This is a genomic window from Halioglobus sp. HI00S01, assembly GCF_001635445.1.
GTDB classification, from domain to species: Bacteria; Pseudomonadota; Gammaproteobacteria; order Pseudomonadales; family Halieaceae; genus Halioglobus; species Halioglobus japonicus.
This window is the reverse complement of record NZ_LWEE01000025.1, coordinates 1-115,343: the sequence shown is the minus strand read 5'-3', so window position 1 is coordinate 115,343 and position 115,343 is coordinate 1. Positions and strand designations below refer to the sequence as shown.

Genomic DNA, 115,343 nt, shown 5'->3' with positions numbered 1-115,343 from the left:
GCGGGGCCGATTTTATCGCGTCTGACTGCGTCTCCTGCGGCGCCTGTGTAGACGCCTGTCCCACCGCGACGCTGACTGAGAACAGTATTATCGAACAGGGCATACCTGAGCACAGCGTGGTGACGACCTGCGCCTATTGCGGTGTGGGTTGTTCACTGCGCGCAGAGGTTAAAGGCAATACGGTGGTGCGCATGACACCCTGGAAAGACGGGGCCGCCAACGAGGGCCACGCCTGTGTAAAGGGTCGCTTTGCCTGGGGCTATGCCACCCATGGTGATCGTATTACCTCGCCGATGATACGCGACAGCATTGACGATGCCTGGCGCGAAGTGTCCTGGGATGAGGCGGTCAATTTTGCGGCCAGTCGTTTCCGCGACATCCAACAACGCCACGGGCGCAATGCGATTGGCGCCATTACCTCCAGCCGCTGCACCAACGAAGAAGTGTATCTGGTACAGAAGCTGGTGCGAGCGGGCTTCGGCAACAACAATGTCGATACCTGCGCCAGGGTCTGCCACTCGCCCACCGGCTATGGACTGAAAACTACGCTGGGTGAATCAGCTGGCACCCAGACTTTTGCCTCCGTGGCCAAGGCCGATGTGATTATGGTCATGGGCTCCAATCCCACCGAGGCTCATCCGGTGTTCGGTTCTCGCTTGAAGAAACGCCTGCGCGATGGCGCTAAACTCATTGTTATTGATCCACGCAGTATTGAGTTGGTGGCTACGCCACATATTCGTGCCGATTATCATTTGCCGGTGAATCCCGGTTGCAATGTTGCGGTGCTCAACGCCATGGCGCATGTCATCGCCACCGAGGCGCTCTACGATGCTGACTATGTAGCGGCACGCTGTGACAGTGCTGCCTTTGCGCAGTGGTTCGAGTTTATCTGCAGCGATGAACATTCTCCTGAAGCGCTCGCCGAGACCACGGGCGTGGAAGCGCAAACATTGCGGGCTGCGGCCCGTCTGTATGCCAATGCTGGCAATGGTGCGATTTACTACGGGCTCGGCGTGACCGAACATAGCCAGGGATCGACGGCCGTGATGGGGATTGCCAATCTTGCGATGCTCACTGGCAATCTCGGTCGCGAGGGCGTGGGCGTCAATCCCATGCGTGGTCAGAACAACGTGCAAGGCTCCTGCGATATGGGCTCGTTTCCGCACGAATTGCCCGGATATCGGCACCTCTCAGATGCTGTAACCCGTAGCCTGTTCGAGGAGGCCTGGCAGGTTGAACTGGACCCCAACCCGGGTATGCGCATACCCAATATGTTTGACGCAGCGGTCGATGGCGAGTTTCGCGGCCTCTATTGCCAGGGCGAGGATGTCGCGCAGTCTGATCCCAATACACATCATATCGAGGCGGCCTTGCGCGGCCTGGAGTGCCTGGTGGTGCAGGACATTTTTCTCAACGAAACCGCCAAGTATGCCCATGTGTTCTTGCCCGGTGCCTCCTTCCTGGAAAAAGACGGTACGTTCATTAATGCCGAGCGGCGTATCTCACCGGTACGCAAAGTCATGCCGCCGCTGTCAGGCAAAGCAGACTGGGAGGCCACCATGGCGTTCGCCAATGCACTGGGTTACCCCATGGACTATGCACACCCCTCGGAGATAATGGATGAGATCGCCGCGCTCACCCCGACCTTCAACGGCGTGAGTTATGCCAAGCTCGACCAACTTGGCAGTATTCAGTGGCCCTGCAACGAGGAAGCACCTGAGGGCACGCCTACGATGCATGTCGACAGCTTTGTCCGCGGCGAGGGTTACTTTGCTATCACTGAATTTGTCCCAACCGATGAGCGCGCCAATCGTCGCTTTCCGTTGCTGCTTACCACGGGGCGCATTCTCAGCCAGTACAACGTGGGTGCGCAGACGCGCCGTACGGCCAATACCGTTTGGCACGATGAGGATATCCTGGAGATTCATCCCCACGATGCACAGGAGCGGGGGATTTGCGACGGCGACTGGCTGGGCATCCAAAGCCGGGCCGGCGACACAGTGCTGCGTGCGCGACTGTCAGAGAGTGTGAAGCCTGGCGTCGTGTATACGACGTTTCACCATCCGTTCTCTGGTGCCAATGTGGTGACCACCGACAATTCCGACTGGGCGACCAATTGCCCCGAGTACAAGGTGACAGCTGTACAGGTTACCAAGGTGACAGCGCCCTCAGCCTGGCAGGCACGGCAGCGCGCTTTTGGCGAGCGCCAGCAGGCCTTACTCGCAAAAGCGCGGGTCGATGCCTGAGCGCATCGAGAAAGTCGGTCGCTATCAGTGGCGCGATGGCAGCGGCGAGTATGACACCGATGAAGTCGTAGTAGAGCTGCCTGTGGCGTTAAGCTACAACGGTATTTCCCATGCGGTCATGATGACGACGCCGACGGACCTCGCAGACTTCGCTCTAGGGTTCAGTGTGTCCGAGGGTATTTTGTCGGGCCCGCAGCAATTATTGGGGCTGGATATTGTCGAGCGCGAGCAGGGGTTGGAAATAGCCATGGAGATTACTGCAGGTGCGTTTGCAGGTCTCAAGGATAAACGCCGAACACTGGCGGGTCGCAGCGGTTGTGGTCTGTGCGGAAAGGAGTCACTGGAGGCCCTGAGTTTTACACCGGCGCCTCTACCTTCCACGCTGACGATAGCGCACCAGGCCTTGCAATTAGCACAGCAGACGCTGCAGCGCGAACAACCCCTGAAAGCGGTCACCGGCGGTGTGCATGGCGCGGCGTGGTGTGATCCCGACGGCAGTATCGTCCTGGTACGCGAGGATGTTGGACGTCACAACGCATTGGACAAACTCCTCGGCGCTTTATGCCGATCCGATCGCGGGCAGGGCTTTGTGGTTGTAACCAGCCGCGCAAGCTACGAAATGGTCATCAAGGCAGCGGCCTGTGGCGTCGAGCTGTTAGCGGCGGTTTCCGCGCCCACCGCACTGGCCGTGGAGCAAGCCCGGGCTGCCGGCATGAGTCTGGTGGGCTATTTGCAGCAGGGCAGGCACGCGGTTTATACCGGGGACCATCGAGTGGAGGACAAAAAATGACCACGGCGGGACAAACCGCGCATCTGGTGAAAATGGCCAATCAGATTGCACTGAACTTTGGCGAGCGCAGGGACTCCAAGCTCGCAGCGCAACGCACGGTGCAACATCTGGAGAAATTCTGGACACCGGCCATGCGTGAACAATTGTCAGCATACGCCACGTCCGACGGTGAAGCATTGTCGCCGGATCTGGTGCAGGCGCTGGCAGAAACGCCCAACACACTCAGGTAGTCTTTATGTCACGACTGTTACAAATCCTCGCTGTCTGCGGCCTTGTGATGCTTTTTATCGCCTCCCAGGTGAAGGCCGAGGACACCGCTGCTATTCACGCCACAGGCCAGGCCGAAGCTAGGCTCGCGCCCGATATGGCTACACTGGAGCTTAGTGTCGCTCGCGAGGCAAAAACAGCGCGCGAGGCACTGGATGCCAACTCAGCGGCAATGGGGCGGGTGATTGCTGCCATGCGCGACCAGGGTGTGGTCGACGGTGATTTGCAAACCAGTAACTTCAGTATTCAACCCCGCTATGTATACCCGAGCAATCGCAGTGAAAAGCCGCCCCAGTTGGTCGGCTACCGAGTGCGGAATTCGCTGACCGTGGTTGTGCGCGATCTGGACCAGCTGGGCGCACTGCTGGATAAGTCGGTCAGCCTTGGTGTGAATGAGGGCGGCAATGTCAGCTTTGGCAACACGGATCCTTCTGCGGCCATCGACAAGGTCCGGGCTGCTGCGGTTAAAGACGCATTGCGAATAGCAAGCACTATGGCTGAAGCGGCAGGGGTGAAGCTGGGCGATATTCTCTCCCTGAGTGAGCAATCCGGTATGTCTCATCCACGCCCGATACCCATGGCGAGAATGGCTGCCGCGGAAGCGGATTCCGTACCCATGGCGGCCGGCGAAAACAGCTACCAGGTCACTGTGCAACTTTCGATCGCCATCGATCAGTAACGCTGGCGCCCGCGGCTCAGCGGGCGTTTCCCCGCGCATGTCCCAGTGCGGGGCTGATCCCAAACATCGTTTCCCGGGGTCGTACAATGCTCGTGTGGCTGCGCATTTTTGGCCGTCTGTGTTGTTAAATATTCACACTGGTGCTGTCCGCTCTGACCATGGCCGCATGTTATGGTGTTACTGCGCAGTAACCGGCTCTACGGTTCGTTTCATGCCGGGTATCGCCCAAAAAAAGCTACAAGAAAGTACAAGAACGAAACGTTAGGGAGACTTCACCATGCATTTCAAGAATGCGCCTTTGTACGCCGCTGTCGCTGCAGCGGTTGTCACGATGACACAATCAAACCTGGCTCTTTCCCAGGACAATTCACAGATGGAACTGGAAGAGGTCGTTGTTACAGGTTCTCGTAACCTCAAACCGCGGACTGTCTCCGATTCCCCAGTGCCGGTGGATGTGCTCAATAGCGAGGAATTCAACAGCCTCGGGAACACCGCTGATATCACTGATAACCTGAAGGCACTCGTGCCGTCGTACACCGCGACACCCGCAACCGGTGACGGCAGCGCGTTCATCCGTCCAACCTCGCTGCGTGGCATGGCTCCGGACCAGACTCTGGTGCTGGTTAATGGCAAGCGTCGTCACCGCGCCTCACTGCTGCAGTTCTTCGCCCCCGCCGCCGGTAACGGTGCACACGGTGTCGACATCGGCATGATTCCCAGCATTGGCCTGAAGAGCGTTGAAGTTCTGCGCGATGGTGCTGCGGCCCAGTACGGTTCAGACGCGATTGCCGGTGTGATGAACTTCCGCATGAAAGATGCCAGCGAAGGCGGTACTGTCATGGTTCAGTACGGCGAGTTCTTCGAGGGCGAGCAGAGCACCAAGGTAGGCGCCAACTTCGGTTTCGCCGTTGGCGATCGCGGTTTCGTTAACCTGACCGGTGAATTCTACGAGAACGACGGTCTGTCCCGCGGTGACCAGCGCCCGGATGCACAGGCGCTGATTGATGCTGGCGCACAGGGCGTGGGTTCCGATGCAGTGTTCGGTGATGCGCCGTTCACGCAGTCATGGGGCCGCCCGGAAAGCGACGGCTACCGTTTGTTCTTTAACTCCGGTTTTGGAGTGGGCGACGAGGGTGAAATCTACGCCTTTGGTAACTACGCCGAGACAGAAGGCCGCTACCGTTTCTTCTACCGCAGCCCGACCCACGGCACCATGGAGCAGTTCCGGGATGAATTCGGCTACGATGGTCCGCTGAACCAAACCGGTTACACGCCGTACCTCGATGGCGACCAGACTGACTACAGCCTGGTCGGTGGTTGGCGCGGTAATTTCGCCAACGACATGACTTACGATTTCAGCGTAGGCTATGGCAAGAACGAACTGGACTACTTCCTGAACAACTCTACCAACCCCGACCTTGGACTCGGTTCTGATGGCGAGCCCATTCAGCGCGGCTTTGATACCGGTGACCTGGAACAGGAAGAACTCAACTTTAACGCCGATTTCGGTAAAGCTCTCACAGACAGCCTGTTCCTGGGTTTTGGTGCGGAATGGCGCGAAGAGACCTACACCATTATCGCGGGTGAGCCCAACTCCTACTTTGGACAGGGCGTGAGTGGTATGCGCGGTACTGCGCCGCAGGATGCCGGTGAATTCGATCGCGACAACTGGGCCATTTACGGTGATATCGAGCACGATATTACTGACAACTGGCTGATGCAGTATGCGTTGCGCTACGAAGACTTCTCAGACTTCGGTGATACTACCAACGGTAAGATCGCCACCCGTTATCGTTTTGCCAATGACTTCACCATCCGCGGTGCCGTTTCAACCGGCTTCCACGCACCGACGCCCGCTCAGGCTAATGTGCGCAGCACCATTACTACCTTTGATGGCACCACCGGTTTGCAGGTAGAGGAAGGTCTGGTACCGCCCACATCGCCGCAGGCACTTGCCAGTGGCGGTGCGCCGCTGACCGAGGAAAAGTCCACCAACTACTCCCTGGGCTTCACCTGGGATATTGGTGAGAACACTACCCTGACAGTGGACGGCTACTTCATCGAGGTGGATGATCGCATCTACCGTACCGGTGATATTGCCCAGCCTGACGGCACGAGCATCTCGTTCTTTACCAATGCACTCGACGTTGAACACACCGGTTTGGACCTGGTGTTGACCAACGATCTGTATTGGGATGACAGCACCTCTACCACCTTCACCTTTGCTTACAACCACAACGAAATTGAAGTGGTTGATCAGTCACTGGTGAATGGTATTCAGCCTGTCAGCGATTCGCTGGTAGAAGATATCGAGAACAACTACCCCGAAGATCGCCTGGTGTTCACTGCCAATACCCGCTTCCTGGATAACTGGTGGTTTATGTTCCGCGCCAACTGGTGGGGTAGCCACTACGATGAGCGTGGCACCATCGATGGCGAGCCCGGCAGCCGCTCCAAGGAGATCGGCGACCTCTGGTATGTTGACCTCGAGCTCGGTTGGGACATCACCGAAAACTGGAACGTTACCCTCGGCGGCTCCAATGTATTCGACGAGTACCCAGATGAAATTGGTGATGACGGCCCTTATGCAAACCGCGTAAGTGTCGGCCTGCCGTATCCGCGTCGTACTGTCACCAACTACGAAGGCGGTTCCTGGTACCTGCGCGCATCGTACAACTTCTAAGTGCGACGCAATGCGAAAAAGGCGGCTTTGGCCGCCTTTTTTGTGCCTGCAGTATATAGCCAGCCTGCTTCGAGAATCACCTGATGGGCAATATTGCGTTCCAAATCGGAATGTCTGTGCTACATTTCCTGTATCTATAGGGAGGATAGTCCATGCGCTGGGATGAGATAGATAAACAGGTTTGCTCGGTCGCACGTGCACTGTCAGTAATCGGTGAGCGGTGGACCATGCTGATAATCCGCGATGCGTTTCTAGGCACTCGTCGGTTCGACCAGTTCCAGAGTAACCTGGGCATCACCCGACACCGCTTGTCTGAGCGCCTGGGCAAACTGGTCGAAGCCGGCGTGCTGGTCAAGGTGCCTTACAGTGAACGTCCCCTGCGCCATGAATATCGCCTGACCCGCAAGGGCCTGGGGCTTTACCCGGTATTAATGAGTCTCGCCGCCTGGGGTGACGAATGGATGGATAATGGCGAGGGTGCGCCGATGGAGTATGTGCACCAGCGCTGTGGTCGGCAAACCCATGCTGTGATGACGTGCAGCGAATGTGGCGAAGCTTTGCGTCCGGAAGAAGTCATGCCCAGTGTAGGGCCAGCGCTGCAAGTGATTGCCGACGAACTCGGCGAACAGGTTAATGCCGTAGAAGAGATTCCCGCGCTGCTGCGCAAATCCATGTAGCACTTTCACCACGACCACGCTGCGATTCGTCGCAGCGCAGTCGCCACTCGTCTCAGACAAGCTCACTTGAACACTTTTTCTATGAAATAGTGTGCCTTTCTCAATCTGGCGAATTTCAGACGTCTGTCTAGAATTCGCCTGAAATCTACAAGTACAAACACAACAATCAACACACGCTTTAGGGAGCGCACCGCAATGAAGACTTTCCAAAAAACAGTGATGGCCACGGCTGTCTTCTCCGTACTACCTTCGCTTTCTGTGCCAGTTCTTGCCCAGGGCGGTGCCAACCAACTCGAAGAAGTGGTGGTTACCGGTACGCGCAAAGAAGGGCTGTCGCCGACAGAGACGCTATCCCCCATTGATCTTATCGGCGGTGAAGCACTGTCCGAGCAGGGCGCGTTTGACCTCACGGATTCACTCACCAAGATAGCTCCCTCGCTGAATACCCAGCGATTCCCGATCGCCGACGGCACCGCTTTTATTCGCCCTGTGACGCTGCGTAACTTATCGCCAGATCACACTCTGGTGCTGGTCAACGGCACACGTCGCCATCGCTCGGCGCTGGTAAATCTGCAGCTGGCGCCACTCGGTACAGTTAATCAGGGCTCGCAGGGCGTCGATTTTGCCGCGTTCCCATCGGCTGCGATCAAGCGTGTTGAAGTGTTGCGAGACGGCGCTTCAGCACAATATGGTTCCGACGCTATTGCCGGCGTCGTCAACGTCATCCTCAAGGATGACGCCGAGGGCTTTAACGTGTCTGCCCAGCACGGCGAATATCAGGAAGGTGATGGCGAGCGCATGTCGTTGAGCGCCAATGGCGGCCTGTCACTGGGCGCCGATGGTTTTTTGAACCTGACCGCTGAGTACTCGGACACCGATACCACCAGTCGCGGTAATGCGCGCCCTGATGCGGCAGATGTAGCTGGTATTGTTGGATCGGGTAACGTGCCCTATGACGGCCTTGGGCAGCGCTGGGGTGACCCTGAAGTTGAAGCAATCAAACTGTTCGCCAATGGTGGCTACGCCATCAGTGACAGCGTTGAATTGGTCGGCCACGTCAGTTACATGGACAACGAAACCGTGGGCGGTTTCTTTTATCGCACACCGGTTTTACCGGGCGATGGCAATATCGCTATTCCCGCGCGTGAAACACTGCAAAGCGATGCAGATGGCGACGGGCAGCCCGATTTCGCCGAGACTTCGCTGGTCGATTCCATTCTCGCCCAGGGCCTGAATCCTTCTGACTATCTGGTGGCTGATCCTGCCAGCCCCAGCGGCTATGTCCTGCGCAACCCGATTTACACTGAATTCCCCGGCGGTTACAGCCCGCTGTTTGGCGCTGATATCACCGATTATGAACTGGTATTTGGCGGTCGTGGTGAGCTGGACAACATGGGCTTGAGCTGGGATGTGCGCGGACGCTACGGCGAGAACGAGGTTGAGTACACGCTGGAAGGCAGTATTAACCCCAGCCTTGGCGCACTGTCACCGCTGAAGTTCAACCCGGGTACACTGACCCAGGAAGAAAGCAGCATTAATGCCGACTTCGTTAAGACCTTCGATAGTTCGCCAGGCAACCTCGGTTTCGGTCTCGAGTGGCGCAATGAAACATACGTTATTGACCAGGGCGACCCCGCCTCGATAGCCGTTGGCCCCACCTTCGCCCAGTTTGGCGTTGGTTCCGACGGTTTCCAGGGTTTTTCCCCGGATTCGGCTGGCGAGTTTGAAAGTGATAGCTGGGCCGCTTATATCGATTACGAGACCGACATTACCGACCGTCTTTCCGGTGCGGTAGCGGTGCGTTACGAAGACTACGAAGAGTTTGATTCCACCACTGACTGGAAGCTGTCTGCCCGCTACGATTTCACCGACAGCTTTGCGGTTCGCGCTACCGCCAACACCGGCTTCCGCGCACCCAGCCCGGGTCAGGTGAATACCCTGAACGTGACCACCACCTCCGATAGCAGCGGTAACCTGATTCCCAGTGGTACCTACCCTGTCGATTCCCCAGTGGCCCAAGTGTTGGGATCCCAGCCTCTGGAATCCGAGGAGTCCACTAGCTATACCGTCGGCCTCGTCTGGACACCGGGTGATCGCTACAACATTACTCTGGACTACTACGATATATCGATCGAAGACCGCATAGCGCTGTCGTCTAATACCATCAGTCAGCAGAACGTCGACGATCTGCAGGCCATTGGCTATGAGAATGCTGAACTGCTGCTGGACAGTAACGCCAACTACTTTGTTAACGGCTTCGAGTCGCAGGTTAGCGGTATCGATTTGTCCCTGACGGCTTGGTATGACGTGGGTGCGGGCGTACTGACCGCAGACCTGCGCCACAACTACAACGAAATGGAAGTCAGCGATGTTCAGTCTGCGGCGATTGGTCCAGACCGGGTATTCGACCTTGAGAACCAGGTGCCGGAGAACAGCACGGTGCTCAGCTTTGACTATGATCTGGATGCCTTCCAGACCCTGGTGCGGGTGAACTACTACGACGAATGGTCAACCACAGCCGGTTTGTTCGGCCCGGGTGATGCGTCTGACGCGGTCACCTATGACGACACCTTCCTGGTGGATATTGAGGCCAGCTACACGTTTGCAGAACACTACACGGTAACCATCGGCGGAGAGAACATCTTCGACGAGTACCCTGACAGTGAGGCCAATGACGTGCTGCAGTTCCTCGGAACAGAGTATGCGATTACCTCGCCCTATGGCTTTAATGGCGCCTTCTGGTACGCGCGGATTTCGGCGACTTTTTAAGTACGCTATAGCGAAAAAGCCCGGCACTCGCCGGGCTTTTTTTTGCGCGTAGCGATCAGGCCGCAGCGGCAGCCAGGGCTTGTTCGATATCGGCAATGATGTCGTCGATATGTTCGATGCCAATCGATAAGCGCACCATTTCCTCGCTGACCCCTGCGGACGCCAGTTCTTCCGGGTTGAGCTGGCGGTGCGTGGTGCTGGCCGGGTGACAGGCGAGGGACTTTGCGTCGCCAATATTGACCAAGCGCAGGATTAATTGCAGTGCGTCGATGAACTTGCCGCCAGCTTCCGTACCACCTTCAATGCCAAAGCTCAGAATGCCTGCGGCTTTGCCGCCGCAAATTTTCTTGCAGTTGTCGCGGAAGGGGCTGTTCTTCAATCCGGCGTAGTTCACCCACTTCACCTGAGGGTGGAGAGACAGGTACTTGGCCACTTTCTTGGCGTTCTTGCAGTGTTGCTTCATGCGCAGGGCCAGTGTTTCCAGTCCCTGCATAATCAGGAAGGCATTGTGTGGCGAGAGGCTGGCGCCAGTATTGCGCAGTGGCACCACACGGCAGCGACCAATGTATGCGGCTTCGGCCATGGCTTCGGTATAGACGACACCATGATAAGAAGGGTCGGGCGTGGTCATGACAGGAAAACGGCCACTGGCAGCCCAGTCAAATTTTCCTGAGTCGATGATGGCGCCGCCTATAGTCGTACCGTGGCCGCCGATATATTTTGTCAGTGAGTGCACGACGATGTCCGCGCCGTGATCAAAGGCTTTGCACAGCAGGGGCGTCGCCACCGTATTGTCGACAATCAGGGGGACACCAGCATCGTGGGCAATATCCGCCCATTGCTGTATGTCGACGATATTGCCGGCGGGATTGCCAATGGATTCACAAAACAGCGCTTTGGTGTTGTCATCGATGAGTGCGCGGACCTTGTCGAAGTCGTCTGCAGCGGCAAAGCGGGCCTCGATTCCCTGGCGCGGAAAGGTGTGTGCGAACAGGTTGTAGGTGCCGCCGTACAGCTGTGAGGTGCTGACAATGTTAGAGCCTACCTCGGCAATGGCTTCAATGGCGTAGCGTATCGCCGCCATACCCGAGCCCACACACAGTGCGCCAACACCACCCTCCAGCTCCGCAAGTCGCTGCTCCAGCACTGCATTGGTCGGATTCATGATTCTGCTGTAGATGTTACCCGGCACGGCCAGGTTAAAAAGGTCGGCGCCGTGCTGCGTATTGTCGAAGGTGAAGGAGGTCGTCTGGTAAATGGGCGTGGTAGCAGCGTTGGTGGCGGGGTCGCCGTCGTAACCGGCATGCAGGGCGATAGTCTCTGGTTTCATTGTCTAGGGTTCCTAATGGTTCTGTTCGCTATTAGATGAACACTAGAGACTAGCAAAGCCGGGCATAGTCGCAAGCAATCCGGGCAGGCGGGGCGGGTTGATTCGCGCTATAGTGATCCAGAACAAAAGAATAGAGGGGGCGCCAATGCGCTTATTAGAGTTCGGGCTTATTCCACAAATCGTGATCGGCGTGGTGCTGGGCGCAGTGCTTGGCATGTTGCTGCCCTCGTTGGCGGAATCTTTGGGGCTACTCGGTCAGCTGTTTGTCGCCATGCTCAAGGCCGTTGCACCGCTGCTGGTTATGTTGCTGGTGATGTCGGCGATTGCCAATCGTCACGAGTCGGGCAGTGATGGCCGTAAAACGTTTATTGTTGTGGCGCTGTATATCGTCGGCATGGTGAGTGCGGCTGTCGTGGCGCTCACCCTCAGCCAGATCTTTCCCCAGACAATTGCCCTGGCTGCCAGCGCTGAAGGCGCGCCTCCCGTCGCTGTAAGTGCAGTACTGACCGATGTGCTGCTCAAGCTGGTCGACAATCCGGTCAACGCCTTGCTAACCGGTAATTTCCTGGGATGTCTTTCCTGGGCTATTTTGCTCGGTATGAGTTTCCGCAAGGCGCCACATACTTTTCGGGATCATCTGCAGGTGGCAGCAGACGGCGTAGCCACCATCGTGGGTTACGTGATCAAACTGGCCCCCATCGGCATTTTTGGTCTGGTGTGCTTTACCGTGGCCACGGTGGGTATGGAGGCGCTGGCGGGATACGCCAGCCTAGCGACGGTGCTTGTAGCGGCGATGCTCATCATGGCACTGCTCATCAATCCGCTGTTTGTCTTCCTGATTACGCGCAAAAATCCGTATCCCATCGTCATCCGGTGTCTGGAAGAGTCGGGCATTACCGCTTTCTTTACCCGTAGTTCGGCAGCCAATATTCCGGTCAACCTGAATCTGGCGAAGAAACTGGGCATCAGCGAAGAGCTTTATTCGGTGACGATTCCGGTTGGCGCTACGGTCAATATGACGGGCGCTGCGATTACCATCACGACCCTCACGCTCGCCGCAACTCACACTCTGGGTATCGAGGTCTCTATGCCGGCAGCGTTGCTGCTGTGTGTGATCTCTGCGCTCTCTGCCTGCGGCGCCAGTGGTGTCCCTTCAGGCAGTTTGTTATTGATTCCGCTGGCGTGTTCGTTGTTCGGTATTCCGCTGGATGTGTCCATGCAGGTTGTCGCGGTGGGATTTATTATCAGCGTGATCCAGGACTCTGCGGAAACGGCGCTTAACTCCAGTACTGATGTGGTCTATACCTACGCGGTCGACCAACTGGGCGAGGCGTCCTAGCGCACCTGCGTCAATTGCCGGCAAATCACTTCGGCGCCCTGAAGCAGTCGGGTCGTGGGGCGTTGCACCAGGTCGGGATGCACATGAAACAGCGCATCTTCCTGCACTGCCTGTAGGAAACTGTACTGACGCCAGTCGTCCAGCCATTCTGGTCGTGATGCATCCATGCCGCTGGCAAGAATAGCCTCCGGGTTGAGTTGCAGAACGGCTTCGCGACTGACGACCGGTGCCAATTGCGAGGCATTGGCAAAAATATTGCTGCCGCCGCACAAGGCAATCACTTTGCTAATCATGTGCTCGCCATTGATGGTTTGCAGCGGGCTGTTCCACACTTCGTAGAAGGCGCTTACCGGGCGCTGATGGCTGTGTGCTTGGGCGAGTGTATGAAAACCCGCATCAAGCGTGTCGGCTGTGCTGTTTGCGATCGAAGATGTCCCGGCCAGCACCCCGATATCGCGAATCATATTGCCGATATCTTCGATCTCTCGTGGTGCACTCACATAGACGGTAAAACCTAGCGCCTCCAGTTTGCGCAGCGACTCCATGCCGTTACCTGACGCCCACATGAGCACCAGGTCCGGGGCGAGGGCGGTGAGGCTTTCCTGGCTCCAGGCGTGATAGCTGCCGATGCGTGGCAGCGCCTTTGCTGCGGCCGGATAGTCGGAGTATTCCACCACGCCGACCAGCTTGCCGCCGGCGCCGGCGCTATGCACGTTTTCAACAATGTGCGGAGCGAGGGCGACAATACGTTGCGCAGCCTCGGGCAGCTGGACTTTACGGCCCAGGGCGTCGGTGACGGTGACTGCCGCTGCGGCGTTACCTATCTGCAGGCAGGCCAGCAGTGCGATCAGGCGGATCATTCAGGACTCCTCAGCGATACCGGCTTCGGCGAAACTCGCCATGTCATTATTCAGTGCCAATGCAGCTTTGATCAGCGGTACGGCGGTAAGGGCGCCGCTGCCTTCGCCGAGGCGCATGTCCAGTTGTAGCAGCGGGGAAAGTTGCATGGCATCAAGCAGAAGCTGATGGGCGTTCTCGGCAGAGCAGTGTCCGGCGATTAACCAGGGCTGCACGCCGGAATTCATCTGACTGGCGACCAGCGCGGCAGCTGTGCTGATAAAACCATCCACGAGGCTCGGTAGCTGGCGCTGCGCGGCGCGAATGTAGGCGCCTGCCATGGCGGCAATCTCAAAGCCGCCCAGGCACTGGAGCGCGGCCAGGGGCGTGTCGAGTTTTTGTTGATGCAGGTTCAGGGCCCGCTGGATGGTCGCTGCTTTTGCCGCGAGACGCTCGCTGTCAATACCCGTACCACGGCCGGTGGTTTCGGCAGCACCCAGATCCAGTAAGGCAGCCATCAGGGCCGACGCAGCGCTGGTATTGCCAATCCCCATATCGCCGGCAATCATTAGCTGGCAATCCAGGCCGTCCACTACCTCGGCACCCGTCGCCAAGGCCTTGTCGACCTGCTCGGCTGTCATCGCCGGCGCGCTGCTGAAATCGGCGGTGCCGGCGGCGACTACACGCTGGCGCAGGCCGGGCATGTCAGGGACGGGTATGAAGGTGCCGAGATTAATCACTTCCAGATCAATATTTTGTTGTTTGCACAGCACGCTGGCCGCTGCACCGCCGTCAATAAAGTTGGTAATCATCTGCGCGGTGACCTCTGCCGGATAGGCAGACACGCCCTGTGCCGTAATGCCGTGGTCCGCGGCGAAGATGCGGGCGCTCACTCGTTCGAGCGCCGGGGTGTCGGTGTGCTGCCAAGCGGCGAACTGCTCGGCCACCTGTTCCAGTCGTCCCAGCGAGCCCGCGGGTTTGGTCAGCGTGGCCTGGCGTTGCCGGGCCGCAATGCGGTGAATTTCTGAAGGGGCCGGGCAGGGCTGTTCGTACCAGTTCATGGCGGGCTACTCCTTGAGTATCTGGGGCAGGCCAGCTGTGACCAATGTGACTTTGTCGCACAGGGTCGCCAGATCCTGGTGCAGCCAGCCGATCTCGTCTACGAATCTACGGCTGAGTTCGCCCATTGGAATAATGCCCATGCCGACCTCGTTGCTGACTAGAATCACCTGCGCTTCGATCCCCGGCAGGCAATTCATCAGGGCTTCGCGTTCGCGCGCCCAGCAGTCCTGGTGCAAGCAGTTGCTAAGCCACAGGCTCAGGCAGTCGACCACCACGCAGCGGCTTGGCGCATCCAGTGTTTGCAGCTGCCGGGCCAGGCCAATAGGCTGTTCGCAAACCTCCCAGTGAGGCGGGCGGTCTTGTTGGTGACGCGCAATGCGCTGCGCCATCTCTTCGTCGCCGGCTTCGGCCGTCGCGATTAGATATGGCGCGGGAACCGCCTGTTCGGCCAGTTGTTGGGCGATACGACTCTTACCGCTGCGAGCGCCGCCGAGAATTAAGTGCTTCATGACTTGATGACCAAAGGACCACGATGGACAGGGTGCGCTTCCACCAAAACGTTTGCACTAAACACTTCGCGGAACATCTGCGTTGTGAGTACCTCTGCCGGTGTGCCGGTGCTGTGCAAGTTGCCATGGTTAAGTACCATGATGCGGTCGCACAGCCCTGCCAGCAGATTAAAGTCATGGCTTGCGATGACCAGCCCACATCCGCCCTCGCTGAGACGCTCTACGGTATCGCCGACCATATGGGTATGTGCCAGATCCAGCGCGGCACTCGGTTCGTCCATCAACAGAACCCGGTGGGCGCTGTCCTGGGCGCGCCACACCTGAGCGACGCAGCGCGCCAGTTGTACGCGCTGGCGTTCACCGCCAGACAGCTCCGTATAAAGCCTATCCCTGAGTGACTGAGTGTCGGTGAATGCCAGCACTTCGTCGAGAATGTCCAGGTCCGCTTCACTGCCACTGGCATGGGGAATACGGCCGAGCAGAATCACTTCTTCGACACTGAAGGGGAAATTGAGCGCGGGGTTTTGTGATAAAAAAGCCAGTGCGCGGGCACGCTGTTCGTTGTGCATGGCCGCCAGCGGCTGATTTCCCAGTTGCAGACTGCCCTCTTGAATAGGGTGGCCGCCGGCGAGTGTGTGGAGCAGAGTGCTTTTGCCTGCGCCATTGGGCCCGATCAACCCCAGCACTTCGCCGGCCTCGAGCGCCACAGTGATGTTCTCCAGCAGTGCGATCGCGCCATAGGGCGACACACGAGTGGCTTGCAGGTTGAGCAGACTCATCACAGCATGCCGTAGTCGCGCCGACGGCGCAGCAGTGAGATGAAGAACGGTACCCCGATGGCCGCAGTTACAACGCCGACAGGCAACTCAGTAGGGGCCACGATTGTCCGCGATAGGGTGTCGGCGAGCATGAGCAGTATCGCGCCTGCAAGCCCGGAGGCGGGCAACAGGTAGCGGTGATCAGGGCCAATCAGCATGCGCATGATGTGCGGCACGACCAGGCCGACGAAGCCGATCACACCGGCCAGTGCTACGGAAAAACCCACGCCAATAGCGGCGAGCGTGATGATACAGCGTTTGGCAAACTCGATATTAATCCCGAGATAACGGGCTTCTGATTCGCCCAGCAGCAGAGCGTTCAGGGCGTTGGCGAAACGTGGCAGGGTTGTAACCAACAGGGTGGTTGCGACGAGCGCCACAATGACGCGCGGGTAGTTTGCTCCGTCCAGACCGCCCATACGCCACATGCTGATGCGGCGCAGAATTTCATTGCTCGAGTAGAACTCCAGGATATTACTTGCGGCGGCCGACAGTGCTGAAATGGCAATGCCTGCCAGCAACATGGTTGCCACGGACGTCATGCCACCTGAGGTGGCAAGCTTGTAAACCAATATGACCGCCAGCATGCCGCCCGCGAAGGCGCCAATAGAGACCACGCCCAGCGCCCCCACGCCGGCGACAACCGGTGCCGCCATGGCGATGGCCATGCTCGCACCCAGTGCCGCGCCCGCCGTCACGCCAATCAGGGACGGGTCGGCCAGGGGGTTGCGAAACAAGCCCTGCATGGCTGCGCCGGTCATGCCCAGCATGGCACCGACAAGCATGGCGAGCAGGCTGCGGGGCAGCCGAATCTGGCCAATAATCACGGCCGCCTGATCGACGCTTTCACCCTGCAGATAGCGGCCGAGCGCGGCGGCCGCTTCAGGTAGTGAAATCGGCACAGTGCCCGAGGCAGTGGCGTGGAGCAGGCACAGTGGTAATGCGAGACCGAGCAACCAAAGTGTTGTGCGTGCGCGTTGTGCTCTCATGGCGTGAACCACTGTGGAAACATCGCGCCGAGGTCGAGGGATTGCTCGAGTGCGTCTGCCAGCCGGTCGATCTCCCGTTCGCGCAAAACCTCGCGATCCTCTGCAACCGCAGCTTCGAGTCCGGCCCAGCGCAGCAGCGCTGCACAGCTCTCTCCCTGGTCAAAGATGCCGTGAGTGTATGTGCCGGCGATCTGGTTATCTGCTGACAGGGCGCCGTCTTCACGGCCGTCATCGAAGTGCACAAAAGCGTGGGTGCCGGGTTCAACCTGAGTCTGGCCGCAGTGAATTTCATAGCCTTCGAAGCGTCCACCATCACTCAGATGACCTGTGACCTGGCGCAGGGTTTTGCCAGGTGCAAGCGTCGTGGACAGGGGCAGTAGATCGAGACCATTGCTAGTGCCTGCCTCACCTTCGACGCCCTGGGGGTCATTCACCTGCGCGCCCAACATCTGCATGCCGCCGCAAATGCCCAGCACTTTGCCGCCGTAGCGGACATGCCGCTGCAGATATTTTTCCCAGCCGTTGTGACGCAACCAGGCGAGATCGGCTCGAACACTCTTGGATCCGGGGATAATCACCAGATCAGCGGGCGATGGCACTTCCCCCTCACCGATGTACTGAATATCCACGCCGGGGTGGGTGCGCAGCGGGTCAAAATCGGTGTGATTGGATAAGCGCGGCAGCACCGGAACAATGACGCGCAGTGGCTCGTCGGTATCACAGGCCTGCTCGGTGGTAATGGCATCCTCAGCATCCAGCTGCAAATTGTGTAGATAGGGCACTACGCCTAGCACGGGCTTGCCGGTGCGCGCCTCAAGCCAGTCGAGCCCGGGCTGCAGCAACGCGATGTCGCCGCGAAAGCGATTGATTATAAAACCTTGCACGAGGTCTTGTTCACTGGGTGACAGTAATTCGAGGGTGCCAACCAGGTGTGCGAAAACGCCGCCCCGATCGATATCGGCAACAATCACCACCGGGCAGGTGACTGCCTCGGCAAAACCCATATTGGCGATGTCGCCTTCGCGCAGGTTGATTTCAGCAGGGCTGCCAGCGCCTTCGACGAGCAGCGCTTCATATTGGATTTGCAGTCGCCGCCATGAGTCCAGCACCGTGTCCATGGCGACTTTCTTGTAGTCGTGAAACTCAGTGGCTTCCATGTGCTCCAGGGCGCGACCTTGAAGTATGACCTGAGCGCGTTGATCGCTACTGGGTTTCAGTAGTACCGGATTCATGTCCACGTGTGGTGCGATACCAGCCGCCTGGGCCTGGAGGGCCTGGGCGCGACCAATTTCGCCTCGATCGGAAGTAACCGCGCTGTTCAGCGCCATGTTCTGTGGCTTAAAGGGGGCGACGCGGATGCCGCGGCGGTGCAGGCAGCGACAAAGGCCGGCTACCATCACGGATTTTCCGGCGTCTGAAGTGGTGCCCTGAATCATCAGGGCAGGGGGGGCTTCAGTAGTCGACACCACGCCGGGCCTTGATGCCGGCTTTGAAGGCATGTTTCACTTCCTTCACTTCCGAAACGGTATCCATGGCGGCCTGCAGCGCGGAACCGCCACCTCGTCCGGTCACAACCACGCTCTGTTCACGAGGACGCTGGGTAATCGCTTCAATAATCTCCGCTTCTGGGAGATAGTCATAGGCAATCATGTAAGTGAGTTCGTCCAGGACCACCAGGTCATAGCTGTCGTCCTGAAGCATGGGTAGGGCCTTTGCCCAGGTGTCTTGCGCCGCGGCGATATCGCCGGAGCGATCCTGGGTGTCCCAGGTAAAGCCGGTGCCCATTTGGTAGAAATCTACCTGCGGGCACTTGTCCCGCACGTAGATTTCTTCACCGGATAACTGCGCGCCCTTGATGAACTGAACTACGCCGACCTTCATGTCGTAGCCCAGGGCGCGCATGACCATACCAAAAGCAGAACTGGACTTGCCTTTGCCGTTGCCGGTAACCAGCACCGAGACTCCGCGTTCAAGATCTGCGGCCTCGATGTTGGCGTCGACCTTGGCTTTCTGCTTTTCCATAGCGGCCTTGTGTTTGGCCTCACGCTTTTGGTCCTGGTTGTTATCGCTCACAGTGACTCTCTCTAGAAGTTGTAACGCACGCCGGCGTAGGCCGCCGAACCTGAAGTGTTATAGGTTGGCACTTCCTGGTAGTCCTCGTCCAGCAGGTTTTCTACCCGCCCGTACAGCTCCAGGCCCTCGATAATCTCGAAGCTGGCATTGAGATTGACGAGTTCATAATCGTCCAGATCGCTACCATCGACATCAACGGCGTCATAGGAGCCGCGGAGGTACAGCGCTACCGACAGGCGATCTGCCAAGCCCAGCCAGGTCAGGCCCAGATTGGCCAGGTGTTCTGGTCGACGCGCGCGGCTGCCGCCGGCGGCGCGTTCGGTGTCGTTATAGGTGTAGTTGCCATCCAGGGTCAGCCCCAGGGGGAGGGGCAGGGTGCCGATCAATTCCACGCCACTAGAGTCGAAGTCACCGTCGCCCTGCAGATAACCCGAGAATCCGGTGGGATCGAAGAAGATTTCGTCACTGACCGTCTGGTCGAAGTAGTTCGCCTCAAGATACACACCGCTATTGGCGTACCAGGCGATACCGACATCGAAGCCTTCACTTTCCTCTTCCTTCAGTACTACCTCGGATGCGGGCGGGCTCGCAGCGACGCTGCTGTTGTAGGCAACCTCGTACAGGCTGGGTGCGCGGAAACCCGTGCCGTATGTGGCCTTCAACTTGAGTTCGCCATTGTTCATGGGAATAAGGTAAGCGCCGCTGGCGCGGTAGGTGGTGTGAGAACCGAAGTCGTCATTGTCGTCGTAGCGCGCGCCCGCCGTAACAAAGAAATCGTCAATCACTTCACCCTGGTACTCCAGGTAGTAGCCGTCCTGATTGCGCTCGCGATTATTAAAGCCGTCGTCAAAGCTCTCTTCCTTGCGCTCGGCGCCATAGACGAGACGGGTTGCATCACTAACAGTGAAGCTGCCCAGGTAGCCGTATTGGTCGAGGTCGCCATCGCCACCAAAGCCGAATACATCTTCGGTATAGAACTTGCGCTCGGTTTCGTTGCCGGTGTAGCTCAGGTCGTGGCTGAAGCGTCCGGTTTGTAACTCAGCAGAGAGGTGCCAGGCGGACTGGTCAAAGGTGTTGTAACAATCATTGCTGCTGGTGAACGTGGCACTGCTAAAGCAGCTGTCGTACTCGTTTTCGCCTTCGGTGTCTCGCAGTACCGCTTCAACACGTAAATCGTCGCTGATGTTCCAGCCCAGACGGCCGTGCAGGGTGGTGTTTTCGTAACCGTCATCGTCACTGAGGTCAGTGTCTGTGGCTAGGGTGTTGAAACCGTCGGTTTCAAAGTCAATGGCCGATATGCTGAAGTCGAGGGTGTCATTACCACCGGCTGCATCTGCGGCCAATTGTTGGGTGCCGTAGCGGCCGCCTTCGGCACTCACTCTGCCGCTGAAGCCTGGCTCGGCTGCCCGGGTGTAGGCGTTGATGACACCGCCGGCATCTGCGCCATACATCATGCCCTGAGTGCCACGCAGAATTTCAACGCGATTAATCCCTGCGGACATCAGGTTTTCAAACTTGGGGCCGATTTGCGTGCCGGAGCTATCGGAGACGTCAATGCCATCGATATAGAGCTTGGTCCGGTATCCTTCTTCACCGCGAACGCGAACGCTGGTTGCGGAGCCGGCACCGCCGGTGTTGCTCACGCCGATAGCGGGCTGGGTGCGCAGCACGTCAAACAGCGAGTTGTAACCGCGCGCCTCAATGTCGGCAGCCGTGATGACAGAGACGGACGTGCCGATCTGGCGCAGGGGCATAGCCACCCGCGAGGATACGACGACCACTTCCTCGAGTTGGCTGTTGGTGGTTTTCACCTGAGCCTGGGCCAGCAGTGGTGTAGCGCTGATAACGGCGAGCGCCAGCGGTGTAAGTTTGGACATTAGAATTCCTCAATTGCCATTTAGTCTGTTGGCGACTGAGGGAGGGGATCAGGAAATACAGCCGGTGGGCCAGAAAACCTTAATGAAGCCCTCCGCTCCATCGGTGAGTGCATCAGGCAGGTGTCGGACTGTCCGTCAGTGACGGCATACCGTTGCGGGGGCAGTGGTGTCGACATCGCTGTCGCACGCTTCCCATTTAACCCACCCAGCAATTCCTCGGAATGCGGCAGGCACCTGATACGGGCCGGGGAGAATAAAGGTTGGGCGAGGCTAAGTCAATTGAGGCTGACGGGTGCGGCGTTAGCGAATGAATAGTTGAACGCCCCGGTCAGAGGCTGTCCGGCCAGCTCGCACAGCAGAATACCCAGGGCCCCTCGATGACCGACCAGCAAGGTGCCTGGAGGGCTCTGGTCGACGACCGCGTGCATGCGCTCTGCCACCTGTACGGCGGATTCACCCCCCGGGGGACCTTCGTCTACCCAGTGCTGGCCCCAGTGGTCGACGGCGGCCTGGTGGGTGGCGTACAGCGTATCCCAGCTCTGGCCTTCCCAGTGGCCCATTGAGATCTCACGCAGGCGAACGTCGATATGCGGGGCAGGGGCGTTGAGCAGGTCCGCGAGAATCTCCGCCGTTTGTCGCGCCCGGCCGATGTCGCTGCTGACGATACGGCTCGGTAGCGGGCCAGTCCAGTGGCTGGCCAGTGCGGCGATCTGCCGCTGGCCATGGGTGGACAGGGGATGTTCCCATTGTCCCACGCAGCGCCCGGCGGGGCGTTCCGCATGGGCGTGGCGTAGCAGGGTCAGACGGCGGTTCAAATGGCGTAATGGGCGCAGAAAAACAGCAGCACTGCGCATTCCGTCAGTTGATTGACAGCGCCCAGCGTGTCGCCGGTAATGCCGCCGATACTGCGCCGCAGCCACCGTTGGCTTGACACGAGCAGGGCCGCCACCACGGCGATCAGCGCAAGCGCCTGGGGTAGCGGGAGCCACAGCAAAGGCAGCACAGCGATGGCTGTGCCCAGACCGATGCGGCGGGCGGAGACACTGCCTACCAATGGCTTGCCGCTGGCACCTTCACTGACATAGGCGCAGAAACGCACCAGTGGCAGTGTCGTCCAGCGCCCCAGTGTGTGGGCGGTGATCAGGGCGAGGGGAACCATGGCGGCCGCAGTGCTTGCCAGGCAGGCGAGCTTCAGTGCGAGCGCCAGGAACAGGGTAACCGCACCGTACGTGCCTATGCGGCTGTCTTTCATGATGCGCAGCTTGTCTTCGGTCGTCCAGCCACCGCCCAGGCCGTCTGCACTGTCCGCCAGACCGTCTTCGTGGAAGGCGCCGGTAAGAGCTACTGCTGTTACCAGGGTCAGCACTGCCGCAATCGACTGTGGCCATAGCATCGCGCTGATGGTGAACACTGCAGCGGACAATGCGCCGATGACCAGACCCACCAGAGGGAAGTAGGCGGTGGACTGGCGAAAACTGTGTTCGGACCAGGCAAAGGGTGGCACGGGAATGCGGGTCAGGAAACTGAAGGCCGTGGCCAATGCCCGTAATTCCTGTCTCTGCCTGCTGGAAGCGGGGGCATGATCGGGCGTGGAGTTCATGGCGATACCTGAGTACTATGCGCGGCAAAGTGAAGGATGATAACTGATTCATGGCAGACGAACATCGATTTAGCCCGGCGGAGTTAGCTGCCGTTTACCGCGCCATTTATGAGCGCCGCGACATGCGCCACTTTCGGTCTGATCCGGTTGATCCGGCCATGTTGCAGCGGCTACTGCAGGCGGCTCATCACGGGCCGAGTGTGGGTTTCATGCAGCCGTGGCGTTTCCTGCGTGTTACCCAGCCAGCATTGCGCCAGCAGATTCACGCATTGGTTGAAGCCGAACGCGTGGCTACGGCCGAAGCGCTGGGTGAGCGCAGTGACGAATTTATGCAACTGAAGGTCGAGGGCATACTCGAGTGCGGTGAGCTGTTGGTGGTGGGCCTGATGGACCAGCGCGAAGAGCATGTGTTTGGTCGGCGGACGCTGCCGGAAATGGATTTGGCCTCCACCGCCTGTGCCATTCAGAATCTGTGGTTGGCGGCCCGTGCTGAGGGCCTGGCAGTGGGCTGGGTATCGCTCTTTGATCCCGATGACCTGGCCCGGTTACTGGCAATGCCCGCCGGCAGTAAACCTATTGCGCTGCTCTGCATTGGCCATACGGACGAATTTTACGACGAGCCCTTGTTGGCGCGCGAAGGTTGGCGGCAGCGCGATGACTTGGCGTTGTCCGTCATGGAAAATCAGTGGGAGCCCTAGAATATGACTAAGATGATAGTGGGCACAGGCCGCTATGGAGAGGAGTAGCTTGGGTATTACAGAAGCAGATCGCCAGGCAGTGGCGACATTACTGGGGCGCGCGCCGCGCGGCCTCGAGGAGGTATCAGTTCGTAATGCCGCGGGTGAGCCCAGTGTGATCAGGGTGGCGCCGCTCGTTGACGACAAACCTTTCCCGACACTCTATTGGCTGGTGGATCGCGAGATATCCTACCGGATAGATCAGGAGGAAGCGTCGGGACTGATTGCGCAGCTGCAGGACCAGATTAATGCTGACTCGTCATTGCAGGCGCAAATGGCAGAGGATCATCGCCGCTACAAGGCGCGTCGTGAAGCCTACATGTCCGAGGAGGAGCGGCAGCGGGTCAAAGCGTTGGGCTTTGGCGATGTGTTCGAGATCAAGGGTATTGGTGGTATCGCCGACACCTCACGTATTCGCTGTCTTCACACCTGGTATGCAGCACACCTGGTTGAATCCAATACCGTCGGCAGAATGCTCGATGACTACTGGGCAGGGGCCGCAGAAAGCAATTGACCCCGCCGGTGGGTGCTCATAAAATAACCACAATAGAAAAATAGTTATCACTAACATAAGGCGCTCTGCGATGCATATGATCAAGTTACTCCTGGTGGCACTTACATTTACCGTCGTGGGCTGTGCGCCTGAGCAGGACAGTAAGACCGCGGCTGCTGAGGTCGCCAGTCGTGATCTGCAACCGGCCGATGGGCAGCTGGCCGAAATCTATAATCGCAGCTGTCGCAGTTGTCATACGGTCGCAGCCACGGGGTCGCCGTTAACCGGCGACGCCACAGCCTGGCAGCCGCGCATGGACAAGGGTATCGACGCACTGCTCGACAGCGTGATCAATGGTTTCGGCGGCATGCCTCCCTTTGGCTTGTGTATGGATTGCAGCGCAGAAGAGTTCGAGGCGTTGATTCTGTTTATGGCGGGGGAGCAGGGCTGATGATGCAGCGTCGCAGTGTATTACAGGCGCTGGTGGCCACGGCCGTAGCGTCGCAGATGAGCCCGCTGGCACTTGCTTCCGAACCGCGCCGGCTTCCCTGGCGGAACTGGTCAGGGAGCCAGCAGTGCCTGCCGATGGCGCGTAAAGCACCGGCCAGCATGGCCGAGCTGCAGGAGCTACTTACCACCACCACCGGAACGATTCGCGCGGTGGGTGCGGGGCACTCTTTTACACCTTTGGTGCCAACCGACGGCACACTGGTGTCACTGTCGCGTATGGGTGGGGTGAGTAACGTCGACAGCAATACCCTGCAGGCCAACATCGGCGGTGGTACCCGTTTGGGCGACATCGGCCAGCCGCTGCATGACGCTGGCCAGGCACTGGTCAATATGCCCGATATCGACGAGCAGACGTTGGCGGGCAGCCTTGCCACCGCCACTCATGGTACCGGAGCAGGCCTGGGGTGTATGTCAACGCAGGTGACGGGACTTGAATTGGTGACAGCCGCAGGTGACATCTTGTGGTGTGATGCGCAAACGAACCCAGAAATTTTTCAGGCGGCAAAGGTATCCCTCGGTAGTCTGGGAATGATTACCCAGGTGCGCATGCAAAACCAGGCGCCGTATCGACTGCGCCGGGAAATGATCTGGATGCCACTGGAAGAGATGTTGGAAATCGTGGATGGCATGGCCGACAAGCACCGCAACTTCGAGTTTTTCTACGTGCCGTTCTCAGGTTGGGGTTTTACCGACTCGCACGATATTACCGACGAGCCAATCGCTGCTGCTGAGGCGCCTGTGGATCCCAATGAGGGCACTATGGAGCTGAAGATGATTCGCGATTGGCTGGACTGGACGCCGGCGGTTCGCGAGCTGGTATTAAGCACCTACGCACGCACTATTCCCGACGAAGTCAAAATCGGCCACTCCTGGAGCAATTACGCGAATGAACGCAATGTGCGCTTCAATGAAATGGAGTACCACCTGCCGCGAGAAAATGGTCTGAAGGCATTGCGCGAGGTGGTCGATGCGCTGGAGCGCGATCATCACGAGGTCTTTTTCCCCTTGGAGATTCGCTATGTGAAGGGCGACGACATCTGGTTGAGCCCGTTCTACCAGCAGGAATCCATGTCCATTGCGGTACACCGCTATTTTGAAGAAGACTACAAGCCGTACTTTGCCACCATCGAGCCGATTCTACGCAAGTACGGGGGTCGTCCTCACTGGGGTAAGCTCAACAGCCTCGGTCAGAAGGAGTTCTGCGAGCTCTACCCGCGCTGGGACGATTTTGCCGAGGTGCGCCGCGAGCTGGATCCGCAGGGGCGTTTCCTTAACGAATATCTGTCCGGTCTCTTCGGGTAGTCGCATGAAACGTCGCAGCTTTGTTCTGGGTGGGCTGGCAGGTGCCGCAGGCGCGGGACTTTTATTGCGCCCCAGTGATCGCGGGGCGCCGCATACCGATTATTTCAGGGGCCTTAGCACTGCGCTGGATCACGCTGGTCTGGCTGCGCCGCGCCTGGTCATTGATCGGAAGTTACTGCACGACAATGTCGCGACGCTCAAGCGCCATATCGGTAACCGTTTCCACTATCGCATCGTCGCTAAGTCACTGCCCTCGATTGAGTTGCTGGAAGAGGTCATACAGTCCGCCGATAGCAACCGCCTGATGCTGTTCCACCAACCGTTTTTGAATCGCGTCGCCGAACGGCTGCCGCAGGCAGACGTATTGCTCGGTAAGCCTTTGCCGGTGGCGGCGGCAGCGAGGTTCTATGCCGAATATCGCGGCGAATCGTTCAATGCCAGTCGTCAGTTGCGCTGGCTTCTGGACAGCCCCGCGCGAGCGACACAGTACGCCGACCTGGCCGATACCTTGGGCGAGGACATGCTTGTATGCCTCGAACTGGATGTGGGATTGCACCGCGGAGGTGTGCAGTCAAACGAAGAGCTTGAGACAACGCTGGCGATTATTCAGGCATCGCGCCACCTGAAGTTTGCGGGTCTGATGGGCTACGAGCCGCATATCGTTAAAGTGCCTGGTGGGCCAGAGCGCTACAAGCAGGCTGCCATGGATGCCTATCGCGGTTACGTGGCTTCAGCAAAGGGTTACCTTGGCAGCGATTGGCCGCAGGATGTGGTGCTCAACTGCGGTGGTAGCCCGACCTACCAGTTGTACGATGAAGGCGACTATCCGTTCAATGAACTAGCTGCAGGATCCTGCCTGGTGAAGCCCGGCGACTTCGATCTACCCTCACTGGCGGACCATCAGCCAGCGAGTTACATAGCCACCCCGGTAATCAAGACCAGCGATGGAGTAAAGATTCCCGGGATAGACCTGGGGCAACTGCAATCTTTGTGGGATGTGAATCGGCGTCGCACTGTGTTCACTTACGGTGGTTTCTGGAAGGCGCTACCGGTATCGCCCCAGGGTTTAAGCACTAATACTATCTATGGTCGTTCCACCAATCAGGAAATGCTTAACGGCTCTGCCGCAACTGATCTGGCGGTGGACGATTGGGTGTTCCTGCGGCCCGACCAGAGTGAGTTTGTATTCCTCCAGTTTGGCGATATAGCGGTGCTGGAGCAGGGGCGCATTAGTGAGTACTGGCCGGTGCTCGGACAGCATTCCGCCTGAGCCGTGGCCTACCTCATACCGGCGGCCGTGATCGAGCACGAGTATGCGGTCAAGAAATCACGCTTTATTGCCCGCGTTCACCCGGTAAGCAATCGCGATGAGGTAAACGCAGCCGTTCGCTGCGCAAGAAGTGACTACCCCGATGCCCGTCACCACTGTTGGGCCTACTTGTTGGGTTCGCCGGCGGATGCGCGAAATGCCGGCATGAATGACGATGGCGAGCCCTCGGGTACGGCGGGCAAGCCGATGCTGAACGTCCTCCAGCACGGTGAGGTGGGCGACGTACTGGTGATTGTTATCCGTTACTTCGGCGGCATTAAGCTCGGCGTTGGCGGGCTGGTTCGCGCATACAGTGCTGCTACCCAACAGGCCATGGACAAACTACCTACCCGGGCGCTGCGCGATATGTGCCGGCTGGTACTCAGCGCCGATTTTGCTGACGAGCAAGCATTGCGCCACCGCCTGGGGCAACTCGATGCTGAGATTGAGCATGTCGACTATCGAGAGCAGGTATGGCTGCACATTTCGATCCCCGTTGAGAGTGAATCGGTACTGCGCGCGTTTTGTGCCGCCCACAGCGTGGCGGTGAACGTCATCGACACTGCATAGCACACCATCCCCAAAGTGGCCTGTGGGTGCTATATTAGGCGCCGATTTTTTGCAGCAACAGAAAGGTTTAGCGAGTATGACTGCCAACACAGACGACCTGAGAATTCAGAAAACCAATGAGCTGATTTCTCCGGAACATATTATTGAGGAAATCGGGGTCAGCGATGCGGCGGCGGCCACTGTTAACAACGCCCGCGAGGCAATTCACCGTATTCTTACGGGCGAGGACGATCGCCTGCTGGTAGTGGTAGGCCCTTGTTCTATTCACGACCCCGTTGCGGCCCGCGACTACGCTGCCCGGCTTAAGGCGGAAGCGGACAAAATTGCTGACGATGTCCTGGTGGTGATGCGCGTGTATTTCGAAAAGCCGCGCACCACTGTGGGCTGGAAAGGCCTGATCAATGACCCGGATCTGAATGACACTTTCCAGATCAACAAGGGCCTGCATCTGGCGCGCCAGCTGTTGGCGGACTTGGCGGAAATGGGGTTGCCGACCGGTACTGAGTATCTCGATTTGATCAGCCCCCAGTACTATGCGGACCTTATTTCGTGGGGCGCGATCGGCGCACGGACGACCGAGAGCCAGACTCACCGTGAACTGGCGTCGGGTTTGTCCTGTCCCGTGGGTTTCAAGAATGCAACGGACGGTGACATTCAGGTGGCTATCGATGCCATTGGTTCCGCCTCACAGCCGCACAATTTCCTGTCGGTGACCAAGCAGGGACATTCAGCGATTTTCCAGACTGCTGGCAACGAAGACTGCCATATCATTCTGCGCGGTGGTAAGCATCCTAACTACGATATGTTCTCCGTGGACGATGCTGCGGCAATGTTGTCCAAGTCAGGCCTGCCTGAGCGCATCATGATTGATGCCTCGCATGCCAATTCACGCAAGATCCCAGCCCGCCAGATCGACGTGGCATCTGATATCGCAACACAGGTTGCGCGCGGTACACGCAGTATCTTCGGTGTGATGATTGAGTCCAACCTGGTTGAGGGACGACAGAATGTAGTGCCTGGCCAGGAGCTGACTTACGGTCAGAGTATTACCGATCCCTGCATCAACTGGGATGACACGGTGACCTTGCTCGAGGAGTTGGCTACCGCAGCACGTCTGCGCCGCGGTTAATTCAGGGGTATCTGCCGCTTAGCGGGAGCGAGCACGCTCTCGCGCAGCGGTCATCTGATCCAGGTAGGTCAACATTTCCATGGTGTTGGTCTCCCGATCCATAATCCGGGTTTTGTACACGTCGTACACCAACTGTTGCACGTTGGGGTCATCGGGCCGGGCGTAGAACAGCCAGTCGGTCAGGTGCGACGCCAGGCGAATATCGTCGGCAATCAGGCCCTGTGCGTACTCAACAATCGCGGGGATATTGCCTCCGGCGAGTTCAATAATCATCTCACCCTGATCCTCCATGGTCGCCGGCGTCCAGTGCGAGGGGATGTCATCCCACCAGCCAGTGTACTGTTTGATCAACATTTTGGAGATGTCGTTGGGTGTCACATACTGCACGTTGAGTGTCGGGTGTGTCGCCAGGTGCTCAGGTAACTGCACACTAAGGAAGATTTCATCCTTGCGCTTGCCCGCATTAAGCCCATCGATAGTGTGCTCGGTAATGTGATCAAATGCCTCTGCCAGCACCAGGAAGTTTTCCTGAATCGTAGCAGTATCCGTCAGGGCTTCGCCGTGAGCCGGCAGCAGGAATGCCGGCTCCAGCGCCGCCATCTCCTTCATGGCCGCAGACCAGGCTTCCACGTGCCGTTGGGTGCGCTTGCCATTGCCGGCGTTGGGCAGGAAACCCTGATAGTAATCGGCGCTGGCCAGGGCGCCGCGGCCCGGTACCCAGACGTACAGCTGGTCATCGGTTTCGCCTTTGTGATGTTGAAGCACGAAGGTTTCGCCGCCCACTTCGATTTCCAGCCGATCGCTGAAATAGCGTGTGGGCCAGACCAGGTCATCGGTAGAGGCGGGGAGTTGCTCCTCGGGTTGGCTCATGTATTTGGCCAGTGAACCGCGCAGGCGGATATAGCGCTCAAATCGGGGTTTGAGCAAGTCGTGGGCAATGATTTCCGGCGTCTCACCGGCCTCCATAATCGCCCAGGTGCCATAGCTGTGGTCGACATGTCCGTGGGTATAGATGATGGTGTGTATGGGCAGGTCGGTGACGGAGCGGATTGCCGAGTAAATGGCCGGACCCGCGGGGCCCATGCCGGTATCAACGAGCACCACACCTTCGTCGGTAACGAAGAAAGCCGCGTTGACGATGGGCATGCGAATCAGATAGCTGCGCGGGCTAACCTCGACGACATGGGTTTTGTTCATGACATCGTCGATCGCGGCCTGGGTGCGGCCGAACATGTTTTGGGCTGCCTCCACCGAGTATTCGCCACCAAAGGAACCGCCCTCCATGAGCCGCGAGATAATCTCGGGGTTTTCCGCCAACACCATGGTTCGGGTTTCGATGCCGGCGCGATTGCCGACGACTTCGATCGCAGCGGAACGCGCCGAGCGCGCGGCGTCCAGCGCCGTGTCAGCGATTCTGGTATCTGCCAGGGTCATCCCGATGAGCAGAAAAATGACAGCCACAAGGGCGTGGGTAACCAGCTTTTTCACGGTGCATCTCCGATGGTTTGATCCAGAGGATAGTCATAGCAGGGCAGGGCGCCAATGACCCCGGGGGCCGGATACTATTGGACTGAAACGAAAAAGGGCGGCCTGAGCCGCCCTTTTCTGAAGTGCCAGTTCTTTAGAAGCTGTAGCGCACGGTAGCGCCGATAACGCGCTCGGTCTGGATGTTGGACTGCAGGTAGGACCCGCCTGAATACAGTATGTCGAACTGGTCGTGACCCTGTTCGAAGACGACCTCATCGGAATCCAGCAGGTTCTTGGCCCAGATGTTCACGTCCCAGGTGTAGTCACTGGAGCGCAGACCGGCATAAACATTGACGACGTGGTTAGCATCGAACGTTTCGCGAGAGGTGATACCTGCTGACGCTTCGGTATTCAGGCGCTCATCGGTGTACTTGTACAGGGCGCGTACATACCACTCGTTGCTGCCAATGGGCATGAAGTATTCAGTGTTGGCTGTCACACTCCACTCTGGCTCCCCACCGAGGGCATCACCGCCAATGTCACAGAAGCCCAGAACTTCACCCGGTTGGCGGTCATTACAGGGCTTTGTAGCGCCATCATCCCATTCACCCTTGGTGTAGGACACCGCACCGCCGGCATTCCAGTGTTCGCTTAGCAGAATCTGGCCTTCGAGTTCAGCGCCCCAAACGGTGGCGTCGCCGTTGAAGAGAACTCCGCCGGAAATATCCTGCGGGTTACCGTCGTCGTCGAGTACCTGTACGCCACGGGTGAAGCCCAGATAGCCGTCGTACTTCTGATAGAACAACGCGCCATTCAGCGTGGAGCGTCCATCCAGGTAACGACCCTTGAAACCCACTTCGAAGGAATCACTTTTCTCTTCGTCGTGAATCAGGTCGTCTTCACCGTTAGGCAGAAACTGTATGTTCGGTGTCGGATTAATCGAGATGCCGCTCGGGCGGTAGCCACGGTTGTAGGCGGCATATAGTGTGGTGTTGTCGGTCCAGTCGTGGTTGATCGAAACGGAGCCGGTGATGGTATCTTCTTTGGTGTTCTGGTTCTCTTCGCTAACCCCCTCGATGGGGAACGCTGCTGCGAAACCTGCTTCAATAATGTCTATGATAGGCTCGAACACTGGCGGCAGGTAAGTCAGACCGCCATAATTTACGGTCGCTCTACGGAAAGAGTCATACTCGGCGTAGCGCAGACCAACTTCCAGCTTCGTGGCCTCGCCCAGATAGAAAGTATTGAAGGTAAAGATACCCAGCTCTTTCCGGTCGACGGGAATGTCGCCTGCGGTGATAAAGCCAATGCCGGTATCCACGCTATTGGCAAAGAAGTCAGTTGCGGTTTTCTGATTCTGGTAGTAAATGCCAACCATCCAGTCCCAGAAGTCATTGTCTGAGGTGGACAGGCGTAATTCCTGGGAGATAGATTCCTGGTCGGTATTGGAGTTCTGCCAGGTGGGAATCTCTTCGTCGACATAGTTGGCTCGATCGTTCTCGGTGAAGCTCACCTTGGAGCTCTCCGAGTAGCCGGTCACAGAGGCCAGATTGATGTCGCCGATATCCCAGTCAATCTGCAGGTTGGCCAGGTCGTACTCCATCTCGGCGTTGTCGATCAGGTCGCCGAGGGATGTGAGGTCCTCAGGGGTCAGTGTAGGGCGCTCGCCGAGGTTGTCTGTCCCGTTCATGGCCTTTGGATCATCGGTCTCGCGATCCTGGTACTGGTAGACGAACTTGATGTTCAGGTTATCGCCGGCCTGCCAGACGGTGCTCAGGCGTGCAGACAAAGCCTCTGCTTCTGGATCGTCGAACCCCTGGAACTGTTCAACGTTGGTAGAGTTGTTAACGTCGTATACGGCGGCAATACGCGCTGCGAAAACCTCATTGATGATGGGTCCGCCAAAAGACACTTTGCCATTGAAACCCTCGTTGTCAGAGGCACTCAGTTCGATAGAACCTTCGTTTTCCGCCAGGTCCGCGTGACGGGTCACCAGGTTGATGGCGCCCCCGGGAGAGGTTCTGCCCTGGAGTGTGCCCTGGGGGCCGCGCAGGATTTCTACACGTTCCATGTCATACAGCTGGGAGAACGCCACGTCTTCGCGCACGGGCTGGTCGTTCCAGTAAACGCTCACAACAGCGCTTGCGCCCGCTTCAGGGTCAATGCTGACGCCGCGCATGGCGATACTGTTGTTGCGCGAGTTGGGGCTGTTCAGGGTTAGGCCTGCAGTCATCTGTTCCAAGTCATTAAACTTGAACGCAGAATAGCGATCCATGCTTTCACCTGTAACCACGTTAACAGTGCCAGAGATTTCCTGAATCGTAGCTGCGCGCTTCTGGGCAGTCACAATCACTTCTTCCAGGACCAGGTCCTGGGCGAATGTCGGTGATACAATAGTAGCGACAGCCGTCGCGAGAAGGGTTTTGGCCACTACCGGAGTAGAGGGGCGGCGGTTTCTCATTGTAATACCTCACACGGATGTCCATACCAGTGTCGGCGTGGACGGGTTAGTTATCTTTATAAGAGTCCCGCAATGGAGATGTAGCTCTCCTTCTTGCGCAGCGGGTCGTCCCATATGCGAGTCGATATATTACCTACAACTTCGCGAAATATGACCATAAAGGCCATTTTACCGGGTGGGTAACCGAGGCTGGTCCTACTATCTGAACTGCCAAATGACTCCCTTGTGCTTCTGGGAAATTACATGGATTGTGCTAATGTGAAAAGTACCGATGTTCAGAAGTTTGCACCGCATATCGAAGAACGGAGTACATTTGTGATTGCCATCGTTCGCGCCCTGCTAGTTTCACTGATGCTCTACACTGGGTTGTCTGCTCCGGCCTATGGGGCCGATAAAATCACGCCTGATCAGGTCGCTAAAATGTCGGACCGCCTGCAGGCGGATATTACCGATAGGATCACGCCTGATCAGGTCGCCAGAATGTCGGACCGTCTGCAGGCGGATATCGCCAGTATTCAAATGCTGGACGCGCTCATAGAAGGTGCGTCAGATCACGACATGCAATCTCTGCTTTATCGACGCGATGATCGCAGCTTCAAACTCTTGTTAAATCTGGATAAGTTGGCGCAGGCAGCTTCGACTCTGCCTGAAGACAATGAAGTGCGAGCGAGTGTAGCGATCTTCCTGGGCGAAGGTCTCGGGGGCGTAGGCAAGGGGGTGCTGCAGCGCACTTCCAAGCTAACTGCTCGTATCGCCGAGCAAAGAGTGATGCTTACGGAGCTCTCGGGGGCCGACCTGGTTGTTGCCGAGGCGAAGGCTGAAAGCCTGGAAAACCTGAGAATGCGTTACTACGTTGCACTCGTGACGCTTATTGAGCGGCGCAAGGAATTCGGACTGTCCGATGGGACACTCTCAGGTGACCTGCTGCCCATGCTGTATTTACAGGCAGAGACCCTGACGGGCCGGATCAAATACACCGGTGGTGCGCTGGACGAACTGAATGAGCGCATTGTTGAGGATACTCAGAATGCAGACCTGGCGGTCGCGCGCAACGGCATGGCTCGACAGCAGGAACTGGATCTGGCTCATCTTGAGAAGCTGATTGATTTACTGGCGCGTCTGGGCGAAAACCCCGCGGTATATAAGGAAGTACTGCTCGCACAGAGCCACAGCATTAAAGTCAGCGCCCTGGGAGCGGGTGTTCTGGTGAGCCTGCTGCAGTCGGGCTGGGACAACGTCAAAATTGCTATCGCAGACAACGCCCCGGATATTCTATTCAAACTGCTGCTGTTCATCAGCATATTACTGGTTTTCCGTTACTTGGCGCGATTGGTACGTAAGTTGGTCAAGTTGGCGTGTGAGCGTCCGGGTAACGATATGTCCACACTGCTCAAGGATGTGCTGATTTCGGTCTGCGGCGGCGTTGTGATGGTGTTCGGGTATTTAATTGCATTGTCACAAGTCGGGATATCGCTCGGCCCCATGCTGGCGGGTCTTGGTGTCGCCGGGTTTGTAATTGGCTTTGCGCTGCAGGATACACTGGGCAACTTCGCCGCCGGCGGGATGATACTCCTGTATCGCCCTTACGATGTCGACGATTTTGTTGAGGTGGCCGGTGCGTCCGGGCTGGTCAAAAAAATGAGCCTGGTATCTACTACGATAACTACATTTGATAACCAGACATTGGTGGTTCCCAACAGTAAGATCTGGGGTGACGTCATCAAAAATGTGACGGCGCAGAAAGTTCGCCGTGTCGATCTGGTGTTTGGTATCAGTTACACAGATGATATAGCCAAGGCCGAGTCGGTACTTGCGTCTGTGCTGGAAGAACATGAGAAGGTATTGTCAACGCCGGAGGCGCTCGTGAAGTTGCATGAGCTGGCAGACTCATCGGTGAACTTCATCGTACGACCGTGGGTGCGCACTGAAGACTATTGGGGTGTGTATTGGGATATTACCCGAGAGGTGAAAATGCGCTTTGATAGCGAAGGTATCTCTATACCCTTCCCGCAGCGGGACGTGCATGTTTACTCGCAGTCGCCTGGGTGATTAGAAATCCCAGCCTATCCCGGTAGTGATGGAGTAGTCCCAGTAGCTGACGTTATCTTCCACGTTGTTGTCGCTGGTTGCCCACGCCGTGATGTCCCAGCTAAGGTCTTCAATAATTTCCCAGCTAATGCGTGCGTTGCTGTAGCTTCGTAAGCGCCCCGCATCTGTCAGGCTGGGATAAAGGGTGAAATTCAGATCGACGTGAAGTTCCGGCGTGGAGAACTTCCATGTGGAATAGCTGACGTTAAGAAACCCCTCGATATCTTCATTAGATCCATCACTGAACCCCTTCTCCGTAATTACCTGCAAGCCGCCTGCGCCGGTGAGGCGTGACCGATTGGTATCGATAAAGTAACGACCGGCACCACCACCTACCGCTACCCGGTAATCAAGTTCGAGCTCATCGTTATCTTCGTAGTTGACGAAGCCAGTTCGGAATTGGTCCGAACGGTTGCCCGGCCACACCGCCCTTTGAAAATTTAGTCGTTTGCTTGAGGTGCTTCCTTCGTTCGTGTCTGAAATATCAACCTGTCCTGTTAGGGTGTTTCTGGAGCGTTCGTTTTCGTAGCTGATCTCGGTGTTAAACGCCAGTTGGGTAACACCACTGGCCCGGGTATAGCCGTAGGTGCCCGACAGATGGATGTTGAGGCGATCGACCCAGCTATCCTCGATCGGGCGTATTTCAACGATCGCCAGGGACTCAAGTTGGTGGCGGGCGAAAACGTCTGTGACCAGTACCTGCCCGGGGCGCGCTTTATCGGAGAAAGAACCATAGATACGGTCGCCATTGGTGACTCTAACCTCGTAATGGTACTCGCTTTCCATTCGCGCGATTTCAGGCCACTCAATTTGTACGGTGCCCATGGCATCGGTGCTCACCTTGAGGATGCCGCCCAAGAGGGACACGATTTCCCCGGTGAGCTTGTCGCCATTGTAGAAATGAATAATGTCGGTCTTGCGATGTGCATGGGCTTCAAATGCACACAGGTACAAGACTAAACTCAGGATGCAAAAGAGTGGTTTCAATGTCACGTTATATGCTCACGGTTTGGCACTGCTTGCTTACTATAGTAGCCCCTGTTCGCGTGGTATGCTCGCTGGACAATTCAACTCCCTGAGTCGCCGATGGTAACTGCCTCCAATTTGCTGAGTCTGGCACTCCTCTATATCTGTGTACTGTTTGCAGTGGCCTGGTGGGCGGATCGACAGGTGGACGAGGGTGCCCAGGATAGCTGGCTGGCGCGGCCCGACGTACGGGGTTTGATATACGCCCTGTCGCTGGCGGTGTATTGCAGTTCCTGGACTTTTTATGGAGCGGTGGGCAGTGCAACGGCAACTGCCTGGGGGCATGCTCCGATTTACCTGGGGCCCATTGCGCTGTTTGTTCTTGGCTGGCCGATTATTCAACGCTTGCTCGCTGTGGGCGAACGCCACCGGGTTACCTCGATAGCCGACTACATTGGCGCCAGGTACGGTAAACGTCAGGCGCTGGCGGTACTGGTCACTCTGGTGGCCACCACGGCGGTACTGCCGTACATCGCGCTGCAGTTCAAGGCGCTTGCACAGGCCTGGTCAATTGTGGGCGGCAATCTTGAGGGTATGGGTGAGTACGACGGCGATACTGCCTTGCTGGTGGCGATTGTCCTGGCGGTGTTCACTATTCTATTTGGCACCCGGCGGCTCGATGGCCGCGAACGGCATCAAGGAATGATGGCGGCCGTGGCGATTGAGTCCATCGTCAAGTTGGTGGCATTTGTCGCCGTGGCCATTCTCGCGCTGGCCTATCTAGGCCGGCTGCCCGCGGACATCCGTGTCACGCAGGGTTCTCAGGCGTTGGGTGAGTTTTCGATTACGGCCGATTTCCTGGCGCGGACTCTGATCAGTGCCTTGGCCATATTGTGTCTCCCCCGACAATTTCATGTCATGGTAGTAGAGGCTGGGCAGGGCACACGCACCGGGGTGGCGCGTTGGCTATTTCCGGCGTACCTGGCGTTATTCATGTTGCTGGTTGTCCCTATCAGTCTGGCAGGCGCTCATGTCTACGCAATGTCTGACACGATTAGTCCCGATACTTATGTCCAGCTACTGCCTATTTCGCTCGAAGCGCGCTGGGTGACTGTAGCGGCCTTTATCGGTGGTATCTCTGCGGCCACGGGCATGGTCATTGTCGCCACGGTCAGCCTCGCCATCATGATTACCAATGAGATCGTCGCGCCCATGATCATGCGGGCCAATGCTGCGTCGGCAGCAGCAGTGCTCAACCTGGGCGACAGCCTGCGGCGTAGCCGCCAGCTGACCATTGCCGGCATACTGCTGGCGGCCTGGCTCGTGACCCGGCAGATAATGAATATTCCGTGGCTGACCCAGATCGGTTTTATCTCGTTTCTTGCCGCCGCCCAATTGGCGCCTGGGCTGCTGGCGGGATTGTACTGGCGGCGCGCTCACGGTATCGGGGTTATCGTCGGCTTGCTGTGCGGATTGGGACTCTGGTTTTACTGCTGTGTGTTGCCAGTAGTGCTGAATGTCGATGCCACTTTGTTGACCCAGGGCCTGTTCGGTCAGAACTGGTTGCGTCCCATGAATCTGTTTGGCATCAGCGGTGAGAATCGATTGGCCTATGCCACTGGGTGGAGCTTGACGGTCAATCTTGTGGCCCTGGTGGTTCTTTCACTGGCATTCAAGCCTTCTCAGGCAGATATTCGCCAGGCGCGGCTCTTCACGGAAGATCAACAGGCATCGCCGTCAGAGAGCGACCGGGATTTCGAACTCAGCCTGATTCGCGTAAGCCAGTTACAGGCATTGCTGCCGCCTTTTCTGGATGAGGCTGAGTCGCGGGCCATGTGGCTGCGTTTTGAAGACAGCTATGAGCAGCGTCTGCTGCCCGGTGACCGGGCGCCCATTTTCGTGGTCACTCAGGTGGAAGCGGTGCTGGCGCGCATTATTGGCTCGACTTCTGCGCATCAGGCCATGGAGCAACTGGAGCGCAGCCAGCAACTGGAATACACCGATCTGGCCGGCATGGTGACGGATGCCAGCCGACTCAATACGTTTAATCGCGAGTTATTGCAGACGACAGTAGAGAGCCTGATCCAGGGGGTGTCGGTGGTCGACAAGGAGCTGCGCCTTGTGGCCTGGAACAAACGTTACGAAGAAATGTTCCACTACCCACAGCGCTTTCTCTATGTGGGTTGCCCGATAGAGCGCGTTTATCGCTTCAATGCTGAGCGGGGCATACTCGATACGGGCGGTCGTCTGGTCGAAGAGGAGATCGATAAGCGCCTGGCCTGGCTGCGCGAGGGCAATCCACATCGCCTGGAGCGGACCCTGCCTGACGGTACGGTGATCGATATCCGTGGCACCCCCTTGCCTCACGGCGGTTTCGTGACCACCTACATCGATATTACGGATTATCGCGATGTGGTGGCGCAGTTGGAAGACGCCAAGTTGGAGCTCGAGCAGAAGGTAGCCAGTGGGTCGCAGACATTGAGCGAAACCAATGCCAAGTTGCGCCAGGAGAATAGGCTTCGCGCTCAGGTCGAGTCCCGCCTTCGGGATGCCCATCAGAGCCGTACGCGATTTATGTCGGCCACCAGCCATGATCTGCTGCAACCGATTAACGCTGCACGTCTGTTCACGGCAGTGCTCAAACCGCGGCTGAGCGGAGATGGTGAAGGCGAAACCCGCCGCGTAGTCGACCAGATTGACAGTTCACTGCAACGAGCCGAGGAACTCATTGCAGAGCTGCGCGAAATTTCCCGGTTGGACTCGGGCAAGCAAATGCCTCGCCGCAGTCACTTCCCGATTAGTGCGATTTTCGACTCACTGAGTCGCGAATTCATTCCTGTTGCCCAGTCCCGCGGGCTTGAGCTGAGCGTGGTGGACAGTTCCGCCTGGCTTTATACAGATCAGGCGTTGCTCACACGCATCTTGCAAAACCTGATATCCAACGCGGTGAAATATACTGACAGTGGCCGGATTGTGGTTGGTCTGCGGCGCCGGCGCGATGGCGCTGAACTACAGGTGCTTGATACCGGCCCCGGCATTGCAGAGCAGGATCAACTGCTGGTGTTCCAGGAGTTTCAGCGTTTGGAGCGCCATCGTCACCAGGGCGAAGAGGGTCTGGGCCTTGGGCTGGCGATTGTCGCCCGGTACGCTGAACTGCTTGGCCACCATCTCAAGCTGCGCTCCGCGCCAGGGCGGGGCAGTTGCTTCGCCATTGGGGTAACGTTTGGCCAGCCTCAGCAGCAGGATACACGAGAGCAACAGTCGTCACTGGGTGCCGACCTGCAGGGTCTGAAGATCGTGTGCGTGGATAATGATCCGCTTATTCTCGATGGTATGCAGGAACTATTAAGCACCATGGGTGCGGTGGTCTCGACTGCGGCTGGTCGAGAGGCGCTGCTGCGACGTATCGGTGAACGCCCGACGCCGGATATTGTATTGGCCGACTATCATCTGGATGAGGGCGACACAGGGCTGAATGCCGTGATCGAGGCCCGTAAACTGCTCGGCAAAGCGCTGCCCTGTATCATTATCAGCGCTGACGACAGCGATGTTATTCGCGATCGGGCCAAGGCGGCTGGATTCCGGTTCCTGCCCAAACCGGTGAATGCTGCCCGGTTGCGCGCGCTGGTGCTCGCTCTGACCCGGTAGCGGTGTTAGAGCGTGGCTATAACGTGGTTGAAGTAGCTGAGGTACTCTGAACTGACATCGGCGTCCAGACCCTCGCCACCGGGGGTGCCGTCGCGGCCCAGTGATAGCAGTTCGACTTTGCCCTTGGAGCGACCCCATTGGACAGCCTTATACAGGTATGGCCGCCCCCAGGGATCGTTTGGCATAGCAGATAAATAGCCTGCTTCGGGGTAGTTCGGCATGGGCATTTTACTTTCAGGCTTCTCAATCAGTGCCGCCAGACCCTGTTCGTTATAAGGGTAGAAGTGATTATCTGCGTAGTAGGCTTCAAGAGCAGCTGTGATCTTTCCAAAGTCGCGAATTATCGCCAGCCACTCGGCGCTGTCGTTGGTCAGTGGGCCAAAGCCGGTCATGGCGGTCAGCGAGGTCGCTGAATCCTCATTGCAGAAGATCTTCCAGTCACTCGGCCGGGGGGGGCGATCGATTTGCCCGTTTCTGTAGATGAAGGGTGCATCCTCCATACGGGGTTCGTGGTAGGAGACGTAGGCGGTAAATTTGCCGCACACAACATCGCCGGGATAGGCTCTCAGGCCACTGACAGATATGTCTGTCTTGATGACGATGCTGTCCGCCAGGGCTTTTTGGGCGTCCTCGATTTCCGAGCTGCAGGCGGCAAGAGTTGCGGCGAGTACGATGAGGGTGGCGAGGCGAATCAAGGGGGAGGTCTCCAGTGTTCCTGGGGGCAGAGTATGACGATTTTAGTGGTCGGGCACAAACGCGCTGATCAGCGCATCTCGATCCAGTCGCGCGGAATATTGTCTTCGAGTAACTGGGCAATACTGATGCTGATGATATTGTGCTCCCGGCCCACTTCAGTGGCGAACAGGGATTCCTTGCTGGAGCGTGCAATGACCATGGACTGCGGGTATTTTCGGCGCAGCCACAGCGCTGTGCGCAGGTTCTCTTCTTCGCGGCCGGTGCCGAGTACGAATACGGTATTGTCGCCGTCGACGCTGACGGTATTGCGCACCTGCTCCCAGACCTCCGGGTGGGCAATGTCGCCTTCAAACAACTCACGTCGATAGTCGCCGCTGAATTTCATCTGTTCGTCTGCCACCAGAACGCGGCGGCGGGCGTCCTTGTCGATGATAAGTACGGTATCCAGTTCCCCCGAGGCAGAGTTTTGCATTTCCTCGAGCACGGTCTGGCCAAAGCGTCCAAAGCCCGCGAGGATGACAACGTCTTTGGGGCGTGTCTCGTGGAAGTGCTCGAGCATTTGCCCGCGAACCAGGCCAGAAGCCGCCAGATGGTAGGTGTTGAAGCAGTGGCAATGGTTGGCTACCCGGGTATTGGCCATGGAGCGCATGAAGCGCAGGCTTGAACAGTGAATGATGACTCTCGATGCGATGCCCGGTACCAGTTTCAGCAAGACGCTGGCAGCCTCGTAACTGCGCAGGCTGTTATCGTTAAGCAGCAGAATGCGCCGCGCGCGTTCCACGCGCAGCTCGCGTAGGAAAAACTGGTGGGTAATGTCACCGCTGACCACGACCGCACCAAAACTCTGTTTGAACTCGTCCCGCAAAACCTCTGAGCCAGTATTGGAGACTACGACTACGGGCGTTTTCCGGTTGTGCTCCCTAAGCACCCTCAGGTAGCTGATGGCCAGTTCGCCATCGCCAACCACCACGACGTGATTGCGCAGGCGCTTGAGTTGCCACGCCTGCGGTGCCAGTGCGCGAAGCAGGGCGCTGATCAGGCCCCATGCAGCGAGCATGGGCGCGCCGAAATAAGCCGTCCAAACCATGGCCTGGCCTAACAGCGGGCCGCCCAGAGGTGTGCCCAGGTCAACGCCGCCAACCACAAACAGGCTCAGAGAATAGTAGGCTTTGGTCAGAAACCCTTCGGTGCTGAGCTCGGGGCGCTCGGTGACAGAGACGCCGGATTCAAAGCCGATTAACGCCATCAGGAACACGCTCAGCGCCCCGACAGAGAGCCAGGGGAACTGGGGAGGAGAGTACTGTTTCTGCATGGTCGAGATCATACCCCTTGGTCTGCGGTGTCGCTATCGGTTTGTGCTTTATACATGGGATGTTTACACTTTCGCGGTCTTTTGCCGTGCTTAGCCTGCTGCTGCCCTGTTCGTGATACTCCACCCTGTAAGATCGTTGTTGCCCGCTTTGGAGGTCATGGCCGCCCGCGGCCACGATGCAGCGGCCTGTCTGGATGGAACTGGCCTGTGCGAAGCGGACGTTTTACGTGAGGGAATTGACGACTCGCTCAGTAGAGAGCAGGAGTGCCGGTTTTACGAAAATGTGATCCGCTTGAGCGGCGATCCCAGCATTGGTCTGGAACTGGGTGACGTGGTGATTCCCGAGCGCTACGGATTGTTTGGTTACGCCTTGCTCTCTGCAGAAACGTTCGAACGCGTCCTGGTCTTGGCGGAGAGCTTTGGACCCATGGCGTTCAGTTTCTTCAGCTTCGGTTATGGCAAGCAGGGGCGCGATGCCTGGTTTGAACTGCGTGGCAATCCTGACACCTCACCTGATTTGACCCGGGTTTTCGTCGACCGTGGCCTGGCAGCCGCTGCACGCACCTTTCGGGCCATACTGGGACAACGTTTTTACCTGCATCATGTGTTGTTGCCGCATGCTAGCAACGGCAATGCCGACAACTATCTGCGGATGTTCCAGAGTCCGGTCAGCTTTTCCAGTCAACACAGTCGGCTGGTGTTTGATGCGGCGTTACTGGAAGAACCGCTGCTGAACAATCATCGAGGAACCTCCCTGCATCTTGAGCAGCAGTGCCAGTTGATCATGGCGCGGCTGAGTGGTCAGGGACGATTTGTCGACAGTGTGCGTATGCAGGTGCTCTCCCGGCCCGGCGTGTTCCCCGATATCGATGTTGTGGCCAATTCATTGGGTTTATCTACTCGCACCCTCAAGCGGCGATTGCGCGATGAGAATACCGGCTACCGTGAAATCGTCGACGAGCTACGCTATGGTCTGGCGCTTGAATATCTGGGAAAGACCCGTTTGCCGATGGAGCAGATATCGACATTGCTGGGCTATAGGGAATCGGCGAATTTCAGCCACGCTTTCAAACGCTGGGAAGGACGTTCACCCAGTATCTGGAGACGCGAGAATACATCGGCTCTGCCGCTGAGTTAAGCTCGGCCAGGGCATCATTGCAGTCAGTTGGAGAGATGGATGGCCAGGTACAAACAGCTTTTAATGACACTGCTCATACTCTCGGTATGTCCGGCGGCTCTGACGGCAGAGCAGGGCTATTCAGAGCAACGTGAGGCCTGCGCCAATCGCGACCCGCTCAAGCAGCCGTGGTTTGGCGATCTGCATGTCCACACCCGATATTCCCTCGATGCAAGCACCCAGGGTACTCAGACAACCCCCGCCCAGGCTTACGCATTCGCACGTGGCGAGAAACTGCCTATCCAGCCCTGGAGCGATATTGGGGAAGGCATGCGCAGCCTGCAGCTGCGACGTCCACTGGATTTCGCCATGGTCTCTGATCACGCCGAACTGATTGGCGAAGTGTATATGTGTAATACACCGGACGCGGAGGGATATGGCAGCTGGCAGTGCGTGGTGTATCGCAATCTGCCGCGGGTTGCCTATTACCTGTTTAACTTCGTGGCCACTATGCAGCAGGCGCATCTGGGCCTGTGTGGCGATGACGATCAAGTGTGTCTGGAGGCGTCGCGCATCCCCTGGGGCGAAATGCAGCATGCGGCGGAGCAGCATTACGATCGTTCGGCGCAGTGTGAATTCACCAGTTTTGTGGGCTACGAGTGGACAGCGATGGAGGGCGTCAGCGGCGGTAATCTGCATCGCAATGTGGTATTTCGCAATGCCGATGTCCCGGATCTTCCCCTGAGCTTTATCGATACTCCCGCCCCTGAACTGTTGTGGCAGGGATTGCATGAGAAATGCCTGAGCTCGGGTACCTGTGATGCGTTGGTCATTCCCCACAACTCCAATCTGAGTGCGGGCTACATGTTCCCGGCGCAGCTTGACGGTGGGGGTTTAATGACGCCTGAATACGCTGCACGGCGCATGCGGTTTGAACCGCTGGTGGAGATCATGCAGCACAAGGGCGCCTCTGAGTGCTACTACGGCCCCGGGGCGAGTGATGAGTTGTGTGCCTTCGAACAACAGCCCAACGACAACATCGCAGGCCGCAACAAGCCGCCGCTGCCTGACACCGGGTTCGTCAGGCAGGTACTCGTCGATGGTCTGAAGTTGGAGCAGGAACTCGGGGTAAACCCTTATCAGTTTGGTGTTATCGCCAGCACAGATACCCACCTTGGGGCTCCCGGAGCCGCCGAAGAGGATCGTTTCCTCGGTCACGGTGGCGCCGGAGTGCCCGCGGGCGAGGCTATACCGCCCGGGCTGCCCGACAAGCTTGAATACAACCCTGGTGGTCTGGCCGTCGTCTGGGCCGAAGAAAATTCGCGAGATGCCTTGTTTAATGGCATGCGCGCCCGGGAAACCTATGCCACCTCCGGTCCGCGTATTACCAGTCGCATGTTTGCCGGCGACTATCCCGACAATTTGTGTGACCAGCCGGATCGCATTGCCATAGCGTACGCCAATGGCGTGCCGATGGGTGGCGAGTGGGCCGCAACTGAGACGCCGCCGGTTTTTCTGATTGCGGCCAGTCAGGACCCCGGCACCCCGGATTCCCCGGGTGTGCCCTTACAGCGTATTCAGGTGGTAAAGGGTTGGGTGGACGCCGGCGGTAATGCCCGGGAAAAGGTCTTCGATGTAGCCGGATCGGCAGACAATGGCGCGACGGTCAATCCCGCTAACTGTGCGCGCAGTGGTGAGGGGTTCGCCGAACTTTGCAGCGTATGGCGCGACCCTGAATTCAAGCTCGGCGAATCGGCCTTTTACTACACGCGTGTTCTGGAAAATCCCAGCTGTCGCTGGAGCCAGCGTCAGTGCGTGGCCGCCGGTGTCAGATGTGACGACCCTGCGACCATTGCCGATGGGTTTGAAGGGTGTTGTGCGCCGGAGCATCGGCCCGTTATTCAGGAACGGGCCTGGTCCTCGCCGATCTGGTTTAGCGCAACTAGCGAGCGCTAAAATCCTGAGCGACCAGAATGTCGCGATAGCCCCCGGAGCGGAAGCCATTAAAGCCGGTGCTCGTGGCTGAACCATAGGCACCCAGCAAGCCGAATTCGATGTAGTCTCCGGCGCGCAGGTCCTTCGGTAGCGGTGTGGCTCGCGACAGCTTATCGACAGGGTCGCAGGTAGGTCCGAACACGTGGTACTCGTTGACCGGTCCGCTGAGCAGGCTGTCGCCACGCCAGGCGCGCACGGGCATTTGCAGGTCAATCAGCAGCTGTTCCTGCATACCGCCGTACACCCCGTCGTTTACAAACAGGCTGTGGCCGTTTTCACGTACATGAATGACCCGGGTCAGCAGCGAGACGCTGTCCGCCACCATGGCGCGTCCAGGTTCGCACATCAGCGGCGTGCCAGCAGGCAGAAAGCGCTCGGCAGCGGAATGAATTTCAGCGAAGAACGTGGCCAGTTCGGGCACATCGGCGCCAGCATATTGAACGGGAAAGCCACCTCCGACGTTGACCAGTTCTGGCGCAACACCCGCGCGCTCAATGATATCGCCCGCCACTTCGAGATAGCGGCCGTACATGGCGGGCTCAACACACTGTGAGCCCGGGTGGAAGGTGAGTGCGGGGCGGCCGCCCCGCGCCTTGACGAGGCGTAGCAGCTGTACGGCTGCATCGGGCGTAGCGCCGAACTTGCTGCCAAAGTCGTACGCGGCGCCACTGTGTTCCAGTTTGAAGCGAACGGTGTAGCGAACCTCAGGGTCGCCACCGCAGGCCCGGTAGATTTTCTCCAGCTCGGCAGTCTCGTCGAGGGCAAATGAGCGTACGCCATAGCGCTGGTAGGCTTCAGCTATTGATGTGTCGTCCTTGATGGGATTGTTAAAGTGCAGCGTTGCTTGTGGCGCGATGGCCAGGGTAGAGCGAACTTCCTCCAGGGATGCCACGTCGAAGTTCTGCACGCCGCTGCGACGCAAGGTCTGCAGAATTCGGGCTTCGGGGTTGGCCTTGACAGCATAGCTAACCGCACCATTGAAGTTGCTCAGAAAGTCGGCCGCGCGGGCTTCCAGTTTGGCAGCGCAGAACAGGTAGGCAGAATCTTCCGGCTGAGCGCTGGCAATGAAACCACCGGTACAGGAGTAGGTCTCGCGCCGGTCTTGCTGCCATTGTTGTTTGATGTCACCTGTCATGTCGGTATTCCTGAGGTTGTTATGCGTTCATTTTGTGGCTATTGGGTGATGAATTGGCAGTTGCAATAACTGGTTAATATGGTCAAATAAGAGCCAAATTGACCAGCATAATGTTCAATTTGTTAATTGTTGGTCGTGGGGGAGCTGAAGTGGAGCTGAGTAAGAACGATAAACGGCTGTTGAAGGCACTGCAGCGCAATGCGCGTCAGAGCGTCAGTGAGCTTGCCCGGGAACTGGATTTGTCGCGCACGACGGTGCAAAAGCGCCTTACGGCCCTGGAAAGCAATGGCGTCATTACCGGTTACAAGGTCAAGCTGAGCGACAGTTATCGCGCGGAAACAATACAGGCTTACGTCAATCTGGTGGTAGATCCACGCAAGGGGGCGATGGTAACCAGTGCCCTTGAGAAACTTCCTCAGGTTGAGGCCTTGTACACCGTTAGTGGCAAAATCGATATGGTGGCACTGATGCGGGTGCACAGTCCGGCAGAGCTCGACACCACCCTGGACCGAATTGGCGAGACCGAAGGTGTTCGGGACACAGATTCGGCGATTGTCCTATCCACAAAGTTTGATCGACGCTAGACGCAGATCAGGCTTCAAACAGCGCCAGCTGCGCTTCCCGCACTTCGCTGCGAGGGTTGAGCCGCAGTCCCGCCCCCAGCAATCGGACCGGTCGGCTCTGGCGCTGCCACGCTTTCTCCAACAGGGCCCGGTAGGCCACCGGTTGTAGCCAGTGCTCCCCGTTGGCGGGAATGACCTCTTCGATGGTCGTCTGTTCGAAGTTATTGAATTTTACTTTTACAAATCGCTTGTGCGGGTGGTACTGCTCGTCAATGTGGTGAAATCGGGATTCAAGTTCTTCGAGGATTTTTTCCAGTGCGAGTTGCATGGCTCCGGTATCTTTAAGATCGTCGGCATAGGTGTTCTCCACCGAGATGGATTTGCGAATGCGGCTGGTCTGTACCGGGCGATTATCGTCACCGTGGGCAAGGCGTGACAGGCGTATGCCGTATTTGCCAAAGCGTCGGGCCAGGGTTTCCAGCGGTATCTTTTGCAACTCCCCGCAGGTGGTCGCGCCCAGTTTTTCCAGCTTGGCAGCAGTGACGCTGCCGACCCCGTTGATTTTTGCCACAGGAAGATCGGCCACAAATTCTGCGACCTGCTCCGGCGCGATCGTGAAGCAGCCGTCGGGCTTGTTCCAGTCGCTTCCGACCTTGGCAAGAAACTTATTCGGAGCGACACCCGCCGAAACGGTCAGATTCAGCTCGCGCTTAATACTCGCGCGTATGTCTTCGGCAATGAGGGTGGCGCTGCCACGGCAGGCAGTGGCTGCGCTGACATCGAGATAGGCCTCATCCAGGCTGAGTGGTTCGATGACATCTGTATAGCGGTTAAATACCTGGTGGAACTGGCGAGATACCTCGCGATAAAGCTCAAAGCGCGGTTTGAGAATTTGCAACTGGGGGCACAGCTGCCGGGCGCGGCTACTGGGCATGGCGGAGTGCACACCGAACTTACGGGCCTCGTAGTTGCAGGTGGCAATGACGCCACGGCCAGTGCGCCCGCCCACGGCGATGGGGTGGCCGACCAAACTGGGATCTTCGCGCATCTCGACAGACGCGTAGAAGGAATCCGCGTCAATGTGGATGATTTTGCGCTGGCTCAACTCAGTTCCTGGCGGGGGCTTCCAGTATGGCTGCAATGGCGCCGGCTACCTGGTCGAGCATGATGCTGCGTTGACGGGGCTTGTCGCCAAAGGCGCTGCAGATGTCTGCAATACTATGGAAATTAATCGACACCGCCAAAAACAGGCGGCGCCTAGCCTCCGCCTGGCCGAGGTGTGACAGCGCCCTGGCAACCAGGGGTTCCAGGGCAGGGACATCGCGGAAACTGATTTGTGAATCGGCGCCTGGATTGGTTGCCGGGCTGTTGGTGGCCGCCAGTTGCGACAGAATTCTTACGTAATACTCACCCTCGGGGGTGCTCTTCAGGTACTCTCCCAATGGTGTGACGAGGCTGCGGGCGACCTGCTCTGCGGGCGACCATTGCTCGAGCTCGGCGCTCGCCAGGAACCGGTTTCGCAGTGCCTCGACCGGATCGGCATGGTAATCGAGAATGGCCTGTATGAGCCCCTGCCGGTTGCCGAAATGATATTGCAACGCGTTGCGGTTTTTCTGCCCGGCAGCTTTTGTCACCTCGTTCAGAGATACGACGTCAACACCGCGCTCGGCAAATAACTTCTGGGCAGCGTCGATAAAGCGCAGTCTGGTCTGGGCTGAGCGGGCGGCGTGCTTGTTGGTATGGCCACTGGCCATGGGGCGGACTCCTCCAAAAAAAGCCTATCTTAGTTCAGGTATCGACGGAGCGACAGGTATCCATCCAGTAGCTCACCGACTCGATTGGGTAGCGCTGCCTTGGCAGGACGAAGTAAAAGCTGCGACGCAGATCGCGGCGGGGCAGGGTCAGTGGCACGAGATCGCCATTGGCGAAATTGCGCTCCAGTACAATGCGGGACAGACAGCCGATGCCCAGGCCCGATTCTACGGCATTTTTAATCGCTTCATTGTGCATGAACTCCATATAAACGTTCAGCTCCGAAAGCAATCCCGCCATGGCACGGTCGAAGGTGTGACGAGCACCGGAATCCGGCTCGCGCAATATCCATGCTGCCTCGCGAATATTCCGGGTCGATAGGGTCTTTTTCTCCGCCAGTGGATGATTGGCCGCGCAGAACACCACCAGTTCATCGTCTCGCCAGGGAATCAGTTCCAGTTCCCGGTGCTGATACTCGCCTTCGATCATGCCGATATCGACCTCGTAGTTGAGGACTTTGGCCACAATTTCCGGGGTATTGGCGATCTCCAGGCGGACGTCGGCCTCGGGATACTTGCCAAGATAGCCCGCCAGGTAACGGGTGGCGAGATGGTTGCCTATTGTAAAGCTCGCGCCAACCTTGATGTGTCCCAGTGACTGGTGCGTATGCAAAAGGTCTTCAAAATGCTGGCAGTGGGCGAGGAGCGATTCGGCTTCCTTGCGGACCGTGTGCCCCGTGGCATTTAGAGACAGCTTATTACTGGCGCGATCAAACAGCGGTATGGCGTAGCCCTGTTCGAGGTTGAGCAGGGCCTCACTGGCCGCTGACTGTGACATATGCAGCTCAGCTGCTGCGCGCGAGATGTTCTCGTGCCGGGCAACGGCGAGAAAGACCTGGAGTTGTTTGAGGGTATATTTCATCTTCGTGTAGCGACGGACCTGCCGCCGGAAAAACCGATACTGGTATCCATAATATCCTGTTTTACATATAGCTGTAACGTGCGTAAGCTGCGCCGACCTCATTATCCCAACAGACAGGACCCTACCATGGCTGAACAAAAAGCAACCAATGTGCACTGGCACGAAGGCGATATCACCAGAGAGCACCGCGAAAAGCTGTTGGGACACAAGGGCGCCACTTTGTGGTTCACCGGATTGTCCGGTAGCGGCAAAAGCACGGTGGCGGTGGAACTCGAGGGTATGTTGCACGAACGCGGTGTGGCCTGCTATCGCCTCGACGGCGACAACGTCCGTATGGGTATCAACAAGAACCTTGGCTTTTCCGCTGAAGATCGTGCCGAGAACATTCGTCGTATTGGCGAGGTGGCCAAGTTGTTCGTCGACAGTGGCCAGATTGCACTGTCGAGCTTTGTGAGCCCCTATAAGGCAGACCGTGACGCGGTGCGGGTACTCCACGAAGAAGCCGGCATGGACTTTATTGAGATCTTTGTCGATTGTTCACTCGAAGCCGCTGAAGCGCGCGACCCCAAGGGCTTGTACAAGAAGGCCCGGGCCGGCGAAATCAAGAACTTCACCGGTATTGACGATCCCTATGAGGCGCCCGAAAACCCTGAGCTGCACCTGCACTCTGACCAGCAGTCGCTGGAAGAAGAAGTCAACCTGATCCTCGACCTGCTGCGTGAGCGCGGCATTGTCACCAAGTAAACCGGAGAAAAGCATGATCAAGCCCCATGGTTCTGATGAACTGAACCCCCTGTACGTCGCCGACGATGCCCAGCGTGCAGCACTGCTCACTGAGGTAGAGTCGCTGCCCTCCATTTTGCTGAACTCAGCCGCTGCGGCAAATGCAGTGATGCTCGGTGGCGGTTATTTCAACCCGCTTACGGGTTACATGAATCTCGCGGATGCTATGAGCGTCGCGGAATCCATGGCCACCAGCAGCGGCGTATTTTTCCCGGTGCCCGTGGTTAACATGACCGATGAAAGTGGTGTCGAGGCCGGTAGCCGCATTGCCTTGCGCGACCCCAATGTCGAAGGCAATCCCGTGCTTGCCATTATGGATGTAGAGGCGGTTGAATCCGTCAGCGATGAGCAGATCGATTTTATGGCGGAGAAGATCTTCCGCACGCTCGACGGTCAGCACCCGGGTGTCGCGACCTTCAAGAGCCTCGGCAAGACGCTGCTGTCCGGTCCGATTCAGGTGCTTAACTTCTCTTATTTCCAGGCGGAGTTCCCCGAGACTTTCCGGACTGCCGTGGAAATTCGCGAGGAGATTGCCAAGCGTGGCTGGGAGAAGGTAGTGGCCTTTCAGACCCGCAATCCCATGCACCGTGCTCACGAAGAACTGTGTCGCATGGCCAAGGACGATCTGAACGCCGACGGTATTCTCATCCACATGCTGCTCGGCAAGCTTAAGCCCGGTGACATTCCAGCGGATGTACGCGACGCTGCAATTCGCAAGATGGTGGATGTGTATTTCCCCGAAAACACCGTCATGATTACCGGCTACGGCTTCGACATGCTGTATGCAGGACCACGCGAAGCCGTGCTGCACGCAGTGTTCCGCCAGAACTGCGGATGTACTCACCTGATTGTGGGTCGCGATCACGCGGGTGTGGGAGATTACTACGGTGGCTTTGACGCTCAGACGATCTTTGACGAAGAAGTGCCTGCGGACGCGCTTGAGCTCGAAATCTACAAGGCCGATCACACCGCATACAGCAAGAAGCTGAACAAGGTTGTGATGATGCGCGACGCGCCTGACCACTCCAAGGATGACTTTGTACTCCTTTCCGGTACCGCAGTACGCGAGATGCTGGGTAAGGGCATTGCGCCGCCCCCGGAATTCTCCCGACCTGAAGTCGCCAAGATTCTGTCCGATTACTACCAGAGTCTCGATAGCTAGCACAGCGTATCGCGGCCATTGGCTGACCCGCCTGGGCGCGGGACGGCCAATGGTCGCGATTTTTTTTGGAGGTACAGAATGGATTACGATGTTTTTAACGGCGACGCCGATGGTATTTGTGCGTTGCTTCAGTTGCGCAAAGCGGAGCCCCGCGATGCCCAACTGGTGACCGGAGTGAAGCGCGATATCAATCTGCTCAGTAAGATTGATCCTGCGGCTGGTGACAGGCTCACTGTGCTCGATATTTCGATGGACAAAAACAAACAGGGTCTGGCCACAGCACTGGAGGCCGGCGCTGAAGTGTTTTATGTCGATCATCATTTCCCGGGTGATATTCCTGAGCATGCGTCTCTGGTGAGCTTGATCAATGAGTCCCCTGACGTGTGCACGGCGGCGCTTGTCAATGGCCATCTGCAGGGTGCCTACCTGGACTGGGCGGTTACCGGTGCCTTTGGCGACAACCTCAAAGAGACTGCACGGACTCTCGCCAAGGGGCTGGATATCGCCAGTGAAGATCTGGATCGTCTGGAGCAGCTGGGTACGTATATCAATTACAACGGCTATGGCCCGGCCATAGCCGACCTGCACTTTGATCCTAAGGATCTTTATCTTCACCTGGCCGAAGCGCAAAGCGCCCTCGATTTTGTCAGCGCCTCTGCGCACTTCCGTACCCTGGCCGAAGGCTACACCCAGGACATGGGGGCAGCGGAGGCAGTACAGGCCTCACTGGCGAGTGCTGAGGTGGCGATTTTCATGCTGCCGAATGAAGCCTGGGCGCGGCGGGTTAGCGGTGTATTCAGCAATGATCTTGCAACGGCCAATCCCGAGCGTGCTCACGCCGTACTCACCGCCAAGGACAACGGCAACTATCTGGTCAGTGTGCGTGCACCGCTGGCGAACAAGCAGGGCGCCGCGGAGTTGTGTATGCAATTTCCTACTGGTGGTGGTCGAGCTGGAGCCGCGGGAATCAATGATCTACCCGCAGATCAACTTGAAGCATTTGAGGCCGCCTTTCAGGCGGCCTATGGCGCCTAGGGGAGGGTGTTGGCCGGGGGCTGCGATTCAGAGAGTCGCTGCACCTGGTCGACAAAATGCCAGGGGGAAAGCATGGGTTTGAGTTCATCTGCGGTGACCGGCGGACTGAACAGATAACCCTGGAGGAAGCCGGCGCCATTTTCCGTCAGGAACTTGAACTGCGCGTGGGTTTCTACCCCAGTAACCAATACCCTCAGCCCCAGGCTACGCGCCATGGCGATGATTGCCACGATGAGTTTAGCGCCGGCTTCGCTGCGGCCGCTGTCGAGGAGAAATTCGCGCGCTATCTTGATCTCGTCCAGCGGGTATTGGCTTAGATAGGTCAACGGTGAGTAACCCGTGCCGAAATCATCGACCGACAAATACACGCCGGTGTCTTTCAAAGCCCGTAGGGCTTCAACGGTTTCCTCGTCATTGCTGGTCATAATGCCTTCGGTCAGCGCCAGTTCGAGTTGCTCGGGTGCAATGCCAAACTGACGTATTACCTGGTTTACACGCGCAACAAATTCTGTGCAGAACTGTAGTGCGGAGATGTTAATGGCCACTTTCTGCAGCTTGAGGCCTGCGCGATTAAAGGCCTGTACCTGCTGGCAGGCCTGCACCAGTACCCAGTCACCGAGTTGGTCGATCACGCCGATTTCCTCGGCCAGGCGAATAAAGTCGCCGGGCGGGATCATGCCTTCTTCCGGATGCTCCCAGCGCAGCAGGGCCTCAACACCGGCCACGGAGCCTGAACGTGTGTCCACCTGGGGCTGGTAGTGCAGCGACAGCTCATCGCGTTCTATGGCTCTGCGCAGGTCTGCTTCCAGGCGCAGCCGGCTCTGGCCTTGCTCACCCATACTTTCGCTGTACATTTCGATCCCCGCGCGGGAAGTCTTCTTGGCATGCCATTTTGCCGCGCTGGCGGCCAAGAGCAGTTCCTCGACGTCAGCCCCGTGCAGTGGCGCTATGGCGATTCCGATAGCGGGCTTGATAACCAGCTCATGGTCATCGATGTAATAGGGCGCCTCCAGCGCTGCCACCACTCGCTGCGCAGCTTGCAAGGCAGCTTTATCGGACTCTACTTTATTGAGCACAACCGTAAACTCGTCGCCGCCGAGACGAGACACCGCAATGTCTGCATCGCTGTTCACCAGGTGGCCAATGCTATCGCTCTCGCGCACGGTTTCGTTCAAGCGGCCCGCCACCTGCTGCAGCAGACGATCGCCCGCGCTGATCCCGAGTGAGTCATTAACCCGTTTGAACTCATCCAGGTCGATAAACAGCAGCGCCAGATTATGCTGATTGCGGTGATTGAGCTTGAGAAGTAAGTCCAGTTGTTCGGCAAACAGTTGGCGGTTAGGTAATTGTGTGAGCTTGTCGTAATTAGACAAGTGGTGGAGTCGGCTGCGGGTCTTCTTGACCTCGCCCACGACTTTATTGAGCTGTGCATTGCGTTCCGTCAGTTGCGAGTTGCGCTCTTCGACCTTAAGGCTGAGGAGGCGGTTGCCGATCTCCTGTTCCGCTTTGAAGTTCTTTATGCCGCCAAGTACGGTATTAATAATCCGGGCAACCTCCTGCATTTCGCCGCCACCCTCGAGGTGGATCGGCCCCTGCACGTTGCCGGCGGCAACATCATTGGCAATGTCGCCCAATTGCTTGAGTGGCCGGGTAATACGACGCCCCACCAGCCATGCGGCAATAGAGCAGAGCAATACCAGTGCAGCTACCCAGAGCATTACCGTGGCGGCAGCGAACAGGGCGGCAGCATTGAGCGGCGTTCGATCCAGGATGAGGTGGAGATAGCCAATCACCCACTGGCTCTTATCGCGCGTTGCGTCGGTCAGTGCCAGGGCAAAATCCGCCTCGGTGAGGTGTCGTTCAGCGGGGTTGACCAGGGTGAATACAGGCAGGCTGTAATAAATGGGTTCGTCAGCGGCCAGCACTGAGTTGAACCATGTGGGGGTGATGCGATTACCGTCACTGGCAAATGCGACGAGTACTTCATCCACCGTCAGTGCATCGCCGCGGACCCTGTCGAAATCTGTGGCAATGAACCCGCGCCTGGCAGGGCTGTTCAGTGTCGAAATCTCGACCCCGGTGTTGTTGTAGATAACGCCGCCACTAATGGCGGGGTCCTGAAAGAACAGCTCGATGACGTTGGCCATCGCCGCGCTGTCGTTGCGATAGATATGGAATTGCAGATCGGGGCGCGCCTCTAGCCCACTGGCGGCCGTCGTGGTGATTTGGTTGAGCTGAATCTGGTAATCGCGCAAGCCTGCGGCACCGCTCGCAAGTATGCCTAGTGTGACTGCACCGATCACGAATACCATATTGAGACGGGTGATTATGCTCATCTGCCCAATATCCTGCACATGCCGCTATCGGCCTGCCCCGGTACTTCATCAACTGCCATGTTTGCGTCCCGTTGTGCCCCGTCATAGCGGGGGTGGTATCGCGGTCGTTGGCCGTACATCCTGTATAGGCTCGCGCGATTTGACCGTTTCAAACTAGCATGAGCCAAGCGCGCCGCGCAATAAATGACGACTGATTACGATGTATTCCCGGGCAGCGCTAGTCGCTGGACTGGAGATCGCCGATAATGTCCGCCACAGACCTTTTGTCGGCCGAAACAACAATGAATAGATACGCCTCTATCGTTCTTATTTTGTCCTGCATGCTGGCCACCGTGGCGCAGGCCCGGCCGCCGGTGCAGGTGAAGTCGGCGGTGGACCGTCTGGAGAACACCGGTTCACTCGGGGAATACATGGTGCTGCCTTATGCGTTCGCGGCGGAGAGTACTGACACCGTGCTGGGAGTCGGGGGTATGCGCAAGGGCTTTTATCAAGATCAGATGCTCGTAGGCGGCACTGCCTTTGCGGGCGAAGAGAGTTGGGGAGCGTTTGCCGGTGTCTGGGATTACAACACGCCCTGGTCAGATCGCTTGTTTGTGTCAGTCACCGGCATGCTGGGCTACTACCCGCAACACCGCGCCTACACCTGGCCTCGTGAACTGGATCTGCCGCCGGATGTGATACGCCCGGGGGCCAACGATTCCAGCGAGGACCTTTTTCTCGAGTCCAGCGGCGATAGTAACTGGTGGGAGATGCGCTTTGACTATGTGCTGCCAACGGGCAAAGGTCGTGATTCAGCCATTGCCCACTATGAGCTGGAGGGTGGCCTTCTGGTTTCTGAAGGTAGTGGCGGCCCGCGGTGGAATCCGTTGGAGCATGGCGTGACGGTGGCGACGTTGCGCCAATATAACCGCTATCAGAGCTTCGAGTACGAGCGGGCCGGTGATCTGGACGGCACTATTCATGCGTTTGAGCTGGGGCTGTTGCACGACAATACCGATTTTCCGATTAATCCCTCCCAGGGAAGTTGGCAGTATGTGGCCTTGCACCACGATCCAGCCTGGCTCGATTCTGAAGATCAATGGACGTTTGTCGAGGCAGAGGCCGCCAAATACGTGCCCCTTGGCGAGGATCGCTTCGCTCGCCAGCGAGTGCTGGCGCTCAATGCCTGGACAGGCTATTCGCCGAGCTGGCGAGAGACGACCAACGATATTGGTGGCGTGCGTATCGAGGACGCGCCACCGTATCTTGAGGGGGCAAGCCTGGGCGGCTTTTATCGCATGCGCGGGTATCGGGATGCCCGCTTCCACGATAAGGCTTCAATCTATGCCAGCGCGGAGTTGCGCTATACGCTGCGCTACAACCCGGTTAAAGACCTGGATTGGCTCCGGTTCCTGCGCCTGGACTGGTTCCAACTGGTGGGCTTTGTTGAAGGGGGCAGTGTAGCACCAGACTACGACTCAGAACTGCTGGAAGACTGGCACAGCGATGTGGGGCTAGGCCTCAGGGCGATGACGGGCGGTATTGTGGTGCGCTTTGATGTCGGTTGGTCCGACGAAGGCAGTAATGCCTGGGTGATGGTGGGGCACCCGTTCTAGCTCATTCCGACGCTGCAGGCTGATCGCTGTAGCCTTCACTGGCCCCGCCATACCAGAACACCGGTTCAATATCGTCATTAAGTGGCTGGCCGCTGGCATGCCGCGCTACCCAATCCGGTGTCGACATCAACGGCCGGCCGATAGAGACAGCCTGGGCGTGACCACTGGCCAGGGCAGTGCGGGCGCTTTCGAGGTCATAGCAGCCATTGGCCACCAGATTACCGCGGTAGAGCTTGCGCAGGTCGGTTGGCGAGAAGCCCAGATCTGAGCCACCGCCGGTATCCACTGCTAGCGAGTCAAAGCCCCGCTCGACAATTTCCAGAAACGCCAGTGGGCGCTTGTCCAGTTCACTCACCGCATGGCTGAAGATCGACTCGGGATGACTGTCACTGCAATCCCAGGTCACCGTAAACGGAGACAGGCGCACCGAGGTGCGCTCACCGCCAATGGCATCGCACACAGCGTCGGTTACTTCAAGCAGGAAGCGGGCGCGATTTTCCACGCTGCCGCCGTAGTCGTCCTCGCGCTGATTCACCCCGTCTCGCAGGAACTGATCGATCAGGTAGCCACTGGCTGCGTGGATTTGTACGCCGTCAAAGCCCGCCTCGATGGCATTCAGGGCCCCCTGGCGATACTGGTTGACGACACCGGCAATTTCATCTCTCGTCAGCGCCCTCGGTGGGGTGCAGGGCTCAAAACCATCGGCCGTAAAGGTGTTGACCTCACCGGCGGTTGCCGAAGACGACACGGGTTGCTCGTCGTTTGCCTGCATTTTGCTGTGCGAAACCCGGCCAACGTGCCATATCTGGCAGATGATGCGCCCGCTGGCGGCGTGCACTGCATCGGTAACCCTGCGCCAGCCTGCGATCTGCTCTGCGGTATGGATGCCCGGGGTGGCGATAGAGCCAGTGCCCTGGTCCGACACTTGAGTGGCTTCGGTGATAATCAGGCCGGTGCCTGCACGCTGTCGGTAGTAGTCGACCATGATGTCGTTAGGCACGCGCTCCGGTGCCCGGGCGCGGGTCATGGGCGCCATCAAGAAATGATTGGCCATGGCAAAACTTCCCAGCGTGACGGGGGAGAAGGGGTCTGCTGTGCTCATGATTCGGTCCTGGTTATTGTTAAGGCGCAGGTATTATTATCGCCAAGCGAGGTGTCGCGCCAGCGCTGGCTGGCGATACCGCTGCGGGGTCTGCGACGTCATACCGCGCCCCGCCTGTTGTCGCCGACCACGACAAACGGATATGCTTGGCGTTTTATCCAAGGGCGTGTCGCTTAATGATTGACCAGCTGCTGATTGCCGGAGTGTTTATAGCTCTGCTGGCCATTCTCATTTTCACCGATTGGCCGGCGGTATGGGTGTTTGTGTGCTCCATGCTTTCGGCATACTTTCTCGGTCTGGTTGAGACTGAACAGGTGTTGGCGAAAGCGTCCAACATGGGGCTGATGACGCTGATTATCCTGCTGCTGGTCTCCGTGGGCCTGGAAAAGTTGTCCTGGCTTACTCGATTGTCCGGCAAGTTGATCACCCAGGGCTATGCGGCCAGCCTGTTGCGCCTCGGTGCTGTCACAGCGTTTTTCTCTGCCTTCGTCAACAATACGGCCGTCGTTGCAACGCTTGCGCATACCGTGCGCAGTAATCGTCACCACCCTGCGTCGCGTCTTCTCATCCCTCTGTCCTATGCCGCCATACTGGGCGGTACGATGACCCTCATCGGCACCTCAACCAACCTGATTGTCAGCAGTTTCCTGGAAGATGCTACCGGCGAGGGGCTGGCGTTTTTCGACTTCTTCCTGGTGGGCCTGCCTGTCACATTGATCGGATTAGTGGTCATTGTATTTAGTTCTAGATTGCTGCCGAGCAGCAGCGCCGAGCAAATCGATATCAATGAGTATCTCATCGAGGCCGAGGTCGAAGCCGACTCCGAACTTGTCGGTAAAAGCATTCTCGATAATGGCCTGCGTGAGCTCGACGATTTGTTCCTCGTGGAGATCGTGCGCGGAGAACATTTGATTTCACCGGTGGCGCCAACAGAGTTCATTGAGGCCGGCGACAAACTGATCTTTTCGGGTGATATCAAGCAGGTGAACGCCTTGGAGACGTTTCCGGGCTTGCGCCTGTTTGCCATAGAGGAGGGCTTGCTGCGCGAGAATATGACCGAGGTCATCGTCATGCCCAATGCCTCAATTGAGGGCAAGACCATCAAGGAAAGCGGCTTCCGTTCACTGTTCGACGCGGCGGTGGTCGGTATACGTCGGGGTGGTAAGCGGCTGTCCGGTAAGCTCGGGAATATCACTATTCAGGCCGGTGACAATCTGATGTTGGCCGTGGGCGCCGACTTCAATGAGCGTAAGAATCTCGACAAAAATTTTGTAGTCATCGATAACACGGTCAGCGGCGCAGCAGCGACTCCCGCTCAGAACTACTTTATTACTGCGACCCTGATAGCAGTGGTGGCGATGGCAACTGCGGGGCTGGTGCCACTCATTAAGGGGATGGCATTTCTGCTGGTGTGTATGCTGGTCATGGGCGTGGTGCGCGGTTCCGAATTGCGTCGCCGCTTCCCCTTTGAACTGTGGTTGATTATCACCTCGGCGCTGACGCTTTCCCAGGCGGCCACCAATGCCGGCGTTGTTGCGGGGCTGGCTGATTTGCTCCATGTGGCTCTGGGCGGATTGGGTCCCTGGGCGGCGATGGCGGGCATATACTTCGGCACCTTGCTGCTCACCGAATTAATGACGAACAACGCGGCCGCAGCCCTGGTCTTCCCGATTGCGTTCGGCCTGGCCGAGAGCTTTGGTATCGATGTCATGCCAATGGTGATGGCGGTGGCATTCGGTGCCAGCGCGAGCTTCCTGACGCCCTATGGTTACACGACCAATCTGATGGTCCAGAACATCGGTGGTTACAGCCTGCGCGATTACTTCCGCAGCGGTCTGCCATTGTCGATTTGCTATTCAGCTGCGGTGTTGGTGCTTATCCCGATGGTATTCCCGTTCTAGCTGACTAGTTTCGCCAGCCAGTCGACTATGCTGAGCCTGGCGCCGTCAGGTTGACGCGCCCACTGCGTGTGCCCCAGGTAGTCTCCCTGTTCAGCCTCTCCCAACCTTATGCGGGTAATACGGTCCTGCTGAAAGGGCATGCGCGCTCGCATAAGCGCCGCTTCGGTCGTAAAGCCGTCGCGCTCAAACTCCAGCGCCAGCACGGGGCCAGTGTAGGCTCCGCGGGTGGCGAGATCTGTATGTTTGTCATAGTTGAAGTCGCCGCTCAGCGCCCACTGGCGCCACTGCGCCATCATGGCAGTGGACTCGCGCGACCCGAAGCCCAACAGGTCACCTGGATAGTAGCCGGGAATGAACTTGAATACGGGGATAACCGCGCACAGAAATTTTAATAACCGACGCTGTGCCGCCGGGAAGTCGTCGCAATAGGGAAAAGCACAGGCCAGATGAACAACCCCGGCCAACTGACGGGGGTTACAGGCCGCGTAAATGGTGGTCAGGTGTCCGCCCAGGCTATGTCCTCCCATCACCAATGGTCGCCCCGGGCATTGTTGCTCCAGCCATTCAAGGGCAGCAGGTATGTCGTAGTCGAGCATGTCGTCGAGGGAGTAGCGGCACCGATAGTCCGGGCGCAACGAGCTTGTCCCGTGGCCGCGCTGTTCCATGATGGCAACCGGATGACCGGCAGCGGACAGCTGTGATGCCAGCGTCCTGTAAAGCTTGGCCTGAATCCCAAGAGCAGGCAGGAGTAAAAGGCATTGGCCCTCGCCGTCAGAGGGAAACCAGAGCAGGGGGATATCGCTGCCATCGGCAACGCGCAGTTGATGAATGATTGCTTGCATAGTGGTGTCTTGCTAGCCTGGTTCGACACTATAACTATCTGAACCTCAGCGCCAGAAAATACGCGTGAGCGCTAAAGACAAGCAATGTGAGCGCAATGGTCGTTGACCCGATTCGGTCGGGGCTTCTATGCTCGGGTATCACGAATAAGCAAGGCGTATCCCATGGCATCATTGGAGCAGCGGATCGATCGACTGGAGTCGCTCGACGAGATCCGCCAATTGGCCGCCAAGTATTCTCTGTCGCTGGACATGCGCGATCTGGATGCGCATGTAAACCTGTTCGCCCCGGATATTCGGGTAAGCCGTGAGTTGTCTGGCCGCGCCCATCTGAAACGCTGGCTGGACGATACGCTGCGGCTGCAGTTCACCGGCACCTCGCACCATATTGGCAATCACATTATCGAGTTCGATAGCGCAGATTACGCCCGGGGTGTTGTGTATTCCAAGAATGAGCACGAGACGCCCCGTGACGACGGCGGCACCGAGTGGGTCATCATGCAGATGCTGTACTGGGACAATTACGAGCGTATCGACGGCCGCTGGCTGTTTCGGCGCCGGCTGCCCTGTTACTGGTACGCGACCGACCTGAACAAGCCGCCGGTGGGTGACAATAAAATGCGCTGGCCGGATCGCGAACCCTATGCCGGGGCCTACCATGATCTATGGCCTTCCTGGCAAAGCTTCTGGGCGCATCCGCCCGGGGTCGACGAACCGCAGGTCGCTCCACCAGCGCCGCTGGATGCCTTTCTTACCACTATGCGCCGGTGCGCCCTGGAACCAAGAATTCGGGTACGTTGAACCATGCATGACGCCTTGTTTGAAGCTGCGCAGCTAGGTGACCTGAAGCTGCGCAATCGTATTGTGATGGCGCCGATGACGCGCAGCCGTGCCGGCGAAAACGGTATGCCGACCGATGTGATGGTGGACTACTACCGGCAGCGCGCCAGTGCCGGCCTCATCATCAGCGAGGGTATCGCTCCCAGCGCCAGTGGGCTGGGCTACTGTCGCACGCCGGGCATCTACAACGCGGAACATGTTCAGGCCTGGCGTCGGGTGACGGACGCTGTACATGCCGAGGGCGGGCTGATGGTGGCGCAGATCATGCACGTCGGTCGTGTTTCAAGCGCGTACAACAAGCCAGCAGGCAGTGCCACGATTGCACCATCGGCAATACAGGCCCGAGGTGAAATCTATACTGATCAGGCGGGTATGCAGCCCCTGGACGAACCCGTGGCGCTGGCACTCGATGATATTCCCAGGGTGATTGAGGACTATCGACGGGCCACTATCATGGCGCGTGAGGCGGGATTCGATGGAGTTGAGCTGCACTGCACTAGCGGTTATCTGCCTGCGCAGTTTCTCTCGACGGGCAGCAATCAGCGGCAGGATGCCTACGGTGGTAGCGCCAGTCATCGCTGTCGATTTGTGCTGGAAGTGCTGGAGGCGATGACGTCGGTGGCGGGCGCGGGGCGGGTGGGCATGCGTATCTGCCCGGACAATCCCTTTAACGACCTGGCAGATGACGACCCTCAAGAGACCTTCGATACAATGCTGGCTGCCGCGGCCTCGCTGAAACTGGCCTATTTACACACCATCCGTTTGCCATCGGGGCGCGTAGATAACCTGCAACTCGGTCGGCAGTATTTCCCTGACAATCTACTCGCCAACGACAGCTACGGCGCCTCGGAAGCGGCCGCCGCGATTGCCGCCGGCGATATGCAGGCGGTGTCATTTGGGCGCTATTTCATCGCCAACCCCGATTTACCGCGGCGATTGCGAGAGGGTATTGAACTCGCTCGCTTCAACCCGGCAACACTGTATACGCCAGGGCCAGAGGGCTATTCCAGCTACTCGCCGCTGGCCTGAGCCGAAATAAGGCCAGGTGTGGAGAACAAGCTTTTATTACTAGTGTTATAGCGATCAATAACAACAATGAGGAGCAACAATGACAACAACACCCGTAGACCTGACAGGACGTAAAATTCTCATTACCGGCCCCACCGGGCAGGTAGCGTTACCTGTGGTAGAGCATTTCGCCAAAATCGCCGATGTGTATGCGCTGGCCCGTTTTTCAAAGCAGGAGGACCGCGATCGCATCGAGGCGCTAGGTGCCAAAGTTATTGCCGCCGATCTCGCTGATCGCGATACGCTCACCGCCGTTCCGGAAGATATTGAATACGTACTGAACTTTGCTGTCGTGAAAACCGGCAATTTCGAATACGACCTGAAAGCCAATGGAGAGGGTGTGGGTAACCTGATGCTGCGCTGCCGCCGCGCCAAAGGCTTTCTGCATTTTTCATCGACGGCGGTTTACGACCATGAAGAAGGGCAGAAGCCGCGTGTGGAAAATGCGCCGCTCGGTGACAGCCACCGCGATATGTTTCCGACCTATAGCATCTCCAAAATCGCCGCCGAAACCGTGTGTCGGTTTACCGCTAGGCAGTTTGATATTCCGGCGACAATCGCCAGGCTCAGTGTTCCCTATGGCGACAATGGCGGGTGGATGTATTTCCACTTGCTGATGATGCAGCAGGACATGGCCATTGATGTCCACCCAGAGCGACCGAATTATTTCAATCCATTGCACGCGGACGATTACATCGAGAAAATTCCCTATTTGCTCGGGACCGCTTCGACGGAGGTCACAACGGTCAATTTTGGCGGTTCAGAGAAAGTCTCGGTAGAAGAGTGGTGTGAGTATATTGGCGAGCTGACAGGGCTGAAGCCGAACTTTAACGAAAACCCCAAGGCCTTTGGTTCGCTGGCGATCGACCCGACGTATATGCACGAACTTATTGGCCCCACCCGGGTGAGCTGGCGCGATGGCATCCGGCGCCAGATTGAAAACCTCGCACCAGAGGCACTGATCTAATCAGCGTATAGCGCCTCCGCCATCCACCGAGAGAATCTGTCCGGTGATGAACGAGGCGCGATCGCTGCACAGAAAGACCACCGCCTCGGCAATTTCGTCCGGTTCACCGAGTCGATTGAGCACGGCGGTTTTCTTCAGCCCTTCGGCCTTCTCCGGCTGTTCTTCAAAGTACTTCTCAACGCCGGGGGTTCGAATCACGCCGGGTGACACGGCGTTAATGCGAATGTTTTCCCGGCCGTATTCGCCGGCGGAGCTTTTGGTGAGCAGATTGACGCCACTTTTGGCCGCGGCGTAGGCAGTATTAAACGCCTGACCGCGCAGAGATGCATTGGAGGAAATGTTGACGATGGCACCGCCGCCTGCAGCCTGCATTGCAGGGATTTCGTACTTCATGCACAGCCAGGTGTTGGTCAGGCACATTTCCAGTGTCTGGTCGAAGACCTCGCGCTCGTAGAGGTGGATAGGGCCAGAGCCGCGGCTCAGGGCAGCGCTGTTGCAGGCAATGTCCAGGCGGCCGAAGTAGCTGACGGCGGTGTCTACCATGGCGGCGACAGAGTCCTCTTTGGAGACATCACCAAATACGAACAGGGCTTCGCCGCCGGCTTCGTTTATCATAGCGGTGGTTTCTTTGCCCATATCGCGATTGAAGTCAGAGACAATGACCCGGGCTTCTTCGCGGGCGAAAGCCAGCGCAATGGCTCGCCCAATACCTTGGCCGGCGCCGGTGACAAGACCGATTTTATCTGCAAGTAGAGTCATCAAATGTTCCGTTGTCAGGCTCTGGTGCAGTGATGATAACCTTGTTTGTTCAGAGCTGTAGGGCACAAAGAGTCACAATGATAGACATATTCAACCGGGATCGGGTAGGGCCGAGATAACCGTTGCCGCGAAAAAGTTCACCCGGCGCGCTGGGTGAGCAGATCAATCTGGCACCTGCAGTAGTCGCATCGCTGGCGGCAGACGAAGCGCTGCCTGCGTGACAGTGTTCCCGTCTCTACCAACTGGCGGTGGGCGAGATGCAAACCCTGAAGCAGCCACTGCCCTGGGCGGCGGGGGTGGGCAGTGAAGCTTTTGCCCTGATGTGTCACTGTATGATCTCCGCGCGCACGCCGGGTGAGGCCCTGCGCCTGGCGGCGCGCTATGAAGCCATGCTTTATCCGATGATCGGCCACTGCGTTGAACTGCGCGAAGATGACGGACAGGCCTAGCCGGGATGCCACATTCGTTTCACCGAACAGGGTGGGGTGCTCGCCCCCGAGAGGTGGGACAGCGCTGAATACCAGGATACGGTGGCCAAGGCCTCTGGCCTTCTGGTGTGGCAGGGATTGTGTGGCTGGATGATCGGTCAGTCGCTGGAAATCAGTGCGGTGAAAATCGGTGCCGCGTTTCTCAATAGTGCCTATAGCCGCAGTCTGGCGGGTAGCTTCTACTGTGAGTCGGAATTTGATGCCAGTGACAACGGCTTTGTGTTTCCCACTCATTGGCTGGACCGGCGTGTGGTTCACACGGCAGATTCGTTGCAGAATTTTCTGGATAATGCCATCTATGAGTCGCTGTCGTTTGAACAGCAATCGGCCAGTACCAGTGCGGCCATTAAATCCCTAATTGCCATTGATCTCCCCTCGGGGTTGCCGTCTTTCACCCGCGTGGCCCAATACCTCAATATGTCCGAATCCAGTTTGCGACGGCGCCTGCAGCGCGAGGACACCAGCTACCAGAAGCTCAAGGACGAAGTGCGCTGCGAAGTGGCCATAGACAAGTTGCTCAACGAAGACATCAAGGTGGCCGATCTCTCGGATTATCTTGGCTTTACCGAACCCAGTTTCTTTGTGCGCTCCTTCAAGCACTGGACCGGAGAGGCGCCGCGGTCCTATCGCGAGCGCTTGAAGGGTTTTGCCCAGCAACACTGACCCCAGGAGTCTGCAAATTTGAACGCATGGGCTTAGCAGCCAGTCTGCTACCGGCGCATAATGTGCAGCACCTATTCACCGAAGAGATTCCAACATGATGTTAAAAGACAAAGTTGCCCTCGTGACAGGCGCGGGGCAGGGCGTGGGGCAGGGCATTGCGCTGGCATTGGCCGCAGAGGGTGCCAGGGTTGCCGTCACGGGGCGTACCGAGAGCAAACTTGAGACTACCTGTGAGTTGATTCGCGAACGCGGTGGCGACGCACTGCCGGTCGTATGTCAGGTGAAAGACGAGGCATCGCTGGCTAACTGTGTCGAGGCGGTGGTCGATCATTTTGGCGGGTTGCAGATTCTGGTGAACAACGCCCAGGAGGTGCCGCTGGGTGAACTTCATCAGGTCACCGATAAAGCCTTTATTGCAGGGTTCGAGTCCGGGCCGCTCGCCACAATGCGTATGATGAAGCTGTGTTATCCGCACCTCAAAGGCGACGGATGCATCATCAATCTGGGGAGTTCTTCGGCCAAGCGCTGGGACATTAATGGTTTTGGTGCCTATGCCGCCACCAAGGAAGCCATCCGCGCTCTGAGCCGGGCCGCTGCCTGTGAATGGGGCCCGGAGGGCATCCGAACTAACGTCATACTGCCCCATGCCAAGTCTCCGGGCCTGGAATGGTGGACACGCGAGTACCCCGAGCAGGCCGAGGAATTCATCCAGAGCATTCCCCAGCGGCGCATCGGTGAATGTGAGGAAGATATTGGTCGATTCGTTGCCCTGTTGTGCAGCGAAGGCTCCTGCTATATCAACGGCCAGTCTATCGCCGTTGATGGTGGCCAGTCCCTGATCGGCTGAGGTCACTTCCCCCTGGGGCAGGCTTTGCCGGGCAGTGCAGGTTTACAAACCCCCGTATTGGCCTAAAATCACAAAAGCCTGTCCCATATCAATATCTTGGCGTTTTGTTATGTATTGTAATATCGTCCGCGGATAACGATCTGGTTTAACTTGTTGCCCTCTGTTCAGTTCTGGGGTGGCGTGACAGGTCAGTTTTGCCCCTGGGTATGGGGCTGTTGTCGATGGGTTTATCAAACGCACCGCAGGCACCGGGCGCAGAATCGTCCACAATAATCAGCCTATCCGACAACCCAAAGCGTATGAATGGCACCGGAGTAACGCCGCTCTTCAGGGCGTGAATGACGGGCCAAATAACAATACAGGCGGCTATGCCGTCACACGAATACACAATGCAATACCTACTCGCAGAGGGAAGTAACATGAAAAAGAAGCTGCTAGCACTGTCGGTTCTTACCGCCATCAGCACGCAGGCTCAGGCGTTCCAGTTCGATACGTCAGATGATTGGGAAGTACGTTGGGATAACACCATCAAGGGTAACCTGATGGTGCGTACTGAGGATCAGGACAAGCAGATCACAACACCGCATTGTGCCTATAAGGGCTGTGCCTGGTGGCTTGCTGATGACAACACCCTGTCTGTCGACAAAGGCGATATCGTCAGCTCCCGTATCGACATCCTCTCCGAGTTCGATGTGATCTACAAAATGGATTACGGCTTCCGAATCAGTGCCGCTGGTTGGTACGACTATGCCTACAAGGACAGCGACCACCCGAGCGACCGCATTGCCACCTGGGCAAGCGCCAGCGTGTCACCCGGTGAATACACTGACGCCGCCGATGAATATCACTACTTTGGCGGCGAAATTCTTGACGCCTTTGTCTTTGGTAACTGGGACATCGGCGAGACCTCGCTGGGTGTTCGCGCTGGTCGCCACACCATTTACTGGGGTAACAGCCTTCTCGCTGTAGGTGCTATCAACGGCTTCGGTGGCTCCATGTCGCCCATCGACTTTAACAAGGCGCTGTCTGTACCGGGCTCCGAGGCCAAGGAGTTGTTCCTGCCCACCGCCAAGATCTCTGGTGTGTGGCAGCTCACAGACAACCTGACCGCCAACGCGTTCTACAATTTTGAGCACGAGCGTCACCGCCTGCCGGAAACGGGTACGTTCTTCAACCCGGCAGCCGGCCTCACCGAGAACACTGACTTTGTCGTATTTCCGCCCACTATCATTGGCGAAGACCTGACCAATCCGCTGCGTGCCGGTTACCGGGTAGACCACAAGGACCGCACCGAATCCGGGGACTGGGGTGTTAACTTCCAGTACTGGATTGATGCCTGGGCGCTGGAAACCAGCTTTATCTATATGAATGTGGTAGATCGCAACCTGCATGGCCTCGCCGCGGGTGCCGACTTTAACCGCACCTTCCCGCTGCTGGCTGGTGGTGTATATCCCGACCCCACGCCCGGCTGGGACGAAGGCGCCCGCGCCATCGGTGATGGCTACTGGGTGTTTACCGAAGATATGGACGTCATGGGTGTTTCCTTTGCTAAGGAAATCGCCGGCATTAGCTTCGGTCTGGATATTGTGTACCGCCCCGATACGGCTATGGCGCCTGAGCTCGCCGCTGCTCTGACTCGCGCTTACAACGTCCCCGAGGAGCTGGAAGGCCTGGTTCAGGGCCTCGGCTTTGACGTGATTCGCAATGGCGACACCGAATTCCTGGATCTCTATACCTCCGACAACACAGTAGCGCCCCTGGGCGATACCTGGTCAGTGGTCGTCAACGGCGTAGGCCTGTTGGGCGACAATGGCCTGTGGGAGGGTGGTAGTTACATCTTCGAAGTGACTGCGGCTATGCTGGATGACTGTACAGAGAATTGCAAACTGCTGGATCAACGTATTAAGGAGGGTCGAGTAGTGACGAGCCTGGCGGGTGTGTTCCGTCCCACCTGGTATCAGGTGTGGCCTGGCATTGATCTGACCATTCCGATGAGCGTGAACTACACCATCGATGGCGAGAAGTCGCCCTTCACCTTTGGCGGTGACGAAGAGGGTGGAAGCGCCAGCCTGGGTGCTGAGCTGAGCATTAACCAGACCTGGACCGCGCGCGCAGCCTACAACTGGCGCTTCGGCCCGGTACTGGCTGGCATCGGTGGTCTGCTGACTGACCGCGATAACTTCGCTGTGACCGTTAAGCGTACTTTCTAATACTGAACTATAACGAACGAAAAGCTGTAGACGAGGAATTCAATATGTTGCAGAAGAAAACCCTGGCAGCCCTTGGCCTGAGCGCCCTGATTTCCGGTGCTGCCTTTGCCGCAGTATCGCCTGAACAAGCTGCGCGTCTGGGTCAGGACCTCACGCCCATGGGCGCTGAGGCCGCCGGCAATGCCGATGGCTCCATTCCTGCCTGGAACCCGCAAGGTTCACCGATCCCCGCAGGCTTCGTGGAAGGCTCAGACAATTACATCGATGCCTACCCTGACGACGAAGTGTTGTTCACCATCGATGTGAACAATTACAAGGACTACGCCGAGAACCTCACCGAGGGCACCGTGGCGATGTTCGAAAAGCTGGGTGCCGATGGCTTCAAGATGGACGTCTACCAGAGCCGTCGCGATTTCGTGACGCCTGATTGGGTGTACAACAACACCGAGAAAAACGCCACCGGTGCAACCCTGGAAGATGCCGGCCAGCGGGTGGCCAATTCCTATCCGGGCGTGCCTTTCCCGATTCCCCAGAGCGGCCTGGAAGTGCTCTGGAATCACCTGACGCGCTATCTGACCGACCACTCGGTGACGTATGACACCTACTACGTCAGCTCTAACGGTAAGCCGATTCTGTCGACGACCGGCTTCATGACCAACGTGATGCCCATGTACCGCACGCCGGACAAGATCATGGACGACACCCCGTGGTTGAAACTGCGCATCAACTACAAGGCACCTGCGCGCCGCGCCGGTGAGATTCTGCTGGTGCACGAACCGGGCGCTGACTTTACCAAGGGCAAGGGCCGCAAAGCCTGGCAGTATCTGACCGGCCAGCGTCGTGTGCGCCTGGCGCCAGCGGTATCGTTTGATACGCCTAACCCCGGTGTTGCCGGTACATCCACCTACGACGACTCGTTTATCATCAATGGCTCTCCCGAGCGTTTTGACTGGAAACTGGTTGGCAAGAAAGAGATGTATGTGCCTTACAACTGCTACGACTTTGTCTTCCAGACTGAGGTGAAAGACGCGCTGGGCGAGAAGTTCCTCGATCCGGCGCTGATCCGCTGGGAGAAGCACCGCGTGTGGATTGTGGAAGCCAACCTGAAAGACGGCAACCGCCACCTGTACTCCAAACGTCGTTTCTACATCGATGAAGACAGCTGGCAGGGTCTTGCGGCCGAGAACTACGACGGCCAGGGCAACATGTGGCGAGTACAGTACGCCTACGGCGCAAACCTATATGACATCAAGTCAAACTACCACTTTGCCTACGGTGCCTACGATCTGCTTCAGGGCATCTACAATATCAACACCAAGCCGGCGCCTGGTGGCTTCAAAAATGGCGTAAGCCAGAACGACAAGTACTTCAGTCCCAAGGGCATGGCCCGCGGCGGTGTACGTTAAGTTGGTCTAGCCAAAAGGGGTGCCGTAGGTTGCGGCACCCCTTTTTTATTTGGCACGCGAATAATTGGATATTCTGAGATGGGAATGAAACGAGCACTATTAGGTTGCTTTCTGGCCCTGGCCATCGCGCCGTGGTCCGGGGTTATGGCCAAGAGCTATGACGTCCTCGAACTGCCGGCGGTGAAGAGTGATTTGGCGGCCAAGTCGCTGATCTTTACGATTCGCCAGTATCACGGCACCTGGTACGCCACTGGCCATCATGGCCATATTCTCTTCTCGGAGGATGGCGGTGATAGCTGGACCCAGGCTGAAGTGCCCGTGCGCAGCGCACTGCTCGATATCCACTTCCCGACCCCGGAACTGGGTTGGGCCGTGGGCCATGAAGGGGTAATCCTGCATTCGAAGGACGGTGGTCGTACCTGGGAAAAACAGTACGACGGCCTGCGTTACGGTACCGAGGGACTGGAGTTTTATCGACAGCTCGCGGAGCAGAATCCCGACGATGATCTCTACCCCTATCTCATGGATGAAATGCAGTTCGCTATCGATCAGGGCGCCGACAAACCCTTGTTCAAGGTGTACTTCCACGATGCGAACTACGGCCATGCGCTGGGTGCCTACGGCATGATTCTGCGCACCGAAGATGGCGGCCAGAACTGGATGCATGTGCTGCACAGCATGGAAAACGATTCGTTTTTCCACGTCTTTGACTTCGCTCCGCTGACGGAAGAGGGCAAGTTCTTCCTGGCCGGCGAAGCCGGATTGTTCATGATCGGCGATGCAGTCGCTCAGAAGGGCTCGCTGGTTGAGAATGTTCCCTGGGAGGGGAGTTTCTTTACCGCTGAATCAGCTGCTGACGGTGCCATTGTGCTGGGCGGGCTGCGTGGCAGAATGTTCCGCACGGTTGATGCAGGAGAGACCTGGGCAGAAGTACAGAAGCCACCGGGTAGTTCGCTGGTCGATTCCGTCACGCTCAAGGACGGGCGCATGATCTTCGCCGGTATTGCCGGGGATATGTTTTTTAGCAGCGACAATGGTCAGACCTTTAACTATCTGCCAGTGCGTGCCGGCGGCCGGATTTACACCGTAGAGGATGGGCCGCAAGGCTTCCTGCTAATCGGCGGCCCCGCCGGTATCCAGAAACTCGCACTGCCACAATAACGACGCAAGACCGGAGAGCACAACATGGCGCACGCTGAAAATTCAGACCTGCCGATTATTTCGGATCTCAGCGAATTTGATTTCAATTCGGGCACCTTACTCGAGAAGTTGGTGTTCAACAACCGGGCGGCGGTCATGGTGCTGTGCGCCCTAGTCACCCTTGTCCTGGGTTTCTTTGCTGTTCAGATTGAGCTGAAAGCCGGGTTTGAAAAAACCCTGCCCAAGGCCCATGAATTCGTGATCAATTACCAGGCCAACAAGAATGACCTTAAGGGCCTGGGTAACAACCTGCGGGTAGTTGTCGCCGTTGAAGAGGGCACTATCTTCACCCGGGAAAACCTCAAGTTCCTGGAAGAGGTGAACGATGCGGTTTTCTTCATTCCTGGCGTTGACCGCAACGGCATGAAATCGCTATTTACGCCCAATACCCGCTGGCGGGTGGTCACCGAGTTGGGCTTTGAGGGCGGGCCGGTGATTCCCGGAGACTTCGATGGCTCGGACGAGTCCATTGCCGAGGTGAAACGCAATATTCTGCGCGCCGGTATCAGTGGCGACCTCGTAGCGAATGATGAAAAATCCGCGGCCATTATTATTCCGCTGCTGGACAACAATCCGGAGACGGGTGAGCGTCTGAACTACGCTGAACTGAGTGACAAACTCGAGGAGATTCGCGCCAAGTATACCGAGGGCGACGACAACCGCTCCATTCATATCATTGGCTTTGCCAAGCTGATTGGCGACCTTATCGACGGTCTATTCTCGGTGATGATATTTTTTGCGATTGCCGTCGTCATCGCCACAGTACTGCTGTACTGGTATACCCGCTGTCTGCGTTCCACGATTATGGTGATCGCCTGTACCCTCGTGGCGGTGCTCTGGCAGCTGGGCATTCTGGCCATGCTTGGCTACGAACTGGATCCGTTCTCCATTCTGGTGCCGTTCCTCATCTTCGCCATCGGTGTGTCCCACGGTGCCCAGAAACTGAACGGCGTGCTGCAGGATATCGGCCGCGGCACTCACCGCTATATTGCTGCGCGCTATACCTTCCGCCGCCTGTTTCTGGCCGGTGTAACGGCACTGTTGTCTGACGGCGTCGGATTCGCGGTCATGATGATTATCCAGATTCAGGTGATTCAGGACCTGGCGGTAACCGCCAGCATCGGCGTGCTGGTGCTCATTTTTACCAACCTGATTTTGATCCCGATTGTCCTGTCCTACACCGGTGTGGGAAAGACCTGCGCCGAACGTGCCGCACGTCCGCCCAAGTCCATGGAAGAGATGCACGCGGTCTGGCGATTCCTGCTGCTGTTTACCAAGCGCGGACCCGCTGCGGCTGCCATAGCCCTGAGTGTAGTGCTGGCGGGCATCGGCATTTACGTGGCCCAGGATTTACAGATCGGTGACCTGGACAAGGGTGCGCCGGAGCTGCGGCCGGATTCCCGGTATAACCAGGATGTGGCCTTCATGATTGAGAACTATTCGGTGAGTACCGATGTGTTCGCGGTTATCGTCAAGACGCCGCTGGACGGCTGTATTGATCACGAGGGCCTGAGCCTCGCCAATGAGCTTGAGTGGCGTCTGCGTCAGGTTGAGGGCGTTGAAGATGTGCGCGGGCTGAACGTGCGTACTCGTGAAATCATGATGGGCATTAACGAGGGCTTCCCAAAGTGGCAGGCGCTGTTCCGCAACCAGGATACCGTGAACTATGCGGTGAGCGAACTGGTAACGCTGGAATATGTGGATCCGGCCTGTTCCATCTGGCCTATGCTGGTGTACTTGGCTGACCACAAGGCGGCGACCTTGACCCGGGTGGTGGATGCTCTTGAACAGTTCAATGCCGACTGGGGCGATATCGAGAAAATTGAGTTCATGGGCGCTGCAGGCAGCTCCGGCTTTGAAGCGGCGACGAACATCGTGGTGAAACAGGCCAACCGCGAGATGCTGTTTTATGTATACGGCGCCGTTACCCTGTTGTGTATGTTGACGTTCCGCTCCGTGCCCGGCGTCGTGTGCGCGGTATTGCCGCTAATGCTCACCTCCATCCTCTGTGAAGCACTGATGGTGTGGTTGGGTATGGGTGTGAAAGTAGCTACGTTGCCTGTGATTGCCCTCGGGGTGGGCATTGGTGTCGACTATGCCTTATACGTGTTAACGGTGATATTGGCGAAAGAAAAACAGGGGATGGACCTCACCACCGCCTACTACGAAACCCTCAACTTTACCGGGCGGGTAGTGGCTCTGATTGGTGTAACCCTGGCTGCCGGTGTCATCACCTGGGTGATGTCACCGATCAAGTTCCAGGCCGATATGGGCATTCTGCTGACCTTCATGTTCATCTGGAATATGTTTGGTGCGCTGATTTTGATGCCCGCACTGGCCTGCTTCCTGGTCAAACCCAAACCTGACGCGGAGCACGCCTGATGATACGGCGCCTCGCAATAGTGCTTTGCGCGCTCTGGCTTGCAGGGTGTGCAACGCCAGAGGTGGGGCAGGAGGTCGCTCCCGAATTCGCCAGTGAAGGGCTTGTGGCGGTCAGCAACAGCGGTTTTAGCGAGGCGTATGTGCTGCCCGATGCCGGTTTGCCTGGCTATCGGGAGGTCGCATTTGACCCGCTCGATCTCAGTCGACTCGAAGTGACCCAAACCACAGTGACGGGCACCACCCGCAACCAGTGGCAATTGACACCCGAGCGCGAGCAGGCGCTTATTGCCTCCTGGCAGGGTGCCGCGACCCGGGCTTTCGATGACTACCCCCGTGAGGGCGACAAGGCTCGTCTGACGTTGTCAGCAGCGCTGCTACAGGTAGCTCCGGGCAGAGGTGTGGCCAGTGAAACAGCCGCCAGCGGGTCACCGATTTACGGTACGTCGGATGTTGTGGATATTAGTGCGGAATTTCGTGTGCACGATGCTGACAGCGGCCAATTACTGGCGGTGATTCGCGATCGGCGCACGATCGCGTCGCTACAGTGGGGCAGGGCGGCCGGCCCGGATCTGGCCGACCTGTTTAATCGTTGGGCAGCGCTAATGCATACCCGGGTCTCGGGGCGCTAGTTCAGCGACCGTAGCGGTCCGATCCCAGATCCGCTTCCACGTGGCTGTTACCCAGTGCTTCCTGCAGCACGCCTGCGGCCAGAATGGCGACGCCCATAGAGACGATATAGGTCATGGTCTTTCCCTTGTAGGTTGCGCCGGCTTCTTCTGCCGGCCTCGAGACTTAATGTAGGGCCAGTTGAACTATTCCTCAAATGGCATATATTCATTAAATGGATGAATTTTGTTCATTATGCGGGGCGCTAAATGAAACTTAGTGAGTTGGGTCGGCTCGACCTCAATCTTCTTGTGGCGCTGGAAGCCCTGCTCGAGGAACGCAGTGTCTCCCGGGCGGCTGAGCGTCTGTACATTACCCAGTCGGCGATGAGCAAAACTCTGGGGCGTTTGCGCGACCTGTTTGACGATCCACTCTTTGTTCGCAGCGGTGCCGTCATGGTGCCTACGCCCCGTGCCGAACAGCTGGCAGAGCGCCTGCCTGAGGTGCTGCAGGCGGTGCAATCCATGGTTCAGCCGCAGGAGTTCGACCCTGGTACCTACGAAGGCGAGATCAACCTGCTGGTTCAGGGGCACATGGGCGCGTGGTTTGTGCCCCCGTTGGTGCAGCTGTTACAGGAGCGTGCGCCGCGCCTGCGTCTTAATACCGTCTCCGGCGACCAGGCATTTGAGGATAACCTGGCGGACGGCACCCTGGACCTCGTCTTTCAGATCGAGCGTCTGTCCTACCCGCCAGAACTGGAATTGACGACCCTCGGTATCACTGAGCCGGTGATCCTCGCACGCAAGGCACATCCACTGGCGGGCAGGGCCACCGGTGTAGAGGAGCTTGCCCAATACCCGATGGTCAGCCTGCTGTCGACGGATATTGCCAATGCACGCTTCTATGAAGGTGCCAGCAGTGAGCTGCTTGAGTACGAACGCCAATNCCCGCCTCAATATCATACCGACGATTTACAGACGGCCTTGCACATCCTGCGTACCACAGACTGCGTTTTTCCAGCGCCACCGATGTTTACTACGCAGTTTGATCTCGATCGCTACGTCGTGGCGCTGCCCGTGGCCGGATTGGAGGAGTTGAGCATTCGCTATGTCGCCGTCAGGCATCGTCGGGTGTTGGGATCGCCAGTACATGACTGGATGTACACACTGGTGCTCGAACTGATCGACAGCTTCCGCCAGGGCCTTGGATTGCCCGACCTCAAGACCTTGCGTTCAGAACTTGAGTTGGCCTACTGAGGTCCCGGTTGAACTGGTATGCTCGCGCTATTCTCGATAAGGAACTCATGTTGAAAAAGACGCTTATCCCGACGGTGCTGATCGCCGCCCTGGCCAGTGTAGCCCCGCTTGTGCAGGGGCAGGACATAGACACGCCCCTGGAGGTGGTGGCTGAAACCAACCGCGGGGCAGAAGCCTCACAGCGCAAGATTGATGAATTGTCGCGCCAGACCCGGATGCTCCTCGAAGAGTATCGCAGCCTGCGTGAAAGTTCCGAATATCAGGATGCCTATACGCGTGAACTGGAGCAGCTTGACGCTGCGCAGCAGGCCCGCATTGAATCCCTGAACCAGCAGATTGCCCAGGCGCGGATTACCCGTCAGCGCATCTTGCCGCTGATGCGCAGTATGGCGGATGCCCTGGAGAAATTCGTGGTTCTCGATCTGCCGTTTCATCAGGAGCAGCGCGTTACCGGAGTCTTGCAGCTTAAACAGCGTCTCGATAATCCCCAGCTGTCCGTGGCGGTGCGCTTTCGCCTGTTGCTCGAGGCCTATCAGATAGAGCAGGGCTACGGCAACACGGTGGAAGCCTGGCGCGGCGCCTTGCAGCGCGATGGCGAACGTCGCACCGTCGAGTACCTGCGCATTGGCCGGGCCGCACTGTATTACCAGAGCCTGGATCGGGCCCACAGTGCTTACTGGGATCACGACAGCCAATCCTGGGTAGATCTGGACAGTACCGCCAATCGGAGTATCGCCCGTGCCATGCGCGTGGCGCGCAATCAGGCAGCGCCTGAATTACTCGAACTGCCGCTACTGCCAAGCGGAGGTGCACTATGAGAATCACGCTATTGATTGCACTGCTCATTCTGGTGGCGCCTGCGTATGCCCAGATAGACAATCTGGATGCGCTGTTGCTCAGCGTCGAGGAGCAGCAGCAGGAACAGCGTCAGCTGAACCAGCAACGCGAACGCGAGTTTTTGGCGGACAAGCAACGTCAACAGCAATTGCTCATCGAGGCCCGGCGTGATTTTGAGCGCCAGCAACAGGAGAACCAGCCGTTGTTGCAGGTCACTGAGGCCAACGCTCGTGAGATAGCGCGACTCGAGCAGGAACTGGCATCGGTCGTGGAAGATATGGGCGATATTTCCAGTGGCTTTCGCGAGTTCGCAGGGGATTTCTCTGCCGTGCTGCAAGAGTCGATGCTGACTGCGCAGTTGCCGGCGCGCAGTGCTCAACTGCGTGAATTGGCCGATGCAACAACGCAAGTCACTATCGAAGAGATCCAGTCGCTGTGGTTGCTGGTGCAGGAGGAGATGACCAAGGCGGGCAAGGTCACCCGTTTCCCCGCAGAGATTGTCGAAACTTCAGGCGCGACGGTTCCAGCCGAGGTGTTAAGAGTGGGCGTGTTTACCGCTTGGGCAGGCGGCCTGTTTCTGCGCTATGTCCCTGAGACAGGTGAGCTTCTTGCGCTGAGCCAGCAGCCTCCCGCACGCTATCGGACTGCTGCGGCAGACTTTGGTAAGCAAACGAATCCGCAAATGATGGCGATCGATCCTACCCGAGGCAGCCTGCTCGGGGTGATGACCTACACGCCTGATCTGCGCGATCGGATAGAGCAGGGCGGCACCATTGGCCTGATTATTATTGGCCTGGGTGTTTTCGGTGCGCTGCTGACACTTTGGCGATTGGCGGCGTTGACCCTGCTCACTCGAAAGATTCGCAAGCAGTTGGACAACATCGATACTCCTGTCGCCGACAACCCGCTGGGACGGGTGTTGATGTCGGTAAGTGAAGTTGCAGATCAGGAAGAAGAGTTACTGCAATTGAAACTGGACGAGGCTGTGCTGGCAGAAATGCCAGCTATTGAACGCGGCAACGGCCTTATCAAGCTGTTTGCCGCGATCTCACCGCTGCTGGGTCTGCTGGGCACCGTAACAGGAATGATTTTGACGTTTCAGGCGATCAGTCTTTTTGGAACCGGCGATCCCAAGCTCATGGCAGGCGGTATTTCTCAGGCCCTGATGACCACGGTGTTTGGTCTGGTTGTGGCCATCCCCCTCCTGTTCGGACACAGCGTAGTGGCCTATTTGTCACGCGGCATGATTCAGCGTCTGGACGAGCAATGCGCGGGCGTGCTTGCCCGACACGCAGAGCAGCAGGACGGCTAAAATGAATCAGGTCTACCAGATCACCGATTTTATGGCCCAGGGGGGCGAAGTGCTGTGGCTGTTATTTGCGACCTGCCTGCTGTTGTGGTTTCTAATTCTTGAGCGGGCCATTTTTCTGCGCTTTGTCTGGCCGCGCCGTGCGGAGAAGGTGGTCAGTGCCTGGCAGGCTCGCATCGATCGGGATTCGTGGCGCGCCCGGCGCATCCGTGAGGCGCTGGTATCAGAGAACAGTATGGCGCTGCATGCGGTTATACCGTTGATCAAAGTGCTGGTGGTCCTGTGCCCCTTGCTGGGCTTGCTGGGCACGGTAGTGGGTATGGTTGGCGTGTTTGAAGTGATTGCGGTCAGCGGTAACGATGATGCGCAGGCCATGGCCAGCGGCATTTATCGGGCGACGATCCCTACCATGGCGGGTCTGGTCGTTGCACTGACAGGGATTTATTTTACAGTGCGCCTCAGGCAGCTCGCCGATCGAGCGGCCAGTAAACTCCAGGGGCGCCTGGTACTGGAGGTGGCGGCATGAGTGCCCGTCGTCATATCCCCAGCGAGGATGAAGCCGAACTCGACATGACACCGATGCTGGACATCGTGTTTATCATGTTGATCTTTTTTATCGTCACCACGTCGTTCGTCAAGGAGTCGGGTGTGACGGTCAATTCGCCGCAGGCAGAAACCGCGTCCGCCCAAGAGAGCGCGAATATTTTCATCGCCATTACGGCCAGTGGTGAAGTCTGGGTCGACAGGCGACCGGTAGATCTTCGCAGTGTTCGCGCCATTGTGGCGCGCTTGCACGCGGATAATCCAGAAGGGTCGGTGATTATCCAGGCGGATGAGGCCTCTTCGACGCGGATGCTGGTCGAAGTCATGGACCAGGTGCGCCTGGCCGGTGTGCAGGGTATAGCCATTGCCGCCGACAAGGGCAGCCAGTGAGCGTGATCGCTTCCGCGAGAGTATTGCCTGCGGCCCTGGGAGCGCTGGCGATTACGCTGGCGGTGTTTGTCTTTATCCAGAGCCTGATCGAGGGCAGCCAGCGCGAGAACATAGAACTCGCGGTGTACGAGGAAGTGACCATACTGCGTGACCTGCCTGAGCCCGAGGATGATACCGAGCCCGAAGACAGCCCTGAAGACGCGCCCGTGGAGCCTGAACTGGAGCCGCTACAGGTAGCGGCGCCTGCGGTGGCAGAAGTGACCCAAGAATTGCAGATGCCGGTGCTGGATCTGGCTGTGGGCGATCTTGCTATCAATGCAGTCGGCGATACCTGGGCCGCCCCCGCGGCTCAGGGGGCGGCCAGTTTTGGCAGCGGTGGCCAGGATGCCCGGGGCTTTGTGGAGGTGGTGCCGTACAACACGCGCAAACCCAACGTGCCTGAGGTTGCCTGGGAAAATAAGATCAGTGGCTGGGTGCTGGTGGCATTTACCGTCACACCCGAGGGCGCAACCCGCAATGTGCGCATCCTCGATGCAAGACCCCGCGGCGTCTTCGAGGAGAAAGTGATTGCCGCTGTCGAAGACTGGCGGTACACCCTTTCATTCAAAGGTAAACAGCGCAGTAATCTGGTGCTCACCCAGCGGGTAGAGGTGCACTGGAAAGACTATCCGCAGAATCTCCCCAATGTTGACTAAACCGCTTTTGCTCGCTCTGCTGCTGAGCCAGTTCGTGGCCGTGGCATTGGCCCAGGACACCGGCCAGTATCGCAGCCGGGTATTGCTCGACCCGCTGGGTGACATTGGCAAGGGCAGCGAGATGTCGCTGCAGGAGCTGGAGCAGAGCATAGACAGCATTCGCGATCCCTACGCGCGTTCCAGCGCAACGCGACACCTGGCCCGTCACTACGTGAACGAAGGCGACTACCCGGCGGCAATAGCGTGGTATCGCGAGGCGCTGCGCAGCGATGGCCTGTCTGCGGTGGCCAATCGGGAAATGCGCCGTGAGCTCGCCCAGGTCTATCTCCAGGCGGAGGAATTCGCGGCTGCTGCCAGCCTGCTGGATGAGGTGTTGGCTATGGAACTCGTGCCAGCTACCGCGGATTTTCTGCTGCTGGCGCAAGCGCGCTACCGGTTGGGTGACTATGTGGCTGTGGTGGTTGCACTGGATGGTGTGCAAGCCGCAGGACTCACGCTGGATGAAGAGCAGAAACGCCAGGCATTGGCATTGTACTACCGCGCTGGCGCCTATCCGCAATGTGAAACCCTGCTCAGGGAGCTACTTGTGGCTGCGCCGCAGGAGGCGGATTACTGGCATCAGCTGGTCTCTGTCTATCTACAGCAGAGCAAGCGCCAGGCTGCCTTGGACCAGCTGATGCTGGCGATGGAGCAAGGGGTGGACTTCGATCCATCCCAGTATGTGCTGCTGGTTGACCTGTTGGCGGTTAACGGCAATCCCTATGGCGCTGCGTCCCTGCTGGAGCAGCTTATGGCCGCCGGTACATTACCCCACAGCGGCGCGCATTTGCGCAAGGCCTTTGAATTATGGTTCCAGGCGCGAGAGCGCGGACGGGCGCAGCAGGCCCTGGTAGCGGCCGCGCGGGAGACGGGCGACACCGAACTATACCTCTACCTTGCGCAGCTGCAATTGGAAGATGAGGCCTGGCCGGACGTGGAGCAAACGGTGCTGTTAGCCTGTCAGCGTCGCCTTGAAGATCGCTTTGTCAGTCGGGCCAACCTGCTGCTGGGTGTCAGTCTGCTCAAGCAGGGCCGGGATGCGCCGGCACGGCAGGTGCTGATCAACGCTACACTGGTCGGCGGCGCTCATCAGCAAGCGGCGCAGTGGTTGAGGTTTATGGATGCGGTGCCACCCAATGAGGATGAGTTGCGACGCGTGCGCGGGCCCTGTTTCGGTAGTGAGGGTAAGCAGTTGGCTCTGATCGAATCAATGCCGCAGCAGCCAGCGCCTACCCAGCCTGAAAGCGAGCTTGAATCTGCGGACGTCGACACCGTTCCGGTGCTGGAAGTGCAGCGCGCTGCAGCTACCCGCTATTTCTTTGCGGCCTATGACGAACCACTGGAACAATTGCTGCCGCAGATGCGCACGCTCGCGGTGCGCCAGAGTGTCAGCCTGGTCAAAGCCAGTGGCACCGCGGACGGTGCGCCCCAGTTTCTCAACCTGCAGAATATCAGAGGTATAGGCATTCCATTGCGGGGCAATGCCCAGACGAGAGGACGCTATCGGGTCGTGTCGACTAAAGCCTTTGATTTTGTGTCATTTGCGGTGTCCCCGGAGGCAGGGGTTGAGGCGCAGTTGACAGCTGCGCTGGCCAGCCTGGAGAAGGCCGGTATCATACCGTCGGGAGGCTGGCGTCTGGTACCGGATCAAGGGCAGAATGAGTCCCTGCAACTGCAACTGGGTGTAATGGCGCCGGTGACGCAGTAAGTCAATACTAATAATTTGCAGTTTAAGGAGCGAAATCATGAAACGGATGTTGGGCGTTGTAGCAGCGATGGCGCTCACTGGTGCCGGCGCGGTGCAGGCCGAGACCGTGGTTTATTGCGGGCAGTTGGTCCAGGTAGAGCCACTCAAAATGCTCGAGCGCCAGACGATCCGGCTCGACGGCAATCGCATTGTGGCGGTTGAGAGTGGATATCAGGCGCCGGCACTGGACGACGATATCGTCGATCTCAAGAGCGCAACCTGTATGCCCGGCCTGATGGACATGCATGTGCATCTGGCGCATCAATTTTCCGCGCATGTGTACCTTGAAGACTTCAAACTCAACGCCGTCGATTATGGAATACGCGCGACGATTAACGCCGAGAAAACCCTGATGGCAGGCTTTACCCAGGTGCGGGAACTTGCCGACCAGAGCCACGGCTCATCCATTGCTGTGCGCAACGCCATTAATACAGGTCTGGTGCCAGGCCCTCGGGTCATAGCATCCGGCCGTTCCATCGCCACCACAGGCGGCCATGCCGATGGTACCAATGGTCGCAAGCGCGAGCTGATGTTTGACCTCGGCCCGGTGGGCGGTGTGATTAATGGCCCCTATGAAGCACGTCATGCGGTTCGACAGCGTTATAAGAATGGCGCCGATATGATTAAGATCACCGCCACCGGTGGCGTGCTGTCCGCCGCCAAGTCCGGTCAGAATCCGCAGTTTATGGCCGACGAACTCGAGGGCGTTATTGCAACAGCGCGCGACTACGGCATGCCCGTGGCGGCCCACGCGCATGGTACCGAGGGTATGTACCGTGCGGTGGTGGCCGGTGTCGATTCGATTGAACACGGCACCTACATGGACGAAAAAATCATGAAGCTGATGAAAAATCAGGGCACGTACATGGTGCCCACGTTGCTGGCGGGTAAGTGGGTCGAAGACAAGGCCCAGACCCAGGGTTTTTTTCCGGAGATGGTGCGCACTAAAGCCGCCACAATTGGCCCGCTGATGATGGACACCTTTAACCGGGCGTACGAGTACGGTGTGCCCATTGCGTTCGGTACAGACACGGGTGTGTCGGCACATGGCGAGAACGGCAAAGAGTTTGCCCTGATGGTGCAAGGGGGAATGAAGCCCCTGGAAGCGATTCGCAGCGCTACCTGGCATGGTGCCAAACTCACCCGTACTGATGATGAGCTCGGTAAGCTAGCCGCAGGCTACCTCGCCGATATTGTCGCTGTACAGGAAGACCCTCGGGACGACATCACCACCCTTGAGCGGGTGGCGTTCGTCATGAAGGATGGCGTTGTCTACAAAAATGAGGTGGTCAGCGACTAAATTAACTGGCTGATCCGGCGGGCGTCGGCAATAGCACTATCGATGTAACCGACGTAGCGGCAATCACCCACACGGTGGATGATCGCGGGCAAATCGACAAGCTGGTCAGTCATGCTCGCATCTCCCTCAGCGCCCATAGCGATAATCACCTGTTTTGCGGGGACAACCTGCAATTCGCCTTTATGTGCATAGACCACTGCGTCGCTGCGCATCTCTTTGACGGCGGCGCGATTCAGGATTCTGACCCCGTGCTCGCGCAACTCTTGCAATACCCGGGCTCGGCGCACAATGGCCAGTTCCGCGCCCAGGGCAGTGCCGGGCTCAATGACGGTGATCTTGCGGCCCCGTTCGACCAGAAATTCAGCCAGCTCCAGACCTACCAGACCGCCGCCAATAATTACAACTTCATCGGCGATGGGCATCCAGATGCGCGATGCGAAACGCAGCAATTTGATCGAACGTAAGGCCTGCGAGAACCGCGCGATGCTGACCGCCATGCGTGCCAGGGGCGACAGTTTAGCGGCGGCGCGGGTGTCGGTGCCGAGTAAGATGCCTCGCAGCTGATCACCATCGAAGACGTGTCGCTGTTCCTTGCCCATGATATCAAGCGCCCGACGCAGAGCCCCGGTCGCAACAATGACATGGTCTGCCCGGTACTGTGCGATAGTCACTGCTGATGCCTGCTTGCCCTTCTCAAGCGCGATCGGCAAACGACGCATTTCCTGTTGCAGATACTGGATGAGCCGACCGTTGGGTTCATAGGCCAGCGCCGTGCGATTGCGCAGTGCCATGCCCCCGATCTTGCCGGGAGCGAGCAGGGCGGGGAACTTATTTGGCACTGCGATTATCCAGTGTTAGCTCCCAGTCCGGTACGTGCAGTTGTGGCGTCTTGCCGCCGTCAACCGGTAGCACCACTCCGGTGATGAATGTCGCTTCGTCGGAGGCCAGGAAGCAAATGGACTGGGCCAGGTCTTCTGGTGTGCCCAGGCGCTGGATGGGAATGGACGAGGCCATAAGGGCCTTCATTGCATCGTTCTTGTACACGGAAGCGTCAAGCCCCGGTGTTTCCACCGCGCCGGGCGCAACGACATTCACGCGCACACCATAGGGTGCTGCTTCCATGGCGGCACACATGCTGAACTGGTTGACCGCAGCTTTAGCGGCGGAGTACGCACCGGCGGCGATACCAGCGCGCAGGCTGCTGACAGAGGAGATGTTGATGATGGCGCCGCTGCCCTGGGGCTGCATGATTTTAAGGGCGGCCTGTACGCCAATGAAGACACTCTCCACGCAGACCCCGAAGTTGGCGCGCCAGGCATCGATGTCCTGGTCGACTATCGTGCCACCGATGACCGTTGGTGCATTGTTCACCAGAATATCCAGGCGTCCGAACTCATCCGCCGTATTCTGGATAAGCGCGGCGAAAGCATCGATGTCACCAATGTCCAGATCAACGCCGCGGAATTTTCCGCCTAAGGCTGCGATTTCATCCGCGAGACTATCGAGGCGCGGCCGGCGGCGCGCACAGGCAATGACCTGTGCGCCCTCGCGAGCCAGTTGCAGGGCGGTCGCTCTGCCAATACCCATGCTGCCGCCGGTAACGATGGCCACTTTGTCCTGGAAGCGGTTACTCATGTACTAACTCCTTGTTATTGGTCGGCGAGACGCACGGTGGCGCTGCCGGTCACGTGATATCCACGGCTGTTGCGGCCCCCGAAATCGACACAGACATGGTCGGCCTCGATACTGCTGACACGGCCTTGAAACACCATGGTGTCCCCTGGCGTGTTGGGTGCCATTAGCTTGAAGCGCAGCGTCTGCAAGCGGCCGCCGGGCCCGGCCCAGTCGCTCAGGTAACGGCCGGATAGGCCACAGGTGGTGAGAATATTCATGAAGATGTCGGGCATAGCGGCGTCTTGAGCAGCGCCGAGATTGTGATGGACATCGATAAAGTCCTGGCTGGCAACAGCGCCGCTGACTATCAGCTTGTGGGTAATGGGAATAGCCAATTCAGGCAACGTCTGGCCTTCTGATACCGCTGCGGTAGTGATATCACGATAGTCGGTTTGCCAGGTGTGGGAGGAGGCTGCCGGTTGGTCTGGCTCGCTGGAAGCTGCCGCTGTGCCACTGGCCTGTTCGGCCCGGGGTTGATACTGAAAATAGGTGATTCTGGCGATGGCAAAGGGCTGGTCGTCAGTGTCCAGGTATTCAACCTGCTCGGTGACAAAATAGCCCTTGCCCAGAGTGGTTTCCTTCAGTGGCGAGATATCGACAATGGTGGTGTAGTGGTGAGCGCGGTCGCCTTCTTGCAGGTAGCGTAAAAACTCCAGGTCATAGCTGACGGCGACATTGGCCGGGTAGCCCGCCTTCGTCAGGTCGTCAAATATCCGGTAGGGCGCCGCCTGTGTGGAACCGGGTGCGTAGCGCATATTGACGTCGCGCATGGTCCACATCTGCATCATGGTAGGTGGGGCAATAGCGTTTTCAATGCGGTGGCTGGCGTGATATTCCTGGTCAAGGTAAAGCGGATTGCTGTCACCCATGGCGCTGCACCATTGCCAGATTTGCACCCGCGAAACAGGATTAAAGCTGTGATAGGGGCCCAGGCGTTTGCCCATTGACGATGCTCGGTCGAGAGTGTCTTCGCTCATAATCTGCCGCTCAGGAGAGATGTACACAAAGATAAGACCTGGGTAGCCACCGCGCCAGCACCGATGGCGTCAAAAACATTGTTCTCTGCGGTCAACCTGGGTGTTGTTCGCGGTACGACTGCTTGTACAACCGGGTGAAAACCGCGTTGTACGGTTCCCATTTCACCTGTCTCGTGGCTATAGTTTCTGTCTTGTGACCTCTCGCAATGCCGGCCATGGCTAATAAAGATAATGCCGCCCGCATTGCAGCCGAGTAAGCCCAGGAGCGCTGAATTATGAAAGCCGTGTTGGATACCACCTCTTTTCTCGGTGGTGACTGTGGACCTTATAATAGTTGGGACGCTGTCAACGCGCCGATGATTCGACACTGGTGTGAGGTCATGGGTGACAGCAACTCAATTTATACCGATGCCGAGGCCGCTCGCGCCCAGGGGTTTGCAGGTGTGGTCGCGCCCCCGGCCATGCTGCAGGCCTGGACGATGGCAGGTTATCAAGGAAAGGCGGCCCCTGGCTCAACCGATGCCAACCCCATGGCTGTGTTGCCGGAGTTGGAAGCGGCTGGCTTTCCCGCCATCGTTGCGGTGAATTGCGAACAGGAATACGAGCGTTATCTGGAGGAGGGTGATGAGGTTTATCATCGCTCCACGATTGAGTCGATCTCCGAAGAAAAGACCACGGCCCTGGGCGTCGGGTTTTTCGTGACGCAACTGTGTACGTACTTCAATCAGCGCGATGAGGTGGTGGCGACCATGCGTTTCAGGGTGTTCAAGTACCGCCCACACCAGGCACCGGAGAGCCGTGATGAGCAGTGAATCTCTCGCGGAAATGACCGTCGGTCACACTCTTCCGGAACTGGCCATTGAAATTACTCCTAAGCTGATTGTCGGCGGTGCTATTGCCTCTCGAGACTACCAGAACGTCCACCACGACAAAGACGCTGCACAGGCGTTGGGCTCACCGGATATCTTCATGAACATTCTGACTACCAATGGCCTTGTGGGCCGGTATATCACCGATTGGGCCGGGCAAAATGCGCGCGTGCAAAAAATTGCAATACGCCTGGGTGCGCCTAACTTCCCGGGTGATACCATGCATTTGCAGGGTGAGGTCAGTGCCGTGGATAGCGCGGCGGGCCGGGTGGAACTGAGCATCCGCGGCGTTAACCGTATTGGCGACCACGTTACCGCCACGGCAGTGGTCGAATTCCCTTATCGGGCTCACAAATAACAAGAGTAAGGAGTGACAAGGATGCATCTCGCGTTCAGTTCAATGAATACCCCCAATGATCCGCACCCGGCGGAACTGGCCAGGGCCCTGGAAGATCGCGGCTTTGAGTCGCTCTGGTATGGCGAACACAGCCATATTCCCTGTTCGCGTGCCACGCCGTATCCCCCCGGCGGTGAAATGCCCGATCCTTATCGACAGATGATGGATCCCTATCTCTCTTTGATGACGGCAGCCAACGCGACGACAACCCTGAAATTGGGCACTGGAATTGCGCTGCTTATGGAGCGGGACATTTTCGCCCAGGCCAAGACGATTGCCACGCTCGATCGTCTTTCGGGTGGACGGGTAATGATTGGCACGGGCGTGGGCTGGAATCAGGAAGAGTTCGAGAACGCCAGCCCGCATCCGTTCAAGAAGCGCTATACGCTGTTACGCGAAACCGTCGAAGCCACTCGGGCACTGTGGACGGAGGAACAAGCCGGGTACAAAGGCACTTTTGTGAAATTCGATCCCGTATGGAGTGATCCCAAGCCTCTGCAGGTCGGCGGGCCGAAGATTTTCCTGGGCGCGATGGGGCCTGTGGGCGTGAAGCACGCGGCAGCCTGGGCCGATGGCTGGTATCCCGTGGATGTCGCATTAGGTGATGTTGCCGCCAGTATTGCTGCCTTCAAGGAGCAGGTCCGGGAGGCAGGCCGCAACCCTGATGAGGTCGAAATCAATATTCAGATCATGGACACCAGCAATATGGATAAGCTCAAGGAATACCGTGACATGGGCATTCAGCGGGCTACTATTGGTGTGAATATGGAACTGTGGGACCAGCCCGAGGCGGCGCTGCCCATGATCGATGAATTTGCAAAAGTGATACCTGACCTGGCGGCCTGATATGGTTTACCCGACAGAGAAAGTAATGCGTGCAACGGCGGCAAAGCTGGTTGCAGCGCACCAGGAGGCTTCGCGTACTCAGGACTGGTTGTTTTTCGTCGATGAACTGTATGCCGAAGACTGCATCTACACCTGTGAATATGCCGGTGTGATGGAAGTTGTCGCCAACGGTATAGACGAGATCAAGGCTACGCACTATGGCCGCGATATGCAGGTTGGCTGGGAAGGCTGGACGTTTCCCTATGAGGACGTTTATGTAGGCGGCGACAATCGCTTGGTGACTCACTGGTGGAACCGCGGCCCAGGCCAGCGCCCTGAGGGCGGCTACTACCAGACGCCCGGCGTATCATTTATTACCTTGAATAATCAGGCGCGTATTTGCCGGCAATTCGATATGTTTGATCTGGCCCACCAGATGCGCTTGTGCGATGAGTTGGAAAGTGCCGGTTTGCTCTCCCTGCAGCTGAAGGAGGAGTGGGTTAAGCCGATGAAGGCACGCCTTGCAGTCGCGCTCGCTGGCGACTAGGCACAAAAAAGCCCCGGGGTAAGGTCTCACCCCGAGGCTCTCTTTTCAGCAGATTGTCCGCTTATACCGGCGGAACGGAGAAGCCACCCCAAACTGACATGTAGTCGTCGTTGTAGTGCTCGGCCAGTGTGTCGTGCAGGCCTTCCACATCCCACTTGGCAGCGCCTTTGGGGTTCACGAACGTTTCGCGCAGGGTGGGGCGCTGGGCGATCTGGACTTCATTGCCCCATACCACCATCACCTCACCAGAGATCTTGCCTGCCTCGGGCGATGCCAGGTAACCCACCAGCGGGGCGACGTTGGCGGGATCAAACATATGGAAGCTACCGTCTTCGGGGGCCGCGAACATTTCAGCGGTTTGGCCGCCGGCGGTCATGTCGGTCAGAGCGCGTGGCATGATGACGTTGGCGGTAATGCCGTATTTGCCCAGTAGCTGCGCTGCGCCCATGGTCATTGCCACGATACCCGCCTTGGCGGCGGCGTAGTTGGGCTGGCCGGCAGAGCCGTAGAATGCCGCCTCAGAAGACGTGCTGACCAGGCGGCCATACACTTCCTCACCGGCTTTGGCTTTGTTGCGCCAGTAGGCGGTGGCGTTGCGCATGTTCACGAAATGGCCGCGCAGATGAACGCGTACGACGGAGTCGAACTCATCGTCGGACATACCGAAGATTGTCTTGTCGCGGCAGAAGCCAGCGTTGTTCACCATGATGTTGAGGTCACCGAAGCTGTCCAGGGTGGTTTTCATCAGGTTCTCAGCATCGGCCGAGTCGGCGCAGTCGCCGTAGACCGCAATGGCTTCGCCGCCGAATCCCTTGATTTCCTCCACCGCAGCCTCAGCGGCTTCCTTGGCGTCAGGTAGGCCAATGTCGTTGATGACAACCCGTGCGCCCTGGCGGGCCAGCTGGATCGCTTCTTCGCGTCCCAGGCCGCGGCCTGCGCCGGTAATGACAGCTACCTTTCCGGTCAGGTCTCCCATGTGAATACTCCTTAGATTCGTTCGATGATGGTGCCGGTGCCCACGGAGGAGCCGCAGCACATAGAAATGAGAGCGGTGGTTTTGTCCGCTCGCTCGAGTTCATGCAGCGCTGTGGTGATGAGACGGGCGCCGGTTGAACCAACAGGGTGCCCCAGAGCAATCGCGCCTCCATTGACGTTAACTTTGTCGAGGTCAGCGTTGTATACGCTCGCCCATGACAGAACGACTGCGGCGAAGGCCTCGTTGATTTCAACCAGGTCGATATCGTCCATGGTCATGCCGCTGCGCTTGAGGAGGCGCGCGGTGGCGTCCACGGGGCCATCGAGCAGGTAATAGGGGTCTGTCCCCACAACACAGTCGGAGATGATGCGCGCCCGGGGCTTGAGGCCGCGGGCCTTGGCCTCTTCTGCGGTCATCCACAGTACCGCCGCGGATCCGTCGGAAATCTGGGACGAGTTGCCGGCGGTGTGAATGTTGCCGTCCATGACCTGGCGCAGTTGGCCCAGGCCTTCGAGCGTTGTATCGCGCAGGCCCTGGTCTTTGATGACGGTTTTGGTTGCACCGGTGAGCTGGCCGTCTTCGCCCATAATTGGCGCCTCTACGGCAAAGGTCTCACGGTCAAAGCGACCCTCGTCCCAGGCGCGCTTGGCGCGCAGCTGGGAGTTGTAGCCGAGTTGGTCGGCCATTTCGCGGGTAATGCCGCGGTTGTCGGCGATACGCTGCGCGCTGGAGAACTGATCCGGGGTGGAATCCCAGGGCCAGTTTTTGGGGACAAAGTAACCCGGACCGTTCATGACGTTCATGCCCAGGCCGACGCGGCTCATGGATTCAACACCACAGGCGATACCGATATCGATGGTGCCGGAGCCAATCATCGAGGAGATCATGTGGTTGGCGGTCTGGGCCGAGCCACACTGGTTGTCCAGGGTGGTGCCACCGGCGGTGTAGTCATTGCCGAGGTTGAGCCAAGCGTTGCGAGTAATGTTGCTGGATTGTTCACCGGCCTGGGTGACGCAGCCACCGGCGAGGTAGTCGACATCGCTGTATTCGAGGCCGCTGCGTTTCATGATTTCGGCCAGTGACAGCCCCAGTAGTTCCACCGCGTGGAATCCGCTGAGATCGCCAACCACGGGTTTGCCGCGGCCAATGGGGGTTCGCACTGCCTCTACGATGACTGCTTCGCGCATGTTAAGTCCTTATTCGGGGGAGAATCTTGGGCCACACAGTCTACTGTAAGGCCGTGTGGGAACAATGACAGATTGCGTCATTTAGATGGACCTATTCTGCCGCCAGAACGCGCATTGTCGCAAGCAGGTGAAATTCAAAAAATGCTTGCGGTATAGAGGTTTAGGCCCGATGTGTGACGAGCTGCGAGTACCATAGGCAGCCGTTGATAACTTTCCATGCCGCAAGGAGTAAAAGGCTATGAAACAGTATAAACACGATGACGTAGAAGCCCTGCAGGAGCTGGTATCTGAAGAGTTTGGCAACTGGAGCCAGCCGGTTGAAGTCAGCCAGGATATGGTTAACCAGTTCGCTGAGTTAACCGGCGATGACTACTGGATTCACACCGACCCTGAGAAGGCCAAGACGGACAGCCCCTTTGGCTGCACCATCGCTCACGGTTTTCTGACCCTGGTGCTCATGCCGAAAATGCGCTCGGAGCCCACCTATGAAGTCGTTGGCTTTAACAACATGCTCAATTACGGCTCCGATAAGTTGCGTTTCACTGGCGCGGTGCCCGTAGGTAGTTCCATCCGCAGTCGCTCTCGCATTAAGGAGATCAGTGCTACTCCCAAAGGCACCAAGATGGTGATGGAACAGCATATTCACGTGGTGGGGCAGGACGAGCGGCCTGCGGTCATTTATGAGCTGGTGATCTTCTACATGTAAACCTCCCGCAACCCCCTCAAAGCGGTTAGACTCTGGGGCAAGTATTCCGCGACTAAAACTATAATGCCCCTTCTTACATTCGGGTTGCTGTTTGCCTCCCCTGCGGCGGTTATCTGGCTGGTACGTCATCAGGCCTGGGCTGCGCGCCTGGGCGTGGTGGTTATATGCTATCTGGCTGGCCTGTTGGTCAGCACGCTTAATCTGTTCGACCAAAATCAGGTTGAGGCGGCTTCCACCGTCGGATGGCTGTCTATAGGCCTCGCGCTGCCGCTGCTGTTAATGGCGCTGGATTTACGCAGCTGGCGCTCGCTGGCGGGGAAGGCCATGCTCTCCATGTTTCTGGCCACTTCGGCGGTAGTGGCGGTGGCTACTTCGCTGTACTTCCTGTTCGCTGATGGCGTCAGTGCCAGGCATTCGCACCTGGCAGCTATGTCGGTAGGGGTCTACACCGGTGGCACACCGAATCTCGCCGCCATCAAGGCCGGGCTGGATATCGCCGATTCCGATTATCTGCTATTTCACAGCGTGGACACTGTCATCGGCGCAGCCTATTTGTTGCTGATGCTAACCGTCGGTGTTCCCTTGTTTCGGCGCCTGCTGCCGGGGCGCGCGCAAATGCAGGCTGAAGGTACCGTTGATAGCCGGCTCGAGGAAGACTTCAGCCTGTTGTTACAGCGACAGACGATATGGCAGGTGCCCGTTGCACTTGCGGTGGCGGCGTCGGGAGCTGGCGCCGTATACGCACTGGCGAGCTGGCTGGCCGCGACATTCACCGCGCTCCCCATGACGCCGCTACTTATCGTATTACTCACCACCGCCGGCGTCGCACTGTCCTTTACAGCGCTGCGGCAAAAGCTTACCCACGCGTATCGCATCGGTATGTATCTGATTTATGTATTCTGTTTTTCGATCGCTGCAACGACGACGCTGGAGACGCTGGCTGGCGCAGATCCCATGATTGGCCTGTTTGTGCTGGGTGCTGTACTCGGTAGCGTGGTCGTACATGCGGTGTTGTGCCGATTCGTGGGTGTCGATGCGGACACCTTTATGGTGACCTCGGTGGCGGCTGTGTGCAGCCCCCCGTTTGTGCCGTTGATTGCGCGGGCGCTGGGTAACCCCGGCCTGCTTATGTCCGGCATGATGACGGGCATTGTCGGTTATGCCCTGGGTAACTACCTTGGTATCTCCCTGGCGCTGGTGTTGTCGGGAATCTAGATTTTGAGCAGGAGTGAATAACATGCATAAACCTATGCCGGAGAAGGGCCGCGCCGGCCCGGAAGTGCTCGCAGAGCTCGATGCCTTCAAGGCGCAGGACCCCCGATTCAAGGAGGGCAGGGTGTGGAGCCTGGTGTACTACCTTGACGAAGAGCACTCCGGCTTCATTAAGGATGCCTATCACAGCTACGCCAGCGAAAACGGGCTCAACCCGGGTGCGTTTAAAAGCCTGAAGAAAATCGAATCCGAAGTGATTGCTGCAACGGCGGAAATTCTCAACGGCACTGAGGATGTGTGTGGTGTGGTCACCTCCGGCGGTACCGAGAGCTGTCTCATGGCGGTAAAAACCTACCGCGACATGGCCAGGGATATGCGCGGCGTAAAGAAACCGGAAATGATTCTTCCGGAAACGGCGCACGTGGCCTGGTTCAAAGCCTCGGAGTATTTCGGTGTTAAGATTCGCCTGGTACCACTGACCGCTGACTTTACACCGGATTTAAAGAAGCTCAAGCGCCTGATCAACCGCAATACCGTGATGATTCTTGGCAGCGCCCCGGAATATCCCCACGGCACCATCGACCCCATTCAGGAGATGGGCGCTATCGCGGAGAAAAAGAACATCCCGTTACACGTCGATGCCTGTGTGGGCGGGTTTATTCTGCCATTTATCGAAGACAATGGCGGTGCTGTACCGCCCTGGGACTATCGTGTACCCGGCGTAACGTCGATCTCGGCGGATATTCACAAGTACGGCTATGCCGCCAAGGGCGCGTCGACGATTACCTATCGCAATCTCGATTATCTGCGTTATCAGATGTTCGTCTATGAAAACTGGGCTGGGGGCGTGTTTGCTTCACCGGCCTTGTTAGGTACTCGTCCGGGTGGGGGCTACTCAGCGGCCTGGAGCGTACTGCAGTACTTTGGCAAGGAGGGTTATCGTCAACTTGCCCGGGAAACGGTGGGCGCGGTCGATGCCCTGAAGGCAGGCGTGAACAGCATTCCTGAACTGGAGGTCATGGGGAATCCCATTGGACCGCTGTTTTCGTTTCGCTCTACAGATCCAACGTTGAGTATCTATGCCGTGGGCGACCAGATGGACGCGCGCGGCTGGCAGGTGAACCGCAATCAGTTTCCCGAGGGCTTGCATGCCATGGTCACCGCTCAGCATTTGAAGGTCGTCGACCAGTATATTGCCGATCTCAAGGCTTCAGTTGGCGTGGTGCGCGCCAATCCAGCGCTGGCCAGGGAGGGCGGGGCTGCCACTTACGGTATGTTGGCGCATGTGCCGCTGCGGGGCATGGTGCGCAAAAAGGTCCTGGAGATGTTCAGCGAGCAGTATCGTGCCGGAGGGGGTGAACTCGACCTTAGCTCGGGCGACGCAGCGGGCGGTCCGCCGGGACTGGTTGATAAACTGGTGAACTGGTATGTCCAGCGACAGCAGCGTAAGGGCCGCTAGGCTGGCGCTCGGTGATTGTTGCGGCGAATCCCGTTCCCCAATTGGTTTTTGATGGAGTCTGAATTTATGGAAATCATTGCAGCCTATGTTTCGACGATTCACGCCCTGGGCGTATTGGGTGCTGTGATGCTCTGTCAGCTACTGCTGGCGGATATTATCGGAATGCGTCGCGGACATGTTCCCGGAGCACTCGCGCCGGCCGATCACGACGACCTGTTATTTCGCGCCAGTCGCTCCGCCGCCAATACCAACGTGAGTATGGCGATCTTCATTGTTGCGGTCGGGTTTTGTGTGGCCTCGGGTGCCTCGCCGACTGCAACGGCGTATGCGGCCTGGGGGTTTGTCGGCGCGCGGGTTCTGTATGCCGTCTGCTACTACGCCAATCTGAAGCTGCCGCGCTCAGCGGTATTTGCATTTTCTCTGGTGGCTATTGCAGCGCTGCTAATCATCGGATTTACCGCGCATTGACCGACGATCGCGCCACAGTAAGGGCGTGACTGCAGCGGTTTGATCTGCCCGCAGTGGGCGTAATCTGATTGAGGCGAACTGGCGTAAACATCGTATAAGTACTTTTTTAAAGGGGTGATCATGGTCAGGTTTGCCAGTCGCTTGCTCACGGCGGCGCTAGTAGTGCTGCTGGCGGGTTGTTTTCAGGTGGAGATCGCGGGCCCAGTCGGCGGAAGCACAATCACCATTACCGAGCTGCGGTCACGGGCGCAGGTGCTCGATCCGGTCGTCAGCGAAGATCAGGCGTCGATCATCAGCAGGGTCGGCCAGGGTCGCTGGAATGGCTTCGACGATTTGCAGCGGCTGATCAATCTGGGCAACTTTTTTATCGATGCCGGCTCCCTGGTCGATACCCGTTTCTATCTCGTCACTGTCAGCGGCGGCGTCGATGTAGACGCCAATACCGACGGCCAGGTGGATGCTAACGGGACGCCAGTGGCAGGGGAGTGGCATGCCATCATGCGTGGTAGCGATCTCAAAGAGGGCGGCGGCAAGGTGTCAGTCTTGACTGAAGCCCTTTACCAGGTCGTTCGCGAGGAAATCCCTCAGCTCAACAACCCCCAGCTGCTGGCCCGTCTGGATGAGCTCGCCCGCACTATCATTACGGACACTACGGACGATGGCACGGTCGACTACGCGGATGTCCTCAACTGGACTGTGCTGTTCGACGTCGATAAATACCAGTTGGATTATGCCAGTGTGGAACAGCTGCAGGGTGTTATTACAGCTGGCTCGGGAAATGTCAGCAGAGCTGCGTTCCAGGTAATAGGCGAGGATGAGCTGGATGCCCTCGCGTTCTTCGAGGAAAAGATTGCAGACCAGATCATTCAGGCCCGCTGTGTGAACTGTCATGTGGATGGTGGCGTTGCCCGCAATACCGCGCTGGTGTTTGCGCGCAACAACAATCCAAATTATGTCGAGCAGAATCACCAGGTGTTTGTACGTCTGGCGGCGGTGCGGGAAGTGACGGCGTTTGTCACCAGCAATGCCCAGGGCCAGAGCGGTCATCGCGGAGGGGTGCAGCTGCGAGCCGGTAGCGAGGACCTCGAGAACTTGTTCACTTACCTGCGCTTGCTCTAGCGTCAGGGGTGCCTAATGGGCCGTGAACCTGCAGTTCGCTGTCCACAGCGCACCATGGAAGGCCACTCTCCCGCAGCCATGTAAGTGCCGACTCCCTGTCAGGTGCGAGCATGGCCACGGTAGCAACACTGCCTGCAACCATACACTGCTCTCCCTGTACTGATGCGGCGATCAGGCCCCGCACCGGCAAACCGGTGGTTGGATTCAGGTGGTGGCTGTAGCGAACACCGTCAATGATCATGCAGCGTTCATAGTCACCGCTGCTCGCCAGGCGCAGATTGGTCATCGGCAGGGTCGCACAGGACGATCCAGGGGAGCGAGGATGGGTAATCGCTACGGACCATGGCAGACCATCACCCTGCGGGCCGAGCGCGGCCAGATCGCCGGCCATATCCAGTAGCGCATGCTGAACCCCTTGTTCGGCGAGATAGCGAATGCCGCAATCCACGGCATATTCCTTGACCAGTCCACCCAGGTCCAACTCCATGCCTGGCCGCGGTAGCCGTATGCCATGGTCATCCCATTCCACTGAGGGCCAGTCGATCAGCGGCAGTAGTGCTTCAATAGCGCCGGCCGCCGGTACCGTGCCACTGCGAAAGTCCCAGGCGCGACGCAAAATCCCTGACGTGGCATCGAACCGGCCCTGGCTCTGTTGGTAGAGTTCGTCGAGATAAGCGCATAGCCCTGCGGTTTCAGGGTCAATGGCGATGGGCGCGGGTTGGCCCGCCGCGGCGTTGATGGTAGACAACAGGCTGTCGGTTCGGTAGCGGGAATACTTCTGTTCCAGGCGCCCGATTTCCGCCTCCAGCCCGAGTAGGACTGATGTTTGCAGGGGCGTATGGCTGTCCATGAAGACAGTGCAGGGGCCGCCCATGGCCTTGAAACGATGTTCGGTGCGAAAAGGCATATTGGCATTATACGCCCGGAGTGGTTACTCGAAACGGTAGTCCAGAGCCAGTGTCGCACGCCAGAAATCCACCAGCGCAGGTGCTTCCTCGCCACCATAGAGGCTCCAGCTACTGTCAGAGCGATAGCGTTCGCCGGCGACGGTGACGCGCCAGTTGTTCATACTGGCGACCAGTCTCGCACCGAGGGTCACTGCGCCGAACGATGACAGTCGGTAGTCGTCGCTGAAATAACGCTGAGCGGGATCTGCGATTACGCTGAAAAAATCGGCCTCACTTTGGCTGTAGTAGCGAACATAGGGCACGACTGAGAATCGTCCCAGGGTCTGATGCCATTCACCGCGCAGCGTATGTGAATCGATATCCCAGTTGTCGCTGTAGTAGCGATAGTCGATATGCAGTGCAGCGTCGGGTGCAATCAGGAATTTTCGCCAGGACGCGCTGGCGGTGGTTCTGCTGCGACGGTCGGGGCGCTGGTCAAGCAGCTTGTAGGGGTCGCTCAGGTAGCCATTGGATACGGAATAGCTTAGGCCGAGACGAACCAGTGCCGTCTGGCTAAGAATCTGGGTCATGCCAAACCAGGCTGAAGCGGTATCCTTTTGCTCATCTTCAACATTGGTGGGGATGGTGCCCTGGGTAGGGGAGATGTCGTCGTCTGCGTACGACACAGCGCCGCTCCAGGTGCGTGAGTTGTCGCTGCTGTTCCAGGCGCCGTCCAGGCCAATGGATTTGGAGCGATAATCGTCCTCATCGGAGTAGCCCAGCTGAAGACCCGCGTTGCCCCGCGGCATGTAGTAGCGCGTGGTGGTGCCTACGTAGGTGCGGGTATCGGAAATGCTGGCGCCGCTCATGAATACCGCTGCGCCGCCATCCGCGGTTTCGCCCACAAACCAGGGCGAGGCGCCGCTCATGTGTTCGCGCTGTACATCCAGGGCAAATGACCAGTCATCGGCAATCGGGGTCAGGAGATGGGCCTGATAGATGTCGATGTCATAGCGCTCATTGCTGCCAAGGATCACCTTGTTCCTGGACAGATCATCTTCCTGATATTTGCTATAGCGAATGACGGCTTCCGCCACCTCTGGCGGCGCGTCGGCATTTGCGACGGGTGTATAAGCGGGGAGTAGCAGGGCACTGGACGTGAGTGCCAGTAGTCTGGGGTTGTCAGTGTCACGCATGCGCCGCAGTCCTAGTTGCAGCCACAGCCACCACCGGCTGCCCCGGCGCCGCCACTGGACGCTTCCTTGCTGTAGTGGATCTGCGCCTGGAGCGCTGACTCGCGCGGGTCGGCATTGAGCTGCATCTCAGGTTTGGCGAGATAACCCCGCTGCCAGGGTTGCACCTCACTGGTGGCGCAGCCCATGGGGAGAGGCAGGAGCAGCATCAGCAGCAGCCGTTTCATTCGTTGAGTAACTCCATTAGCGTGGCGCGTACCTTTTGTTCGTCGTTCTTGCGAAACCCGGTGTGCACGCCGCGCACAACGCCGTTGCGGTCAATGTAGAACGCGGTGGGCATTCCGAGGATCTCAAAGTCGGCCGGGCTGTTTCCCTCTGGATCGAGCAGGACTTCATAGTCCACCGGGTAGCGCGCGAGAAATGCCTGCGCATCCTCTGTTTCGGCATCAACGTTCACGGCGACAACAATCAGCCCCTGGCTCTGCAGTTCGGCGTAGATGCGGTTGAGCGCAGGCAGGGAAACACGGCAGGGGCCGCACCAGGATGCCCAGAAATCCAGGTAAATAACCTTGCCGGAGAAATCATCAAGGGATACGAGTTGCTGAGTGTCAGTCAGGGAGGGTAGCTGTAGCGAAGGAGGGCGTTGACCCACATCCACAGCTAGTAGAGCCCCTGGGCTCAGCAAGAGCAGGGCAACAAATATATGGGACAGAATCGGGGCGCGCATAAAGTTAATTACGCAGGTGCAGCGCGATTCAGATCAGTGGCGGCATTTTGAGCGCTGCGGGCATCGTACGTTGGTGGAGCCGAGATTTCAGCCCCCGGCCCACAAAGAAAAACGGCGCGGTTCTCACTGCGCCGTGTTCAGGTTGCGTTGTCTGCTAAGGTTTCAGTCCAGTTTGCCGAGGATGGCGCCACCGGTGGGAACGCCCACGCCGGAAGTGACCAGCACATGGTTCACGTCCTTGTTGGGCTGGTTGACCGATTGGCCGCGGGCCAGTCGCGTGGCCTCAACGATGCCGTTAACACCGTGGATATAGGCTTCGGAGAGTTGACCACCGTGGGTGTTGGTGGGCAAACGGCCGTCCGGCCGCATGGCGCCGCCGAGGACAAAGTCACCGGCACCGCCAAACTCACAGAATTGCCACGCTTCCATCTGCAGTAGTACGTTGGGTGTGAAGGCGTCGTAAAACACCGCCGCATCGACGTCATCTGCGGTCAGGTCGCTCATTTCATAGCACTTGCGAGCCGCGATACGGTGCTCTTCGACGTTGGAGAATTCTTCGCGATAGAACGACGTCATCTGCTCCTGGTCAGCGCCGAACGCTGCCGCAACGCCTTTGACGACGACCGCGGGTTGCTTGAGGTCGCGAGCACGCTCTGGTGTAGTGACAATCACGGCAGAGGCACCATCGCTCTCCTGGCAGCAGTCAAACAACTGCAGCGGATCGGCAATCATGCGGGCGTTGTCATAATCTTCGCGGGTCAGCGGTTTGCCATGGAAAAACGCATTGGGATTGTTCACCGCGTAATCGCGGGTTGTTTTGGCGACCTCGAACAAAGCATCTTTGGTGACACCGGTGCGGTGCATCCAGCGCTTGGTAATCATGGCGGTCCACGATGCGGGTGTCAGCAGGCCATAGGGCATATACCAGCCCCAATGAATCGCATCTGCGGTGAGGATTTGACCGGATACACCCTCGGAATAGCGATGACCGGAGCGGCCGTTCAAGGCACGGAACACCGCGACACACTCAGCCATGCCAGTCGCAACTGCCATGACCGCCTGCTGCAGCGAACCGGTGGCGGCGCCGCCGCCGTAGTGGGCGCGACCCCAGAAGTTGATATCGCCGCAACCCAATGCTCGGGCAACCTCAACCTCGTCGTTGTTGTCCATAGTGAACGTCGCGAAGCCGTCGATGTCCGTGGGCTTGAGGCTCGCATCGTCGAGGGCGTTTTTGATCGCGGTCACTGCAAGGTTGAGTTCAGATACACCGGAGTCTTTGCTGAATTCGGTGTTGCCGACCCCGACGATGGCCGCTTTACCATTGATGTTTGCAACCATGTCTTATGCTCCCTGCGGCAATGCCAGTTGTACGGTGCCCGCCATGTGCATGCCCCAGATATTGTTTTCGCCGGTGACAGCGATATCAATCACGCCGCTGTCTCCGTCCTTTGCCGTTACCTGACCTGTGACTTTCATCACCATACCGGGCACATTGGGCGCACCCAGTTTGATGTCCAGGGACTTGACCACAGCCTCGGGGCCGCTCCAGTCGGTGGCAAAGCGGGTCATGAGGGCCTGGCTGGTCAAGATGTTCATGAAGACATCTGGCAGGCCCGCTGCCTGCGCCACGGATTTGTCGTGATGCACCGGCTCGTAGTCGCGGGTCGCGAGGGCGCCGGACACCACCAGGCCAGAGGTAATGTCGATATCCTGCTCGGGCAGGGTGTCGCCGACACTGACGTCGGCGAAATTCAATGTTGGATACTCACTCATTGTTTCGTCGCTCCTTATGCCGGGTAGAATTGGGGCAGCATGTTCTGTTCGTCGACCTGTTCAACTTTGCCCTTGAGACGCATTCCGATACTGACGTCGTCGTATTCGCAGCCCACGACGTTGGCGACCAGATGGGTGCCCTCATCGAGTTTGATGACGGCACAGATCGGATCCTTCGGGTAACCGGGAATGGCCGGGTGCCGCAGGCAGGTGAAAGAAAGCACTTCGCCATCAAGGGTCGACTCAATGGCATCCCACTCGGTGGACTGACACTCGCCACACATGGGGCGGGGAGGGTGACGCAGGGTCTGGCAACTCGTACAGCGCTGGATCATGACGCGGCCCTCATCGCAGGCCTCCCACCACCACTTGTTGTCGTGGCCACGGGGCGAGGCGATACGGGTCGGCACTTCCAGGGCGCTGTCGCTCTTGGCTGCGGCAGGCTGCTCCTGAGGGATAAACTTGAGTACCCGGAACCGCTGGGTGCCGAGCTTGACACCATCCTGGTTGCTGAAAGTGGCGAGAGTTTCGTAGAAATAACCGGTGCCGCGTGCGGTGGCCTTTCGCTCTGAAATGGTATCTATCACCATTTCCATAACGATCTTGTCGCCGGGACTGGCCTCAGCGAAGTATTCCTGCTTGACGTTCGTGCCCAGTACGCCGGTATAGCCATTGTCGTTAAACAGCTGAACCAGATCAGATTGCGCGTCGGACGGGCGGCCGGTACTGGCCACCGTGTAGCCCTCCTGGTTCCACACGTACATCATCGCAGGAGGTGCGATAGTTTTACCGCGGGCGCTCTGGGCAGCCCACTCCGGGTTCGTATAGGCCGGGTTGGTGTCACCCATGACTTCGGTCCAATGGCGAATCATGGTGTCGTTAACGGCGTCCTTGGCCGGGCTTGCCGTGCAGACCTGCTTGCCTGCATAGGCGTAGACCTGGTCTTCAAAGGCTTTTATTTCTTCAGGCGTCATAGTGCCGATCCTTGGGTGCTGTTTTTCGTTTAGCGGTGCTGGGGCATGCCCAGACCGTGGGTGGCTACCAGGCCGCGCAGTACTTCCACTACGCCGCCGCCAAAGGTGTTAATGGTGGCTCGGCGATGCTCGTGCTCGAGATTTCCGTGCAGTACGGTGCCTTCGGCAGTGCCCGTAAGCAGGGCGTGCGGGCCGATGACTTCCATTAGCAGGCGGCAGATCTCGAGCATGATTTCGGTGGAATACACTTTGATAGCGGAGGGGAAAACCGGGTTCATCTCGTGCTGATCGAGCTGCCAGGACATACGCGCGTTCATCACTCGCATAGCCTCGAGATGTGAATAAACTTCTGCCAGATTGCGCTGCGCAAGGGGGTCGTCGATGACACGCTGGCCATCGCTGCCTTTGGTCTCGCGCGCCCACTGCATGGCGTCCCGGAATAGCTTCCAGGCCTGAATGCCCCAGGCGGCCAGGCCAATACGTTCGTGATTCAGCTGTTCGGTAATCAGGCGCCAACCGCCGTTTTCCTTACCGATAATCATGTCCAGGGGCACTTTCACGTCTTCGTAGTAAGTCACGTTGGTGTGCACGCCACCCATGGTGTGAATCGATCCTCTGGAGAAGCCGGGGTCTGAAGTTTCTGAAATCAGAATGGAGATGCCTTTGTGCTTGGGCGCATCGGCGTCGGTGCGCGCCGCCAGCCAGACGTAATCAGCACCCTCGGCGCCGCTGGTAAAAATCTTGCTGCCGTTGACAAGGTAGTGGTCATCTTTCTTCACCGCAGATGTGGTCAGTGCGGCTAGATCGGTTCCGGCGCTGGGCTCGGTATAGCCAATCGCAAAGTGCATCTCTCCAGAGGCAATGCCCGGCAGGAAACGCTTTTTCTGTTCTTCGGTGCCGCTGCTCATGATCGCCGGGCCTACGGTGTTCAAGGTAACGAAAGGGGTAGGGGCATTGGCGAGGAGGGCTTCTTCGTAGCGAATCAGCTGTTCCGATTCAGTCAGGCCACGGCCGCCGTATTCTTCAGGCCAGCCTACGGCGAGCATTTGATCTTTACCCTGCTGCAGGATCAGCTCTTTGTAGAGGTCGCCGCTTTCGGCATTGCGTAACTCCTCGTGATATTCCGGCTTGATCAGGTCGGTAAAATAGGCGCGGAATTCGCGGCGAAGTTCTTTCTGGGAATCGGTGTAGTCGACAAACATGAAAAGTTCCTCCAATCGGATTGCCACAATAATATTGAATTTGAATTCAAATTCAACTATTTTGTACCCATGAATCGCAGTGCTAAACCAGAACAAGCTGAGGGCAAGCCGCTTAGTGCCAAGGGTGAGAAGGCGCGTGCGCGCCTGATGGACGCTTGCATGGCAGTGCTCGAGCGCGAGGGTTATCACAAGATGCGCATTGCGGATGTCACCCGCGAAGCGGGTATGGCCCAGGGCTTGTTCTATCACTATTTCAAGGACCTCAAGTCCCTGACTGTCGAAGTGCTGACCAATTTTGCGCGTGCTATTCACGACCCGGCACTGGTGGAGCAGGACGTAGAAAAGGGCGACTGGTATGGCCGTATCTACGCCTACAACCTGCTGATCGTGAAGAACTATGCCCGCCGCCCCGGCGTCATGCGCTGCTTGCTGCAAATGGCAGATGAAGATTCTGAATTCTCGCAAATGCTGCGCGAGCAATACCGAGAACAATTGATGTGGCTGGTGAACCTGATGCCGGGTCTCTTTCCCGAGGTGACGTTTAAACGCCATCAGGCGCTGATGGTGGCCTATTCACTGGCAGGCATTGGTGAAGGACTGATCCGCGAATACTTTATCAACGAGAGCAAGACGCTGCGGGCGGCGAAACTCAGCGAAGCGGAATTCGCTGAATTGCTGACCACCATGTTTTATCGGGCCTTATTCCTCGAGCAGCCCGATCCAGACAAATTGACTTACACGAGCAACCTGGCCGGTATGGCCAGAACACACTGAGGCACCCAACCATGGATTTTCAGTTCAACGAAGATCAGAACGCCATTCGCGATTTGGCCCACCAGATTTTCACCGACCGTGCGACCGACGAATTCCTGTTGGAATTTTCGCGTACGGATGCGACCTACGATGACGACCTGTGGACGATACTGGCCGAGCAGGGGCTGTTGGGTATTGCGGTACCGGAAGCGGCTGGTGGTACCGGTCTGGGCCTGACGGAGCTGTGCCTGATCCTCGAGGAACAGGGGCGTCGCGTGGCGCCGGTTCCGGTTTACGCCAACCTGGTGCTGGCCGGCTTGCCGATTGCAGAGTTCGGCACGGAGTCGCAGCAGACGGAACTGTTGGGCGCCATGAGCGCGGGGCAGGCCAAGCTCAGTGCCGCCATCGCTGAAATCGCCATGAACAGCGCTATCGCTACGCAGGTGACAGCAACTCGTGACGGTGACAGCTGGCGGCTCGATGGCAGCAAAGCCATGGTGCCGGACGGCGCTGTAGCAGACTTTATTCTGGTGCCGGCCGTCACCGGCGGTAGCACCAGCGTATTCATCGTGCCCACGGCAGCTTCCGGTGTGACCGTGACCGCCGCCGAGGTTGGTATTAGCGGTGATCGTGCCGCACACCTGGCACTCGATGCCGTGGCTGTAGGAGGAGAAGCGCTACTGGGTAGCGAAGGGCAGGGCGAAGAGATCCTGACCTGGATTGAAGAGCGCGCCAATATCGGTCACTGCGCCATGCAACTGGGTGTTACTGAAGAGGCCATGAAGCGCACGGCCGAATATGTGAGCGAGCGCAAACAGTTTGGTATTTCCCTGGGCAGCTTTCAGGCCCTGGCCATGCGTATGGCCGACAGCTATATCGACGTCGAAGGTATTCGCTCAACTTACTGGCTGGCCCTGTGGCGTCTGAGCAATGGCCAGGATGCGCGGGCCGAAGTGCGCGCCGCCAAATGGTGGGCATGCGATGCAGCGCATCGCGTGGTCTGCACAGCGCAGCATCTGCACGGCGGTATGGGGGCAGACATCGAGTACCCGATTCATCGCTTCTATCTGCTGGCCAAGCAGATCAGCTTCATGCTGGGCAACGCCGGTCAGCAACTCGAACAGCTGGGTAAATTGCTGGCGGCAGACGACAGCCTGGGGTTCCGTGCGCTGGAGGTATAAGCGTGCTGTTTCCACATCACGCTTAGCGCCGGGGCAAGCTTATTGCCTCGGCATAGCCACATAGATCGGATAGGACCAGGCGCACTCCTGCGTCGGGGCCAGACATTCATCCTCAAACACTGTCCGGCAGTCCCCGTAGCAGGGGCCAATGTCGTTCACCTCACCTGTGGGATTGTGCACTGGGCGCAGATTATCTGCGTTAATCGCGGGGGTCGCCTCCTGTAGCGCGCGGACGCAGTACACAGCGTCGCGCTGGTCACGGGGGTAAACGGGACGCTGCAGGCGGCAGCATCGAGCGCAGACCCAAACCGGCAGCAGCGATCTTCAATAAGATCTGACACCGGTTCTCCCGGGTAGGCCCGGGACCGGATGCTCACCACTTCGATGGCGGCAATAATGTCCCGCTCGTCGGCGGGATTAAAGCACTCGCCGGCACAGAGATATTCCAGGCGTTCCGCAGAAAGCGCCGCGGTGTCGGCAGCCAAGGCAGAGGCCGAGCAGTTAATGGGCAGACTTAGTCAGGCACTCGAGCTAGACTGATGGCAGATGAGTTAAGCAGCAAGGTTAGTGCGTTTTGCTGCCGCCGCCCAGACGCTGGCGTAGATCCTGCTCAACTGTGTAAATCGTCGGTAGCAGCACCAGTGATACCAGTCCGCCAAATACGACACCCCAGGCCATGCTCATCACCATAGGGCGAATATAACTGTTGTCCCCCATAATGCCGTAGGCTGTCGGAAACAGGCCGACGGCGGTTGTGACAGACGTAATGAACACCGGCCGGAATCTCGCTGTAGCGACGTCGGCCACTTCGTGGATGGTCAGATAGCGCTGGAGTTCGCCGCGTCGGCGGTTCAGTGAGTGCATCATGATCAGCGAGTCGTTCACCAGTACGCCCATCAGCCCGATGATACCTGTTATGGCCATCATGCCCATCGACAGCCCCTGTACGCTGTAGCAGAGCACCACCCCGGTGAGGCCGAAGGGGATGCACAGGAAGATAAGCAGCGGTTGCGACAGCGAATTAAACAGGATGACGAGCGCCGCAAATATGGTGATCAGGCAAATAAGTGCTGCCTGCCCCAGATCCGTTAATGACTCTTCCATGTCGAGTTGCTCGCCACCCTGGACGATGCGCAGATCCGGATACTGCTCGCCCCAGGCCTGGTCTGCCATCCATCTTTTGAGTTCGGCGTTGACCTGGGCCACGCCGGCTTTGCGTGTGTCGACAATACCGAACACCGTGGTGGTGCGACGGCCGAAGTGATGCTTAATGCTGGCATCGCCCGGGCGCACGACAAAGTTGGCCACGGCATTGAGGAACACCGGTTCACCGCGCCCGTTAATAATGACCAGACGCTGCAGCGTTTCCAGCTGGTTTGCAGTGCCTGGTGCCATATTCAGTCGGTAGCGCACGCGCTCATCCAGCGTCTGCAGTTCATCGATGAGCAGCCCGTCCATGGCGACCGCAATGGCCTGGCTGACCTGGGTCACCGTCAGCCCACGCGACGCCAGCAAGGCGTGATTAATGTCCATATCAATTGTGTCTTTGCCGGGAAGGTAGCTGTTCCATTGGCTGGAAACGGCCGGATGCTCAGCGAGCCATTGCTCAATCTCAGCGGCTACATCGTAGCGGTAGTCGGCATTACTGATGACATCCACTTCGACCGGCTTGCCCGTGACGGGGAGGTCGGTCTGGGCCTCAACCTGGGCAGTGAAACCGTTTGCGCGCGGCGAAATTCGGGCCTGCAGTTGCTCCACCAGTACGTGGGTGCTGGTACCCGAGCTGCGCTGGCCCAGTGGCTGTAGCTGGATGGCGATTAGTGCCCAGGCTTCATTCATGCCCTCAACCGCGCCGTAGAAATCGGTATTGTGATGACCGATGACTGACGTGATGTTGCGCAGATCGATGGGATCGACCTGGGCGCGCAAATCTTCTTCGAGTGTCTGGACCACGGCGACGGTTTCTTCAAAACGACTGCCGGTGGGTAGCTCGACCTTGACGTAAATGGTGTCGATATCAAGATCCGGGTAAAGGCTGAAAGGGATCGTCATGGCGCCGACCGCAACTATGGCGGAGAACGCGGACAAAAACACCGCCAGGGTGATGGCTCGCCGTTTCAGGCAGACATCGATCAGGCGCTGGTAGAGCTCGCGTAAACGATTAAACCCGGAACGTTCCACAGGTTTGATATGCGCGGGAATGTGGGCCAGGTGCCCCGGTAGAATACACAGCGATTCGAACAGGGAAGCCAGCAGCAGGACGATTACTGCCATGGGAAAGGGTTTGAGGAATTCTCCATTGGCGCTACCAATGAATAGCAGCGGCGCAAAGGCCAGCATGGTGGTGAGCGCGCTGAATATCACCGGTTGGGCCATTTGTCCCGCGCCGTTCACCGCAGCGTCCAGAGGCGCGAGCCCGGCCTGTCGCAGGCGCTTGGTGTTTTCGCTGACCACCACCGCGTCGTCCACCAGTATGCCCAGCATCAGGATGATGGCCGTTAGGGTCATGACGTTAATGGTGACATCGATGGCCGACAGCAGTAGGAAGCTGAGGCATACGGCAAACGGCAGGCCGATAGCCGCCCAGATCGCAAACCGGATATGCAGGAAGTAGTGGAGCAGCCCGAAAACCATGATCAGGCCCAGTATGGCGTTGCCGGTGAGCACCTGCAGTACGTTCATGGTGAGCCGTGACACATCGGCTACCATGACCGCCTCAACACCCGGGGGCAGCGTCAGCGAATCAATATGAGCGCGCATGGCCGCGGCGGTATGAACCTCATCTGACCGCGCTTTCTTGAGTGCCTGCAGAGCGATGCTCATACGGCCATCGACCCGGGTCTGCACTTCCCAGTCTTCAAAGTCTTCGACGATGGTTGCAACGTCGCGCAAGTAGACAGCGTTGCCGGGCGAGCCTGCGCGTAACAATGTGTCGCGCACATCGACGGGGTTGTCGAACTGACCAACCACCACCACGTTCTTTTCCACCAGAAATGAATCGACAGCGCCGCCGCTCTGGCGCTGATTCCTGGCCTGGATTGCGACAATAATTTCATCGTGGCTAATGCCCAGTGCCGCCAGTTTTTCAAGTAGTAGCTGGATGCGCACTTCCGGGCGGCGGTAGCCGATTTTCTTGACGCTGGCGATGCCCTCAACCACCCTCATCGACTCGGCGACATTGCGTGCTACTTCACGCAGGGTGACTTCCGGTACGTCACCCGTAATATGCACTTCCATGATGGGTGTGAGCAGGGTGGACACTTCTTCCAGTTGCGGTTTTTCCAAAAGATCTTGCGGCAGCCGGGTTTCAGCGCGATCAACCGCGCGCTGAATGTCGCGCATAATCTGGTGCCGCTCGGCGTCCTCGAGATCCAGAGTGAGCGTAATCAGCGAGACGTTTTCCATCGAACGGGACGTCATCTTCTTGACGCCGTCGACCTCGAGCAGCTCTTCCTCCAGGGGCAGGGTGAGGGTGAGTTCGACTTCCTCCGCGCCCGCACCGGCCTTAATCGTGGTGATGTTGAGGATGCCCATGTCGACCTTGGGGTTGTACTCGTACCGCATGTCGGCGATGGTGAGGAAGCCCAGCACGAACACCAGGCCCATGATCAGGTTGACCAGCAGTGGACGATGGGCGAACCAGCTAATAATGGCGACCATGTTCTACTTACCTTTGCAGGGCAGTGATTGCAGCACCTTCGACAACAAATGCGTGGCCGTCGACAATGACTTCTTCATTGGGGGCCAGTCCCGCCAGAATTTGCAGGTGATTGGCCAGGCCGGTTGCGAGAACCGGCTCCCGCATGCGGGCAACGCCTTCCTCGACGACAAACACTACTTTGCGCCGGGCCCTGTCCACGAGAGCCTGCTCTGGGAGAATCAATACATCGTCTACCGGTCGCGTCTGCATGGTGGCAGTGGCGGTCATGCCCGGACGTAGCTGGGCGTCCGGGCTATTGAGCAGCAGTTTGACGGGATAGTTGCCAGTATTCTTGTCCGCCGCAACCCCAAGCCACTCAATGGTTGCAGGATAGCTCTGTCCCGGCAGTGCGGAAGCAATGATGGTCGCAGCATTACCTGCATACAGCAGGAGTACGTCTGTTTCACTGACCCAGGTCTGCATGCGCAGACCGCCGCTGAGCTGCAGCGTGACCAGGGTCTCGCCGGCTCGCACCGGTTCGCCTGATTCCACGGCCTGAATATCGACCTGGCCATTGGCCGGACTATAGATGCGGGTGTCTTCGAGATGGCGTTGGGCCAATTCGTGCGCGGCAACGGCCCGCTGGTAGCGTGCCGAGGCGCTATCCAGAGCGACTTTGGCGCTGTCCAAAGCTTCGACAGAGATGGTGTTGCTGGCGGCCAGGTTGGATCTTCTCGCGAGTTTCTGGCTGGCATCATCCAGTTGCGCCTTGGCTTCTTCCAGTGCCTTGCTGGCCTGGGTTAATGCCAGTTCGCTTTTTCGCGGGTCCAGTTCCAGCAGTAATTGACCGACGCTGACTTCATCCCCTTCATCGACATAGACAGCTTTGACGGTGCCGGATAGCTCCGCAGCAATGCTGACTTCCTCGAGTGCTTCGATCACGCCGAAGCTGGCCACATTGCCCTGCCATGTAGTAGGTTGCAGGGTCACTGTGCGTACCGTCACCTCGGTAGCATCTGGCGTGTTGCTGGTGGCAGTCTCGTCCGCGCCGCAAGCTGCCAGCAACGCTGTGAGGCAGACCGTGATGAGGCGGATGGTGCCTGAGCATAGGCAGCTGTTATTCATCTGCCGGCCGTGCTTGTTTGTTATTCGCATTCGCAATGATTCCGCTGGTGACAGTGTGCTGGGCCAATATACAGGCTACCTGCGCGCGCGTGAAATCGTACTGTCACCTGAGGCCATTTTTCATGAGGCCAGGTGTGCAGGCCTAACGATTGAGGCTAAACCAACGATAGGATTCCCAGTACAGTGGCGTAGCGCGCGGTTTTGCCCAGGGCAGTTAACGCAATAAAGAGCGGGAAAGGCACGCGCATCACGCCTGCGATAAAGGTCAGCGGGTCGCCGATAATCGGCAGCCAGGCCAGCAGCAGCGACCAGACGCCCCAGCGATTAAACCAGCGCTGGGCGCCGGACAAAGAGTCTGTCTTGAATGGAAACCAGCTGCGCTCCTTGAAGTGCAGCAGGTATCGCCCCAGCAACCAGTTGACGGCCGCCCCCAGCGTATTGCCCAGCGATGCCCAGAACAGGAGATGCCAGGGATTGTAGCCGGCGCTTAGCAAACCGGCGAACACAATTTCGGAATAGGCCGGCAGCAGAGTCGCGGCGATAAACGCACCGAAGAACAGGCCGAGATAAGCCGTCATGCCCTGGCCCCGCCGCGTCTAGCTCAGTAGGGCGCGTCGCCGTCTATGGTAATCCGTTCCATACGGCGGTGTGCCGGGAAGTAATCATTGATCGGCCGGTGCTGCGTGCAACGATTGTCCCAGATGGCGAGGCAATCTGGCCCCCACTGGAAACGACAGGTGAATTCGTCGGTGGTGACGTGCGCAAACAGGAACGCCAGCAGTGCATCGCTTTCCGCCGGCCACAATCCTTCAATGTGAGTGGTGAACAGTGAATTGACGAAGATGGCTTTGTTGCCAGTTTCAGGGTGTGTGCGAATCACCGGGTGCCGCACGGGCGGATGGGCAGCGATGGCGTCAGCAAGGCGCTCTGGGCCACCGGGCTCTGCCAGACTTTCTTTAAAGCCAAATCGAAAATCGTGTACCGCGGTGAGGCCGCCCAGGAAGTTCTGCATCACCGGCGACAGCGCATCATAGGCGGCAGTCATGCTGGACCACAGCGTGTCGCCGCCCTTGGGTGGTAGGATCACTGACTTCAGCATAGTCGCCATCGGCGGCGTGGGGCTGTAGGTCATGTCTGTGTGCCAGGCTTCGATTTTGGTGGGCTTGTCCGGCGTACTTTCCAGAATGGTGATCTCAGGGAAGCCCGCCACGGTTTCGTAGGCGGGGTGCGTCTGTACCGGACCAAATGACAAGGCCAGGGCTTTCATATTCTCCGGGGAGATGTTGCTGTCGCGGAAGAAGATCACCTGATACTCATTCAGCAGTTTGCGAATGCGCAGAAAATCCTCGTCGTTGAGGGTCACTGACAGGTCGATGCCGCAAATTTCGGCACCAATGGCACCTGCGCTCGGTTTGATGTCTAGCATGGGGTAGGGGTCTCATAACAATAGCGCATATGTTAGCACCGTAGCAGGGTACATGAGGAGGTATCAGCTTGAACCGGGCAGGGAAATACGCACGCAAAGACCCTTTCGACCGTTGTGCGCGGAAATCTCACCGCCGTGCAATTCGACAGCGCGGCGGGCTATGGACAGCCCCAGACCGTGGCCGCCGCTTTCGCGCTGGCGTGCCTCGTCAACGCGATAGAACTCATCAAATATACGACCCAGTTTATTGTCGGGTAGCCCGGGTCTTTTGTCTTCGATAGCAATCAGGAAATTTTGGCCTTCTCGATGCAGATGGCACCGGTCTGGCCAACACGTTCACAGCAGCAGGTATCGAGCTGGCCTAGCGCCGGTTGGTGTTGATTTGTCGCCTGGCTTGAAAACGACAATGTTTGCGGTGCGTGCGCCCGAAGGCGCGTGGCTGGAGTTTTCCCAGTTGGCCGGGGCTCATTGAGCGTGTCGACCAGCAGCGACTGCAGCTGGGTTTCAAAAAACGCGGAGGGAATTTCTTCAGGTAGACAACGTCCTTGTCGTGATCGATGTTGAGTCGATCGTCAAACTCGGAGCGCTCAAGTTGAACTTGATGTTCTGTAGGGAATCCGGCGTATCGGTGCATGTGCCCCAGATGCCCGCGTCTTCCCGGGAATCCATGTAGGCAACATGGTCTTTCTTGGGGTCGATGGTTACCAGCACGGCCTTGTTGCCAAACCCGAAGCGCTTGCGCGCGGGGTTACTGATCACGTCGTGGTAAATTTCTCGGGCGGTCTTGTCCGATAGTTCCATGGGTGTTCCTTAGTCCCCGTCACCGCATTGGGTGACGAACGTGTTAAGGATCATAGCTATGAAGGCGTCCTGTCGGCTCGCGCCATGTGTATGTCGATTGTGCACGACGATGTTGAGGGTTTGGCGGATGCATTCCGCTATGGCCACTCCTATCCGTCATAGCGCGAACATCTTGCTTATGAATGCAACAGCATGCAGTTGGATGAATTTGCATTCGCCCATAATGCGGCTTAGACCAGTGAGTATCTGGCGCCGAAGTTTGGTCGCCGGGTGCAGGTCACTATTGAGCAGGTAGGCAGCCTGGAGGATTAGGGCTGGCTTTGATTCGCACAGTACTGGCGCTGGGCGTGCCTCTCGGTGCATAGTGTTCCCCGCATTCCAGTGGGGAACATGCCGTGAGTACGTTCAGTTTTTCAGAACAGCAGTGTCTGGATTTTGTCGAGCTTTCGCCGCAGGCCGTCGGTGCGCATGACTGGCCGGCCTGGCGGGATCTTTTCGCCCGCTATAGCCTGGTAGAGGATCCTGTGGGGGCACTCCCTTGTGTGCGACGCCCCGGGGATGATCCGGAGCGCGAGCCGCTCGCACGCTTTTATCGCACGTTTATCGCTCCCAACGCGGTGTCTTTTGAGGTGCATCGCGACACGGTATGTGGCCAGCATGTCTGGCGCGACCTGGATATTCATATCACGCTGCCCTCCGGGGCGAGCGTGGTGACGCCGACCCATCTCTGCTATGAACTTGTCGAGGAAGCCGGCCAGCTGCGTATATTTCGTCTGGCCGCTTACTGGGAGCTACTGACGACCGCACGCAGCCAGTCCGGCGGGGCTGGCGCACTGTGGCGCATGTTGCGCGAAATGGGTCCTCGGGGCGTCGCAGGTTATATGCGTGGCCTCGGTGGTGTTGGCGATAAGGGTAAGGGCAGGGTGACGGCTTTGCAGCGCCGCCTTGATGCGGGGCAACCGCTTGATGATCTCTTCACCGGCGCAGTTGATGCGCCCGTAACACTAGACGCTCAGGCCAAGCTGCTCAGCATCGACGCCTTTCGGGAGCAGGTGCGCGAGGTGCGATTGAGTAAGCTGCTCGCCGCTGGCCAGTATGTCTCGGCAACGGCTCAAATTAACTGGCGCGATCAGGAACTTCACGGCGTGGCTTTGTTTCGCTTGCATCCTGCTTCGTTGGCGGTAGAGTCGCTGGACTTTTACTGTCAGCCACGGCCTGCATCTGAATGAAACCCAATATTGTGATTGTCGCGACCGGCGGCACTATCGCCGGCGCCGGCGATTCAGGCACCCGCGCCGGTTATGCCTCCGGACAGCTCGGTGTGGAACAGCTGCTTGAGGCGGTGCCACAACTGTCCGAGCTGGCCGAGGTGCGCGGTGAACAGCTGATGAGCCTGGGCAGCCAGGACATGGACGGCGCGTCCTGGTTAAAGCTCGCGCAGTGCGTTGCCGCGTTACAGGACGCACCGGATGTGGATGGCATCGTCATCACCCACGGGACCGATACCATCGAAGAGACGGCCTATTTTCTCAACCTGGTGATTCAGGGAAGCAAGACTGTGGTGATGACGGCAGCGATGCGACCGGCGACCGCACTTTCAGCCGACGGTCCGCTCAACATTTTCAATGCCGTTGCCGTCGCTGCCGACCCCGCCAGTGCCGACCGCGGTGTGTTGGTGGTGATTAATGACAATATCCACGGTGCCAGGGGCATGACCAAGTCTTCAACCACCGATGTGCAGACGTTTGTTTCGCCGGGCCGCGGATTGATGGGCGAAACGCACTACGGCCAGAATCGCTACTTTCGCCAACCTTACAAGCGGCACACCCGGGAGTCGGAGTTTTCCGTCGCGGGGTTGGATACCTTGCCCCGGGTAGATGTGGTTTTCGTCAGTGCAGGTGCTTCGCCCGATCTGCTCGACGATGCTGTGGCTCGAGGCGCCAGGGGGTTGGTATTGGCAGGCGTGGGTAACGGCAACATGACCACCGCGATGTTGGGCGCCGTGGAGCGTGCTGTGCAACAGGGCGTGGTGGTGGTCAGGTCAACCCGGGTGAGTACCGGCGTCGTGGGTCGCAATATTGAGATTGACGATGATGCCCTGGGTACGGTGGCCTCCGGTGAGCTTAATCCAGCCCAGGCGCGGGTGCTGCTGAAACTGGTGCTGTGTAAGACGTCAGATCCGGCTCAGGTACAACACTATTTTGACCACTACTGAACTCCCTAAAACGCTGCCCGTCCTCTTCCAGGATGAGTATGTGGTCGCCGTGGATAAGCCCAGCGGACTGCTGGTTCACCGCAGCCCGATAGACCGCCACGAAACCCGCTTTGCCCTGCAATTGGTGCGCGACCAGATCGGACAGCGCGTGTATCCCGTGCATCGCCTGGACAAGCCCACCTCCGGTGTTCTGTTATTTGCCTTGAACTCCGAGGTGGCTCGAGCATTGTCAGACCAGTTTGCTGCCCACAGTGTCGCTAAACGGTATCTGGCGGTGGTGCGCGGTTATTGCCCTGAATACGGTGAAATCGATCACCCGATTACCGACAAGCCCGACAAAATTGCCGACCGCAATCGCACCCAACCGCGCCCGGCGCAACCGGCGCTGACGCGCTATGAGCGCCTCGCCACGGTTGAGATTCCCCACGTCGTTGAGCGCTATCCGCAAACGCGTTACTCGCTGGTGGCGCTCGATCCGGTTCAGGGGCGCAAGCACCAGTTGCGGCGCCATATGAAACACCTGGGCTATCCCATTATCGGCGACGCCAAATACGGTAAGGGTGTGCACAATCGCTTCTTTGCTAGCGAGTATGGCTGTGATCGCCTGCTGCTCGCCTGTACGACCATGGAGATACGGCATCCCGTGACCGATGATGCGCTGCTATTACGCGCCGGGCTGGGGCCACGCTTTAAACGGGTGTTGCAGGCGTTTGGCTGGGAGAAGGCGGCTGTGGCTTCACTGTAGAGAGTGGGATTTACCGTGGTGAGGCCTTATAATCGCGGCCTTTTCCCTAGATCCCGGATTCATCATGACTGTACGTACTCGTGTCGCCCCGTCGCCCACTGGCGATCCCCACGTAGGCACCGCCTATATTGCGCTGTTCAACATGTGCTTTGCCCGTGCCCATGGCGGCCAGTTTCTGTTGCGTATCGAAGATACCGACCAGACCCGCAGTACCCCTGAATCGGAGCAGGCAATTCTCGACTCCCTGCGCTGGCTGGGCCTGGAGTGGGACGAAGGCCCCGATGTAGGTGGCGACAACGGCCCCTATCGCCAGAGTGAGCGCATGGAAATTTACGGTCAGTACGCCCACCAGCTGGTGGACGATGGCAAGGCGTTTATCTGCTACCGCACTGCCGATGAGCTGAACGAATTGCGCGAGGCCAAGCGCGAGTCCGGCGATGTGAACGCGCTCAAGCCCTCTGACCTGATGCTGCCCGAAGACGAGGTGGTCCGCCGCCGCAACGCGGGTGAGCCCTATGTGATTCGCATGATCGTGCCTGAGGAAGAGGGCGCCTGCGAGGTCGACGATATGCTGCGTGGCACCATCGAGCTGGACTGGAGCATGATTGATGCGCAGATCCTGCTGAAGTCAGATGGTATGCCCACCTATCACCTGGCCAACGTGGTCGACGATCACCTCATGGGTATTACCCATGTGCTGCGCGGCGAGGAGTGGATTAACTCCGCGCCCAAGCACAAGCTGCTGTATGAGTACTTCGGTTGGGATATGCCACAACTGTGCCACCTGCCGCTGCTGCGCAACCCGGATAAGTCCAAGCTCTCCAAACGCAAGAACCCCACCAGCATTCTCTACTACCAGCGCATGGGTTTCCTGCCTGAAGCGCTGCTGAATTATCTCGGACGTATGGGTTGGTCCATGCCGGACGAAAGCGAGAAATTCTCACTGCAGCAAATGCAGGATAACTTCGATATTCAGCGTGTGTCGCTCGGTGGCCCCATTTTTGATGTGGAGAAACTATCGTGGCTCAACGGTATGTGGATCCGCGAAGACCTCAACGAGCAACAACTGGCTGAGCGCCTGGTGGCCTGGGCCTTCAACGAAGAGAACCTGCTCAAGGTGTTGCCTCACGCGCAGAAGCGCATGGAAACCCTCAGCGATTTCGCGCCGCTGGCGGCTTTCCTGGTATCCGGGACCTTGCCCATTAACGAAGAGAGCTTTGCCGGTGTGAAAGGCGAGCGCGAAGATGTGGTGAAAGGTCTACAATTTGCGCTGTGGAAGATGGAAGCGCTGCAGCAGTGGAATCGCGACAACATCTGGAACGAGCTCAAGGCTGTCGCCGACGCCCTGGGCGTGAAGGTAAAAGACTTTCTGGCGCCCATTTTCGTGGCGATTGCCGGCACCAGCGCCTCGTTCTCCGTTGTTGATTCCATGGAGCTGATTGGCCCCGACATGAGCCGCGCGCGTTTGCGTCAGGCCATTGGCGTGCTCGGCGGTGTGTCGAAGAAGGGCATGAAGCGCCTGGAAAAGGAATATCAAACCCTGTAACGGAGGCCCGATGCTGGCGACATCTTTTGTTTCTACCCTGATAAGGGCAACCAACGGTATTCAGAGCCGGCCAGCGCCGGCCAAGCCCGAGCAGCTTCTGCAGCTCTACGATATCGAGAATTGCCCTTACTGCCGGCTGGTGCGCGAGGCACTGACTGAGCTGGACCTGGATGTGCTGATACTGCCGTGCCCCAAGAACGGTGAGCGCTTCCGGCCTGAGTTGGTGGAGCGGGGTGGCAGAGCCCAGTTTCCCTACCTCGTCGACCCGAATACCGGTGTCGAAATGTATGAGTCACTGGACATCGTCAACTACCTGTTTGAAACCTATGGTGCAGGCAAGCGCCCCCTCAAGTGGAAGCTCGGTGGTTTGCAGACGTTTGGCTCCATGCTGGCCAGCGCGCCGCGCATCAGTAGGGGTATGCAGGCTCGCACCGGCGCGCTGCCCGCGGAACTTCTCGAACTCTACAGCTTCGAAAGCAGCCCCTATGCGCGGCTGGTGCGAGAAGAGCTGTGCGCACTGGAAATACCCTACATTGTGCGCAATTGCGGCCGTACCATGGCCAGCGAGTGGCTGTTACCGCCGGTGCGCAGTGCGTTCAATATCACCCCTGACAGCGAGCTCGAGAATCGCCGCAATCTGCAGGCGCGTGAAGGTCGACTCTCGATTCCCTACCTTGTGGATCCGAATACGGATAGCGGCTTGTTTGAGTCGGCAGATATTCTCAACCATCTGCAAGTCCACTACGGTCAGTAGCGACACCGCGCATGTCAATCAGCGTCTTTGATCTGTTCAAAATCGGTATTGGCCCTTCCAGCTCACACACGGTCGGCCCGATGCATGCGGCCCGTCACTTTGCACTGCGCCTCGCCGCCGAGCAGAGCCTGTCCCAGTGTCAGCGCATCAGTGCCGAGCTCTATGGCTCCCTGGGCGCGACGGGCGCTGGCCACGGCTCACCCAAGGCCATTCTGATGGGGCTGGAGGGAGAAACACCCGAAGGCGTTGAAGTGGCGAGTATTGCCGAGCGCGTAGCGGCCATTCGTGAGGGTGGGCGACTCAATATTCTGGGCCAGCACGCCATTGACTTCAGCTACCGCGATGACCTGGTCATGCACCGCAATGAATCGCTGCCGTACCACGCTAATGGTATGCAGTTCTCCGCGTTTGATGGCGCCGGCGAGTTATTGAGCAGGGCGGTGTTCTATTCCGTGGGCGGGGGCTTTGTTGTCGACGAGACCGCTGCGGGCGAAGACGCGATTACTCAGGACCAGACGCCACTGCCATACCCCTTCAGCACCGCTGAGGAACTCCTGCAACAGTGCCGTGAGCACGGCCTGTCGATCAGCGCACTCATGATGGCCAATGAACTGGCCTGGCGCAGCGACGCGGAGATCAAAGAGCAGCTTTTGGGTATCTGGCGCGTCATGGACGCCTGTATTGCCACTGGTGTTGCCACCGAGGGTATTATGCCGGGTGGCCTCAAGGTGAAACGCCGGGCGGCGCAATTGCATCGCCAGCTCAAGAGCGAGCAGCAACCATTGGGCGATGCATCCCTGAACACCATGGATTGGGTCACGCTGTATGCGCTGGCCGTTAATGAGGAAAACGCCGCAGGTGGTCGCATTGTGACTGCGCCCACCAACGGCGCGGCCGGGATTATCCCCGCGGTGCTCAAGTATTATCTCGACCACTGCAGCGGCTCCTCCGAAGACGATGTTGT

The 115,343-nt window shown here is 58.0% G+C and carries 103 protein-coding genes, 1 pseudogene and 1 riboswitch (1 of these 105 running past the window's edge); of the genes and pseudogenes, 61 read left to right on the top strand and 43 right to left on the bottom strand.

What is annotated here, in order from left to right; genetic code table 11:
• The 7 genes from fdhF to A3709_RS05435 form a co-directional block, all read left to right on the top strand.
• A protein-coding gene (gene fdhF / locus A3709_RS05465) for a formate dehydrogenase subunit alpha (RefSeq protein ID WP_066051252.1) crosses the window boundary here: on the top strand, nucleotides 1-2,246 show its 3' portion. The gene continues 604 nt to the left of window position 1, outside the view; 2,246 of the gene's 2,850 nt are visible here — the last part of the coding sequence; its start codon lies off the left edge, out of view; its stop codon occupies nucleotides 2,244-2,246.
• Nucleotides 2,239-3,036 carry a formate dehydrogenase accessory sulfurtransferase FdhD gene (fdhD, locus tag A3709_RS05460; protein ID WP_066051250.1) on the top strand — a complete coding sequence of 266 codons (798 nt, stop codon included), beginning with the start codon at nucleotides 2,239-2,241 and terminating at the stop codon, nucleotides 3,034-3,036. Before fdhF ends, fdhD begins: the two co-directional genes overlap by 8 nt.
• On the top strand, nucleotides 3,033-3,266 hold the full coding sequence (locus A3709_RS05455) for a formate dehydrogenase subunit delta (protein WP_066051247.1): 234 nt from the start codon (nucleotides 3,033-3,035) through the stop codon (nucleotides 3,264-3,266). The genes fdhD and A3709_RS05455 overlap by 4 nt, the downstream gene beginning before the upstream one ends.
• 5 nt (nucleotides 3,267-3,271) lie before the next feature.
• Nucleotides 3,272-3,982: an SIMPL domain-containing protein gene (locus tag A3709_RS05450; protein WP_066051244.1), complete on the top strand. Its 711-nt coding sequence runs from the start codon at nucleotides 3,272-3,274 to the stop codon at nucleotides 3,980-3,982.
• A 277-nt stretch (nucleotides 3,983-4,259) separates the two neighbouring features.
• Nucleotides 4,260-6,665 carry a TonB-dependent siderophore receptor gene (locus A3709_RS05445; RefSeq protein WP_066051242.1) on the top strand — a complete coding sequence of 802 codons (2,406 nt, stop codon included), beginning with the start codon at nucleotides 4,260-4,262 and terminating at the stop codon, nucleotides 6,663-6,665.
• A 152-nt stretch (nucleotides 6,666-6,817) separates the two neighbouring features.
• The gene (locus A3709_RS05440; RefSeq protein WP_066051239.1) at nucleotides 6,818-7,342 is read left to right on the top strand and encodes a helix-turn-helix domain-containing protein; all 525 of its coding nucleotides are present in this window, start codon (nucleotides 6,818-6,820) and stop codon (nucleotides 7,340-7,342) included.
• Nucleotides 7,343-7,537: 195 nt separating this feature from the next.
• Nucleotides 7,538-10,111 (top strand): TonB-dependent siderophore receptor, encoded by a 2,574-nt coding sequence (locus tag A3709_RS05435; protein WP_066051235.1) that lies wholly within the window; start codon nucleotides 7,538-7,540, stop codon nucleotides 10,109-10,111.
• Nucleotides 10,112-10,166: 55 nt separating this feature from the next.
• On the opposite strand, the gene A3709_RS05430 is transcribed toward A3709_RS05435, so the two are convergent.
• Nucleotides 10,167-11,441 carry an O-acetylhomoserine aminocarboxypropyltransferase/cysteine synthase family protein gene (locus A3709_RS05430; protein ID WP_066051233.1) on the bottom strand — a complete coding sequence of 425 codons (1,275 nt, stop codon included), beginning with the start codon at nucleotides 11,439-11,441 and terminating at the stop codon, nucleotides 10,167-10,169.
• 145 nt (nucleotides 11,442-11,586) lie between these two features.
• Here A3709_RS05430 and sstT point away from each other — a divergent pair, with 145 nt between their 5' ends.
• Entirely contained in the window at nucleotides 11,587-12,780 is a 1,194-nt protein-coding gene (gene sstT, locus A3709_RS05425; RefSeq protein ID WP_066051230.1) for a serine/threonine transporter SstT, read from the top strand.
• On the opposite strand, the gene A3709_RS05420 is transcribed toward sstT, so the two are convergent.
• The 10 genes from A3709_RS05420 to cobS form a co-directional block, all read right to left on the bottom strand.
• Entirely contained in the window at nucleotides 12,777-13,640 is an 864-nt protein-coding gene (locus tag A3709_RS05420) for a cobalamin-binding protein (protein ID WP_066051227.1), read from the bottom strand. The two genes, sstT and A3709_RS05420, sit on opposite strands and share 4 nt — an antisense overlap.
• The gene (cobT, locus tag A3709_RS05415) at nucleotides 13,641-14,678 is read right to left on the bottom strand and encodes a nicotinate-nucleotide--dimethylbenzimidazole phosphoribosyltransferase (protein WP_066051225.1); all 1,038 of its coding nucleotides are present in this window, start codon (nucleotides 14,676-14,678) and stop codon (nucleotides 13,641-13,643) included.
• Between the two features lie 6 nt (nucleotides 14,679-14,684).
• A complete protein-coding gene (cobU, locus tag A3709_RS05410) occupies nucleotides 14,685-15,188 on the bottom strand; it encodes a bifunctional adenosylcobinamide kinase/adenosylcobinamide-phosphate guanylyltransferase (protein ID WP_066051223.1) in 504 nt (167 codons plus the stop codon).
• Nucleotides 15,185-15,967 carry a heme ABC transporter ATP-binding protein gene (locus A3709_RS05405; RefSeq protein WP_066051220.1) on the bottom strand — a complete coding sequence of 261 codons (783 nt, stop codon included), beginning with the start codon at nucleotides 15,965-15,967 and terminating at the stop codon, nucleotides 15,185-15,187. Before A3709_RS05405 ends, cobU begins: the two co-directional genes overlap by 4 nt.
• Nucleotides 15,967-16,995: an iron ABC transporter permease gene (locus tag A3709_RS05400; RefSeq protein ID WP_066051217.1), complete on the bottom strand. Its 1,029-nt coding sequence runs from the start codon at nucleotides 16,993-16,995 to the stop codon at nucleotides 15,967-15,969. The genes A3709_RS05405 and A3709_RS05400 overlap by 1 nt, the downstream gene beginning before the upstream one ends.
• Nucleotides 16,992-18,494 (bottom strand): cobyric acid synthase, encoded by a 1,503-nt coding sequence (locus A3709_RS05395; RefSeq protein WP_066051215.1) that lies wholly within the window; start codon nucleotides 18,492-18,494, stop codon nucleotides 16,992-16,994. The genes A3709_RS05400 and A3709_RS05395 overlap by 4 nt, the downstream gene beginning before the upstream one ends.
• On the bottom strand, nucleotides 18,448-19,017 hold the full coding sequence (cobO, locus tag A3709_RS05390) for a cob(I)yrinic acid a,c-diamide adenosyltransferase (protein ID WP_066051892.1): 570 nt from the start codon (nucleotides 19,015-19,017) through the stop codon (nucleotides 18,448-18,450). The genes A3709_RS05395 and cobO overlap by 47 nt, the downstream gene beginning before the upstream one ends.
• A gap of 62 nt (nucleotides 19,018-19,079) precedes the next feature.
• Nucleotides 19,080-20,945 (bottom strand): TonB-dependent siderophore receptor, encoded by a 1,866-nt coding sequence (locus A3709_RS05385; protein ID WP_066051212.1) that lies wholly within the window; start codon nucleotides 20,943-20,945, stop codon nucleotides 19,080-19,082.
• Between the two features lie 97 nt (nucleotides 20,946-21,042).
• Nucleotides 21,043-21,198, bottom strand: a riboswitch (cobalamin riboswitch).
• Nucleotides 21,199-21,220: 22 nt separating this feature from the next.
• Complete coding sequence (locus A3709_RS05380) at nucleotides 21,221-21,760, bottom strand: histidine phosphatase family protein (protein ID WP_066051209.1); 540 nt, start codon at nucleotides 21,758-21,760, stop codon at nucleotides 21,221-21,223.
• Nucleotides 21,757-22,545, bottom strand: coding sequence for an adenosylcobinamide-GDP ribazoletransferase (gene cobS / locus A3709_RS05375; protein WP_066051206.1), 789 nt, complete (start codon nucleotides 22,543-22,545; stop codon nucleotides 21,757-21,759). The genes A3709_RS05380 and cobS overlap by 4 nt, the downstream gene beginning before the upstream one ends.
• A 50-nt stretch (nucleotides 22,546-22,595) precedes the next feature.
• Between cobS and bluB the strand changes: the two genes are divergently transcribed.
• The 7 genes from bluB (at nucleotide 22,596) to A3709_RS05340 (ending at nucleotide 28,595) form a co-directional block, all read left to right on the top strand.
• Nucleotides 22,596-23,243 (top strand): 5,6-dimethylbenzimidazole synthase, encoded by a 648-nt coding sequence (gene bluB, locus A3709_RS05370; protein WP_066051203.1) that lies wholly within the window; start codon nucleotides 22,596-22,598, stop codon nucleotides 23,241-23,243.
• 49 nt (nucleotides 23,244-23,292) lie between these two features.
• Nucleotides 23,293-23,796, top strand: coding sequence for a DUF501 domain-containing protein (locus tag A3709_RS05365; protein ID WP_231871109.1), 504 nt, complete (start codon nucleotides 23,293-23,295; stop codon nucleotides 23,794-23,796).
• Between the two features lie 70 nt (nucleotides 23,797-23,866).
• A complete protein-coding gene (locus A3709_RS05360; RefSeq protein WP_066051198.1) occupies nucleotides 23,867-24,226 on the top strand; it encodes a cytochrome c5 family protein in 360 nt (119 codons plus the stop codon).
• Nucleotides 24,226-25,587, top strand: coding sequence for a D-arabinono-1,4-lactone oxidase (locus tag A3709_RS05355; protein WP_066051194.1), 1,362 nt, complete (start codon nucleotides 24,226-24,228; stop codon nucleotides 25,585-25,587). The genes A3709_RS05360 and A3709_RS05355 overlap by 1 nt, the downstream gene beginning before the upstream one ends.
• A gap of 4 nt (nucleotides 25,588-25,591) precedes the next feature.
• Nucleotides 25,592-26,857, top strand: a complete 1,266-nt coding sequence (locus tag A3709_RS05350; RefSeq protein ID WP_066051191.1) for a DSD1 family PLP-dependent enzyme — start codon at nucleotides 25,592-25,594, stop codon at nucleotides 26,855-26,857.
• A gap of 3 nt (nucleotides 26,858-26,860) precedes the next feature.
• Nucleotides 26,861-27,466: a YigZ family protein gene (locus tag A3709_RS05345; RefSeq protein ID WP_066051188.1), complete on the top strand. Its 606-nt coding sequence runs from the start codon at nucleotides 26,861-26,863 to the stop codon at nucleotides 27,464-27,466.
• Nucleotides 27,467-27,542: 76 nt separating this feature from the next.
• A complete protein-coding gene (locus tag A3709_RS05340) occupies nucleotides 27,543-28,595 on the top strand; it encodes a 3-deoxy-7-phosphoheptulonate synthase (protein WP_066051184.1) in 1,053 nt (350 codons plus the stop codon).
• Between the two features lie 18 nt (nucleotides 28,596-28,613).
• Here the strand turns inward: A3709_RS05340 and A3709_RS05335 are convergent, their stop codons facing one another.
• Both A3709_RS05335 and A3709_RS05330 read right to left on the bottom strand, forming a co-directional pair.
• Complete coding sequence (locus A3709_RS05335; protein WP_066051181.1) at nucleotides 28,614-30,083, bottom strand: MBL fold metallo-hydrolase; 1,470 nt, start codon at nucleotides 30,081-30,083, stop codon at nucleotides 28,614-28,616.
• 133 nt (nucleotides 30,084-30,216) lie between these two features.
• Nucleotides 30,217-32,523 (bottom strand): TonB-dependent receptor, encoded by a 2,307-nt coding sequence (locus tag A3709_RS05330; protein WP_066051178.1) that lies wholly within the window; start codon nucleotides 32,521-32,523, stop codon nucleotides 30,217-30,219.
• A 258-nt stretch (nucleotides 32,524-32,781) separates the two neighbouring features.
• On the opposite strand from A3709_RS05330, the gene A3709_RS05325 reads away from it, so the two are divergent.
• Nucleotides 32,782-34,572: a mechanosensitive ion channel family protein gene (locus A3709_RS05325; RefSeq protein WP_197484075.1), complete on the top strand. Its 1,791-nt coding sequence runs from the start codon at nucleotides 32,782-32,784 to the stop codon at nucleotides 34,570-34,572.
• Here A3709_RS05325 and A3709_RS05320 read toward each other — a convergent pair whose 3' ends face one another.
• The gene (locus tag A3709_RS05320) at nucleotides 34,573-35,565 is read right to left on the bottom strand and encodes a DUF481 domain-containing protein (protein WP_082849912.1); all 993 of its coding nucleotides are present in this window, start codon (nucleotides 35,563-35,565) and stop codon (nucleotides 34,573-34,575) included.
• 132 nt (nucleotides 35,566-35,697) lie between these two features.
• On the opposite strand from A3709_RS05320, the gene A3709_RS05315 reads away from it, so the two are divergent.
• A complete protein-coding gene (locus A3709_RS05315; RefSeq protein ID WP_066051167.1) occupies nucleotides 35,698-39,225 on the top strand; it encodes a PAS-domain containing protein in 3,528 nt (1,175 codons plus the stop codon).
• Nucleotides 39,226-39,230: 5 nt separating this feature from the next.
• Here the strand turns inward: A3709_RS05315 and A3709_RS05310 are convergent, their stop codons facing one another.
• Nucleotides 39,231-39,920: a type II secretion system protein GspG gene (locus A3709_RS05310; protein ID WP_066051164.1), complete on the bottom strand. Its 690-nt coding sequence runs from the start codon at nucleotides 39,918-39,920 to the stop codon at nucleotides 39,231-39,233.
• A 68-nt stretch (nucleotides 39,921-39,988) separates the two neighbouring features.
• A complete protein-coding gene (locus A3709_RS05305) occupies nucleotides 39,989-41,233 on the bottom strand; it encodes an NAD-binding protein (protein WP_066051887.1) in 1,245 nt (414 codons plus the stop codon).
• Between the two features lie 139 nt (nucleotides 41,234-41,372).
• Here A3709_RS05305 and A3709_RS05300 point away from each other — a divergent pair, with 139 nt between their 5' ends.
• Together A3709_RS05300 and A3709_RS05295 are read left to right on the top strand one after the other, a co-directional pair.
• Nucleotides 41,373-42,371, top strand: a complete 999-nt coding sequence (locus A3709_RS05300; RefSeq protein ID WP_156507577.1) for an AraC family transcriptional regulator — start codon at nucleotides 41,373-41,375, stop codon at nucleotides 42,369-42,371.
• Between the two features lie 39 nt (nucleotides 42,372-42,410).
• A complete protein-coding gene (locus A3709_RS05295; RefSeq protein ID WP_066051159.1) occupies nucleotides 42,411-44,306 on the top strand; it encodes a DUF3604 domain-containing protein in 1,896 nt (631 codons plus the stop codon).
• Here A3709_RS05295 and A3709_RS05290 read toward each other — a convergent pair.
• On the bottom strand, nucleotides 44,293-45,480 hold the full coding sequence (locus A3709_RS05290) for a hypothetical protein (protein ID WP_082849910.1): 1,188 nt from the start codon (nucleotides 45,478-45,480) through the stop codon (nucleotides 44,293-44,295). The two genes, A3709_RS05295 and A3709_RS05290, sit on opposite strands and share 14 nt — an antisense overlap.
• A 149-nt stretch (nucleotides 45,481-45,629) precedes the next feature.
• Between A3709_RS05290 and A3709_RS05285 the strand changes: the two genes are divergently transcribed.
• Nucleotides 45,630-46,064, top strand: a complete 435-nt coding sequence (locus A3709_RS05285) for an Lrp/AsnC family transcriptional regulator (RefSeq protein WP_066051881.1) — start codon at nucleotides 45,630-45,632, stop codon at nucleotides 46,062-46,064.
• 7 nt (nucleotides 46,065-46,071) lie between these two features.
• Here A3709_RS05285 and dinB read toward each other — a convergent pair whose 3' ends face one another.
• From dinB to A3709_RS05270, 3 genes are read right to left on the bottom strand one after another with little or no spacing between them, the layout of a single operon-like run.
• Nucleotides 46,072-47,148 (bottom strand): DNA polymerase IV, encoded by a 1,077-nt coding sequence (gene dinB / locus A3709_RS05280; protein WP_066051156.1) that lies wholly within the window; start codon nucleotides 47,146-47,148, stop codon nucleotides 46,072-46,074.
• A 1-nt stretch (nucleotide 47,149) separates the two neighbouring features.
• On the bottom strand, nucleotides 47,150-47,797 hold the full coding sequence (locus A3709_RS05275; protein WP_066051154.1) for a TetR/AcrR family transcriptional regulator: 648 nt from the start codon (nucleotides 47,795-47,797) through the stop codon (nucleotides 47,150-47,152).
• Nucleotides 47,798-47,831: 34 nt separating this feature from the next.
• Entirely contained in the window at nucleotides 47,832-48,716 is an 885-nt protein-coding gene (locus tag A3709_RS05270; protein WP_066051151.1) for a LysR family transcriptional regulator, read from the bottom strand.
• A 126-nt stretch (nucleotides 48,717-48,842) separates the two neighbouring features.
• Here A3709_RS05270 and cysC point away from each other — a divergent pair, with 126 nt between their 5' ends.
• From cysC to A3709_RS05255, 3 genes are all read left to right on the top strand, one after another.
• Entirely contained in the window at nucleotides 48,843-49,460 is a 618-nt protein-coding gene (cysC, locus tag A3709_RS05265) for an adenylyl-sulfate kinase (protein WP_066051148.1), read from the top strand.
• A 13-nt stretch (nucleotides 49,461-49,473) separates the two neighbouring features.
• Complete coding sequence (gene sat / locus A3709_RS05260; RefSeq protein WP_066051146.1) at nucleotides 49,474-50,661, top strand: sulfate adenylyltransferase; 1,188 nt, start codon at nucleotides 49,474-49,476, stop codon at nucleotides 50,659-50,661.
• 78 nt (nucleotides 50,662-50,739) lie between these two features.
• Complete coding sequence (locus tag A3709_RS05255) at nucleotides 50,740-51,696, top strand: DHH family phosphoesterase (protein ID WP_066051144.1); 957 nt, start codon at nucleotides 50,740-50,742, stop codon at nucleotides 51,694-51,696.
• Here A3709_RS05255 and A3709_RS05250 read toward each other — a convergent pair.
• The gene (locus A3709_RS05250; protein WP_066051141.1) at nucleotides 51,693-54,032 is read right to left on the bottom strand and encodes a bifunctional diguanylate cyclase/phosphodiesterase; all 2,340 of its coding nucleotides are present in this window, start codon (nucleotides 54,030-54,032) and stop codon (nucleotides 51,693-51,695) included. The two genes, A3709_RS05255 and A3709_RS05250, sit on opposite strands and share 4 nt — an antisense overlap.
• A 281-nt stretch (nucleotides 54,033-54,313) precedes the next feature.
• Between A3709_RS05250 and A3709_RS05245 the strand changes: the two genes are divergently transcribed.
• The gene (locus tag A3709_RS05245; RefSeq protein ID WP_231871108.1) at nucleotides 54,314-55,627 is read left to right on the top strand and encodes a BamA/TamA family outer membrane protein; all 1,314 of its coding nucleotides are present in this window, start codon (nucleotides 54,314-54,316) and stop codon (nucleotides 55,625-55,627) included.
• A 1-nt stretch (nucleotide 55,628) separates the two neighbouring features.
• Here the strand turns inward: A3709_RS05245 and A3709_RS05240 are convergent, their stop codons facing one another.
• A complete protein-coding gene (locus A3709_RS05240; protein ID WP_066051138.1) occupies nucleotides 55,629-56,729 on the bottom strand; it encodes an alkene reductase in 1,101 nt (366 codons plus the stop codon).
• A 176-nt stretch (nucleotides 56,730-56,905) separates the two neighbouring features.
• Here A3709_RS05240 and A3709_RS05235 point away from each other — a divergent pair, with 176 nt between their 5' ends.
• Nucleotides 56,906-58,630 carry an SLC13 family permease gene (locus tag A3709_RS05235; RefSeq protein ID WP_066051136.1) on the top strand — a complete coding sequence of 575 codons (1,725 nt, stop codon included), beginning with the start codon at nucleotides 56,906-56,908 and terminating at the stop codon, nucleotides 58,628-58,630.
• Here A3709_RS05235 and A3709_RS05230 read toward each other — a convergent pair.
• Complete coding sequence (locus A3709_RS05230; protein WP_066051133.1) at nucleotides 58,627-59,472, bottom strand: alpha/beta fold hydrolase; 846 nt, start codon at nucleotides 59,470-59,472, stop codon at nucleotides 58,627-58,629. The two genes, A3709_RS05235 and A3709_RS05230, sit on opposite strands and share 4 nt — an antisense overlap.
• A gap of 162 nt (nucleotides 59,473-59,634) precedes the next feature.
• Between A3709_RS05230 and A3709_RS05225 the strand changes: the two genes are divergently transcribed.
• The 3 genes from A3709_RS05225 (at nucleotide 59,635) to A3709_RS05215 (ending at nucleotide 62,344) form a co-directional block, all read left to right on the top strand.
• Nucleotides 59,635-60,270, top strand: a complete 636-nt coding sequence (locus A3709_RS05225; RefSeq protein WP_156507576.1) for a nuclear transport factor 2 family protein — start codon at nucleotides 59,635-59,637, stop codon at nucleotides 60,268-60,270.
• 3 nt (nucleotides 60,271-60,273) lie between these two features.
• Nucleotides 60,274-61,338 (top strand): alkene reductase, encoded by a 1,065-nt coding sequence (locus A3709_RS05220; protein WP_066051130.1) that lies wholly within the window; start codon nucleotides 60,274-60,276, stop codon nucleotides 61,336-61,338.
• A gap of 79 nt (nucleotides 61,339-61,417) precedes the next feature.
• On the top strand, nucleotides 61,418-62,344 hold the full coding sequence (locus tag A3709_RS05215) for an NAD(P)-dependent oxidoreductase (protein ID WP_197484074.1): 927 nt from the start codon (nucleotides 61,418-61,420) through the stop codon (nucleotides 62,342-62,344).
• Here the strand turns inward: A3709_RS05215 and A3709_RS05210 are convergent, their stop codons facing one another.
• Complete coding sequence (locus A3709_RS05210) at nucleotides 62,345-63,103, bottom strand: SDR family NAD(P)-dependent oxidoreductase (protein ID WP_066051127.1); 759 nt, start codon at nucleotides 63,101-63,103, stop codon at nucleotides 62,345-62,347.
• Between the two features lie 233 nt (nucleotides 63,104-63,336).
• On the opposite strand from A3709_RS05210, the pseudogene A3709_RS05205 reads away from it, so the two are divergent.
• The 16 genes and pseudogenes from A3709_RS05205 to A3709_RS05130 form a co-directional block, all read left to right on the top strand.
• Nucleotides 63,337-63,552 (top strand): annotated as a pseudogene (locus tag A3709_RS05205) (AraC family transcriptional regulator ligand-binding domain-containing protein); the annotation flags it as partial.
• A gap of 36 nt (nucleotides 63,553-63,588) precedes the next feature.
• Entirely contained in the window at nucleotides 63,589-64,254 is a 666-nt protein-coding gene (locus A3709_RS05200) for an AraC family transcriptional regulator (protein ID WP_066051122.1), read from the top strand.
• Between the two features lie 94 nt (nucleotides 64,255-64,348).
• Nucleotides 64,349-65,101 (top strand): SDR family NAD(P)-dependent oxidoreductase, encoded by a 753-nt coding sequence (locus tag A3709_RS05195; RefSeq protein WP_066051119.1) that lies wholly within the window; start codon nucleotides 64,349-64,351, stop codon nucleotides 65,099-65,101.
• A 419-nt stretch (nucleotides 65,102-65,520) separates the two neighbouring features.
• Nucleotides 65,521-67,311, top strand: coding sequence for a DUF1302 domain-containing protein (locus A3709_RS05190; protein ID WP_066051115.1), 1,791 nt, complete (start codon nucleotides 65,521-65,523; stop codon nucleotides 67,309-67,311).
• Between the two features lie 44 nt (nucleotides 67,312-67,355).
• Nucleotides 67,356-68,717, top strand: a complete 1,362-nt coding sequence (locus A3709_RS05185) for a DUF1329 domain-containing protein (protein WP_066051112.1) — start codon at nucleotides 67,356-67,358, stop codon at nucleotides 68,715-68,717.
• A gap of 84 nt (nucleotides 68,718-68,801) precedes the next feature.
• Nucleotides 68,802-69,878, top strand: a complete 1,077-nt coding sequence (locus A3709_RS05180; RefSeq protein WP_066051109.1) for a YCF48-related protein — start codon at nucleotides 68,802-68,804, stop codon at nucleotides 69,876-69,878.
• Between the two features lie 24 nt (nucleotides 69,879-69,902).
• Entirely contained in the window at nucleotides 69,903-72,299 is a 2,397-nt protein-coding gene (locus tag A3709_RS05175; RefSeq protein ID WP_066051106.1) for an RND family transporter, read from the top strand.
• A complete protein-coding gene (locus A3709_RS05170; RefSeq protein WP_066051102.1) occupies nucleotides 72,299-72,928 on the top strand; it encodes a DUF3313 family protein in 630 nt (209 codons plus the stop codon). The genes A3709_RS05175 and A3709_RS05170 overlap by 1 nt, the downstream gene beginning before the upstream one ends.
• Before the next feature lie 246 nt (nucleotides 72,929-73,174).
• Complete coding sequence (locus A3709_RS05165) at nucleotides 73,175-74,161, top strand: LysR family transcriptional regulator (RefSeq protein ID WP_066051101.1); 987 nt, start codon at nucleotides 73,175-73,177, stop codon at nucleotides 74,159-74,161.
• 8 nt (nucleotides 74,162-74,169) lie between these two features.
• Complete coding sequence (locus tag A3709_RS05160) at nucleotides 74,170-74,979, top strand: DUF3450 domain-containing protein (RefSeq protein ID WP_082849907.1); 810 nt, start codon at nucleotides 74,170-74,172, stop codon at nucleotides 74,977-74,979.
• The gene (locus A3709_RS05155; protein ID WP_066051096.1) at nucleotides 74,976-76,310 is read left to right on the top strand and encodes a MotA/TolQ/ExbB proton channel family protein; all 1,335 of its coding nucleotides are present in this window, start codon (nucleotides 74,976-74,978) and stop codon (nucleotides 76,308-76,310) included. The genes A3709_RS05160 and A3709_RS05155 overlap by 4 nt, the downstream gene beginning before the upstream one ends.
• Nucleotide 76,311: 1 nt before the next feature.
• Nucleotides 76,312-76,833: a MotA/TolQ/ExbB proton channel family protein gene (locus A3709_RS05150; protein WP_066051093.1), complete on the top strand. Its 522-nt coding sequence runs from the start codon at nucleotides 76,312-76,314 to the stop codon at nucleotides 76,831-76,833.
• The gene (locus tag A3709_RS05145; RefSeq protein ID WP_066051090.1) at nucleotides 76,830-77,240 is read left to right on the top strand and encodes a biopolymer transporter ExbD; all 411 of its coding nucleotides are present in this window, start codon (nucleotides 76,830-76,832) and stop codon (nucleotides 77,238-77,240) included. The genes A3709_RS05150 and A3709_RS05145 overlap by 4 nt, the downstream gene beginning before the upstream one ends.
• Entirely contained in the window at nucleotides 77,237-77,935 is a 699-nt protein-coding gene (locus A3709_RS05140; protein WP_066051087.1) for a TonB family protein, read from the top strand. Before A3709_RS05145 ends, A3709_RS05140 begins: the two co-directional genes overlap by 4 nt.
• A complete protein-coding gene (locus A3709_RS05135; RefSeq protein WP_066051084.1) occupies nucleotides 77,925-79,682 on the top strand; it encodes a lipopolysaccharide assembly protein LapB in 1,758 nt (585 codons plus the stop codon). The genes A3709_RS05140 and A3709_RS05135 overlap by 11 nt, the downstream gene beginning before the upstream one ends.
• Before the next feature lie 37 nt (nucleotides 79,683-79,719).
• A complete protein-coding gene (locus A3709_RS05130) occupies nucleotides 79,720-81,021 on the top strand; it encodes an amidohydrolase family protein (RefSeq protein WP_066051077.1) in 1,302 nt (433 codons plus the stop codon).
• Here A3709_RS05130 and A3709_RS05125 read toward each other — a convergent pair.
• From A3709_RS05125 to A3709_RS22475, 3 genes are read right to left on the bottom strand one after another with little or no spacing between them, the layout of a single operon-like run.
• Nucleotides 81,018-81,860: an FAD-dependent oxidoreductase gene (locus tag A3709_RS05125; protein ID WP_066051074.1), complete on the bottom strand. Its 843-nt coding sequence runs from the start codon at nucleotides 81,858-81,860 to the stop codon at nucleotides 81,018-81,020. The genes A3709_RS05130 and A3709_RS05125 overlap by 4 nt on opposite strands.
• A complete protein-coding gene (locus A3709_RS05120; protein ID WP_066051070.1) occupies nucleotides 81,850-82,656 on the bottom strand; it encodes an SDR family NAD(P)-dependent oxidoreductase in 807 nt (268 codons plus the stop codon). Before A3709_RS05120 ends, A3709_RS05125 begins: the two co-directional genes overlap by 11 nt.
• A 14-nt stretch (nucleotides 82,657-82,670) precedes the next feature.
• Complete coding sequence (locus A3709_RS22475; RefSeq protein ID WP_082849906.1) at nucleotides 82,671-83,672, bottom strand: MaoC family dehydratase N-terminal domain-containing protein; 1,002 nt, start codon at nucleotides 83,670-83,672, stop codon at nucleotides 82,671-82,673.
• A gap of 275 nt (nucleotides 83,673-83,947) precedes the next feature.
• Here A3709_RS22475 and A3709_RS05110 point away from each other — a divergent pair, with 275 nt between their 5' ends.
• From A3709_RS05110 to A3709_RS05095, 4 genes are read left to right on the top strand one after another with little or no spacing between them, the layout of a single operon-like run.
• Nucleotides 83,948-84,484 (top strand): MaoC family dehydratase N-terminal domain-containing protein, encoded by a 537-nt coding sequence (locus A3709_RS05110; RefSeq protein ID WP_066051065.1) that lies wholly within the window; start codon nucleotides 83,948-83,950, stop codon nucleotides 84,482-84,484.
• Complete coding sequence (locus A3709_RS05105) at nucleotides 84,474-84,899, top strand: MaoC family dehydratase (RefSeq protein WP_066051062.1); 426 nt, start codon at nucleotides 84,474-84,476, stop codon at nucleotides 84,897-84,899. The genes A3709_RS05110 and A3709_RS05105 overlap by 11 nt, the downstream gene beginning before the upstream one ends.
• Nucleotides 84,900-84,920: 21 nt before the next feature.
• The gene (locus A3709_RS05100) at nucleotides 84,921-85,784 is read left to right on the top strand and encodes an LLM class F420-dependent oxidoreductase (RefSeq protein WP_066051059.1); all 864 of its coding nucleotides are present in this window, start codon (nucleotides 84,921-84,923) and stop codon (nucleotides 85,782-85,784) included.
• Nucleotide 85,785: 1 nt separating this feature from the next.
• On the top strand, nucleotides 85,786-86,310 hold the full coding sequence (locus tag A3709_RS05095) for a nuclear transport factor 2 family protein (protein ID WP_066051057.1): 525 nt from the start codon (nucleotides 85,786-85,788) through the stop codon (nucleotides 86,308-86,310).
• 61 nt (nucleotides 86,311-86,371) lie between these two features.
• On the opposite strand, the gene A3709_RS05090 is transcribed toward A3709_RS05095, so the two are convergent.
• Nucleotides 86,372-87,286 (bottom strand): SDR family NAD(P)-dependent oxidoreductase, encoded by a 915-nt coding sequence (locus A3709_RS05090; protein ID WP_066051055.1) that lies wholly within the window; start codon nucleotides 87,284-87,286, stop codon nucleotides 86,372-86,374.
• A gap of 11 nt (nucleotides 87,287-87,297) precedes the next feature.
• On the bottom strand, nucleotides 87,298-88,473 hold the full coding sequence (locus tag A3709_RS05085; protein ID WP_066051052.1) for a steroid 3-ketoacyl-CoA thiolase: 1,176 nt from the start codon (nucleotides 88,471-88,473) through the stop codon (nucleotides 87,298-87,300).
• Between the two features lie 238 nt (nucleotides 88,474-88,711).
• On the opposite strand from A3709_RS05085, the gene A3709_RS05080 reads away from it, so the two are divergent.
• The 5 genes from A3709_RS05080 (at nucleotide 88,712) to A3709_RS05060 (ending at nucleotide 93,437) form a co-directional block, all read left to right on the top strand.
• Nucleotides 88,712-89,179, top strand: a complete 468-nt coding sequence (locus A3709_RS05080; RefSeq protein WP_066051049.1) for a MaoC family dehydratase — start codon at nucleotides 88,712-88,714, stop codon at nucleotides 89,177-89,179.
• A 63-nt stretch (nucleotides 89,180-89,242) separates the two neighbouring features.
• Nucleotides 89,243-90,394 carry a DUF819 family protein gene (locus tag A3709_RS05075; protein WP_066051046.1) on the top strand — a complete coding sequence of 384 codons (1,152 nt, stop codon included), beginning with the start codon at nucleotides 89,243-89,245 and terminating at the stop codon, nucleotides 90,392-90,394.
• A gap of 22 nt (nucleotides 90,395-90,416) precedes the next feature.
• Nucleotides 90,417-91,850, top strand: coding sequence for an aspartate aminotransferase family protein (locus tag A3709_RS05070; RefSeq protein WP_066051042.1), 1,434 nt, complete (start codon nucleotides 90,417-90,419; stop codon nucleotides 91,848-91,850).
• Between the two features lie 66 nt (nucleotides 91,851-91,916).
• Entirely contained in the window at nucleotides 91,917-92,318 is a 402-nt protein-coding gene (locus A3709_RS05065; RefSeq protein ID WP_066051865.1) for an MAPEG family protein, read from the top strand.
• Between the two features lie 120 nt (nucleotides 92,319-92,438).
• On the top strand, nucleotides 92,439-93,437 hold the full coding sequence (locus A3709_RS05060; RefSeq protein WP_066051039.1) for a hypothetical protein: 999 nt from the start codon (nucleotides 92,439-92,441) through the stop codon (nucleotides 93,435-93,437).
• Here the strand turns inward: A3709_RS05060 and A3709_RS05055 are convergent.
• The 8 genes from A3709_RS05055 to A3709_RS05020 all read right to left on the bottom strand — a co-directional run bounded on the left by A3709_RS05055 (nucleotide 93,415) and on the right by A3709_RS05020 (nucleotide 100,193).
• Entirely contained in the window at nucleotides 93,415-94,344 is a 930-nt protein-coding gene (locus tag A3709_RS05055) for an FAD:protein FMN transferase (protein ID WP_066051036.1), read from the bottom strand. The genes A3709_RS05060 and A3709_RS05055 overlap by 23 nt on opposite strands.
• A gap of 24 nt (nucleotides 94,345-94,368) precedes the next feature.
• A complete protein-coding gene (locus A3709_RS05050; RefSeq protein ID WP_066051033.1) occupies nucleotides 94,369-95,520 on the bottom strand; it encodes a DUF3570 domain-containing protein in 1,152 nt (383 codons plus the stop codon).
• An 11-nt stretch (nucleotides 95,521-95,531) separates the two neighbouring features.
• Nucleotides 95,532-95,744, bottom strand: coding sequence for a DUF4266 domain-containing protein (locus tag A3709_RS05045; protein WP_066051030.1), 213 nt, complete (start codon nucleotides 95,742-95,744; stop codon nucleotides 95,532-95,534).
• The gene (locus A3709_RS05040) at nucleotides 95,741-96,169 is read right to left on the bottom strand and encodes a TlpA disulfide reductase family protein (RefSeq protein ID WP_197484073.1); all 429 of its coding nucleotides are present in this window, start codon (nucleotides 96,167-96,169) and stop codon (nucleotides 95,741-95,743) included. The genes A3709_RS05045 and A3709_RS05040 overlap by 4 nt, the downstream gene beginning before the upstream one ends.
• Before the next feature lie 237 nt (nucleotides 96,170-96,406).
• Nucleotides 96,407-97,582, bottom strand: coding sequence for a lipid-transfer protein (locus A3709_RS05035; RefSeq protein ID WP_066051027.1), 1,176 nt, complete (start codon nucleotides 97,580-97,582; stop codon nucleotides 96,407-96,409).
• Between the two features lie 3 nt (nucleotides 97,583-97,585).
• Nucleotides 97,586-98,017 carry a MaoC/PaaZ C-terminal domain-containing protein gene (locus A3709_RS05030; RefSeq protein WP_066051025.1) on the bottom strand — a complete coding sequence of 144 codons (432 nt, stop codon included), beginning with the start codon at nucleotides 98,015-98,017 and terminating at the stop codon, nucleotides 97,586-97,588.
• Nucleotides 98,018-98,031: 14 nt separating this feature from the next.
• Nucleotides 98,032-98,991 (bottom strand): bifunctional MaoC family dehydratase N-terminal/OB-fold nucleic acid binding domain-containing protein, encoded by a 960-nt coding sequence (locus A3709_RS05025; RefSeq protein WP_066051022.1) that lies wholly within the window; start codon nucleotides 98,989-98,991, stop codon nucleotides 98,032-98,034.
• A 29-nt stretch (nucleotides 98,992-99,020) separates the two neighbouring features.
• Nucleotides 99,021-100,193: an acyl-CoA dehydrogenase family protein gene (locus tag A3709_RS05020; protein WP_066051019.1), complete on the bottom strand. Its 1,173-nt coding sequence runs from the start codon at nucleotides 100,191-100,193 to the stop codon at nucleotides 99,021-99,023.
• Nucleotides 100,194-100,262: 69 nt separating this feature from the next.
• On the opposite strand from A3709_RS05020, the gene A3709_RS05015 reads away from it, so the two are divergent.
• Both A3709_RS05015 and A3709_RS05010 read left to right on the top strand, forming a co-directional pair.
• Entirely contained in the window at nucleotides 100,263-100,967 is a 705-nt protein-coding gene (locus A3709_RS05015) for a TetR/AcrR family transcriptional regulator (RefSeq protein WP_066051016.1), read from the top strand.
• Between the two features lie 11 nt (nucleotides 100,968-100,978).
• Nucleotides 100,979-102,127 (top strand): acyl-CoA dehydrogenase family protein, encoded by a 1,149-nt coding sequence (locus A3709_RS05010; protein ID WP_066051013.1) that lies wholly within the window; start codon nucleotides 100,979-100,981, stop codon nucleotides 102,125-102,127.
• A gap of 564 nt (nucleotides 102,128-102,691) precedes the next feature.
• Here A3709_RS05010 and A3709_RS05005 read toward each other — a convergent pair.
• From A3709_RS05005 to A3709_RS04985, 6 genes are all read right to left on the bottom strand, one after another.
• The gene (locus A3709_RS05005) at nucleotides 102,692-105,787 is read right to left on the bottom strand and encodes an efflux RND transporter permease subunit (RefSeq protein ID WP_066051010.1); all 3,096 of its coding nucleotides are present in this window, start codon (nucleotides 105,785-105,787) and stop codon (nucleotides 102,692-102,694) included.
• Nucleotides 105,788-105,794: 7 nt separating this feature from the next.
• Nucleotides 105,795-106,922: an efflux RND transporter periplasmic adaptor subunit gene (locus A3709_RS05000; RefSeq protein ID WP_082849904.1), complete on the bottom strand. Its 1,128-nt coding sequence runs from the start codon at nucleotides 106,920-106,922 to the stop codon at nucleotides 105,795-105,797.
• Between the two features lie 125 nt (nucleotides 106,923-107,047).
• Nucleotides 107,048-107,470: a YqaA family protein gene (locus A3709_RS04995; protein WP_066051005.1), complete on the bottom strand. Its 423-nt coding sequence runs from the start codon at nucleotides 107,468-107,470 to the stop codon at nucleotides 107,048-107,050.
• Nucleotides 107,471-107,493: 23 nt separating this feature from the next.
• Nucleotides 107,494-108,318 carry a TauD/TfdA family dioxygenase gene (locus A3709_RS04990; protein WP_066051002.1) on the bottom strand — a complete coding sequence of 275 codons (825 nt, stop codon included), beginning with the start codon at nucleotides 108,316-108,318 and terminating at the stop codon, nucleotides 107,494-107,496.
• A 63-nt stretch (nucleotides 108,319-108,381) separates the two neighbouring features.
• Nucleotides 108,382-108,630 carry an ATP-binding protein gene (locus A3709_RS22470; protein WP_082849944.1) on the bottom strand — a complete coding sequence of 83 codons (249 nt, stop codon included), beginning with the start codon at nucleotides 108,628-108,630 and terminating at the stop codon, nucleotides 108,382-108,384.
• A gap of 216 nt (nucleotides 108,631-108,846) precedes the next feature.
• Complete coding sequence (locus A3709_RS04985) at nucleotides 108,847-109,119, bottom strand: hypothetical protein (protein ID WP_066050999.1); 273 nt, start codon at nucleotides 109,117-109,119, stop codon at nucleotides 108,847-108,849.
• Between the two features lie 395 nt (nucleotides 109,120-109,514).
• Between A3709_RS04985 and A3709_RS04975 the strand changes: the two genes are divergently transcribed.
• The 6 genes from A3709_RS04975 to A3709_RS04950 form a co-directional block, all read left to right on the top strand.
• Nucleotides 109,515-110,348 carry a hypothetical protein gene (locus A3709_RS04975; protein ID WP_066050992.1) on the top strand — a complete coding sequence of 278 codons (834 nt, stop codon included), beginning with the start codon at nucleotides 109,515-109,517 and terminating at the stop codon, nucleotides 110,346-110,348.
• Nucleotides 110,345-111,334, top strand: a complete 990-nt coding sequence (locus A3709_RS04970; protein WP_066050989.1) for a type II asparaginase — start codon at nucleotides 110,345-110,347, stop codon at nucleotides 111,332-111,334. Before A3709_RS04975 ends, A3709_RS04970 begins: the two co-directional genes overlap by 4 nt.
• Nucleotides 111,321-112,079: a tRNA pseudouridine(65) synthase TruC gene (gene truC, locus A3709_RS04965; RefSeq protein ID WP_066050986.1), complete on the top strand. Its 759-nt coding sequence runs from the start codon at nucleotides 111,321-111,323 to the stop codon at nucleotides 112,077-112,079. Before A3709_RS04970 ends, truC begins: the two co-directional genes overlap by 14 nt.
• A gap of 64 nt (nucleotides 112,080-112,143) precedes the next feature.
• On the top strand, nucleotides 112,144-113,625 hold the full coding sequence (gltX, locus tag A3709_RS04960) for a glutamate--tRNA ligase (protein ID WP_066050983.1): 1,482 nt from the start codon (nucleotides 112,144-112,146) through the stop codon (nucleotides 113,623-113,625).
• Between the two features lie 10 nt (nucleotides 113,626-113,635).
• Nucleotides 113,636-114,379, top strand: coding sequence for a glutathione S-transferase N-terminal domain-containing protein (locus tag A3709_RS04955; RefSeq protein ID WP_066050981.1), 744 nt, complete (start codon nucleotides 113,636-113,638; stop codon nucleotides 114,377-114,379).
• 11 nt (nucleotides 114,380-114,390) lie between these two features.
• Nucleotides 114,391-115,343 (top strand): L-serine ammonia-lyase (locus A3709_RS04950; protein ID WP_066050978.1); only part of this gene is annotated, 953 nt, incomplete at its 3' end.

What these genes read in the sequence shown, in the direction of transcription:
- fdhD (WP_066051250.1), top strand. Translation starts at nt 2,239, where the DNA reads ATGCCTGAGCGCATCGAGAAAGTCGGTCGCTATCAGTGGCGCGATGGC.
- A3709_RS05455 (WP_066051247.1), top strand. Translation starts at nt 3,033, where the DNA reads ATGACCACGGCGGGACAAACCGCGCATCTGGTGAAAATGGCCAATCAG.
- A3709_RS05450 (WP_066051244.1), top strand. Translation starts at nt 3,272, where the DNA reads ATGTCACGACTGTTACAAATCCTCGCTGTCTGCGGCCTTGTGATGCTT.
- A3709_RS05445 (WP_066051242.1), top strand. Translation starts at nt 4,260, where the DNA reads ATGCATTTCAAGAATGCGCCTTTGTACGCCGCTGTCGCTGCAGCGGTT.
- A3709_RS05440 (WP_066051239.1), top strand. Translation starts at nt 6,818, where the DNA reads ATGCGCTGGGATGAGATAGATAAACAGGTTTGCTCGGTCGCACGTGCA.
- A3709_RS05435 (WP_066051235.1), top strand. Translation starts at nt 7,538, where the DNA reads ATGAAGACTTTCCAAAAAACAGTGATGGCCACGGCTGTCTTCTCCGTA.
- A3709_RS05430 (WP_066051233.1), bottom strand. Translation starts at nt 11,441, where the DNA reads ATGAAACCAGAGACTATCGCCCTGCATGCCGGTTACGACGGCGACCCC.
- sstT (WP_066051230.1), top strand. Translation starts at nt 11,587, where the DNA reads ATGCGCTTATTAGAGTTCGGGCTTATTCCACAAATCGTGATCGGCGTG.
- A3709_RS05420 (WP_066051227.1), bottom strand. Translation starts at nt 13,640, where the DNA reads ATGATCCGCCTGATCGCACTGCTGGCCTGCCTGCAGATAGGTAACGCC.
- cobT (WP_066051225.1), bottom strand. Translation starts at nt 14,678, where the DNA reads ATGAACTGGTACGAACAGCCCTGCCCGGCCCCTTCAGAAATTCACCGC.
- cobU (WP_066051223.1), bottom strand. Translation starts at nt 15,188, where the DNA reads ATGAAGCACTTAATTCTCGGCGGCGCTCGCAGCGGTAAGAGTCGTATC.
- A3709_RS05405 (WP_066051220.1), bottom strand. Translation starts at nt 15,967, where the DNA reads ATGAGTCTGCTCAACCTGCAAGCCACTCGTGTGTCGCCCTATGGCGCG.
- A3709_RS05400 (WP_066051217.1), bottom strand. Translation starts at nt 16,995, where the DNA reads ATGAGAGCACAACGCGCACGCACAACACTTTGGTTGCTCGGTCTCGCA.
- A3709_RS05395 (WP_066051215.1), bottom strand. Translation starts at nt 18,494, where the DNA reads ATGCCTTCAAAGCCGGCATCAAGGCCCGGCGTGGTGTCGACTACTGAA.
- cobO (WP_066051892.1), bottom strand. Translation starts at nt 19,017, where the DNA reads ATGGAAAAGCAGAAAGCCAAGGTCGACGCCAACATCGAGGCCGCAGAT.
- A3709_RS05385 (WP_066051212.1), bottom strand. Translation starts at nt 20,945, where the DNA reads ATGTCCAAACTTACACCGCTGGCGCTCGCCGTTATCAGCGCTACACCA.
- cobS (WP_066051206.1), bottom strand. Translation starts at nt 22,545, where the DNA reads ATGAACTCCACGCCCGATCATGCCCCCGCTTCCAGCAGGCAGAGACAG.
- bluB (WP_066051203.1), top strand. Translation starts at nt 22,596, where the DNA reads ATGGCAGACGAACATCGATTTAGCCCGGCGGAGTTAGCTGCCGTTTAC.
- A3709_RS05360 (WP_066051198.1), top strand. Translation starts at nt 23,867, where the DNA reads ATGCATATGATCAAGTTACTCCTGGTGGCACTTACATTTACCGTCGTG.
- A3709_RS05355 (WP_066051194.1), top strand. Translation starts at nt 24,226, where the DNA reads ATGATGCAGCGTCGCAGTGTATTACAGGCGCTGGTGGCCACGGCCGTA.
- A3709_RS05350 (WP_066051191.1), top strand. Translation starts at nt 25,592, where the DNA reads ATGAAACGTCGCAGCTTTGTTCTGGGTGGGCTGGCAGGTGCCGCAGGC.
- A3709_RS05340 (WP_066051184.1), top strand. Translation starts at nt 27,543, where the DNA reads ATGACTGCCAACACAGACGACCTGAGAATTCAGAAAACCAATGAGCTG.
- A3709_RS05330 (WP_066051178.1), bottom strand. Translation starts at nt 32,523, where the DNA reads ATGAGAAACCGCCGCCCCTCTACTCCGGTAGTGGCCAAAACCCTTCTC.
- A3709_RS05315 (WP_066051167.1), top strand. Translation starts at nt 35,698, where the DNA reads ATGGTAACTGCCTCCAATTTGCTGAGTCTGGCACTCCTCTATATCTGT.
- A3709_RS05305 (WP_066051887.1), bottom strand. Translation starts at nt 41,233, where the DNA reads ATGCAGAAACAGTACTCTCCTCCCCAGTTCCCCTGGCTCTCTGTCGGG.
- A3709_RS05295 (WP_066051159.1), top strand. Translation starts at nt 42,411, where the DNA reads ATGGCCAGGTACAAACAGCTTTTAATGACACTGCTCATACTCTCGGTA.
- A3709_RS05290 (WP_082849910.1), bottom strand. Translation starts at nt 45,480, where the DNA reads ATGACAGGTGACATCAAACAACAATGGCAGCAAGACCGGCGCGAGACC.
- A3709_RS05275 (WP_066051154.1), bottom strand. Translation starts at nt 47,797, where the DNA reads ATGGCCAGTGGCCATACCAACAAGCACGCCGCCCGCTCAGCCCAGACC.
- A3709_RS05270 (WP_066051151.1), bottom strand. Translation starts at nt 48,716, where the DNA reads ATGAAATATACCCTCAAACAACTCCAGGTCTTTCTCGCCGTTGCCCGG.
- cysC (WP_066051148.1), top strand. Translation starts at nt 48,843, where the DNA reads ATGGCTGAACAAAAAGCAACCAATGTGCACTGGCACGAAGGCGATATC.
- sat (WP_066051146.1), top strand. Translation starts at nt 49,474, where the DNA reads ATGATCAAGCCCCATGGTTCTGATGAACTGAACCCCCTGTACGTCGCC.
- A3709_RS05255 (WP_066051144.1), top strand. Translation starts at nt 50,740, where the DNA reads ATGGATTACGATGTTTTTAACGGCGACGCCGATGGTATTTGTGCGTTG.
- A3709_RS05250 (WP_066051141.1), bottom strand. Translation starts at nt 54,032, where the DNA reads ATGAGCATAATCACCCGTCTCAATATGGTATTCGTGATCGGTGCAGTC.
- A3709_RS05245 (WP_231871108.1), top strand. Translation starts at nt 54,314, where the DNA reads ATGAATAGATACGCCTCTATCGTTCTTATTTTGTCCTGCATGCTGGCC.
- A3709_RS05240 (WP_066051138.1), bottom strand. Translation starts at nt 56,729, where the DNA reads ATGAGCACAGCAGACCCCTTCTCCCCCGTCACGCTGGGAAGTTTTGCC.
- A3709_RS05235 (WP_066051136.1), top strand. Translation starts at nt 56,906, where the DNA reads ATGATTGACCAGCTGCTGATTGCCGGAGTGTTTATAGCTCTGCTGGCC.
- A3709_RS05230 (WP_066051133.1), bottom strand. Translation starts at nt 59,472, where the DNA reads ATGCAAGCAATCATTCATCAACTGCGCGTTGCCGATGGCAGCGATATC.
- A3709_RS05225 (WP_156507576.1), top strand. Translation starts at nt 59,635, where the DNA reads ATGGCATCATTGGAGCAGCGGATCGATCGACTGGAGTCGCTCGACGAG.
- A3709_RS05220 (WP_066051130.1), top strand. Translation starts at nt 60,274, where the DNA reads ATGCATGACGCCTTGTTTGAAGCTGCGCAGCTAGGTGACCTGAAGCTG.
- A3709_RS05215 (WP_197484074.1), top strand. Translation starts at nt 61,418, where the DNA reads ATGACAACAACACCCGTAGACCTGACAGGACGTAAAATTCTCATTACC.
- A3709_RS05210 (WP_066051127.1), bottom strand. Translation starts at nt 63,103, where the DNA reads ATGACTCTACTTGCAGATAAAATCGGTCTTGTCACCGGCGCCGGCCAA.
- A3709_RS05195 (WP_066051119.1), top strand. Translation starts at nt 64,349, where the DNA reads ATGATGTTAAAAGACAAAGTTGCCCTCGTGACAGGCGCGGGGCAGGGC.
- A3709_RS05190 (WP_066051115.1), top strand. Translation starts at nt 65,521, where the DNA reads ATGAAAAAGAAGCTGCTAGCACTGTCGGTTCTTACCGCCATCAGCACG.
- A3709_RS05185 (WP_066051112.1), top strand. Translation starts at nt 67,356, where the DNA reads ATGTTGCAGAAGAAAACCCTGGCAGCCCTTGGCCTGAGCGCCCTGATT.
- A3709_RS05180 (WP_066051109.1), top strand. Translation starts at nt 68,802, where the DNA reads ATGAAACGAGCACTATTAGGTTGCTTTCTGGCCCTGGCCATCGCGCCG.
- A3709_RS05175 (WP_066051106.1), top strand. Translation starts at nt 69,903, where the DNA reads ATGGCGCACGCTGAAAATTCAGACCTGCCGATTATTTCGGATCTCAGC.
- A3709_RS05170 (WP_066051102.1), top strand. Translation starts at nt 72,299, where the DNA reads ATGATACGGCGCCTCGCAATAGTGCTTTGCGCGCTCTGGCTTGCAGGG.
- A3709_RS05155 (WP_066051096.1), top strand. Translation starts at nt 74,976, where the DNA reads ATGAGAATCACGCTATTGATTGCACTGCTCATTCTGGTGGCGCCTGCG.
- A3709_RS05150 (WP_066051093.1), top strand. Translation starts at nt 76,312, where the DNA reads ATGAATCAGGTCTACCAGATCACCGATTTTATGGCCCAGGGGGGCGAA.
- A3709_RS05145 (WP_066051090.1), top strand. Translation starts at nt 76,830, where the DNA reads ATGAGTGCCCGTCGTCATATCCCCAGCGAGGATGAAGCCGAACTCGAC.
- A3709_RS05135 (WP_066051084.1), top strand. Translation starts at nt 77,925, where the DNA reads ATGTTGACTAAACCGCTTTTGCTCGCTCTGCTGCTGAGCCAGTTCGTG.
- A3709_RS05130 (WP_066051077.1), top strand. Translation starts at nt 79,720, where the DNA reads ATGAAACGGATGTTGGGCGTTGTAGCAGCGATGGCGCTCACTGGTGCC.
- A3709_RS05120 (WP_066051070.1), bottom strand. Translation starts at nt 82,656, where the DNA reads ATGAGTAACCGCTTCCAGGACAAAGTGGCCATCGTTACCGGCGGCAGC.
- A3709_RS22475 (WP_082849906.1), bottom strand. Translation starts at nt 83,672, where the DNA reads ATGAGCGAAGACACTCTCGACCGAGCATCGTCAATGGGCAAACGCCTG.
- A3709_RS05110 (WP_066051065.1), top strand. Translation starts at nt 83,948, where the DNA reads ATGAAAGCCGTGTTGGATACCACCTCTTTTCTCGGTGGTGACTGTGGA.
- A3709_RS05105 (WP_066051062.1), top strand. Translation starts at nt 84,474, where the DNA reads ATGAGCAGTGAATCTCTCGCGGAAATGACCGTCGGTCACACTCTTCCG.
- A3709_RS05100 (WP_066051059.1), top strand. Translation starts at nt 84,921, where the DNA reads ATGCATCTCGCGTTCAGTTCAATGAATACCCCCAATGATCCGCACCCG.
- A3709_RS05095 (WP_066051057.1), top strand. Translation starts at nt 85,786, where the DNA reads ATGGTTTACCCGACAGAGAAAGTAATGCGTGCAACGGCGGCAAAGCTG.
- A3709_RS05090 (WP_066051055.1), bottom strand. Translation starts at nt 87,286, where the DNA reads ATGGGAGACCTGACCGGAAAGGTAGCTGTCATTACCGGCGCAGGCCGC.
- A3709_RS05085 (WP_066051052.1), bottom strand. Translation starts at nt 88,473, where the DNA reads ATGCGCGAAGCAGTCATCGTAGAGGCAGTGCGAACCCCCATTGGCCGC.
- A3709_RS05080 (WP_066051049.1), top strand. Translation starts at nt 88,712, where the DNA reads ATGAAACAGTATAAACACGATGACGTAGAAGCCCTGCAGGAGCTGGTA.
- A3709_RS05075 (WP_066051046.1), top strand. Translation starts at nt 89,243, where the DNA reads ATGCCCCTTCTTACATTCGGGTTGCTGTTTGCCTCCCCTGCGGCGGTT.
- A3709_RS05070 (WP_066051042.1), top strand. Translation starts at nt 90,417, where the DNA reads ATGCATAAACCTATGCCGGAGAAGGGCCGCGCCGGCCCGGAAGTGCTC.
- A3709_RS05065 (WP_066051865.1), top strand. Translation starts at nt 91,917, where the DNA reads ATGGAAATCATTGCAGCCTATGTTTCGACGATTCACGCCCTGGGCGTA.
- A3709_RS05060 (WP_066051039.1), top strand. Translation starts at nt 92,439, where the DNA reads ATGGTCAGGTTTGCCAGTCGCTTGCTCACGGCGGCGCTAGTAGTGCTG.
- A3709_RS05055 (WP_066051036.1), bottom strand. Translation starts at nt 94,344, where the DNA reads ATGCCTTTTCGCACCGAACATCGTTTCAAGGCCATGGGCGGCCCCTGC.
- A3709_RS05050 (WP_066051033.1), bottom strand. Translation starts at nt 95,520, where the DNA reads ATGCGTGACACTGACAACCCCAGACTACTGGCACTCACGTCCAGTGCC.
- A3709_RS05045 (WP_066051030.1), bottom strand. Translation starts at nt 95,744, where the DNA reads ATGAAACGGCTGCTGCTGATGCTGCTCCTGCCTCTCCCCATGGGCTGC.
- A3709_RS05035 (WP_066051027.1), bottom strand. Translation starts at nt 97,582, where the DNA reads ATGGTTGCAAACATCAATGGTAAAGCGGCCATCGTCGGGGTCGGCAAC.
- A3709_RS05030 (WP_066051025.1), bottom strand. Translation starts at nt 98,017, where the DNA reads ATGAGTGAGTATCCAACATTGAATTTCGCCGACGTCAGTGTCGGCGAC.
- A3709_RS05025 (WP_066051022.1), bottom strand. Translation starts at nt 98,991, where the DNA reads ATGACGCCTGAAGAAATAAAAGCCTTTGAAGACCAGGTCTACGCCTAT.
- A3709_RS05020 (WP_066051019.1), bottom strand. Translation starts at nt 100,193, where the DNA reads ATGTTTGTCGACTACACCGATTCCCAGAAAGAACTTCGCCGCGAATTC.
- A3709_RS05015 (WP_066051016.1), top strand. Translation starts at nt 100,263, where the DNA reads ATGAATCGCAGTGCTAAACCAGAACAAGCTGAGGGCAAGCCGCTTAGT.
- A3709_RS05010 (WP_066051013.1), top strand. Translation starts at nt 100,979, where the DNA reads ATGGATTTTCAGTTCAACGAAGATCAGAACGCCATTCGCGATTTGGCC.
- A3709_RS05005 (WP_066051010.1), bottom strand. Translation starts at nt 105,787, where the DNA reads ATGGTCGCCATTATTAGCTGGTTCGCCCATCGTCCACTGCTGGTCAAC.
- A3709_RS05000 (WP_082849904.1), bottom strand. Translation starts at nt 106,922, where the DNA reads ATGCGAATAACAAACAAGCACGGCCGGCAGATGAATAACAGCTGCCTA.
- A3709_RS04995 (WP_066051005.1), bottom strand. Translation starts at nt 107,470, where the DNA reads ATGACGGCTTATCTCGGCCTGTTCTTCGGTGCGTTTATCGCCGCGACT.
- A3709_RS04990 (WP_066051002.1), bottom strand. Translation starts at nt 108,318, where the DNA reads ATGCTAGACATCAAACCGAGCGCAGGTGCCATTGGTGCCGAAATTTGC.
- A3709_RS04985 (WP_066050999.1), bottom strand. Translation starts at nt 109,119, where the DNA reads ATGGAACTATCGGACAAGACCGCCCGAGAAATTTACCACGACGTGATC.
- A3709_RS04970 (WP_066050989.1), top strand. Translation starts at nt 110,345, where the DNA reads ATGAAACCCAATATTGTGATTGTCGCGACCGGCGGCACTATCGCCGGC.
- gltX (WP_066050983.1), top strand. Translation starts at nt 112,144, where the DNA reads ATGACTGTACGTACTCGTGTCGCCCCGTCGCCCACTGGCGATCCCCAC.
- A3709_RS04955 (WP_066050981.1), top strand. Translation starts at nt 113,636, where the DNA reads ATGCTGGCGACATCTTTTGTTTCTACCCTGATAAGGGCAACCAACGGT.